Here is a 112,217-nt window from a genome sequence, read left to right on the forward strand (position 1 = left end):
TGAGCACCCGCACCGGGGTCTGCCCGGGCGGAGTCAACGGCAACAAATTCACGCAGTCACCCTACGTCGGCGTGGTCGTCACCCGGTCCGGTGCCGCTGATCCGTCCGAACCCGCCTCGGGACGTCGGGCGCTCGTTCGAAAGCCGAAACGATGTGGCGCTATCGATTGCCGCAGGTCCTGCATCGCCCGGCCGGGCGTAGCGGTCGGTGTGACCGGCGTTGCGGGTTCGTCTCAGGCGATGGTCTGGTCGATGAGGCGGCGGGCGGCTCGGTCGGTGCGTTCGGTATCGCCGGTGATGAGCCGGTCCTGGAGGATTCCGCGGAGTCCGGAGATCAGCAGGGTGGCGACGACCTCGGGGTCGTCCACCGACTCCAGGCCGCGCAGGCCGGCGGTGAGCGCGGTGAGGAATGCGGCGATCGCGTCGTCGGCATAGCGGGCATAGGGGCCGTGGGGCGCGCAGGCCGCGCCGAGTACCTGCAGCATCACTGTGACGCTGACCGCGCCGGGGCCGGTGGTGTTCGCCTGCCAGAAATCCCAGAGGCGGTTGCGCAGCGCGGCTGCGTCGTCGATATCGGCGAATACGGCGGTGAGGTCGGGGCGGTGGGTGGCCAGTGCCTGAACCAGTAGTTCCTCTTTGGTGCCGAAGTAGTAGATCAGCATGCGGGAGCTGGTGCCCAGCGCCGCGGCGAGCGGGCGCAGCGAAAGGTCGGCGAGGCCGTGCTCGGCGATATAGCCGACCACGGCGTCGAGCAGTTCGGCGCGTTTGGCGTGGTCGAGGGGGCGGGCCATGGGTTGACTGTATCGAACGCTACAGGTATTGATGAACTCGTGAATGTACCGATCGCTTCAGAAACTCGGCCGGCGGCGAACCCGGTGGTCGTCACCGCCTATGCGGCGGTCACCTCGCTGGCCGACGATATGGACGACACCTGGGCCGCGTTGCTGCGCGGCGAAACCGGTATCACCACGCTCGACGACGATTTCGTCGCCGAGTACGACCTGCCCGTCCGCATCGGCGGCAAGCTGAAAGCGCATCCCGGCGCGGAACTCACCCGCGTGGAACAGCGGCGGCATTCCTATGTCGAGCAGCTCGCCCTCGTACTGGGCCGGCGGGTGTGGGCGGCGGCCGGGCGGCCCGAGGTGGAGGGTGAGCGGTTGGCGGTGTGTATCGGCACCGGGCTGGGCGGCGGGGACGCGCTCATCGAGGCCGTGGACGCCATGCGCGCGGGCGGGTATCGCAAAGTGTCGCCGATGTCGGTGCCGATGGTCATGCCGAACGGTCCCGCGGCGGCGGTGAGTCTCGAAATCGGCGCCAAGGCAGGAGTTTTCGCTCCTGTTTCGGCATGCTCGTCCGGCACCGAAGCAATCGCGCACGCCTGGCGGCTGATCGCCACCGGGGAGGCCGACGTGGTGGTCGCGGGTGGTGTGGAAGGCCATATCCACGCGGTGCCGATCGCGAGCTTCGCCATGATGCGCGCCATGAGCACCCGCAACGACGAGCCGGAGCTGGCCTCTCGCCCGTTCGACCGCGACCGCGACGGTTTCGTCTTCGGGGAGGCCGGCGCCCTGCTGGTCCTCGAATCGGAGCGGCACGCCCGCGCCCGCGGCGCCCGCCTCCACGCCCGGGTACTCGGCGCCGGAATCACCTCCGACGCCTACCACATCGTCGCCTCCGACCCGGCCGGCGCGGGTGCGGCCCGGGCCATGCGCAAGGCGATCGCCGCAGCGGGGTTGCGGCCCACCGATATCCGGCATGTGAACGCCCACGCCACCTCCACCTCGATCGGTGACGCATCCGAGGCCGCGGCGATCGCCGCGGTCACACCCGAAGCGTCGGTCTACGCACCGAAATCGGCACTGGGGCATTCCATCGGGGCGGTCGGTGCGCTGGAAACGATCCTCACCGCGCTCACGCTGCGCGACGGGTTGGTCCCGCCCACGCTCAACCTCGACAATCCCGATGTGGACCTCGATATCGTCCACGGTCGCGCGCGAGAGCAGGCCGGCGAGTTCGCTTTGACGAATTCCTTCGGCTTCGGCGGGCACAACGTCACGCTCGCCCTCGGCCGCGCCTGATCCGCACCGGTTGCCGTATACGACACGGATATCCGGGCGGCATCGCGCCGGACGCGAGGAGTGCTTGCTTCGGTCACGTGCGCGTGCTGGTGTGGTGGTCGCGGTTCCATCGCCAGGCGAACTCTCCGGCGCCGGGTGGCGGGCCGGGGAGTTCGCCGTCGGCGCGCAGACCGGCGAGCAGGAGGGCGAGGATCCGCCGGCGTAGCTGGCCGGTGCGCTCGGCATCGGGGGTCGAGACCGCGGCGCAGGCCTCCAGTACGAGACCGATGTCCTGCGGGGTCACTTCGCGGCGCAGCTGCCCGGATTCGTGAGCCCGCCGGACCAGTTCGTCGTTCACTTTCTCGGCGTGCCGGACATCGGGCAGCAACGATTCGTCGGGGGTGAAGGTGCCCGCGAGATGGACGGTCAGTGAGTGCACATCGGCGTCGACCACGCGCTCCAGGAAAGTCGCCAGGCCTCGCCAGCCGTCCGGTTCGGCCAGTGCGGCATCGGCTTCGGCGTTGTAGCGACGCAGGCCGTCGTGGCAGAGAGTCCGCAGCAGGAACTCCTTGCTCGGGTAGCGGCGGTAGAGGGCGCTGATACCTACGCCGGCTCGTTCGGCGACGGCCGAGATCGGTGCGTTCGCGTCGGCGAGGAATACCGCTCGTGCGGCGTCGAGGATGAGTCCGTCGTTGCGTGCGGCCTGCGCTTTGCGGCCGGGGAGGGGTCTAACTGCGGCGTTATCGGCTGATCCGGGCATGTTCCGAGACTAACACTTGAAACGGAATGATCCGTTCTGATACTGTTCGAACAGAACAAAGCATTCCGTTCCGAAGGAGTCCGATATGACCGCCGTTCAGCCCTTCCGCATCGAAATCCCCGCCGCCGATATCGACGATCTGCACGCCCGCCTGGACCGCACCCGCTGGGCGCAGCAGATACCCGGTTCCGGGGACGAGTACGGCGTGAGCGTCGACCGGGTGCGGCACCTGGCCGAGGTCTGGCGCTCGCTCGACTGGCGCGAACTGGAGCGCAAACTGAACGCCTACCCGCAGTTCCGCACCGAAATCGACGGTCAGCTCATCCACTTCGTGCATGTGCGGTCCACCGGCGCACAGGGGTTTCCGCTGATCCTGACGCACGGCTGGCCCGGGACCTTCGTCGAATTCCTCGATCTCGTCGAACCGCTCACCGCGGCCGGTTTCGATCTGGTCATCCCCTCGGTGCCCGGTTACGGCTTCTCCGGGCCCACAACGGAATCGGGCTGGAACGATGCCCGGATCGCCCGCGCCTGGGCGGAGTTGATGAGCCGTCTCGGCTACCGCCGGTACGGTGCGGTGGGTAACGACGGCGGTTCGGCCATCTCCGCGGAGTTGGGCCGATACGCTCCCGAGCAGGTGGTGGGAGTGCATGTCGCGCAGGTCTATTCGTTCCCGTCCGGGGATCCGGCCGAACTGGCCGATCTGGACGCCGGCGAGCAGCAGGCCATGGCGACGCTGGACTGGTTCGTCAAGAACAAGATGGGCTTCAACGTCCTGCAATCACAGCAGCCGCAGACTCTCGCGCATGCGCTGACCGACTCCCCGGCCGGCCTGCTCGGCTGGAACAGTCAACTGCTCGGGCCCGATCTGGACGACGAATTCGTCGTCACCAATATCGCCATCCACTGGTTCACCGGAACCGCCGGTTCGGCGATCCGCCACTACTACGAGAAGGACAAGGCCGAACAGCCCACCGCACCGAGCACGGTTCCGCTCGCGCTGTCCGGCTCGACCGGGGATTTCCACGGCATCCGGCGTTTCGCCGAACGGGACCACAATGTGGTGTCCTGGCGGACCCACGATGTGCACAGCCACTATCTGCACCATGCGGCGCCGGCGCTGATGACCGACGAGATCACCGGATTCTTCGACAAGTTCCGCGCCGGCGAGTAGGAAACGGGGCCGGATCGATGTCGACAGCGCGAGCCCGGCTCCGGCGTTCCCGGTGAGGATGGACCGTACGGGTCCATCAGCCCGGAACCTTGTCCAGGAACCCCAGCACAGTGTCGATACGGCCCCGCTCGTCGGTGACCAGGACATCGAATCCGATGATCACCGGCTCCGCGCCGGCCGGCCCCAGGCCCCACTGGAAGCGGACCTGGCGGTGATGGTGGTCCGGCTCGCCGACCTGGGTGAACACGAAACCCGGGAACTGTTCGTGCACAGCGCCGATGGTGGTACCGATGGCTTCGCGGCCCGCCGCTGCGGCCAGCGGATCGGTGTAGGTGGCCGCCGGCGTCCAGTGCTCGGCGAGCAGCGCGTCGCGGGCCTGCGGGTCGGTGCTGTTCCAGGTCCGCAGGTAGGTGGTGACGATGTCGTTCATCGGGTTGTCCCTCCGGGTTGTTCGAATGTGTGCTCACAGCATCGCCACGATCCGGCGGGTTGACGATTACCTCGGAGGTAATGGGATCGGCTACCGCAGCGGCTAGCATCTGACCTGTGGCGACAGTGGACACCGAACCTTCGGTAGGCGGACTGCTCCGCGCGTGGCGGGAGCGGCGGCGGCTGAGCCAGTTGCAGCTCGCCGCGCAGGCGGAAGTATCGACGCGGCATCTGAGTTTCGTGGAGACCGGCCGGTCACGCCCCACCCGCGAGATGATCGAGCGGCTAGCCACCCATCTCGACGTACCGCTGCGGGAACGCAACGAACTGCTGCTCTCGGCCGGTTACGCACCCCGCTACGGCCAGCGCGACCCGGATGCACCCGAGCTACGCGCGGTGATGGACGCCTTCCGGACCCTGCTCGACGCGCATCTACCGCATCCGGCGCTGGTCTTGGACCGCTGCTGGGATGTGGTCGACCGCAATACAGCCACGGATGTGCTGCTCGAGGGATGTGCCCCGGAACTGCTCGAACCGCCGGTCAACGCGATCCGGATCTCGCTGCATCCGGACGGGCTGGCGCCGCGGATACGCAACCTCGGGCAGTGGCGGGGACATCTGCTGAGTCAGATCCGGTCTCGGCTGGCGGCCACCGGTGATCCGCGTCTGCGGTCACTGCTGGAAGAGGTGTCGGCCTACCCGTACCGGGATACCGGGGTCGTAGTGCGTGCCGATGTGGTGGTTCCGCTGCGGCTGAGCGTGGGCGATACGGAGTTCTCCTTCTTCAGCGTCACCACCTCGGCGATGTCGGCCACCGATGTGACGATCGACGAACTGCATATCGAGGCGTTCTATCCGGCGGACGAGGCGACGGCGCAGGTCTTTCGCGCGCTGTGATCACCCGTAGACGCTCGCTTATGTAGAAGAGCGTTCGAGCCATGTTCCGTCTCGCTTCTGACGGCTGTACTGGATGCAGTAACCAGCCAACACTTTCGACACTCAGGAGCGGATATGCGAATCGCGGTTTTCGGAGCCACCGGTACGGTCGGCCGGCACGTCGTCGACCAGGCGCTCGAGCGCGGGTACGAGGTCACCGCCCTCACCCGAAACGCCGCCCGGATCACCCGGGCACACGAACGACTGCACATCGTGGAAGGTGATGTGCTCGACCCCGGTGCGGTCGAACGAGCCGTCATCGGCCAGGACGCGGTCGTGGTGGTACTCGGCAACGGCCGTAAAGGTGTGGTGCGGGCCGAGGGCACCCGCACGGTGATCGAGGCGATGAACCGGGCCGGGGTGAAACGGCTGATCTGCCAGTCGACACTGGGCGCCGGCGACAGCCGGGGCAACCTGAACTTCCTCTGGAAATACATCATGTTCGGCCTGCTGCTGCGCCCCGCCTACGCCGACCACCAGCAGCAGGAGTCCTACGTTCGAGCCAGCGACCTGGACTGGACCATCGTGCGCCCCAGCGCATTCACCGACGGACCACGCACCGGCACCTACCGCCACGGATTCGGCCCCGGCGAAACCGGTCTCGACCTGAAGATCTCCCGGACCGATATCGCGGACTTCCTGCTGGACCAGGTCACCGACCGCACCTACGTGCACCGGGCTCCCGGTCTGTCCCACTGAGAATCGTTGTGCCGCAACCGTTCGCACGAGGGGCACCGGGGATCGGTCGAATCGGCCGCGGGCACCGCCCGTCGGCAGGAATGCGGCCGGTGCCGGGCTCGCGGCGGGCGATCTCAGGAGTGCTCGTGGACGGTGTCCCAGGCAGGGAAGGGGTCCGGGTAGGTGGTCCAGACGCCCGGACCCGCCGCGTACTCCGCATCGGTGAGCAGTGCCTCGTCCAGCATCGCCCGCAGGCCCGCGCGATCGAGGCGAACGCCGATGAAAACGATTTCCTGGCCCGCCGGAATTTCCAGCGACGACCACCACGCGGCGGGTTCGAAAGTGAGATTCGGGCCCGCCTGCGACCAGATCGCGGCGAGGTCGGGGCGACTGGCGATCCAGCAGAAACCCTTGCTGCGCAACAACCGCCGCACCTGTGCCAGCGCACCGGCCAGGCGCTCCGGATGGAACGGCCGGTCGGCGCGGTAGGTCATGCTACTGATGCCGTATTCCTCGGTTTCCGGTGTATGCTCGCCCGCCAGTTCCTCGGACCAGCCCTCGCTACCCGCCGCGACCACCGGGTCGTAGCGCCCGGTGTCGAGCACCTCGCCCAGGTCGACCACGCCGTTGCTGGTGCGGATCATTTCGGCCCGCGGATTCATCCGCCGCACGGTCGCTTCCACGGCGCCCACGATCTGCGGGCTCACCAGGTCGGTCTTGTTGATCAGCAGGACATCGGCGAATTCGACTTGGTCGGCGAGTAGATCGGCGATCCCGCGTTCATCGCCCGCGCCGGCTTCCAGATTTCGGGCGGCCAGGGTTTCGCCGCGGGTGATCTCGGTGAGAAAAGTGGAGGCGTCCACGACCGTCACCATCGTGTCGAGGCGGGCGAGTTCGCCGAGGGAGAACCCGTCCTCGAATTCCCATTCGAAGGTCGCCGCCACCGGCATCGGTTCGGATATGCCGGTGGATTCGATCACCAGCTGGTCGAATCGCCCCTCGCGGGCGAGCTTTCCCACCGCCTCGATCAGGTCTTCGCGCAGTGTGCAGCAGATGCAGCCGTTGGTGAGTTCGACCAGCTTCTCCTGCGTCCGGTCCAGGTGGCCTTGGCCGGCGACGAGGGCCGCGTCGATATTCACCTCGCTCATATCGTTCACGATCACCGCCACGCGACGTCCTTCGCGGTTGGCGAGTATGTGGTTGAGCAGGGTGGTTTTGCCGGCGCCGAGGAATCCGGACAGCACGGTCACCGGCAACGGGTGGGAGAGCGCGGGACTGGTCACTCGTTAATGATAACCATTTTCATTTTGGTGCGTTGCTCCGGTCCGGACGGACAGTATCCGTCCGGACCGCGCGCTGCCGGACCACGATGATCAGAAAGAGACAGATACCCAGGGCGGTTGCGTAGACGGGAAAGGCCCATACCGCCGGGTCCCACACGGTGATCGTGAGCAGCGTGATGATTCCGTTCACGGCCACGAGCCCGAAAACCAGCGGGTTCTCGGTGCCGGGCGCCGACCAGGCTTTGCGAAACGTCGGGATCGCCGCGGCCAGATCACCGAGTACCGCGAACACAACGGCCGTCTGCGGATCGTCCAGCGCGAGCCAAATAACCAGCGCGAGTACCGAAGCGGTGCCGCAGAGCAGATCGGCGAACGTCAGCCGCCAATAGCTCGACCTGTTGGCGAACGACGCGAGGAAAACCACCGCCGGGCCCGCACCCATCGAGAAGGTGAGGACCGCGGGCCAGCCGACACCGTCGTCGAGCTGCGCACCGAACCCGGTCAACGACGCGGCCGCCCACAGAAACCACGAAAGGCGGTTCGGCTTCACTTCGCCACGCACGGTGAGCAGGGCATAACTGAGCGTTCCCACCATGCTGAGCGCGGCACCGAGGAAGACGAACCGTGGATCGATCATCACTCCACGAGACCACCGGAATCCCCGGCCCGGCAAATAGATTGCCGTAGGAGTCGTTTTCAGGGTTTCCCGGCTCGGAACAAGGTGCGGGTGGAGTGCGCGATGAACGGGCCGTGCTGTTGGATCCGGTCGTGCAGTCGGCGGAGCCGATCGAGATGGGCTTCGACGGTGAAGCCCGGAACCATCCAGACGACCTTGCGCAGGAAGTACACCACCGCGCCGATGTCGTTGAACTCCATGCGAAGCCGCTCGCTACGCAGGTCGACGATCCGTAAGCCGGCGGCCTCTGCCGCGGCGGCTTCGTCGTCGGGGTGGCGTTTGCGCCGGACCGCGGGCTGTGGACCCAGGAAGTATTCGACCAGTTCGAACACGCTGGCAGGGCCGACGTGCTGCGCAAGGTAGCTTCCGCCGGGTCGCAGTACGCGCGCGATCTCGTCCCACCAAATCGTGGCCGGATGTCTACTGGTGACCAGATCGAACGCCGCGTCGGCAAACGGCAGCGGCGGCTCCTCCGGATCGGCGACGACGACCGCGCCCCGCGGATGAAGCAGCGCGGTAGCTTTGGCGATATTGGGCGGCCACGATTCGGTGGCGACCATGGTCGGCGGAAACTTCTCGGCCTCGGCCAGCACCTCACCACCACCGGTCTGGATATCGAGGGCGGCGTTCACGGTCGCGAGCCGGGCACTCATCAACCGCTGATAACCCCACGACGGTCGCTGCTCAGTGGCCCGGCCGTCGAGCCACGAGAAGTCCCAGCCCTCCACCGGTGCGGCCGCCGCTTCTTCCAGCAACTCCTCGAATGATCGTCCCACGTGGGGGGCAGTCTGCCAGCGAACGCGCGGGAGGATCGGCCGCGGTACTCCCGGCCGTCGATCACGCGGTGCCGCGACCGGTGGTTGCATTGCCCGAACCGAACATCGCCCGCGCTGCCGCCTCGATCTCGGCTTCGGTTAGCGGTTCGTGAGCCGATTCGTACTCGGCGACGATCTCGGCCAATCCGTCCATCTCGAGCTGGTGGCGCACCGCTTCGGTGATATACGCCGATACGTTGCGTTGACCGGCCCGGTCGCGGACTGCGGTCAGTAGATCGGTCGGTATGGAAACCGACACGTGTGGTAGACACCGGTCCATTGTGCGACGAAAGTTACTACAGTCGTCGGTCAATTCGGGCTGTCCCGGGACCGACCCAGGGTGGAGCGCGCCCAATGGTCCCGGACCGGGACAGAGTGATTACTCCAGTTCGGGGCCCTTTCAGCGGCCCGGTTGAACGATCGGGAGGAGCGTTTCCTTCTCTCTCGGTATAGGGCTCGTACGCGCCTTCGGCCCTCGCCACGTCTACGGCCGCGTGGAGCCGACCGCGCTCGACCTGCACTTATTGTGATGGCGTCCGTACGCATCCTGCGGCCCGGTTCCGCTACCGTCGGTGAGGTGAGCGATACCCAGTGGACGATCCTCGGTGAGCAGCTGGTCGACGAGAATCGGCACATCCGGCTGTCGACGGCAGACATTCGTCTCCCGGACGGGGTGGAGTTCACCCAGTACGTTGCCCGGATGCCGCGGTGTGCGATGACGCTGGTGCTCAACGACAACCGCGAGGTGCTGCTGATGTACCGGCACCGGTGGATCATCGACCAGTGGGTGTGGGAGCTGCCGGGAGGGTACGTCGACCACGCCGAGGATGTCGCCGCCGCGGCGGCACGTGAGGTCGAAGAGGAGACCGGCTGGCGTCCGCTCACGATGGAACATCTTGTGACCTATCAGCCTGCGGTCGGAACTTTGGACCATCCGCAGGAGATCTATTTGGCACGCGGTGCCGAACTCACCGAGACCTTGCCGGACATCAACGAGGCCGAGACGATTCGATGGGTACCACTCGATGAGGCGGTCGAGATGATCTCCCGCGGTGAGATTGTCGGTGCAGCGACCGTGGTCGGTGTGTATCGGGCGCTCACACTGACCTAGCGTTCGCCACCCGATCACGGAACTCCTCCACCGCGGGAATATCGCGGTAGGCAGCGAGTCGTGCCCGCACGTCCCGGAGGTAGGCGCCGGTTCGGCGGGACTCCACCGTTCCGGACAGCTCGAGCGCCCGGGTACCGACCCGAACTGCTTCGTGCGGATCCTCGGGGATGAGGCTCGACGCGAGCAGGCACAGGTTGAACACCTTTCCTCGCTGGTATCCGTCGCTCATATCGAGCGATTGCCGTGCCAGCCCGGCGGCACGTTCGTTGTCACCCAGTTCCCGGAAGCATTGGCCGGCTTTGGCCGATATGTACGCCGAGTCGAGATATGCCAGCCATATTGGACGGTCGGCATTTGCGCGGTCGAATGCACCCTCGGCCGCGTTCAACGAGCCTCCGCAGGATCGGGCATCGGAACGGGCGGCGTGGCCGTGGGCTTCTACCATGTGGCATCCGGCTTCGAGTGCGGGCAGGCCGGCCGAGCGTGCCGCGATCTGCGCCGCGCGTGCGAGGTCCACTGCGTCGCCGGGCCGACCGACGTACGTCGCCTGGTGACTCATCGCCGCCAGGATCTCCGCGCCCAGCGCGGCATCACCGGCTGCTCGCGCCATCCGAAGTGCCTGGATCAGATACCGCTGTGCCAGGCCGTGTTCCTCGAGATCGTAAGCGGCCCAGCCCGCAAGCTTCGTGAGTTCGGCCGTCACAGCGAACAGACGGCGGCCGATCTCCTCGGTGTAGCTGCCGCGCAGCAGCGGGGCGACCGACGTATGCAAGTAATGCACGACTGTGGAGCGCACCTTTCCTCCCCCGACCTGATTGTCGAGATCACGGAACGCGGTGGTCATCGTCCGCACGGCGTCGATATCAGCGACTCCGACACGGCGGAACCCGTCCGAGGAGACGGGGTGTTCGCGACCTGGCAGGGTCAGCCAGCGCATGCTGGCGATCGGGTAGACCGCGACGGCGTAGGCCGCGCCTTCCAGGAACCGGCGGCGCTCCACATCACTCCTCCACAACTCGGTCACCGAGGCGGTGGCCTCCGAGAGGCTCAACGAAAATTCCAATCCCAGGTCTGCCGATTCGCTGGCGGACATCCCGCAGTCGAAGGGCGTAATTCGACGACCACATAGTTCGGTGAGGACCTCTGCGATCAAATGCGGCCCGGGCGGCGTCGGTCGTTCGCCGGCCAGCCAGCGACCGACCGATGTGTGGTCGTAGCGCAGCTCGATACCAACCGCACGGCCACGTTCGACAACTCGGCGTGCCAAACCTTTTCGGCTCGAACGAGTTTCATCGAGCAACCCGGCCAACTGGTGGTTCGGCTGTTTGGGGTGACGTCCCATAACCGGAGTGTGTCACGGCGATTACGCCCATGACGACGGTTGACGCCTTCTGCACACCCCCCACGCACACACCTGTCCGGCCCGCACATCTTATTTGCCGACGCAATACGCGATGAGCTGGGAACAATAAACCGACCTCAGACGCCAGGTGACCAGAATGTCCGAACTGATCGCGTTTGGCTGGATCGACTATGACACCAGCCCTGCACCCGAATGGGATCGCGCCCAGATACAACGACTCGCCCGCCACCTCGGGTACCGCCTCGTGTGGCCAGACGAACGGTCGGTGCTGCGAGTGGCCGACCAAGCGCGCAACGCTGGGGCCGATCTGGTGATCCTCCCGGCACCCGACCACCTGAGCCCGCTCGAACTCAACGCGGTCATGGATGTGGCCGACGTGGAAACCGTGGTACCGCGCCTCAGCTTCGCCCGCTGGGCCTTCACGAAGGTGGGCCCATGAGCGCCGCGGTCGCTATCGGTTTCGCCATCGCGATCGGACTACCTCTGCTGGTGATTGCCGCGACGATCTGGTGGCCGTGATCATCTCGTCGCTGTACCGATCAACCCCATGCGGCATCGGCCCGCGCCAGTTCGGCCCGGGAAGCGCCCGGTCGGGAGCGTAGCCGTGCGCGGGAACCCTGAGGCCAGAATTGCCGGCGCGGCAGCGGTGGAGGGAGTTCGACGATACGCAGTACTCGAGGCCCGCCCTGATTTGCCGGATTCAGGCGGGCCTCGAGAACCTGGATCAGGTGGTGATCGGGAGGTACACGCGGTTACCGGAGTCGGCGAACTCGGCTGACTTCTCGGCCATCCCCGCCTCGATGGCCTCCACATCGGTGAGGTTGTGTTGCTCCGCGTACTCGCGGACGTCCGCCGAGATTCGCATCGAGCAGAATTTCGGACCGCACATCGAGCAGAAGTGGGCGGTTTTGGCGGGTTCCGCGGGCATCGTCTCGTCGTGGTATTCGCGGGCGGTGTCGGGGTCCAGGGAGAGGGCGAACTGGTCGCGCCAGCGGAATTCGAAGCGGGCCTTGGACAGTTCGTCGTCGCGGCGCTGGGCGTGCGGGTGGCCCTTGGCGAGATCGGCGGAATGCGCGGCGATTTTGTAGGTGATGACGCCGGTCTTCACGTCGTCGCGGTTGGGGAGGCCGAGGTGCTCTTTGGGGGTGACGTAGCACAGCATCGCGGTCCCGGCCTGCGCGATCATGGCCGCGCCGATCGCTGAGGTGATGTGGTCGTAGGCGGGGGCGATATCGGTGGCCAGCGGGCCGAGTGTGTAGAAGGGTGCCTCCTCGCACAACTCTTCCTCCAGCCGCACGTTCTCGACGATCTTGTGCATCGGTACGTGGCCGGGGCCTTCGATCATCACCTGTACGCCGTGCGATTTCGCGACCTTGGTCAGTTCGCCGAGGGTGCGGAGTTCGGCGAACTGCGCCTCGTCGTTGGCGTCGGCGATCGACCCGGGGCGCAGGCCGTCGCCGAGCGAGAACGTCACGTCGTAGCGTGCCAGGATCTCGCACAACTCCTCGAAATGCGTGTACAGGAACGATTCCCGATGGTGGGCCAGGCACCACGCGGCCATGATCGAACCACCGCGCGAGACGATCCCGGTGACCCGTTTCGCGGTGAGCGGCACATACCGCAGCAGGACACCGGCGTGGACGGTCATATAGTCGACACCCTGTTCGCACTGCTCGATCACGGTGTCGCGGTAGAGCTCCCAGGTGAGCGCGGCCGGATCGCCGTTCACCTTCTCCAATGCCTGATAGATCGGCACGGTGCCGACCGGTACGGGGGAGTTGCGCAGGATCCACTCGCGGGTTTCGTGGATGTTCTTGCCGGTGGACAGGTCCATGATGGTGTCGGCGCCCCAGCGGGTGGCCCACACCATCTTCTCGACTTCCTCGGCGATCGAGGACGACACCGCGGAATTGCCGATATTGGCGTTGATCTTCACCAGGAACTTCTTGCCGATGACGGTCGGTTCGAGTTCCGGATGCCGGTGGTTGGCCGGGATCACGGCCCGGCCCGCGGCGACCTCCTCGCGCACCAGATCGGCGGGAACCCCTTCACGGGCGGCGATGAATCGCATCTCCGGGGTGACGACTCCGGCGCGGGCCCAGGCCAGCTGGGTTCGCGGTCCCGGTAGTTCCGGTTTCGTCCAGGTGTCGCGTAATTTCGGTAGCCCGGCTTCCAGGTCGACGGTCGCCGAGTCATCGGTATACGGCCCCGAGGTGTCGTACACGTCGAAATGCTCGCCGTTGGTCAGCTGGATCCGGCGCACCGGCACCCGCAGGCCGTCCACCTCGTGATAGTGCTTGACGCTGCCCTCGATCGGACCGGTGGTCACGGAATCGACAGATGTGCCCGTCATTTTCTCTCCCTACGCCGGCATTACCCGGTCAGGTTCATACGGTCGACAGCCCTGAACGCCCCGATGGGGCTAGCCGTCCTCTCAGCCCGCTGGTGCGAGCCCCCGTTGGATGAATTTCCCCCACAGACCCTACTAGCCCGCGGTCCACGCTGCCGGACGATGGGCATTCCCGGGCCCGCCCGCCGCGAAATGTGACATCAATCGACCCAAGTTGTTCGAATACGGCTTCCCGGGGCCGTGAGCGATAGGGTCGAACGGTGACGCTCTCGCATGGATCGCTGATGACCGTGGGCGAGTTCGAGGAACTCGACGCCGCGGCGCAGCGCATATCCGAGGGACTGCGGCTGGAATACCTGAACGGCCTGCTGGCCGCGAAGGCGCGGCCGGATGCGAACCACAGCCGGGTCGTGCAGTGGCTGGCCCGGTTTCTGGTGCCGCGCCGCTCCGAGCTGTGGTTGTTCGCCGACCGTGGGCTGCGGGCCGGGCGTAGCGGTGGCAGCCGGGTACGTCCGGACGCGATTCTCGCGCCCGCGTCGGCGTTCGCCGGTGAAGGCGAATGGTCGGACCCGAACCCGGTTTTGATGACCATCGAGGTCACCTCCCGGGCCCAGCACACCGAATTGCGGGACCGGCTGGACAAACCGTTCCTCTACGCCGCCACCGGTATCCCGCTGTACCTGCTGATCGACCGCGGCGCCGCGGAAGTCAATATCTTCAGCGAACCCGACGACGGCCGCTACGCCGAACGCGAGATCTTCCCGTTCGGCACCGATATCGAGATCCCCGAACCATTGGGCGTCATCCTCGCCACCGATCCCCTGCTGGAGTGGACTTAGCGAATCACTCGCCGAACTCGGCGATGACCGGCGCGTGGTCGCTGGCGCCTTTGCCCTTGCGTTCTTCGCGGTCGACCCCGGCATCGACCACGGTGGCGGACAGCGCGGGGGAGGCGAGGATGAAATCGATGCGCATACCTTCCTTACGGGGGAAGCGCAGCTGGGTGTAATCCCAGTAGGTGTAGACCCCGGGGCCGGGTGCGAAGGGTCGCATCACATCGGTGAAACCGGTGTCGGTGATGGCGGTGAAGGCGTCTCGTTCCGGCTGGGAGACATGGGTTTTCCCGGCGAAGAACTCGGTGGACCACACATCGTCGTCGGTGGGCGCGATATTCCAGTCACCGACGAGGGCGGTCTTCACATCCGGGTCCGCGGCCAGCCAGCGGGCCGCGTTCTCGCGCAGGGCCGCCAGCCAGGCGAGTTTGTATTCGTAGTGCGGATCGTTCAGGGTGCGGCCGTTGGGTACGTACAGGCTCCACACCCGGACCCCGCCGCACGTCGCGCCAAGGGCCCGCGCTTCGACCGTGGGCGTGCTGATGAGTGCGTCCGCGGCGTCCCGGTCGAACCCGGGCTGATCCGGGAAGCCGATCTCCACATCCTCGAGCCCGACCCGCGACGCGATCGCCACGCCGTTCCACTGGTTGAGCCCCACATGCGCGACCTCGTACCCGGCCTCGGTGAACCGCTCGAACGGGAACTGATCGTCCCGGCATTTGGTTTCCTGCAGGGCGAGCACGTCGATGTCCTGCCGGTCCAGCCAGGCCAGCACCCGGTCCTGCCGGGAGCGGATCGAATTCACATTCCAGGTTGCCAGTCGCAACGAAAAATCCCTGTTCTCACGTATCGGTGGGGCGTGGCTACAGCGTGGCCGGAGCGCCCCCGGGGACGGCGTAGCGGTAGCTGTGGTGGTCCAGGAAACCCAGCTCGCCGAAGAGTTCCAATGCCTCCACATTACCGGCCTCGACCTGCACGTACGCATGGGTGGCGCCACGGTCGTGACCCCAGCGCAGCAGTTCCCCGCAGACCAGTGCGGCCAGGCCGTGGCGGCGGTGCGCGGCCAGGACCGCGACGCACGTCAGGCCCACCCAGCGGCGGCCGTCGGCGGCGGTGGTGAGGGCGCCGCGGGCGATGGCGATCGGGCTCGGCAGCCCCAGCGAGGCGAAACCGAGTTGCCCGTCGTGCACCGCGCAGAGCACCTCGGGCAGCGGCACGGTGGCGGTATGACCGCTGGGTTCGTCGCCGCGGTGGCGGTGGATCTCCAGCCAGGCGATATCGGGTTCGGTGGCGATCCGGACCATGGACGGCCCCTGCGGGAGTACGAAATTTTCCAGGTCGATGCCCAGGACCTGGGTTTCGCCCCAGCTGTTCCAGCCCGGTGGCACGGTCGCCAGCCGGTCCGGCAGGGCCAGCTGCAACGGCAGACCCTTCGCGGCGTACCAGGCGCCGATCCGCTGCAGGGTGTCCGCCTCGACCCGCGCCGGACCGCTCGAATCACCGATGGGTACAGCGGAATTGGCGCGGCGCGTATAGCCGTGCCCGGCGCGCAGCATCCAGCCGTCGATCCAGGCGTATTCGGTGCCCGGCCAGCCGTAGGCGGCCGCGGATTCCAGGGCGCGGATCTCGGAGGTGCGAATGGGCCGCGGTGACAGCGTTTTCAACGCGACGATCCGGCCGGCGGGAATCAGCACCGGATGACCGTCGGCGCCCATGACGGTGAGCGGATTCGTCGACATCACCTCGCCGATCACATCGGTCAGCGGTGGTTCACTGCCGTCGGGCAGGCGGTAGCGGACGACGACCCGCTCACCGATCGGGAGATCGGCCGCGGCGGGATGGTTCTCGGGGCCGGGCGGTTCAGTCGTCATGTCCGAAGGGGTCCGGGTCGCTCCCGGGTAGCCAGCTCAGACCGGGGACGCCCCAGCCGTTGCGCTTCACCGATTTCTTGGCCGCGCGCGCATGCCGGCCGATGAGCACGTCGATGTACAGGAAACCGTCGAGGTGGCCTACCTCGTGCTGCAACATGCGGGCGAAGAAGCCCGTGCCCTCCACCGTGACCGGCTCACCGTGCTCGTCGGTGCCGGTGACCTTCGCCCAGTCGGCGCGCCCGGTGGGGAACTGCTCACCGGGTACCGAGAGGCAGCCCTCCTCGTCGTCATCGGGGTCCGGCATGGTTTCCGGGATCTCCGAGGTCTCCAGCACCGGGTTGATCACCGCCCCGCGGCGCCGCGCCACCGTGCCGTCGGCCGCCCGGTCGGGGCAGTCGTAGACGAAGAGCCGTTTGGCCACGCCGACCTGATTGGCGGCCAGGCCCACGCCGTTGGCGGCGTCCAGCGTTTCGTACATATCGGTGATCAGCCCGGCCAGTTCGGCCGGTGATTCGGTCACCGGCTCGGTCGGACGGTGCAGGACCGGATCACCGACGATCACGATGGGCAGGATTGACATGGTTACGAGCTTATTGGGGTGGGTGCCGTGCCGTGAAAAGGGCCTGTCCGGTATGACCGCGACGGTGGTCGTGGCGGGTCCGGCCGGTCAGCGCCCGGATTTCCGGTACGTCCGTACCGGACACGCCCGGATGGACTCGGCAGCGAGCGACCGGGTGTCGTGGTTGAATATCGCAAGGCAGTAACACGGTGAGGCGTTCGGTCACGATTCGATCGCGTCCGGTGGTAACTCGGCGAGGAGCAAGATGGACGGCGCAGCAGCGCGGGATCTTTCCGCAACCCAGGGCAGTCCTTCGGCCAACACAGCGAATGCGTTTCCCGAACCGGCTCATGATCCCGAAAGCGGCCTGAGCCGCCGGGAACACGAGATCCTGGCCTTCGAGCGGCAGTGGTGGAAGTACGCGGGCGCCAAGGAAGAGGCGATCCGCGAGCTGTTCGCGCTCTCGCCCACCCGTTACTACCAGGTCCTCAACACCCTCATCGACCGCCCGGAAGCACTCGCTGTCGATCCGATGCTGGTGAAACGCCTACGCCGGCTGCGCGCCGGCCGCCAGAAATCCCGCGCGGCCCGCAAGCTCGGCTTCCAGGTGTAAACCCCACTACGTCGGCCCTACGGGTCCGGTGCAGGAAATCCCGGCCACCGGCGCCCGCCTCGGTGCATCGCATATCAACCGGTAACGAACCACAACCTCACCACGGCAAGCCCGTATTTCCTCTCCTTCATGGTTCGGGGCCCGTTTCGGATCTGGACTGACGGAGCGGGGGAGCGAAGCGGAGGAGCGGAGGAGGGAAGATTCGAAACCAAGGGGGCCCCGAACCCGCGCGCGCCAGCGCGCAAAAAATACCGCAACCGCTAGGCTCGGGCGGGTGAGCAATTCGAACGCTGGCTCCGGTGGACCGCCGCTGCGTGCGACGGCAATGGTTCTGATCGCCCTGTCGATCGTTTTCGCCGGCTTGGGTGCGATGTCGCTGTCGAGCGCGGATTCCGATACCGCCGAGGACACCGGTTCCACCTCGGCCGCCGCCGCGCCGACCGCCCCGCGTCTCACCACGAGCCTCGCGGCGCCCACCACGGCAGCGGCGGGCTCCACCTCGGCGGGTGCGACCACCACCGCGGGCGCCACGACCACCACCGCCACCACTTCGGCTTCCGCCGGTGCGGTCGACCGGGCCACGCCGATCCGGGTGCTCAACAACAGTCTGGTCGCCGGTCTGGCCGCCACCACCGCGAACGAACTCACCGCCAAGGGCTGGACCAGCACCTCCACCGGCAACTACGCGGCGACCACGCTCGCGGCCACCACCGTCTACTACGGCGATGCCCCCGCCGACAAAGCCGCCGCCGAAGCGGTCGCCGCGGATCTCGGCGCCGTCACCGCGCCCATGGTCCCCGGGCTGGGCGACGGCTCCGGGGTGGTCGTAGTGGTGACCGGTAGGTGAACCCGGCGGCCGGAGGTCGGGGGCGTCCCGGGCGGATACGGCGGGCGTGGCATCATCGTCTGCGTCGAAAGATCGTTGTCGAAACGCTCTACCCGTAAACTCGGTACTCGTAAAGGAGTTCCCTGATGGCACCGTCCTCATCTCGTCGCCCGTCCTGGCGGAGCGTGACCCCGGTGCTGGCTGTCGCGGCTTTCGGCCTCGTTGCCTGCACGAACAGCCAGGAATCCAGCGATGTGCCGGGAACGACTCCGCCGGTGTTCACCTCGAAGGCGGCTCCGTCCGGCGAGGGCGAGCACGGGCAGCACGGTGAGCACAGCGAAGAGCAGGACACCCCGGCCGGTTCCGGCACCGAGGTCGAGCTGAAGTCGCCGAACGGGCAGTCGCTCGGCACCGCCAATTTCACCGACGAGGGCAATCACCTGCGGGTCACGGTCGACGCCACCGGCCTCACCCCCGGTTTCCACGGCCTGCACATCCACCAGGAAGGCAAATGCGAAGCCAATTCCGCGCCGCCCGCCGGTGGCGCGCCCGGTGACTTCCTGTCCGCCGGTGGGCATCTGCAGCTCGGCGGCGCCACCGGGCATCCCGCCAGCGGCGACCTGACCTCGCTGCAGGTGCGCGAGGACGGGCACGGCTACCTGGTGACCACGACCGACAAGGTCACCATGGCCGATATCCAGGGCAAGGCGATCATCATCCACGCCGGCTCGGACAACTTCGCCAATATCCCGGACCGCTACACCCGTCCGGGTGGCACCGGCCCGGATGAGCAAACGATGAGCACCGGTGACGCGGGCGGCCGCGTCGGCTGCGGCGTCATCGGGTAGCTGTCGACCCGCGACGGAGGCGTGTATGGGTGGGGCACGGATCGACCCGGTACCTTTTCGTGGTTCACCCCGGCCGACCATCGGCATCGAATGGGAGATCGCGCTCGTCGACAAGACGAGCCGCGATCTGTCCAACACCGCTGCCGCCGTTTTCGACGCGGTCGGTGAACTCCGGGCCCACGACGGCACCCCGCAGGTCACCAAGGAGCTGCTGCGCAACACGGTGGAACTGGTCACCGGTGTACACGAAACCGTCGGGTCCGCGGTGCAGGATCTGTCCGGCACCATGGATACCGTGCGCCGGGCCGCCGACGAACTAGGGGTGGACCTGTTCTGCGCCGGTACGCATCCGTTCGCGCAGTGGTCGACGCAACAGCTCACGCGTTCGGAACATTACGACGAGCTCATCGAACGCACCCAGTGGTGGGGCCGGCAGATGCTCATCTGGGGTGTGCACGTGCACGTTGGAGTTTCGCACCGGGACAAGGTCTTTCCGATCCTGAACTCGCTGCTGCTGTCCTATCCGCATCTGCTGGCGCTGTCGGCGTCCTCACCGATGTGGTCGGGTTCGGATACCGGTTACGCGAGCAACCGCGCCCTCATGTTCCAGCAGTTGCCGACGGCGGGCCTGCCGTTCCAGTTCGAGAACTGGACCCAGTTCGAGCATTACGTGCACGACGAGATGAAAACCGGTGTGTTCGAACAACTCGGCGGGATGCACTGGGATATCCGGCCGGCTCCGAAATGGGGCACCATCGAGGTGCGGATCTGTGACGGTATCTCGAGCCGCGGCGAACTCGCGGCGCTGGCCGCGCTCATCCACAGCCTGATCGTGCATCTGGACGAGCAGGTGGAGCGTGGCGAGGACCTGCCGACCCTGCCGCCGTGGCATGTGCAGGAGAACAAATGGCGCGCCGCTCGCTACGGCTTGGACGCCATCGTGATCGTCGACTCCGACAACACCGAACGCCTGGTCACCGAGGATCTCGAGGATCTCCTGAACCGCCTCGAACCGACCGCCCGCCGCCTCGGCTGCGCCGACGAACTCGCCGCTGTGGCGGATATCCCACGGCGCGGCGCCAACTATCAACGCCAGCGCCAAACCGCCGCCGCGGCCCAGGGCGACCTGATAGCCGTCGTCGACGCCCTGGTCCGCGAATTACGCGATTAGCCACCAGCCCAATCCGGACGCCCGCCTACCCGGGTCCACCTCCTATTCAACAGGCCATAGGGATGCCGTTCACGTGCCGTTTACGATGAGCGGGTGCTAGTCGAAAACCCGAATATGGGAGCTGGAGCCGCGGCGCGCAAATCTGCGCCGCACCGGGGGATTCGGGTGCTCGCTGTTCTCGCGGTCCCCGTACTGCTGGTGGTGTTGCAGGGGGTGGCGCTGTGGCGGGGCTACGAAGGCCCGCTGGAGAGCCTGTTCCGCGATTACGCCGGTACGCCCAAGTCGATGACGGTGCCCTGGGCGGGGCTGGTGCTCGCGCTGGTGGGGATCGGTAACCGGCACCGGGTGATCGCGCTCGCGGCGGCGGTGGCGATCGACCTGGTGTACGCGGGTGTCCGGGTGGCGCTGGGCGGTGCGTTCACCGTCGGCAACGGGCCCGTGCTGGTCCTCACCGGTCTCGCGCTGCTGGCTTGGTGGCGCTGGACCGGGCGGCAGCGGCGGAACGCGTTGCACGCGGCGGCGCTGGGCGCGCTACTGATCCTGGCGACCAAGGTCGGCGATGTGTGGTTGCACATCACCGTCGACCTGCGCCCGCAAGTGCTGGACCAGTACGTGATGCTGGCCGACCACGCGCTCGGCGACCCGTCCTGGGTGATGGGGCGGGCTTTGGAGGTGCTGGGCCCGATTCCCGACGCCGTCCTGCACTGGGTGTACATCGAACTGCCCGCGGCGGCGATCGTGGTGGCGGTCTGGCAGTTGCGGGCCGTGGTGGGCGGCGGCCGCTGGCCGAACCACTACCTGGTGCGCACGTTCCTGGTGCTGGGCCTGGTGGGTCCGCTGGTGTACATCCTGTTTCCGGTGGTGGGGCCCATGTTCGTCTACGGCGTGGACGGCGGCGGATTCCAGGTGGGCAACTACTGGCCCGGGGTGGTGCCGCCGCTGGACCGCACCCCCGAAGCTCTGCTGTTCTCCGATCTCGCCCCGCGCAATTGCATGCCTTCGATGCATACCGCGTGGGCGCTGGCACTGTTCCTGCACACCCGCCGCAATGCCGACGGCACCCTGGCCCCCACCTGGTTGCGTTGGGGCGGAACCTTCTGGCTGCTGTGCACCCTGGCCGCGACCCTCGGTTTCGGCTATCACTACGGCGTCGACCTGGTCGCCGGCGCGGTGCTCTGCCTGACGGTCGAATCGGCCCTGCGCGAACCGGAACGCGGCTGGGGCTGGTTCCGCATCCGCCTGGTGGGCGGTGGTGCGCTGGTCCTGGTCACGCTGCTGCTCGGCTACCGCTATCTCGCGGTGCAGATGGCCGACTACCCGGTCGTGGCCGGCTCGGTCGTACTGGCGCTGCTGGCCGCCGTGGCCGCCGGTTTCCACGCGACCTGGTTCGCCCGCCGCCGCACCGGCGTCCCGCTGGCCGCCGACTCGGCAACAGCCGGCACGGACAGGTTCCTCACCGCCCAGCTGCCGCGGCCGGAGAGCTCGCCGACACCCACCAGCGAGCCTGTCGAGTCCCGCTGACCCGCGCCAGCGCGCCGAAAGCACAGCACCTTCGCGGACCGGTCTACCTTCCCACCTTCGCGATCCGGTGCCCGGCGCACTCGCTGCTAGTCGTCCAGTTTGTCGCCCAGTTCGTTCACGACCAGCAGATCCTCGCGGTGGCGTTGCTCCCGGTAGGCCGTGCGGCCGATCAGGTGGGCGATCACGGGGGCGGTGAGCAGTGTGAACAGGCCCACCAGGATCAGCATCCAGACATTCGGGTCGTCGTAGACCCGCAGGCAGGTGCCCGCCAGGACCAGGTTGAGCCCGATCACCTGAGGTTTGGTCGCGGCGTGCATTCGCAGCAGGGTGTCCGGGAAGCGGACGATCCCGACGGCCGCGGTGAGCGCCATCAGCGAGCCGATGATGATCAGCGTGCCCGAGGCGATGTTCAGGAACGTGCTCATCGGTCGTCCCGGACGCGGTAGCGGGTGACGGCCGCCGACCCCAGGAACCCGACCAGGGAGAGCGCGACGATCGCCGGCACCACGCTGGTGTCCCGGCTGTAGGCGGCCCATACCGCCAGGCCGCAGATCGCCATCGCGATGATCGAGTCGATCCCGACCACCCGGTCGAGGGTGTCCGGGCCGGCGAGGATCCGGTACGCGGTGATCAACGCGGCCGTACCGAGCAGGACCGCGGCCACCAGGGCTACGACGATCACGGCTGCACCTCCTGGGTGGGCAGTGGGGTGGCGCGGCGCTGGAACGCCTCGATCAACAGCGTCTCCACCCGGCGGATGGTGCGGTAGAAGCTGGCTACCGCCTTTTCGCTGCTCACGTCGATCACGTGCACATAGACCACGCACTGTTCCCGGTCGATTTCCAGGACCATGGTGCCGGGGATCAGGTTGAGCAGGTTGGTGCACAGCACCAGCACCAGGTCGGAGCGGAACGCGAACTGTACCCGCAGCACCCCGGATTCGGGCGCCGGGCCGGGACGCAGCGCGAACCAGGCGAGTTGCAGGCTCGATTCGATCGCGTAGTACGCGAAATAGGCCAGCAGTTTCAGCAGCGGCAGGATGCGCAGCTGTCCCTGTACGGGTATCCGGGGCAGGGGCAGGGTCACCATGATCACTGCGCCGACCGCCAGGCCCGCCAGGACGTTGGCGACGCTGATCTGCCCCCACAGCGCGACCCACACCAGCGCCAGCCAGAGCAGCACGCCGGTACGCAGGGCGTTGTCGCGGGTGATCGCGGTGCGGAGTTTCATTTCGTCCCTCCGCCGAGTACGGCTCCGATATAGATGCTGCGGTCCTGTAGTTCGGCCGCGGACCGGTCGGCGATGCCCAGGATCGGGCCCGCCCACACCGTGAGCGCCAGACCCACCGCGACCAGCGCCGCTGTCGGCAGCACCATCATCGTGGGCAGCCGGCCGGGATCGATGCGTTCGTCGTAGAGCATGTCGGTGTTGTCCTCGACCAGGGAGGGCAGCGTCGCGGCCACGAGGTGACCGTCCGGCGCCTGTTCGCGCGGCCGCCAGAACGCCTTGCTCCAGACCCGCGCCATCACATAGAGCGTCAGCAGGCTGGTGACCACCGAGCCGCCGACCAGGATCCAGGCCAGTGTGCTGCCGTCTTCGGCGCCGGCCTGCAACAGGGTGACCTTGCCGATGAACCCGGAGAACGGCGGGATACCCCCGAGGTTGAGAGCCGGGATCAGGAACAACCCGGCCAGCAGCGGGCTCGCCGCCGCCATCCCGCCGACCCGGCGCAGTGAGGTGGAACCGGCCTGCCGTTCTATCAGCCCGGCCACCAGGAACAACGCGGTTTGCACCAGGATGTGGTGCGCGATGTAGTAGACGGCGCCCGCCAGGCCCAGCATGCTCGCGATCCCGACACCGAACATCATGTAGCCGATATGGCTGACCAGCGTGAACGAGAGCAAACGGCGGATATCGTTCTGCGCGATCGCACCGAATATGCCGATCAGCATGGTGAGCAGCCCCGCGATCAGCAGCAGGTTGTCGAATCCGCCGTCGGGGAACAGCAGGGTCTGGGTGCGCAGGATGGCGTACACGCCGACCTTGGTGAGCAGGCCGGCGAAGACCGCGGTCACCGGTGCCGGTGCGGTGGGATAGGAGTCGGGCAGCCAGTTCGACAGCGGGAACACCGCCGCCTTGATACCGAACGCGACGAGCAGGACGCCGTAGACGGCCTGGCGGATCCCGTCGGGGACGGCGTCCATGCGCACGGCGAGCTGGGCGAAGTTGAGGGTCCCGGTGGCTCCGTAGACGACGGCGACGCCCATCAGGAAGATCATCGACGACACCATCGACACCATCACATACGAGACACCCGCCCGGATTCTTTCCGCGGTGGCGCCCAGGGTGAGCAGTACGAACGAGGCCACCAGCAGGATTTCGAAACCCACGAACAGGTTGAACAGATCACCGGCCAGGAACGCCATCGACACCCCGGCGTTGAGCACCAGGTAGGTGGGCCAGAAGATCGAGGTCGGCTGGCGGACCCGGCTGTCCCCGATGTTCTGCCCGGCGCCGTAGACGGCGACAGCGAGCAGCACGATCTGGGAGACCAGCAGCATGGCCGCCGAGAGCCGGTCCACCACGATGGTGATCCCGATCGGCGTCTCCCAGCCGCCGACCTGCACCGCGACCGTGCCGTCGCGGTCGGCCAGGTACAGCATCGCCGCGCACACCACGACCGCGGCGGTGAGCGCCACCATCACGACCACCCGCTGGAAGCGGGGCCGGCGTCCGGCGATGAGGGTCGCGGCGGCGGCCAGCAGCGGGATGAGTACCGGCAGCGGCGCGAGTGCGGGCAGGAGATTCTGCGGCAGGCTCATTCTTCGGGGTCCTCCCGCTCGCGCGCGGCGATCCCGACGTCCTCCGGGTCGTTCTCGACTTTTTCGCTGGTGGTCAGGATGTAGGAGCGGTAGGCCAGGGCGAGGACGAACGCCGAAACGCCCATGGTGATGACGATGGCGGTCAGCACCAGTGCCTGGGCGAGCGGGTCGGCCATGGTGTCGCGGACGGTATCGGCGGCGCCCTGGATCGGTGGCGCGCCGTCCGGCCCGCCCATGGTGAGGATCAGCAGGTTCACGGCATTACCGATCAGCAGAATGCCGAGCAGCATCTTCGTGACCGTGCGTTCGAGCAGCAGATAGACGCCGCAGGCCAGCAGGACGCCGACGAGGACCAGCAGGGTCAGGTTCGCGCTCATGATTGCACCAGCTCGTCGTCCAGGCGCGCCCCGAGGCTGCGCAGTACGTCCAGGACCAGGCCCACGACGATCAGGTACACGCCGAGATCGAAGAACAGCGAGGTCACCAATTTGATGTGGCCGAGCAGCGGAACCGTCGCCTCGACGATCACCGAGTACAGCGGTGGTGCACCCAGGAGCAGCGGTACGGTCGCCGTCCCCGCCGCCAGCACCAGCCCGGCGCCCAGTAGATGGCCGGCGTCGACGGGGAGGGCCTCACCGAGTTCGTACTGTCCGCCCGCCAGGTAGCGCAGGACCAATGCCAGGCCGGCGATGAGCCCGCCGGCGAAACCACCGCCGGGTGCGTTGTGGCCGGAGAAGAAGAAATACACCGACAGCACCATCATGGTGGGGAACACCAGGCGGGTGGTGATCTGCAGGACCATCGACCGTTCGCGGCGGTCCACCAGCCGGCCGGCGGGTAGCCAGCTCACCTTCCCGGGCCGGTAGTTCGGTGCGTCGGCGGCGCGGGGCGGTAGGCCGAACCGGCGGCTCCGGAAGACCAGCGAGGCCACGCCGGTGGCGGCCACCACCAGCACCGAGATCTCGCCGAGGGTGTCCCACGCGCGCATATCGACCAGCAGGACGTTGACCGCGTTCTTCCCGCCGCCGAATTCGTAGGCGGCCGCGGGGATCCGTTCCCAGATCGGCTCGGTACTGCGCGCCGCGGCGGCGAACGCGGCCAGTACCGGGACCGTGATCCCGACCGCGATGGCGATCGCGGCCCGGCCGAGCTGGAACCCGGTCTGCTGTTCCGGGCCGATTTCGGCGGGGAAGGCGCGCAGCACCAGCACGAAGATCACCAGGGTCAGGGTTTCCACCAGGAACTGGGTGAGCGCCAGGTCGGGGGCGCCGTGCAGGGCGAAGATCACGCCGCAGCCGTAGCCGGTGAGCCCGACCACCAGCACACTCGCCAGCCGGTTGCGCAGGACGGTGGCGCCCAGCGCCATCGCGATCATGATCGCGCCGATCACCATTTGCAGCGGGCGGTCCCACAGCCGCAGTTCGACCCCGGCGCGGGTGCCGAGGGCCAGCACCGTGGCGGGCAGGATCACCAGGGTGCCGAGGATGGCGGCCTGGTTCAGGGGCAGAGAACCGCGTTGCACCGAACCGGTCATTTTCAGCGATATCCGGTCCATGGCGCGCAGCGCGGCATCGTAGCCGCGGTCGGCGTTACCCAGCAGGGTCGTCGATTCGCCGAACATATCGCGCCGGACGAAGAACAGGGCACCGCCGGCGATGATGGTCACGGTGAACAGCAGCGGCAGGGTCAAGCCGTGCCAGAGCTGCAGGTGTGCGGTCAATTCACCGGGCAGTGTCTCCGCGTAGGGCGCCAGCAGCGGGTCGACCCAGGGGGCCGCGAGGCCCGCGGCCAGCGAACCCAGGGCCAGCACTGCGGGCGCGGCGACGAAGGCCGGTCCGGGCGTGTGCCAGTCCGGAACCCGGATACCGGGTTTGTCGGCGAAGGCACCCCAGATGAACCGCGCGCTGTAGGCGACGGTGAGCATGGAACCCAGCACGACACCGGCCAGCAGCAGCCATTTGCCGGTACCGCTCAGCGGTGGATCCGCCGCGAGTTCCGCGGCCAAGGCCGATTCTTTCGCCACGAAACCCCACAGCGGTGGGATACCGGCCATACTCAGCGCCGCCAGCGTGGAGATGCCCAGGAGAACGGGTGCGCGGCGCCCGAGACCGGACAGTTCGCCGATATCGCGAGTGCCCGCATTGTGGTCGACGATGCCGACCACCAGGAACAGGCAGGCCTTGAACAATGCGTGGGCGACGAGCAGTCCGATGCCGGCCAAGGCGGCGTCGGGGGTGCCGAGCCCGACCATGAGTACGAGAAAGCCCAGCTGGCTGACGGTGCCGAAAGCCAGGAGCAGTTTCAGGTCGGTGACCTGCATGGCGCGCAGACCGGCCAGCAACATGGACGCCAGGCCGAGCGTCAGGATCAGCGGCCGCCAGACCGGCTCGTCGGCGAAGGCCGGCGCCAGCCGGGCGATCAGGTAGACACCGGCCTTCACCATGGCCGCGGCGTGCAGGTACGCGCTGACCGGCGTGGGCGCGGCCATCGCGCCCGGGAGCCAGAAATGCAGCGGGACGATGGCCGATTTGCTCAGCGCGCCGACCAAGATCAGGACCAGCCCCACCTGCACCGCGATACCGCCCGGCGGTTCCGGGGCGGCAAGCAGGTCGGAGAGCAGGTAGGTGTCGTAGGCCTGCCCGAGCACCACGATGCCCACGAGCATGGCCAGCCCGCCCGCGCCGGTGACCAGCAGCGCCTGCAGCGCCGCCCGGCGCCCGGCCGCGCTGTCGGAGTTGTGCCCCACCAGCAGGAAGGACAGGACCGTGGTGATTTCCCAGAAGACGAACAGCAACAGCATGTTGTCACTGGTGACCAACCCGAACATGGCCCCGGCGAACGCGACCAGCCAGGCGGCGAAGGAGCCGAGTTTCGGTTCGTCGTCGTCGAAATAGCGGGCGCAGTAGGCGAGTACCAGCGCGCCGATGCCGAGGATCAGCGCGCTCATCACGGTGGCGAGCGGGTCGGAGCGCAGCTGCAGGGTGAGGTCGATGGTCGGGGCCCAGGCATAGCGCACCTGCTGGATATCGTTCCAGCCCGCGATCACCCAGCCGAGGGAGAGCAGCGGCACCAGTGCCAGCGGATAGAACGCGTTGCGGCCCAGTACTCGCACGGCTGCGGGCGCGGCAAGCGCGGCCAGGGCGTGTGCGAGCAGGATGGCGAGCAAGCGTTACCTCCGTCGGAATCCGGTGCGGCGGGGTATTGCGCGCTCATCATATGCGAGCACGATCTGGGACCATCGTACAGGTATACGGACCCCGGTCCGCATCCGGCTACCCTTTGGCAACAATCTGTGCAGGTCAGACATAACGGACAAGCCTCGCTCAGCCGTCCCCAGCAGTGGCAACGTCACCCGGCCGGCACCGCGTTCGCCCACCGATAACCAGCCACTCCGAACCGCCGGCTGCGGTGCCGACTCAGGGACACCGAATGGTCCCGGCTCACAGCCGTCCCCGAGGAGCCCACCTGCGGCGCCGAGTTCGGCGAGGCATTTCGAAGGACCCGTGGCCCGCAACCATGTGCCGCCGGAGGCGGCACCAAAAACTCACCGCTCGGAGTAGCGGCGGAGGGCTTCTACCTGGGCGGGGTCGAGGGAGGGGCGGACAGCGCGGCGGGCGGCGGCGATATCGTCGGCGGTGACATCGGCGGCCTGTACATCGCGGCGCATGGCCGAGAGCGCGGCCTCGCGGAGCAGGGCGGCGCAATCGGCGGCGGAAAAACCGTCCAGGTCGGCGGCCAGCCGGGTCAAATCGACCGATTCGGCCAGCGGCACCGAGCGCCCGGCCGTCCGCAGGATGGCTTCCCGGGCCTGTTCGTCCGGCGGCGGAACGAACACCAGCCGTTCCAGCCGGCCGGGCCGCAGCAGCGCGGGGTCGATGAGTTCCGGACGGTTCGTGGCACCGAGGACCACCACGTCCCGCAACGGCCGCACCCCGTCCAGCTCCGTCAGCAGCGCGGCGACCACCCGGTCGCCGACCCCGGAGTCGGAGCTCTGCCCACGTCGCGGCGCCAGCGCGTCCACCTCGTCCAGGAAGATCAGCGACGGCGCCGAATCGCGTGCCCGCTGGAACAGCTCCCGCACCGCACGCTCGGAGGAACCGACCCATTTGTCCATCAGTTCCGCGCCCTTGACCGCGTGCACACTCAGTTGCCCACTACCCGCCAGGGCGCGCACCAGGAACGTTTTCCCGCATCCCGGCGGGCCGTACAGCAGCACCCCGCGCGGCGGTTCGATACCCAGCCGGGCGAACGAATCGGGATGCCGCAGCGGCCACAGCACCGCCTCGGTGAGCGCCTGCTTGGTTTCGGCCATATCGCCCACCTCGTCGAGCCCGAGACTGCCGATGGCCAGTTCGTCGGTGCCCGACCGGGACAGCGGCCGGATCACCTCCAGTGCACCCAGCAGATCCTCGTGCTCCAGCCGGGGCTCGGCGCTTTCCCGGCTGGCCCGGGCCGCCGCCCGCAGGGCCGCCTCCCGGCACAACGCCGCGAGATCCGCGACCACGAAACCGGGCGCCCGCGCGGCGACCTCGTCGAGCCGCAGCTCGCCGGTGGGCACCTTGGCCAGCAGCTGTTCGAGCAGGGATTTGCGGATCGCCGCGGTGGGCAGGGCCAGCGCGAGTTCGCGATCGCACAGGTCCGGGGCCCGCAACCGGGAATCCACCGCCGCGGGATGCGCGGTGGTGGCCAGCAGCGCCACACACGGTTCGGCCACCGCGGCCCGCAACTGGTCCAGGATCAGTGTCGCCACCGGTTCGGCCGGTTCCGGCAACAAGGCATCGATATCGGTGATGAGCAGAACGCCGCCCTTACCCGACCCTGCCGCCGCGACCGCGGCCGCGACCTCCCGCAACCGGGCCCCGCTCTCGGCCGCCCCGACCGACGGGCCGTCCAACTCCACCACCCGCCGCGGCGCGGCCACCGCCCGCGCCAAGGTGGCCTTACCCACCCCGGCCGGGCCGGTGATCAGCACGCCGAGGTGCGGCGCGGCGCCCAGCACCTTCAGCAGCTCCGGCTCGTCCAGGGCCAGGCTCAACCACTCTTCGAGCTTGGCGGCCTGCTGCCGGGCACCGGCGAGTTCCTCCACCCGGACCTCGGTGGCGGGGGCACTGGTCACCGGCACCGGGCCGGGCAGATCGGTTTCGCAGACGGTATCGAGATGGCTCGGCACCATGGACTGCCCGGGCCCGCCCTGCCCGTTGACCCGCACCGCCGCCGCCTGGTTCCCGGTCACCGCCCCGGCCGTCCATTCGACCGCCGAATTCGGCTGCACACTCACCGGGACACCGGGCGGCTCGGTGGCGACCACGGTGAGCAGCTCGGAGGTCCAAGCGATCCCGAACGTCCGCGACAACGCCTGACTGGCCGCCGAGGACGGAATATCCGGACCCAGATCGCGGGGCAGCAGCGAAACGGTATCGCCGACGGTCACCACTTTGCCGAGCAACGCCTGCCGCAGGGTCGCGGCGGGAATGGTCTGGGTGGCGTGCCGCGACCCGCTCACCGAAATATGCCGCGCGCCCTGCACCCGGGCCGGCGCGACCACCACCGTGGCGTTCTCCCGCAGCCCGGCATTGGACAGCGTCACATCGTCGAGCAGAGCCGTACCCGCCGGGGTGCCGGCCGGAGCCCGCCCGGCGACGGCCGCGGTCCGCCGCGCACCGACCAGCATGATCCCGTCCCACTCGCGTAGCCCCAGCGCGGTCAGCACTTCCGGATGCAGCCGGATCACCCCGCGCCGGGCATCGGCGGCGGACGAATTGAGACGGACGGTCAATGCCAGTTCAGCCACAGTGTTTATTCTGCGCGCCTTCGGCGCGCGGGTTTTGGCCCCCCTGGGTCCCTGCGTGCCGGTTACCCGTTGACGACGATGCCGGACACTACGGCGACCTTCTGGTCGGCGAGTTTGCTGGAGTTGCAGACCAGTTTCGCGGTGCCGAGGGCGGCGTTGGGGTTGCCGACGAAGGCGCTCTCGGGATTCTCGGCCAGGATGTCGTGGACCAGTTTCTGCTGGTCGGGTTCGTCGAGCTGGGCGAACTGGGCGCAGGTGGTGTCGGAGGCCCGGCCGGAAACGGGGGTTTCCTCGGCGGCGGTGGTTTGCGCGGGGGCCTCGGCGGTTTCGGTGTTCTCGCTCGGCGCGGGGGTCTCGGTGGGGGCGCTCGCGGACTCGGTCGCCGGCGTGGACTGGCCGGTCGCGGTGTTCTTGCGGAGTCCGGAGGCTTCGGCCGGCTCGTCCTCTGCCGAACAACCCGACAGCACCAGCGCCGCGAAGGCGGTAGCGGCCACGACAACAGTTGAGATTCGCTTCATCACGCATTCCCCGGGTCAACCACGCCGGAGCCTCCGGCGCGCTGTATATATTGCGCCGCCTCCGGCGGCGCGGGGTTCGGGGCCCCCTTGGTCTCGTTCTTCACTCGCCGCTCTGTGTTCGACTGCGCCGCCTCCGGCGTCGCCGGTTCGGGGCCCCCGAAGTCTCGTTCTTCACTCCGACGCTCCTCCGCTTCGCTCCCCCGCTCTGGCGCTCCAGAACGAGACGGGCCCCGAACCACGGAGGTGGACGATGTGCGGGTAGGTGGATTCGCGGTGTCGGTGTGCCGTCGCGCGGCGCAGGCGGGTGTGGAACCGAGGGGACCAGAACCGTTCAGGTCAGCGGCCAACAGGATGTGGCTGCTGTGGCGGAACGGGTCGGGGAATCAGACGCGGTGTTTGCGCACCATATCGAGTTCGGTGGGGGTGAGCAGACGTTCCAGTCGTTCGTCGACGCGATCGTCGCCGGTGGTGTCATCCGGGTCGAGGGCGGGTAGCTGGGGTAGCCCCTCGGAGTTCTGGCGGCGCAATAGCGAGCGAAGGTTCACGGCCCATCACCTTACCGTAGCTGAGTGTTTGCTGGCGTCGTGTCTTGCTTGCGGTGGCGTATACGGAACCGGCTTGTCTACCCTTTCGATTCTGCTTCCGGATCGGCGATATCGATACGCGGGCCGGGAAAACGTGACCGAGCCGAAGCCAATCGCTACCCTTCCCGATACTTGGAGTTTCATCTACCTGGAGGCCATGGTGCCGAAGAACTTGGAAGCCAGCATCGATATCGACGCCGCGCCGGAGCGCGTATGGGAGGTGCTCGCCGACCCGCGCCGGATGCCGGAATTCAGCCCGCAATGTGTGCGGATGATCCCGATCGGCAAGCCGAAGGCGGGCGTGCTCACCGTCAACCTGAACCGGGACGGCTGGAAGTTCTGGCCCACCACCTCCCGCATCCTGCGCTACGAGAAGAACAGCGCATTGGCGTTCCGGGTGAGCCAGAACCGCACCGTGTGGACCTACACCCTCGAACCGGCCGGGAACGGTACCCGGCTGATCGAGCGCCGGGACGTCCCCAACGGCACCACCTGGATCTCGAGCACGCTGGTGAACGCGCTGCTCGGCGGTGAGGAGGCTTTCGAGGAAAACCTGGTGCGCGGGATGAACGAATCCCTCGCCGAGATCAAGAAAGCGGTTGAGGCGGGCTGAACTCCGGCAGCTTCACCACCTGGGCGGCGTAGGACAGGCCGGCGCCGAAGGCGATGAGCAACGCGGTATCGCCCGGTTTCGACTGCCCGGTGCGCAACAGGGTCTCCATCGCCAGCGGAATCGAGGCTGCCGAAGTGTTGCCGGCTTCCTCGATATCGTTGGCCAGCGCGCAATTCTCGGGCAGTTTGAGCACCCGCGCCATGATCTCGATGATCCGGCCGTTCGCCTGGTGCGGGATCATGGCGTCCAGGTCGTCCATCGCCAGTCCGGCCCGGTCGACCGCGTCGCGGCAGACCTTCTCCAGCGAATGCGCCGCCCAGCGGAACACCGCCGTGCCCTCCATCGCCAGATAGGGGCGTACGGCGTCGAGCCCCTTCTCCTCGATTTCGGTGAAGAATTCGATCCAGTCCTTGTCCTGCCGGATCGCCTGGTGCTGGGTGCCGTCGGAACCCCAGACGGTCGGGCCGATACCGGGTTCGTCGGCCGGGCCCACCACCACGGCGCCCGCGCCGTCGGCGAACAGGAACGCGGTCCCGCGGTCGGCCGGGTTGATCGTGTCGGTGAGTTTTTCCACCCCGATCACCAGCACCCGCGACGAGGTGCCCGCGCGTACCAGATCCGAGGCCATCGCCAGGCCGTGACAGAAACCTGCGCAGCCGGCGGAGATATCGAACGCCGCCGCGCCGCCCGCACCCAGTTCGGTGGCGATCCGCGGCGCGGCCGCGGGGGTCAGCAGCAGGTGGGTGGAGGTGGCCACGATCACGCAGTCGATCTGGTCGGCGGCGACCTTGGCCGATTTCAGCGCGCCCCGCGCGGCCGCCACACTCATGGAGTGGATGGTCTCGGAATCATCGGCGAACCGGCGCGTGCGGATACCCGACCGGGTCCGGATCCACTCGTCGCTGGAATCGATCGGCCCGGCCACCTCGTCGTTGGTGACGACGCGCGCCGGACGATAGACACCCAGTCCCAGGATTGCGGTGAACTGCGCCCCGGTCGTCTGGGCGAGCTGAGTAGCCATGCTGCTTCTCCTATGTACCTGCGACTGCGTTGCCGCGGGGTGGACCCGATTCGGTGTGGATTCCTCGCCCGGCGTCGGTGGCTGACGTCTGCCGGGCAATCCGAAGACATGAGGCACCCTCATATTAGCTCGATGTTCGCGTGACGGCAGCTCGTATTCGATTTTCGCCGGAGTGGTTATCCGGACGAAGCCCGGGTATCGCCCGGATGGGCGTAGCGCCGCCGTCCGCTCAGGTCATCCGCGGGCGACCGGGGCTTCGCCGCGGACGTTCGCCACCGCGAGCGTGCAACCGGAAGAAAAGCGAGGGACAACCATGCTCGGTCTCGGCATCATCGGCTGGATCATCATCGGCGGAATCGCCGGCTGGATTGCCAGCAAGATCATGAAAACCGATGCGCAACAGGGGATCCTGCTCAATATCGTGGTCGGTATCGTCGGCGGTCTGCTCGGCGGCTTCCTGCTCTCCGTCTTCGGCGTCGATGTCGAATCGGGCGGTTGGTGGTTCAGCTTCTTCACCTGCCTGCTGGGCGCCGTCATCCTGTTGTTCCTGGTGAGGTTGGTCGTCAGGAGGTGATCCCGCGAGCGACACCCGGCACGAATACACCGGCTCGGCGTAAGGTGTGAACGCTTGCGCCGACGGGTTCACCGGGTCGGCGCGGGCGTCCGACCGTACCGTCGGTCCGAACGGACCGAGTCGAGTGTGAAAGAGGAATAAGTGGCACGCCGTCCCATCCCGCCCGGTACCCCGCAACGGACCGGGCCGGGCCACCTGGCCGATCTGGTGCGCAATACGGTCCCGCCGATGCATCCGGCAGGATTGCCCTTCGTGGCCGCACCGCTGGCCGTGGCTCTGCTGGGCCGGCGGCGCCGCTGGCTGCGCCGGGCCGGGCTGGCGGCAGCCGCGGCGAGCGCCACCTTCTTCCGGCACCCGCACCGGGTGCCGCCGAACCGGCCCGGCGTGGTGGTGGCCGCGGCGGACGGTGAGGTCGCGCTCGTCGATACCGCCGCACCGCCCGCCGAGCTCGGGCTCGGTGATCAGCCGCTGCCCCGGGTGAGCATCTTCCTGTCCGTCCTGGACGTACATGTCCAGCGCACGCCGGTCTCCGGTGTGGTGCGCGATGTGCGCTACCGGCGGGGCAGCTTCAAATCCGCCGATCTGCCCGAGGCGAGCGCGGTCAACGAGCGCAACAGCATGGTCATCGATACCGAATCCGGGGAGCAGGTGGTGGTCGTCCAGATCGCCGGGCTGCTGGCGCGGCGGATCGTCTGCGACGCCGCCGCCGGGGACCGGGTCACCATCGGCGACACCTACGGCCTGATCCGGTTCGGTTCCCGGGTCGATACGTATTTCCCGGCCGGCACCGAACTGCTGGTGAACATCGGGCAGCGGACGATCGGAGGGGAGACGGTGCTGGCGGTTCTGCCGTCGGCAGGATCGTGATGGAGCAGGTCATCGAAGGCAGGCGGCGCCGATCCATCCGGCTGCTGCCCAGTATCGTCACGATCCTCGCGCTGTGCTCGGGGTTGTCCGCGGTGAAGTTCGGCCTGGAAGGTGAACTGGAGATCGCGCTGGCCATGATCGGCGCGGCCGCGGTGCTCGATACGCTGGACGGCCGGCTGGCCCGGCTGCTCTCGGCCACCACCAAGATCGGCGCGGAACTGGATTCGCTCTCCGACGCCATCTCGTTCGGGGTGGCGCCGGCGCTGGTGCTCTACGTGGTGCTGTTCGACGGGGAGAGCCGCAGCGCCGGCTGGATCATCGCGCTGCTGTTCGCGGTGAGCGTCGTGCTCCGGCTGGCGCGTTTCAACACCCTGATGGACGACGACACCCGGCCCGATTGGGCGCGGGAGTACTTCGTGGGCGTACCGGCGCCGGCGGGCGCGCTCATCGCGATGGCCCCCATTGCGCTCTTCGTGCAGTTCGGTGACGGCTGGTGGACCAGTTTCCCGCTCGTGGCGGCCTGGACCGTTTTCGCCGCCGCCCTGTGTGTGAGCACCATCCCCACCCTGGCGATGAAATCGGTCTCGGTGGCGCCGCAGGCGGCCGCGGGGCTTCTCGTGCTGGTCGCCTTGGCCGGCGCCGCGCTGATCACCTATCCGATCGTGCTGCTGCTGGTGCTGATCGTGCTGTATCTGGGGCATATCCCGTTCGCCTGGTATTCGCAGCGCTGGGTGGCGGCCCGCCCCGAGACCTGGCAGTACAAACCCGCGGAACGCCGCGCGCAGCGCCGGGCGGACCGGCGGCTGCCGGTGCTGCGCCGCCCGGATATCCGCCGGCCGGCCTTGCGTGGGGATTCGCGGCTGCGGCTGCGGCGTCCGGGTGGGCGGAACTGACGAGGCATTGCGTCAACTTTCGGTTGACGATTCTCATGCGTCAACTTATAGTTGACGCATGACTTCTCCTGTACGTTTGGACGACCTCATCGAGGTCATCAAAAAAGCCCGCCCCGACAACGCCTTGGAACAACTCTCCGACGCGGTGGTCGCCGCCGGTCATCTCGGCGACGTGGCCGACCACCTGATCGGCCATTTCGTCGACCAAGCCCGCCGCTCCGGCGCCTCCTGGACCGAGATCGGCGCCAGTATGGGCGTCAGCAAGCAGGCGGCCCAGAAGCGATTCGTGCCCAAGGGGCCCGGCGACCCGGCCGCCGAAATGGACCCCAACGCCGGATTCGCCAAATTCACCGACCGCGCCCGCGCCATGGTGGTGGCGGCGCAGGAAGCGGCCCATGCCGGCGGCAGTGCGCAGATCGCCCTGCCGCATCTGGTGCTGGGCCTGCTCAGCGAATCCGACAGTCTCGCGGTGCGGCTGATCGCCGACCTGGGGTTCTCGCCGGACGCTATCGCCACCGCCGCGATCGCCGCCGCCGGTGCCGAACCCGGTGCGGCGATCGCGCCCGCGGATCTCAAGGCCGCCACCGCGGCGGGCAAGATGAGCGGACTCGTCCCCTTCGACGCCGATTCCAAGAAGGCGCTGGAGTTGACCTTCCGGGAAGCGCTGCGCCTGGGTCACAACTACATCGGCACCGAACACGTGCTGCTGGCGATCCTGGAACAGGAGAACGGGTCGGGGATCCTGTCCGATGCCGGCCTGCGCAAGGACGCGTTCGAAACGCGACTGGTCGAGGTGCTCCAGCAGATCGTGGCCGGAAAACAGTAGCGCCGCCCGCCCCGCGCCGGTCTTCGGTGCTCCCGGCGCGGGCGGTTGTCCCGGTAATCTATAGCAATGGCGGATGAAACGGACCCCGATCTCGTCGCCGGGGAGCACCGGGACGATCTGCTGCGTGCGCTGACCTACGTCTCCACGGAATCTCTGTCCGATGGCAGTTACGTGGTCAACGGTGATCTGCCGCCGGAGGTCGCGCCGCCGTTCATCCGCGCGATCATGCGGGTCGAAGCGGAGTTGCTCCTGCACGATGCCGAATTCGTCACCGTCGACGAAGGCGAACCGCGCACGCCGGAGGAGCGCCGCGCCGATGCCTTCCTGGCCCTCGCTCTCCGGGTCACCGACAGTCTCTGAGTGGGCCGACCTTGCACTCGCCATCGGCGAGTGCTAAAAATGGCTTTGGCACTCCCGATCGGAGAGTGCTAGGTCGGGACGGTGAGATCGGGTACACGACACCCCTGGTCGTCCGTCGCGGGCACCGAGCCTGGCCAAGCGTAGCTAAGGGTGACCCGACAAGGCGGTCATCCTGTGTGTCAGCCTCATTACTTGGAGGATCTCACCGCAATGGCCAAGACAATTGCGTACGACGAAGAGGCCCGTCGCGGCCTCGAGCGGGGCCTGAACAGCCTCGCCGACGCGGTCAAGGTGACGCTGGGGCCGAAGGGCCGCAACGTCGTCCTGGAGAAGAAGTGGGGCGCCCCCACGATCACCAACGATGGTGTGTCCATCGCCAAGGAGATCGAGCTGGAGGACCCGTACGAGAAGATCGGCGCCGAGCTGGTCAAGGAAGTCGCCAAGAAGACCGACGATGTCGCGGGCGACGGCACCACCACCGCCACCGTGCTCGCCCAGGCGCTGGTGCGCGAGGGTCTGCGCAACGTCGCGGCCGGTGCGAACCCGCTGGGCCTGAAGCGCGGTATCGAGAAGGCCGTCGAGGCCGTCACCGCCAAGCTGCTCGACACCGCCAAGGAAGTCGAGACCAAGGAGCAGATCGCCGCCACCGCCGGTATCTCCGCGGGCGACCCGTCCATCGGTGAACTGATCGCCGAGGCCATGGACAAGGTCGGCAAAGAAGGCGTCATCACCGTCGAAGAGGCGCAGACCTTCGGTCTGTCGCTGGAGCTCACCGAGGGTATGCGCTTCGACAAGGGCTACATCTCGGGCTACTTCGTCACCGATCCCGAGCGTCAGGAAGCGGTCCTCGAGGATCCGTACATCCTGCTGGTCGGCTCGAAGGTCTCCACCGTCAAGGACCTGCTGCCGCTGCTGGAGAAGGTCATCCAGGCCGGTAAGCCGCTGCTGATCATCGCCGAGGACGTCGAGGGCGAGGCTCTGTCGACCCTGGTCGTGAACAAGATCCGTGGCACCTTCAAGTCCGTCGCCGTCAAGGCTCCGGGCTTCGGTGACCGCCGCAAGGCCCAGCTCGCCGATATCGCCATCCTCACCGGTGGCGAGGTCATCAGCGAAGAGGTCGGCCTCTCCCTGGAGACCGCCGGCGTCGAGCTGCTCGGCCAGGCCCGCAAGGTCGTCGTCACCAAGGACGAGACCACCATCGTGGAAGGCTCCGGCGACGCCGAGGCCATCCAGGGCCGGGTCGCGCAGATCCGCACCGAGATCGAGAACTCGGATTCCGACTACGACCGCGAGAAGCTGCAGGAGCGCCTGGCCAAGCTGGCCGGCGGTGTTGCGGTGATCAAGGCCGGCGCCGCGACCGAGGTCGAGCTCAAGGAGCGCAAGCACCGCATCGAAGATGCCGTGCGCAACGCCAAGGCCGCCGTCGAAGAGGGCATCGTCGCCGGTGGTGGCGTGGCCCTGCTGCAGTCGGCCCCGGCTCTGGACGATCTGAAGCTCGAGGGTGACGAGGCGACCGGCGCGAACATCGTCCGCGTGGCGCTGTCGGCTCCGCTGAAGCAGATCGCCTTCAACGCCGGCCTCGAGCCCGGCGTGGTGGCGGAGAAGGTTTCCAACCTGCCCGCCGGCCAGGGCCTCAACGCCCAGACCAACGAGTACGAGGACCTGCTCGCCGCCGGTGTCGCCGACCCGGTCAAGGTCACCCGCTCGGCCCTGCAGAACGCGGCCTCCATCGCGGCTCTGTTCCTCACCACCGAGGCCGTTGTCGCCGACAAGCCGGAGAAGGCGGCCGCCGCGCCGGCCGACCCGACCGGCGGCATGGGCGGCATGGACTTCTGAGTCCCGCCACCCGGCAACCCGTTCGAACCGTGGGCCGGTCCACCGTCAGGTGGACCGGCCTTCGGCCTTTTTGCGGCTGTGCCGTGGAGGCGGCAGAGGTATCCTGGACGTCTATTGCTGATACAGGAGATATCCCGAGAGGTGAGTGACCATGGGATCTTCGAAGACGCCGATCGAGATCGATGACGAAGCGCTGGCTATCGCTGCGGAGGTGCTGGGTACCAAGACCAAGAAGGACACCGTCAATGCCGCCTTGCGCGAGGTCGGCCAACGGTTGGTCCGCATGCGCGCCCTTGCGCGCCTGGGTGAGATGGCCGACCGGGGTGACTTCGACGAATTTCTCGACAACAAGGCGGCCTACCGCCGGTGACTCCCGCCATCTACCTCATCGATACATCCGGGCTGTTCCGGATTCTCCAAGAGCCCTACCGGAAGGCGTGGGCCGATCAACTGGCCGCCGGAGTGATCGCCACCTGCCCGATCGTGGAACTCGAGTTCCTGTACTCGGCCCGTTCACTCGCCGACCGGCTCGAGAAGCAGCGATTACTGCACGATCTGTTCGGTTGGACCCCGATGCCGGACCGGGCCTACGAGCGTGCCGAAGAGGTCCAGCAGCTGATGACCGAGCAGGGAACTCATCGCTCCGCCGGCCCGGTCGACCTGCTCATTGCAGCGACCGCCGAACACAGCCGGCTCACGATCTTGTGTGACGACAACGATTTCGCGACCGTCGCCCGGATCACCGGGCAGCAGGTGGCCTTCGTAACCGGAACTTCCGGCTGAGCACCGCGGCGGTAGCCGAGGGTCTCGGCGCCGGCTCTCCTGCGGCCCGCCGGTGGCGGAGGCGTTCGGAATGCGGCCATCTGAGCCCTCCCTTGTCGTACGACCTCGGATACGGTGCCGGGCAACTCGAATCAGGCCTTGCGGTAGCTCTTCATCTTTTCCACGGGGTACCCGGCCATCGTCACCACCACCAGGCCGTACCCGGCCAGTCCGATGAGAAGAGGTGTGTGCAGCTGCCGCTCCGGATCGGCCGGTATGTAGGCCAGGATTCCTATCGGTGGAAGGCAGAGCACGGCCGCGGTGCTCGACCAGCGGAACGACCGCGCCGGTGTCGGGAAGCGTCCGGTGCGGAGCTCTTTCACGCGAGGGGGATATCTGGTGGTAGCTGTAGGGCGACCGTGATGAGGGAGTGGATGCGCGCGCTGATCAGGGTGAGGAGGCCGTGGACTTCGGTGGGGGCGGTTTCGGCGGCGGCGTGCAGGAGTTTCAGGTCGTCGTCGAGGCGGGCCAGGGCGTCGTCGATATCGCCGGAGCCGGCGGTGAGGGCGGTGGTGATCTCCTCGAGAGAGAGGCCTTGCGCCTCCAGTTGCCGGATCAGGTGGACGCGGGCGATATCCGTGGCGTCGTAGAGGCGGTAGCCGCCCGCGGTGCGTTCGGCGGGTGCCAGCAGGCCCAGACCGGTGTAGTAGTCGACTGTTCGCGGGCTGACCTGGGCCTGCGCCGCGAACTCGCCGATCCGGAGTAGGGACGTCATCGGTCACCTCCCTTCCTGCCAACCATACAGTGCTGCGTGCTAGTGTCGGAAACATGCCCGCATCCGGCACGAGCTCATGAAACGCGCATCGCGCAAATATCGACAACCCGGGCCGCCCCGTGCGGAGCGGCCTCCCCGGAGCCGTCGGGCGGTGACGTCGTGACGAGTGTGCTCGGCATCCTGCTCGGTGTCGCCGTTGTCCTGCTGATCACCGCGTTGACCGGCTACTTCGTGGCCCAGGAATTCGCGTATATGGCCGTGGATCGTTCCCGGCTGAAAGCCCGCGCCGGCGACGGTGACAAGGCCGCCGGCCGCGCACTGCGGGTTACTCGCCGGACGTCGTTCATGCTGTCCGGTGCTCAACTGGGAATCACCGTCACGGGGCTGCTGGTCGGCTATGTCGCCGAACCGCTGATCGGGCGCGGTCTCGGCGAACTGCTCGGCGGGATCGGTATTCCCACCGCAGTCGGGGTCGGTGTCGGCGCGGTGCTGGCGATCGCGTTCTCCACGCTGGTGCAGATGCTGTTCGGGGAGTTGGTGCCCAAGAACCTCGCCATCGCCCGGCCCGAACCGGTGGCCCGCGGGCTGGCGGCCTCGACCACGGTTTACCTGAAAGTTTTCGGGTGGCTGATCCGTCTGTTCGACCAGTCGTCGAATCTGCTGCTGCGCGCCCTGCGTATCGAGCCGGTGCACGATGTCGAACACTCCGCCACCCCGCGCGACCTCGAACATATCGTCGCCGCCTCGCGTGAGGCCGGTGAGTTGCCGCCCGAATTGTCCACTCTGCTCGATCGCATCCTGGACTTCCCGACCAGCACCGCCGAGCACGCCATGATCCCGCGCGGCCGGGTCGACACCGTCCATATCGACGATCCCCTCGTCGATATACGCGCCCGGATGCGCACCGGTCATACGCGTTACCCGGTCGTCGGCACGTCCAGCGACGACCTGCGCGGGGTGATCCATCTGCACGATCTCCTCGGCGCGGAGGCCACCGGCACCGCGGCAGGCCGGCTTCGTCCTGCCGTTCTCGTACCCGAAACGCTGCCGCTTCCGGAGGTCGTGACCCGCCTCGGCGCGCAGGGCGAGGAAATGGCCCTCGTCGTCGACGAATACGGTGGATTCGCCGGGATCGTCACCGTCGAAGATATCGCCGAAGAACTCGTCGGCGAGATCGCCGACGAACACGACCCCGGCGCCGCCGCCGATATCGTCGCCGAAGGCGACGGCTGGCTGCTCGCCGGCGATGTGCATTTGGACGAGGTCGAACGCCTGCTGGACCGGCAATTGCCCGCCGGTGACTACGAAACCATCGCGGGGCTGGTCATTTCCGCCTACAACGGGTTGCCCGAGGTCGGTGAGCGGGTCGATATCCCGCTGCCGCAGATCGGCATCGATCGGCCGGAGCCGCGAACCAGTTTGATCGCGCACGTCCGGGCCGTCGAAAAACATGTTCCCGCCTCGGTATTCATTACCGTGTGCGCCGAACCGGAGGATAGCGGCGATGAGTAACCCTTGGGTCGTCGTGGCGGTCACCGTCGCCTTGATCGCCGCCAGTGCGTTCTTCGTCGCGGTCGAGTTCGCGCTCATCGCCGCCCGCCGCCACCGTCTGGAAGATGCCGCCCCCGACAGCCGGGCCGCCCGGGCGGCGCTGCGCAGTGCCTCGGAACTTTCGGTGTTGCTGGCCGGCTCGCAGCTCGGCATCACCGTCTGCACTCTCGCTTTGGGCGCGACCACCAAACCCGCTGTGCATCACTGGCTCACGCCGCTCTTCGAGGACTTCGGCGCTCCTGCGTGGGCCGCCGACGTCGCCGGATTCGTGCTCGCCCTCATCATCGTGACGTTCCTGCACCTGGTCGTCGGTGAGATGGCGCCCAAATCCTGGGCGATCGCCCACCCGGAGAAATCGGCCACGATCCTGGCCATCCCGATGCGCGCCTTCATGTGGTTGACCAGGCCGCTGCTGACCACGCTGAACCAGGCCGCCAACTGGTGCCTGGTCAAGGTGGGTGTCACCCCGGTCGACGAAGTGGAGGCCGGTCAGGATCCCGCCGCGCTCCGCCATCTCGTCGAACATTCCGCCACCGCCGGCACCCTGGACGAGCGCTATCACGGCAACCTCACCAGTGCGCTGGAACTGGAGCAGCTCACTGTCGGCGATATCGTGCGACCGGACACCACGCCCAGCTCCGTAGCCCCGGACGCCGGGCCCGGCATCGTCCAAGACACCTCTCGCCGGAGCGGTCACCTGCGGTTACTGGTCCGTGACGGCGCCCGGATCGAGGGATTTCTGCACGTCCGCGACAGTCTTCAAGCGCGACCGGGAGCCACCGCCCGCCAGCTCATGCGCCCGGTGCTGACGTTGTCCGCCGCACTTCCCGTCTACGAGGCGCTGCGCACCATGCGGGAAACCCGCAGCCACCTTGCCACCGTCACCAGCCCGGGCACCGGCGAGCTGATCGGTCTCATCACCATCACCGATGTCCTGCAGCGGCTACTGCCCGTGACGCCGGATAGATGAGGCGCCTGTCCGGTCGCGGGCGGGGAGAGTAACGGGCACCGCCGCCGATACTGCGACGTTCTGGCTTCGGTACTCGGAGGGGCCGGGCGGGGTGGAGACCCGGGTAACAGCGGCTGCGGGTGGGGTGTAGTTAGGCTCGGAACCGATCTGTAGCGGGGACGAGGGAAGGCGAGCGCGGTGGCCAAGGTGTTTTCGCATATCGATGAGTCGTTGCGGGAGTTCATCGGGAAGCAGGCGATGTTCTTCGTCGCGACCGCACCGTCCGACGGGGGACGGGTGAACTTGTCGCCCAAGGGTTACCGCGACACCTTCGCCGTGCTCGACGAGCACACCGTGGCGTACCTCGATCTGTTCGGCAGCGGGGTGGAGACCATCGCGCATTTGCGGGACAACGGGCGGATCACCATCATGTTCTGCTCGTTCACCCGGAACTCGCGAATTCTGCGCTTGTTCGGCACCGGCCGAATCGTCCGGCCCGACGAGGCCGAGTTCGAGAATCTCCGGCAGCATTTCGGGAGCGATCATCCGGGCGTCCGGATGGCCATCGTGGTCACGGTGGACCGGATCGCGGACTCGTGTGGGTACTCGGTGCCCTACTACGACCTGGTCGGTGAACGCCCGGTGCTCGACGCCCATCACGCCCGGCAGCCGCCCGAGAAGTACGCCGGGCGGATCTCCGGCGACAACGGGCACAGCATCGACGGCCTGCCCGCGCTGGAGCCCGGGCATCCGCTGCCGCCGGTGGCCGGGCAGTAGCCGCTGCTCAGTGTTGTATTCAGGCCGCCGGCCCGGCCGGGATCGACGTGGCCGACGGCCCGGCTGAAACCACGGCCGCGCTTCAGAATCCGGAAACCGCCGATACCCGGAACGGCGTGGTGGGTTCGCCCTGCCCGAGCGGGCCACCTTTGTCGAATTGTGAGGCGACGACCAGGGTTGTCTCCGGTCCATGGACCAGGGTGGTCGGGGTGGCGAGGGTGTCGTCGTGGTGGCGGCCGGTGCGGGTCGCGGTGGTGCCGTCTGGCGACAACGTCCAGCGGGTGAGGGTGTTCTCGGTGTTATGGGCGACGCGGAGAGTGCCGGCGTGGAGGTCCAGGCCGTCGCCGAGAGTGAGGTCGCCGCCGTCGAGGGTTACCTTGCTGGCAGTGGTGGTGGCGAGGTCGATCCGGTAGAGGTCGCCGCCGGTGGAGTCGACTGTAAGCAGGTAGGAGCCGGTGGGGTCGGCGACGATGCCGTTGAGGGTGTAGGCGCCCGGGTCGTGGGGCTCCAGGGACGGGTTCAGGTCCGAGAATTCGGTGAGTTCGCCGGGGGCGCCGGTGCTGATGGCGCGGGTCAGGGCGTCGGGGGTGACTCGATAGACGACCGCGCGGCGGCTGTCGGTGAGATAGGCCGTGCCGTCGGGGGTGAGGGCGATGTCGTTGAGGAATCGGTCTGCCGGGCCCGCTGCGTCGAAGCGGGCCAGCAGGGTGCGTGAGGTGAGGTCGTAGACGGTGACGCCGGTGGTGGAGTCGATCACCCAGAGCCGGCCGTCGGGGTCTACGCGTAACCCGTTGGCCGTCCGGCGGCCGTCGGTGCCCGCGGGCAGGAAGACCTCGGCGCGCGGGGTGCCGGGGGTAGCTCGGTAGATGGTGCCGTCGGCGAAGGAACCGACATAGATATCGCCGGTCCGCTCGTCCAGGGCGATGCCTTCCGGGTAGACCCGGTTCCCCGGAAGTTCGAATGCCGTCTGGACTCGGGGCGGTGAGGCAGCCGGAGCTGTATCACCGCACCCGGTGAGGGTGAGGCCCGCTGAAGCTGCCAGTAATGCGATCGACCAGCGGAAACTCGGTGAATTGAACATGGGTCTTCAGGCCTTCCCGGGGCGCTCGGTAGCGGATGAATCGTAGTGTGTGCACGAAGATAGATTAGAGTTCTAATATCAGTCAAGGGTCTAATCTTGAAAAGGCTGGATACCATGCCTGCATGACCTCCATGCCCGCCGGCGAACGCATCGGTTCGTACGTGAAACGCGCGGAACAAGCCCGCACCGCGGCCAAACTCGCCGTGCTGAAACCGGCGGGGGTCACCGAGGCGCAGTACGCGGCGCTGCTGTTCCTCACCGAGAACCCGGGGATATCGGCCGCGGCGCTGGCGCGGCTGTGCGGGGTGACCCCGCCCACCATGAACACCGTGCTCACCAACCTCGTCGACCGGGGTCTGATCGAACGCACCCCGCACCCGTGGCATCGGAACGTGCTGGAAACCCGGCTCACCGAGAAAGGTGAATCGGTGATGCACGAGGCCGATGAGCGCGCGATCGCGGTGGAGCGGTCCGTCGGCGACGGGTTCACCGATTCCGAACGAGAAACACTGTTCCGGCTGCTCACTCGCTGCGCCGAGCTGTTCGACACCGCGCGGGCGGAAATCCCGGCCCGCTTCCACACCGCAGCAGACGCCCCGGACGAGCCGCGGCGGAAGTAGCGACCGTCGCCACCACACCTCGTCCTGCTGGGTCAGAATGGTCGGATGAGTGATGCACCGGACAGCGGAACCGATCCCTTTCTCTGGCTGGAAGAGGTCACCGGCGAACGGGCCCTGGATTTCGCCCGGGCGCACAACGAGGTGGTCATGGAGCGGTTCGCCGCGGCCGACCGGTTCGAGGTGCTGCGGGCCCGAATTCTGGACATGCTCGATACCGACGCCAAGATCGCGTTTCCGGGCCGGCGCGGGAAATGGCTGTACAACTTCTGGCGCGACGCGCAACATCCGCGAGGGTTGTGGCGGCGGACCACCTTCGACGAGTACGTGAAACCGGAACCGGAATGGGATGTGCTGATCGATCTCGACGCGGTGGCCGCGGCCGAGGACGAGAACTGGGTGTGGGGCGGCGCGGGGGTGTTGCGGCCGGAACAGACCCGGGCCCTGATCAGCCTGTCCCGGGGCGGCGCGGACGCCAAGGTCGTTCGTGAATTCGATCTGGAGAAAAGGGAATTCATCTTGCCGGAGAGCGGCGGGTTCTTCCTGCCGGAGGCGAAATCCCGGATCAGCTGGATCGATATCGACACCGTCTACGTCGGCACGGATTTCGGCCCGGGATCACTGACCGATTCCGGCTATCCACGGATCGCGAAACGCTGGCGCCGCGGCACAGCGCTCGACACCGCGGAAACGGTATTCGAGGGTGCCGCGACGGATGTCGCCATCTCCGCCGGTTACGACCGCACGCCGGGATACGAACGTCACTACGTCGCCCGGGCCACCGACTTCTTCAACGAAGATGTGTATCTGCTCGACGCCGGCGGCTCGCTGATTCGCCTCGAGACGCCGTCGGATGCCGATGAGTCGTGGTACAAGGAATGGCTGCTGGTGCGGTTGAAGTCGCCGTGGGAAGTCGGTGGGCGAACCTACGGCGCGGGTTCGCTGATCGCCACGAATTTCGACCGATTCCTTTCCGGCGAACGTGAATTCGAGGTCCTGTTCGAACCCGGCGCGCACACCTCGCTGCACGGCTACGGCTGGACCGAGAACCATCTGCTCCTGGTGACCCTGGAGGATGTGCAGACCAAACTGTATGTCCTCACACCGGGCGCCGAAGGGTGGCGCACCGAGCCGCTCGCCGACACCCCGCCCATGGCCACTACCAGCATCATGAACCTCGACCCGCTCGAAAGCGGCGACGAATTCATGCTGATGACCAGCGGTTTCACCACGCCGACCACCTTGCTGGCGAGCGCGGTCGGCGCACCGGCGACCGAGTTGAAGCAGGAACCCGCGTTCTTCGACGCGGCCGGTATCGATACCGAGCAGTTCTTCGCCCGCTCCGCCGACGGCACGATGATCCCGTATTTCGTCATCCGCCATCGCGATAATCGCGACCGCCCGGGGCCGACGGTCATGTCCGGTTACGGCGGGTTCGAGGTTTCCCGCACCCCCGGATACAGCGGTGCTTCCGGTATGGGCTGGCTCGAACAGGGCGGCACCTGGGTGATGACCAATATCCGCGGCGGTGGGGAATACGGGCCCGAATGGCATACCTCGGTGCAGAAAGCGAACCGGTACAAGGTGTACGAGGATTTCTCCTCGATCGCCCGCGACCTGGTGGCCCGGGGTATCACCACCGCGCCGCAACTGGGCGCGGTGGGCGGTAGCAACGGCGGTCTGCTGATGGGTGTGATGCTCACCCGGTATCCGGAATTGTTCGGCGCGATCGTCTGCCAGGTGCCACTGCTCGATATGCGTCGCTATCACCTGCTGCTGGCCGGGGCGTCGTGGGTGGCGGAATACGGCGACCCCGACAAGCCCGAGGAATGGGCGTACATCAGCCGCTACTCGCCCTATCAGAAAGCGATGGAAACCGGCGCGGCCGCGAAATATCCGCCGATTCTGCTCACCACCTCGACCCGCGACGACCGCGTGCACCCCGGGCATGCCCGGAAAATGGCGGCGCTGCTGGAACAGCAGGGGCATCGGATCTGGTACCACGAGAACATCGAGGGCGGGCACGGCGGGGCCGCGGACAACAAGCAGTCGGCGTTCCAGGCGGCCCTGATCTACGAATTCTTCACCCAGATGCTGATCGAGGGCCGTACCGCGAAATAACGTTCAGCGGTCGTGCAGCCATTTCTCGATCCGGTCCACCACCGGGCCGGGATCGGAGATCCAGCCGTTGTGACCCAGCCGCCGCGGTTCGTGCCACCGGGTTCTGTCCGCGGCGGGCAATTTGTCCAGCAGGTGGCCCGCCGAGGCCGGCGGCGTCAGCTCGTCGCCGGCCAGGGTGATCGACAGGACCGGTAGCTTCAGCCGGGCTATCCGTTCCTCGTAGTCGATATCGGCACCGGCCGGGGTGAATTTCCCGGTCCGGGCGAGCCGTGCCCAGTCCGAGATCAGCACCTTGGACTGGCGGCCGAAACCGTTGAGGCCGAGTTTGTCGCCGGGCCAGACGCCGGCGAGGTTGGCGGTGAGCGATATCGCGGCGGTACCGAGCAGCAGGCCCGGGCCGAGAATGCCGCCGAATCCGCGGTAGTAGGGGGTACCGGAGGCGACGAGGATCAGCCCGCCGAGCCGGCCCCGTACCCGGGCGGCGTAGAGCACCGACAGATGCCCGCCCATGCTGTGGCCCAGCAGGTACGGGGTGCTGTCCGGGAAGCGCGTGCGCACCGCCTCGAGGATCGCCGGGAAATCCACCGCGGCCAGTTCGTGATAGCCGTACGTGCTGGCCGCGCTCGGTTTCGGGAGGCTGTCGCCGTTACCGCGCAATTCGCCGATCGCCACATCGAAGCCGCGGCGGGTGAGTTCCCGGGCGAAGTACAGGTAGAACTCGCCGGGCACTCCCAGTCCGGGCAGCAGCACGAGCACCGGCCGCGGCCGGTCGAGGGTGATCGGATGCCGATGCGGGCCGGTGGCCGCGAGTAGCCGCACCGGCACGGTGGTTCCGTCCGGCATCTGGATGGCAACGGTTTCCACGCTCCGAAGCCTATGCGTATGCCCGGCGGTGGTGCGGCCCCGTGCGCGGCGCGTGGCGGCCCGGTCAGGCGCGGATGGCGCCGATGATGATCCGGCTCAGCACCCGGATCACCTCGTCCAGCGGCCGCTGGGGTTCGATCCCGCTCCATTCTTCGACGACGTAGTTGACCGCGCCGACGATGGCCAGCATCCGCAGGTCGTAGTCGCCGGTCGGGATCTCGCCGTGCAGGGCGGCATCCTCGGCGGCCCGGGCCAGCACGGCACTCCAGGCGCGCCGGGATTCGGTGCGCAGCTTCTCCACTTTGGTACCGGCGCCGACCACTTCGACGAGCACGACCCGAGCCCGCCGCGGATCGGAACCGATGGATTGCACATAGGCGCGCACCGCCGCATCGATACGTTGTAGCGCGCTCTGGTCGGCGCTGTGGTCCAGCGATGCCAGGACCGCGTCGCGCGATTCCCGGTCGATGAGAGCGAAGAGTTCGACAAGTAAGGATTCGCGGCCGGTGAACTCCTCGTAGAACTGACGCGAGGAGAGCCCCGCATCTTTGCAAATGGCGCCGACCGAGCTATTGGCGTACCCATCGCGGGCGAAAACCGTCAGGCCGGATTCGAGAAAACGAGCGCGCCGCTCGCGTTGCCGATCTTCTACGGGCTGGCCGGCGTACCTTCGTCCCGAATTCGCTTCCTGTGACATCGCGCAGAACAATACCGAAAAGCCCGATCCCCTCGTCATCGATCGGGCCTTTCGTAGCGCACCGGTAGCACCCTGCGGGTTTGCCGAAAGTTGGCTACCCGCAAGCGTGATCACCGGTGAAACTGCCAAATCGGACAGTACCCGGTTGCGGCACGGTATGCGCGATTTTAGAGGGAAATTCTAGAATAATTTCTATCGGCCGTGTGGAGTCCAGGCAATTACGCGGCAACACATAGTGTTCACCTTATGGGAACCGCACTGCTGTATGGGCTCGGTACGGCCATTCCATTGGTGATCGGTGCCGCGATCGGATTGCGTTACACATTGCCTCGGCCATTGCTCGCCTCACTCATGGCCTTCGGCGCGGGCACCATGATCGCCGCGGTTTCCAATGAGTTGTTCGAACCCGCTTTCGTCCAGGCCGGGGCTTTCACCGCCGGCGCCGCGCTGTTTCTCGGCGCCACCGTCTACGTGGTGGCCAACCGATTCCTCGAACGGCGCGGCGGTGGCGCCGCCGTCGGCTGGGCCCTCATGCTGGGCACCGTCCTCGACGGCGTCCCGGAGAACACGGCATTGGGAGTCACCCTCGGTTCCGGTGGCGGCCTGGTGCTGCTGGTGGCCATCGCCGCGGGCAACGTCCCGGAGGCGATCGGCGGCTCCGCTCTGCTGCACCGGGAAAAAGATGTTGCTACCGGACGAGCTTTCGGTCTGTGGGTATTGACGGGGCTGGTGCTCGTCGCGGTCACCGTGGGTGGTCAGGTGCTCTCCGAACATATCGACGCGACCGCGATCAGCGGCGTCCAGGCCTTCGCCGGCGGCGCCACCGTCGCCGTCCTCGCCGATTCGCTCATGCCGGAGGCCTACCGCGAGGGCGGCTGGTGGGTGGGCATCGCGACCGCCGCGGGCTTCCTGGTCGCCTTCCTGCTCCGCTGATCCAGCCGGACCAGCATCTTGCCCGAGTTGGCGCCGGTGAGAACACCGAGGAAGGCGGCCGGTGCCTGTTCGAGCCCGTCGTAGACCGTCTCCCGCGTTCGCAGTGTTCCCTCGGCGAGCCAGCCGGCCGCCTTCGCGATGTACTCGCCGAAGAGCGGGAAGTAGCTGTTGACCAGCATGCCGCGCAGGGTGATCTCCCTGGTGGCGGCCAGGAACAGATCCGGGCCGGGCCGGTCCGTCTCGCCGTTGTAGCCGCTGATGGCACCGACCAGCGCGACGCGCCCGTGCGGGCGCATGGCCGCGACCGCGGCCCGCAACTGTTCGCCGCCGACACTGTCGAGGTAGACGTCGATACCGTCCGGTGCGGCCGACCTGAGCTGTCCGGGCAGATCGCCGGCCCGATAGTCGATCGCGGCATCGAAGCCGAATTCCTCGGTCAGGAGCCGGGTTTTCGCCGGACCGCCCGCCGACCCGATCACCCGGCCCGCACCCAGCCTGCGTGCGAGCTGGCCGGCGACACTGCCGACCGCCCCCGCCGCCGCCGAGATGAACACCGTGTCACCCGGCCGGACCGGCGCGACGTCGGTGAGGGCGGCGTACGCGGTGAGCCCGGTGGTGCCGAGAGCGCCGAGGTAATGATGCGTGGCGGCCAGGGCGGTATCGATCGGCGTGGCATGCGCGGCTTCGAGCACCGCGTGCTCGCGCCAGCCGGCGAAATGGGTGACGGTCGTACCGACCGGGATATCGGCGGACCGGGAGGCGATCACCTCGCCGGCGGCCGAGCCTTCCAGCGCCTGGCCCAGCTGAAACGGCGGAATGTAGGAAGGTTTGTCGTCCATCCGCCCGCGCATGTACGGGTCGACCGACATCCACGTGTTGCGGACCAGGATCTCGCCGTCGGCGAGATCGGGAATCGATGTCTCGACCAGTGCGAAGTTCGCCGCGGTCGGCGCGCCCGACGGGCGTGCGGCCAAACGGATCTCGCGGGTGACGGTGGGTAGTCCCGTATGCGCCTGCTCGCCGGCTGCCGCGGCGACTTCCCTGGTGGACCGGCTCTGCGTATTCGTATGCACGGTTGCTCTTCTCTCGTTTCGCGGATCGTTCATCCGGACCCGAACGACGCTATGGCGGTGCCGGCCCGCAACCCAGGTCCGCGCATGCCACGCCCCGGTCCGTACGCGACAACTCGAAGTCCTGTGTGTTCCGGTCGGTCAGCGGTTCCGCAGGGCTCCCGGGGACGATCCGCTCCAGCGGCGAACGGCCTTGCGCAGGGCGCGATCGTCGGTGAAACCGAGGCGGGCGGCCACCGTGGCCGTCGTCAGACCGGAGGACAGCAGGTCTTCGGCGCGCCGGTAGCGGAGCAGGTCCAGTTCGTGGCGCCAGGTGGTGTTGTGTTCGGCGAGGCGCCGTTGCAGGCTGCGTGGGCTCATGGCCAAGCGGGCGGCGACTGCGCCCAGGCCGGGTTCACCGGTGTCGATCGCGGCGGCCAGTGCGGTGCGGAATTCGTCCAGCGGTCCGGGGACCGGACGGGCCGAGGCGAGTATCAGGTCGGCGTGACTGCGGAGTAGCTCCGCGAGTGCGGGATCGGCCCGCTGCAGCGGTGCCTGCGCGTCGGCTGCGGCGAAAGTGATGGTGTCGGCGGGTGCGCCGAATTCGATCCGGCGGGTGCCGAACCCATCGGTCAGGGCCCGGTGTTCGCGCGGGGCGGGGTGACTGAAGGTGATCCGGGCCGGAACGACCGGGCGGCCGAGCCCCTCCCGCGCGCGCCGCAAGTAGTAGGCCAGGACGTACTCGTTGATCACCGACGAGACGGCCGGCTCGCCCGCGGTGGTGCGGTAGCCGATGGTCAGCTCGCCGTGGTCGTGCAGATCGAATCCTTCGGCGGCGGCGGTGACCAGCCGGTGGTACGGCTGCGCGGCGGCGAGCGCGGCAGCCAGTGTGGTTCCGGTCGTCACCAGATAGTCCCAGGTGCGGAGCCGGCCGAGGGGAGCATCGGCGACCACCGCGAGCCCGGCACCCGGCCCGAGATGCGCGAGCATTTCCCACAGCGCGACCAGGGAACGCATCGGAACCCGGTCGAGCTCACCGCGCGATCCGTGCTCGTTCACGCCGTGGATCGCGCCGATCCGGTCGAGGCCGGCGCCCGCACGCACCGCGGCATCGCGGACCAGGCGGATCAACTGGGTGGAGGCGGTCCCGGCGAGTGGATCGATGGTTTCCGGTACCGGCCCGGTACGCGCGGCCGGTGGTGGCGAGTCCGGGAGGTGCGCATCGGTCGCGCCGGGTCCGGGAGGTCGAGCGGTCACCACGGATACCAACGTAGTCGTCCACGATGGGGGAACGATGCCGGTGATCCGGCTCACCAGTGGGGGCGGGTGGGGTGGGCCGCGGCAGGCGGCGAGAGTTAGGCTCGACACCGTGACTTCCCACTACGATGTCGTCGTTCTCGGTGCTGGTCCCGGCGGTTACGTCGCCGCGATCCGCGCCGCTCAACTCGGCCTGCGAACAGCGATCGTCGAGCAGAAATACTGGGGTGGCGTATGCCTGAACGTGGGCTGCATCCCGTCCAAGGCGCTGCTGCGCAATGCGGAGCTGGCCCATATCTTCACCAAGGAAGCCAAAACCTTCGGGATCACCGGGGAGGCGTCGTTCGATTTCGGGGCGGCGTTCGACCGGAGCCGTAAGGTCGCGGACGGCCGGGTCAAGGGCGTCCACTTCCTGATGAAGAAGAACAAGATCACCGAATACGACGGCAAGGGGTCGTTCACCGACGCCAATACCCTCTCGGTGGAGCTCAGCAAGGGTGGTACGGAGTCGATCACCTTCGACAACGTCATCATCGCCACCGGCACCAACACCAAACTGCTGCCGGGCACCTCGCTGAGCCAGAACGTGGTCACCTACGAGGAGCAGATCCTCACCCGCGAGCTGCCCGGTTCCATCCTGATCGTCGGCGCGGGCGCCATCGGTATGGAGTTCGGTTACGTCCTGCGCAACTACGGCGTGGACGTGCGGATCGTGGAATTCCTGGATCGCGCGCTGCCCAACGAGGACGCCGATGTGTCCAAGGAGATCACCAAGGCGTACAAGAAGCTGGGGATCACCATCACCACCGGTGCCGCCGTGCAGTCGATCGACGACGACGGATCCAAGGTCACCGTGGCGATCAAGGACAACAAGTCCGGTTCGGTGGAGACCGTTACCGTCGACAAGGTGCTGCAGGCCGTCGGGTTCGCGCCCCGCGTCGAGGGCTACGGACTGGAGAACACCGGGGTCGCGCTCACCGAGCGGGGTGCCATCGCCATCGACGACAATATGCGCACCAACGTGCCGCATATCTACGCCATCGGTGACGTCACCGCGAAACTGCAGCTCGCCCATGTCGCGGAGGCGCAGGGCGTCGTGGCGGCCGAGACCATCGGCGGTGCGGAAACCCTGACCCTGGGCGATTACCGGATGATGCCGCGAGCCACCTTCTGTCAGCCGCAGGTCGCCAGCTTCGGGCTCACCGAGCAGCAGGCGCGCGACGAGGGTTACGACGTGAAGGTCGCGACCTTCCCGTTCACCGCCAACGGCAAGGCGCACGGCCTCGGCGATGCCACCGGGTTCGTGAAGCTGATCTCGGACAACAAGTACGGGGAACTCATCGGCGGGCATCTGATCGGCCCGGACGTCTCCGAACTGCTGCCGGAACTCACCCTGGCGCAGAAATGGGATCTGACGGTGAACGAACTGGCCCGCAATGTGCATACGCACCCGACGCTGAGCGAGGCGTTGCAGGAAGCGATCCACGGCCTGGCCGGTCATATGATCAACTTCTGATCGCTCTACGGCCGATTCGGCCCGGCGAGACCCGGCGCGGTACTTTCCGCGCCGGGTTTTTGCGTTCCGGGCCCCGGCTAGCGGGCCTCGCGATTCCCGGATGTCCGCGCGCCGTCGAGGAAGACCGCGAGCACGGCTGCGCTGGCCTGCTCGGCTCCGGAATCGCCGCGCAACACCATGAGCAGGCCTTTCTCCAGTAATCCGGTGAACATTTCGAACAGCGTGTCCACGCTCAGGTCGGTGCGCAGCTCGCCGGAGCCGGCGCCGCGGGCCAGGACATCGCGGACCGGTTCGCTCAGGCGTTGCTTCAGGTCGGCGTCTTTTTCGGGGAGCTGCGTTTCCGGTTGCAGCAGGGCGCCGTACTTGCTGCCGGCGGTCAGGAAACCGCGGGTCAGGCGGGCGAGCGCGGTGGGCACCGGCACCGAATCCAGCTCCGCGTCGGTGATCCGGGAGATCAGGTCCCTCGCCGCCGCCTCGGTGAGCCCGCTCAGCAGGGCTTCCCGGTTGGGGAAGTAGCGGTAGAGGGTCGCGCGGCCGATCCCGGCGGCGGCGGCGATCTCGGCCATGCTCGCGGTACCCCGAACGGCCAGTACATCGGCGGCCGCGGTGAGGATCGCGGCTTCGATGTGATCGCGGAGAGCGGGTCGTTCGGCCATGGCCCGAGCATATAGTCCAGCCTCATTCGTTGACAGCCGAATCTCTTCGTGAGACATTGGTGTCTCACATCGAGATAGGAGAAGCCCATGATTGCGACTCGGATGCTGGGGTCCTCGGATATCGAGGTCACGCCGATCGGGCTGGGTTGTATGCAATTCGCCGGGCCGGGGCTCGGGGCACAGTTCTACCCGGAACTGGACGGCGCAACGATCGGCACCGTGGTGAAATCCGCACTGGACAGCGGTATCAACTGGTTCGATACGGCCGAAATGTACGGCGGCGGGCATTCCGAACGCGCGCTGACCACGGCGCTGCGTGCGGCCGGTACCGGTCCCGGGGAGATATCGATTGCCACCAAATGGACTCCGCTGGGCCGCACGGCGGGCAATATCGGCCGTACCATCGACGCGAGAATCGCTGCTCTGCAAGGATTTCCGATTACGCTGCACCAGATCCACCAGCCGTTCGGGAGTTTCTCCTCGCAAACCCGGCAGGTCCAGGAGATGGCACAGCTCCGGGAAGCGGGCAAGATCGCACATATCGGCGTGAGCAATTTCTCCGCGCGCCAGATGGAACGCGCCGATCGGATTCTGCGGGAACGCGGGTTACGGCTGGTTGCGAACCAAGTGCAGATCAGCCTGCTGCACCGGAGAATCGAAGACAACGGAGTACTGGAAACCGCCCGCCGGCTCGAGATCACGCTGATCGCCTATTCGCCCTTGAAATCCGGACTGCTCACCGGGAAATTCCACGAATCACCCGATCTGCTGGACAATATCCGTCCCATCCGCAGGGCCTTGGGCCGATTCAACCAGCGCACCTTGGCCCGCACCGCACCCCTGATCGACGAACTGCGGAAACTGGCCGCCGCGTACGGTGCTACACCGGCACAGATCGCGTTGGCCTGGCTGATCACCTATTACGGTGACACCGTGGTCGCCATCCCGGGCGCCTCCAAACCACACCAGGCCACCGAACTCGGGGCGGCGATGGAACTGCGCCTCACCGACCCGGAACTGTCCCGGTTGGCGGAACTCTCGGCGCCGCTGAAGTGATCCGATCTGGGCGCAAGGGGCCCCGGATCAGAATTCGTCGCGGCGGATACGCAGGGTGTGGATGGTGGCGGCCAGGCCTTCGTATTGGTTGACCAGCAGGACGATTTCGATCAGGCGTTTGTCGTCGTAGTAGGTGGCCAGACGGTCCCAGGTGGCGTCGTCGATATCGCGGGTCTGCACCAGTTGGTCCACGGCGGTCAGCAGGGCGCGATGCTTATCGGTCCAGCCGTCGGCGCCCGCGCCCTGGCGGATTCGGTCCAGAATTTCCGGGGTCACGCCGGCGCGGCGGCCCAGGCGGATGTGGTGGTCGGTTTCGTAGGCGCAATCGCGCAGGTGGGCGACGCGCAGGATCACCAGTTCGCTGTCGTGGCGGCGTAAACGGCCGGCGGGCATGAGCATGCCGGAGAAATGCAGCCAGCCGCGGAACAGGCGGCCGGTGCGGCCGAGCGTGCTGAACAGTTGGGCGTCCGCGGTGCCGGACGCGCGGGAGAGGACCTGCCACGCCGCCCAGTTGACCGGTCCCAGCTCGCGCAGGCGGCCGGGGGCGATCCGGGGTTGCGACGCCGAAACCATCAATCTGCCCCTCTCGGGTGGAAACCTGGTGCTGCCGCGGCCTCCGTAGCGCACGGTCGTCTGCGAACCTACCTGCCGCGCGCTCTGCTCGCCGCGATCACGACCGCGCGGTCTCGTCGCGGCCGATCAGATCGGACACCGTGACGAAGCGGTAGCCCTCGGCGCGCAACTTCTCGACGATAGGCCCGATCGCGGCGCGGGACGCCGCCCCGCTGCCGAACATGGTGTGCAACAGGATGATCGACCCCGGCCGGACCTGCTCTACCGTGGCGGCGACGATCGCGTCGGCCGAGGTGTTCCCGGCTTCCGGTTCCACATCCCAGGTGACCGTCGTCCGGTCGTGTTCGGACAGATAGTCCGGCAGGGTCCACAGTTTCTTGCTGTACGGCGGGCGGAAGGTGATCTCGCCCCGGTAGCCGGTGCGGCGGATCTCGGCATCGGTGCGTTCCACCTCGTCGGCCACCGTCGAAGGCGAGACCAACACCATGCGGCGATGGTTGTAGGTGTGATTGCCGATCTCGTGGCCGGCTTCGGCGATCGCACGGCCCAGTTCGGGCCGCGCGGCGAGGTCACGGCCGTTGAGGTAGAAGGTCGCGGGGATATCCGCGGCGGCGAGCAGGTCGAGGACTTCGCCGGCGCGCTCGCTCGGGCCGTCGTCGAGCGTCAGTGCCACCACCTTCTCGCCGGTTTCCACCCGATCCACCAGCCGGCCCGCCAGCTGGTAGGAGCGGGAATTCATCAGGAAATAGCCGCCGGTCACCACCAAGAGCATCACTACCAGCCCGAATGCCGAGCCGATCATCCACCGCCGCATCTCCGCTGTATACCAGGACCGGTGGAATCGGGGCACTACGTGTCGCCGCCCAGATGGGGCGACCGGCCACCACCGATGTCGTTCTGCGCCGCCGCATCGCGATCAGCGATTCGAACAGCACGTGGCCGATGCCGAGAGCTGTCGGGACCGGCCCCGGGCGTCTCGTCGGCACGCCGAACCGGAACGTCTCGTGCGGTGGACCCCGAGGCCGGTAAGCGGCGGAGCCCGGGCAATCGCCGAGGCGGGATCAGGCATGTCCCGAGCACAGTGGATCCGGCGCAGCAGGCGTGGTAACGCGGTGCGGTCCCGCGTCCCCGTAGCGCGATCGCGGTGCACCGGCATGCGGAGCCCGACTGTGCCAGCCGACCTGTCGGGGAGAGTTCAGGCGGGCCGGGTGTCGCGGGATGTTGCCGGCGCGGCCGGGTGTTGCCGGCGCCGCTCGCGTTTACCGCGCGCGACCTCGGTGGACAGGGCGTCGAGCGGCTGGGCGAATTGTGCCATCGGATCCAGCAGCGCGGTCAGCCACTCCCGGGCGGTGCCGATACCCTCCGGGTCGAGGGTGTAGATCCGCTGGACCCCCACCGACCGCACCCGCACCAGCCCGGCCTCGCGTAGCACCTTGAGATGCTGGGAGACCGCGGGCTGGGAAATCGGCGTGTGCGCCCGAACCCCGGCCACCAGGGCACCGGCCGGCTGTTCGCCGGCGGCGACCAGGCGCAGGATCGTGCGGCGGACGGGGTCGGCGAGCGCCTCGAACACTTTCGCCGGAGCGGTGGGCGACATCAGGACTGCGTGCCCTCCTCGGGGATGACGGTGTAGAACGCGAGGGTCGCCTCGGCTGCCGGGCGGGCGAGGGCGGGGTCGTCGCCGTCGGCGATCGCCGCGTCCGCCCAGCCGGTGGCCGCCGTGCGCACGAACATCATGCCTTCCGGGGAGGTCGGGAATTCGAGGGCGGTTGCCGGGTCGACCGCCGCGCCACTGTCCAGGTGCAGGCCGAGGCCCATGAGTCCGAGATCCCAGCCGACACCCACCGCGCCGGGGCCGAATTGCTTCCACATATCCGGGTCCACCGGTGCTTCGTGTACCAATTCCAGGGTGGTGCCCTCGGCCGCGGGATCGAGCCGGACCTCGAGCCAGGAGATCATCGGACCCATCTCCCAGGTGACGGCGAATCGTTTCGGCGGTTCGCATTCTTCGACGACACCGCCGGCATTTCCTTCGAGCTGATACCGGCCGCCGACGGACAGGTCTCCGCTGATCGGCAGGAACCAGCGCGGTATCCGGCCGGCGTCGGTGAGCGCGTTCCACAGATCGTCCGGATCGGTGGCGTAGGTGCGCTCGGCAATGGCGATCTTGGTGGGCATGCCCTGCCGTTCGCCGGTGCGGATCTGCCGGGACACCAGTCCCGCGAGGGCGGTCGGATCGATGGGTAAAGTCACGTCTGCCTCCTTTGATAAGTGTGAACTTATATTAACTCCGCCGGAGCGGGTGCGCTACCGGCCCGCGCCCGGGGGAGGCCCGCGGGCGCCGATACCGCGCGGGCGGCTCAGGAGAGTTCGTGGCGAGTGCCCTCGGTGACGGCATGGAGCTTGTCCGGATTGGCCACGTTGTGGATGGTCGAGATACGGCCTTCCGGGTCGAAGTCGAAGGTCAGCGTGGCGATCACGCGGTCCGGGCCGCGGAAGATCACGCCCGGGCCGTCGTTGATCCAGGTGAGCTCTGCCCGCATCTGGCCGGGCTCGATGCCCTGGTAGGTCGCGGTGCCGAGCGCGGCGAACCAGCGGGCCACAACCTCGAGGCCGACGACCGGCTTCAGTGCCTGGCGGACCTTGCCGCCCCCATCGGTCCACAACGTCACGTCCGGCGAGAGCAGTTCCATCAGCGTGTTGATGTCGCCGCCCGTCGCCGCCGCGAAGAAACGTTCGGAGACCTCGCGTCGGCGGGCTCGGTCCGCGGTGAAACGAGGCCGGCGGGCCTGGACGTGTTCCCGCGCGCGATGGGCGGCCTGCCGGACCGCCGGCTCCGAACGTTCCACCGCGTCCGCGATCTCCGCGTAGCTGAACGCGAAGGCCTCCTTCAAAACGAAGACCGCCCGCTCCAGCGGACTCAACGTCTCCAGGACGACCAGCAGGGCCGTCGACACCGAATCCGCCGTGGCGACGCCGTCCGCGGTGTCGGGATCGGTGAGGATCGGCTCGGGCAGCCACGGCCCGACGTAGGTTTCGCGCTGGTGGCGGGTCGAACGAAGCCGCTCCATCGCCAGGTTGGAGACGATCCGGGTCAGGTAGGCCTTGGGGTCGGCGACCTGGGAACGGTCGGCCGCCGACCACTTGAGCCAGCTGTCCTGGACCACGTCTTCGGCATCGGCGGCGGAGCCGAGGAGGCGGTAGGCGACCGAGAAGAGCAGGGTGCGGTACTGCTGAAAGGCGAGCTGGTCGGGGTCGGACTGCTGCGGCTGGGTCACTTGGCGCTCCGTATCCGGGTGTAGCGGCCGCCGCGCGGCCAGAAGGCGCCCGACGCGGGCATCTTCTTCATGCGGGCGAAGGTCGACCACGGCGCGGCGGTAACCGTCTCCTTGTACTTCGCGGCCCGCTTGCCGGTCAACACGATCCGGCGTGGGCTGTCGTCGGGGTGGGTGAACTGCACGACGGCGTCGTTGCGGCCCAGGCTGACGGGCGTGTGGTAGTAGCCGAAACGGAAGGGCTTCGGCTCCTTGCCGGCCAGCACCCGCAGAATCGAGACAGCCGCGTGTACGCCGGTGGGCATGCCGCCCTGGCAGGTCCCGTGCATCACGCCGTAGCCCTGCCGGATCGCCGCCGCGTCACCCACGGCATAGACATCCGGGTGCGATACCGACCGCAGCGCGCTGTCGGTGATCACCCGGCCGCGCTCGTCGACGGTCAGGCCCGCAGCGGCGGCCAGCGGCGAGACGCGAGTGCCGCTGGTCCACAGCACCGCGGCTGCGGGGATGCTCGAGCCGTCCGCGAGCTCGACGCTGTCCGGCAGCACCTTGATCACCTCGGCACCGCTGCGCACCCGCACGCCGAGCCGGGTGAGCGCCGCATCGAGGTATGCCTTGGCCTTCGGGTGCATGCTCGCGCCCGGTTCGCCCCGGCCCAGCAGCACCACCTCGAGCTCCGGGTACCGCTCGGCGATCTCCGCGGCGGCCTCGACACCGGTGAGGCCACTGCCGCCGACCACGACGGTCCCACCGTCGAGCCGGGCCAGCCGGTCGGCAAGAGCTGCGGCGTCCTCCGGGCTGTCGAGGGTGTAGGCGTGATCGTCCACACCGGGGACAGCGGCAGTGTCCGCGATGCTGCCCAGGCCGTAGACCAGGGTGTCGTAGCGCAGGACCCGGTCGTCGTCGATCCGCACGGTTTTCGCCTCGGTATCGACGGCAGTGACCCAGCCGCGGACGAAGCCGGCTCCGGTGCCGTCGAGCAGGGTCGGGATGCTCATCTCGGCCGTTTCCTGGCCGGTGGCGGTCATATGCAGCCGGAGCCGCTCGGTGAAGGTGTCGTACGGGTTGACCAGCGTCACTCGCAGGTCACCACGCTTCCCAGTGCGAGCCGCGAGCTGGATCGTGGCGGCGAGCCCGGCGTAACCGGCGCCCAGGACCAGGACCTCGTGCTGCTGCTCTGTCGTTGTATTCATCGCTGCGTCGTCTCTTTCGTATCGGTCGTTCCCGCCATGCGTACGACCACCAGACGTAAGCTGCCCTTCGCTTCGTGACACGGACTTTATGTGCGCTACATCACACCCCGGTCGGGGTCGAGTGCGCGTCGTTCGGTTCGTCTCCGCTCGGCGGGCGGGAGGGCGGCTGTCACCCGGTGTGGGTCCTCAGCGCTCGGCCGAGCCAGCCGAACACTGGATCCAGGTCTGCTACGGGTGGCCAGTCGTTCACGGCTGCAACGAGTTGCCAGTACCGCGCGACGCGGGAGTCGTTTGCCACCTCCAGTCGTTCGAGCATCCAATGCCGGAGTGCGCTGTCGTCGGGTTTGCCGAAAGTCGCCGCGTAGCGGGCGGTGAGTGTGTCCACGATCGGCGCGGCCGCGGCCGATTCCGGGCCGATTTCCGCGGCGAGCGCGCGGCCGACCTCGGCGCGCACCGTTTCGGTGAGGGCATGGTGCAATCCGGTGGTGTCGCCTTCCCTGCGTTGCGCGGCCTGGTATTCGGCCATCCGGCGTACCGCGGCACGGAAGCCGGTGTCCTGCACCAATGCCACCAGTTCCATCCAGGCCTCGACCTGCTCGGTGGTGGGGTCTTCCGGTAGGTCGGGCATGCTGGTGCGCAGTAGTTCGACCATCGCCGGATTGGCGTCGACGCCACCGAAGGTTTCGTCGATGAAGTCGTGGATGAAGCGGTGCCGCTCGGCTTGTGACAGGTTCACCAGTTTGTGCATCAGATCTATCTCCTGGGGTTCGGACCGGCGTTTCGCTACCGCCCGCAGTACCGCCCGGCGTAGCCGCAGAACTCGGATCTGCGCATCGAGGGCCGACGCGTGGGCGGCGGCGATCTCGGCCGGCGAGGTCTCGCGGGCCAGGATGCGCCGCACGGTGGCCAGGTCGATATCGAGTGCACGCAGTGTCCGGACCAGTTCCAGCCGGGACAGTGCGTCGATGTCGTAGAGGCGGTAGCCCGCGGGGGTGTACGAGGACGGCGGAACGAGTCCCTGGTCGGAGTAGAACCGGATCGTTTTGACCGAAAGCCCCGTGCGTTCGGCCACGACCCCGATCGGTAACAGTGTTTCGTCGTCCATGACCAAAGCATGAGGTCTCCTCCTGCTGGAGACTCAAGTCGTGCGTCGGGTCGAAGTCGTCCGGCTGATGGCCACGGTGTTCGACGCCTTTCATATTGCGCCGCCCGGCCGCTTTTTCGATCCGCGACCGGATACCGCCGACCGGTGCGAGAGCGGGGTTGTGGTTCTACTATCGGCCAAGGGCCGGAGATGATCCGGTCGCGGCGAAAGGCGCATCCCACAAATGACAGATCACGAATCCGGGATCGGGCGGAAAATCGCGTATTACCGTGCCCGCAAAGGATTGTCCCAACGTGATTTCGCGCCGTTGATCAAACGTTCCGAGGCGTGGGTATCGCAGGTCGAGCGCGGGGTCCGCCCGGTGAAGGCGCTCGATGTGCTGGAGCGGATCGCGGAGGTACTCGATATTCCGGTCGCCGAGCTGGCGCCCACCGCGCCCGCGGCGCAAGCCGAACCGATCCCCGCCGACGCACTTGCGCTGCGCCTGCTGCTCGCCACCGATCACGCGCTGGCCGCCGCGGTGGCCGATCCGCGCCCCGAACCCGACCTGGACCGGCTCGCCGAACAGGCCGAATCCGCGTGGACCTGCACCCGGCAGGCCCGCTACGCCGATCTGCACGCGCTGCTGAGCGCGGTGCTGCCCGAGTTGGCCCGGGCCGCCGTGGTTTCCGTGCGCGCCGCCGCACTGCTGGCCGATGTCTATCAGGTGTGGTCGGTCGCCCTGGCGGAGCTGGACCAGTTCGATGCCGCCTGGGCGGCGGGTGAGCGCGCCGTGGGCGCGGCGCAACATTGTGGCGACCCGGTGCTCCTGGCGGCGTGCGTGTTCCGGCGCACGATCGTGTTCCAGCGGGCACAGCAACTCGATCTCGCCCGGCGGACCGCCGAGAGTGCCCGGGCGGCCCTGGGAGCGCTGCTGGACAAACCCGAGCCGCGAGCCTTGATCGTCTACGGTGCGCTGACGCTGCAGTCGGCGGTTATCGCCGCACGCGCCGAAGACGCCGAACAAGCACTGGAGATGCTGGGCCGGGCCCGTAAGGCGGCGAGCGCGCTCGGCGCGGACCGCGAGGAATACCGCGTCGAGTTCGGGCCGCGCGCCGTCGTACTGCACGAGGTCGCCGTCGCGGTCGAACTCGGGGACGCCGGGACCGCGATCCGGCTGGCGGCCAAGGTCGACCCGGGGAGCCTGACGGATTTCCATCGCGCCCGGCTGCTCGTGGACACCGCCCGCGCCTGGGCGCAGCGGCGCAACCCGCCCCGGGCGCTGGCCCTCCTGCTCGAGGCCGAAACCCTCGCGCCGGAATACCTGTACCGGCAACGGGTGGTGCGCTCGACGACCGCGGACCTGCTCAGTATCGACCAGGGCACGCTGGGTCTCGGTGAATTCGCGCAGCGGATCGGGGTGGAGATGCCCTACGTGCCGCCGTCCGCCGGCCGCCCGGGGGCGCCGCGCGGCGGCCTGCGTGCCGCGCGCGGTCCGCGGACCCGCTGAGACCCGGTGAGCCAACCGGTTACCCCGCCGGCCAGAACTCCTTCAGTTCGCCGGCGGCCGCACCCGCCTGGCGCAGGCCCGACTCGTAGGAGGGGCCGAGCGCGGCGCCGGCGAAGAGATCGGGTCCGAAGGCGGCGACGGCGACTTCGTCCGGTGTGATCGAAACCTGCCGCGCGGCATCCAATTCGCGGTCGGCCCGGGTACGGGGATATACGTGGGCGAGCGGTTCCAGGATCACCACCGCGTCGTAACCGGCGGCGAGATCGGCATTGATGGTCGATCGCACACCGCCGTCGATGTAGTGCCGGCCGCCGATTTCGATCGGTGGGAACACGCCCGGCACCGAGGTGCTGGCGGCCAGCGCCTGGACGAGGGTGGCCGGATCGTCACGGGTCCAGGCTGTCAGCGCACCGGAGCCGATATCGATGGAGGTGACCACCAGATCGTGGTCGGGCCAGTCGGCGAAATCCACCAGGGCGCCGATCCGTTCGAGGTGTGCGGCCGGGTCGCCGGTTTCCGCGCCGAGCGCGAGTTCGCCCACCCGTTGCAGCACCAGTTCGCGGTCCTGGTCGACGGCGCGCAGCAGGGCGGCGATCTCCAGGAGCGGACCGAAATCGCGGGCCGGCGCCACGGCCGGGGTGGGACGCGGGGTGAGCAGGGTGGACAGATCGGACCCGGCCGCGATCGCGGTTCCCACCACGGCGCCGGCGGAGGTGCCGATGATGCGGTCGGCGAGGGTCAGGTCGATCCCGGCGGACCGTAATCCTTGGGCCAGGCCCGCCAGCCAGGCTATTCCGACGGGACCACCACCTCCCAGAACGAGGGCGATCCTGGTGTCTCGGTGCGGCACGGCGTCGGGCATGGCAGCAGGTTAGCCAATGGGCGGCCGGGGCGCTCGGTGTGCCGCCTCGTCCGGGGTCGTGGAACGAGCGCCGCGCCCGAGAGCGGGAATTGTGAAGCAGATCACGGTGCGCGCTGTGGATTTAACTACGTACGATGTACGGAGTTATCGCGCCGAACCTGGAGGACTATTTGCGTACTACCGGATCCGCCATCTCGCTGAATGTCGCCGACCCGGCCGCCTCGGCCGGTTTCGTCTCCGCCCATTTCGGCTTCACCGAGCAGATGTCGGCCGAGGGTTTCGTATCCCTGACGCACCCCGACGCCGGGATGAACCTCATCTACCTGCGCACCGGTCTGCCCACCTTCAAACCCGCGCGGATCGCCGACGCGGCCGGTACGGGTTTGCTGGTGGTGTTCGTGGTGGCCGATATCGATACCGAATACGCCCGTCTGCAAGCGGCCGGTGCGCCGATCGTCACGCCGATCGAGACCGAGGAATGGGGTGAACGCTACTTCCAGACAACCGATCCCAACGGCATCGTCTATCAGCTCGTGCAGTGGGTCGAGCAGCCGCCGGGGTGATCACCGGCGCCGTCCGCCCCGCCGAAATCCGATTCACCTGAGCCGCAGGCCATATGGATGGTACGAAAGGAGCCGGTGGTTGATGATCGACTCCGGGGGTGAACAGTGGCAGCGGGCGAAACGACACACGGCAGAGGTAGAGCACGATGCTGGTGAAGGTCGACGATCGGGCGGAACTGTCCGCCGCCGAGCGGGAATTCGTGGAATGCCTGCGGCAGCTACCCTCCACCGGGCTGGCGATCGTGGACCTGCGAATAGCCACCCAGCGAGGCACCAGGCAGATCGGCGCGGTGATCTGGACGCCGCAGGGCGTACTCGTCACCGAGGTCATCGGCTTCCGCAGTACGCAGAGCGGAATCCTGACGGTTTCCATGGAGCGGCCGTGGCGGGTGGGCGACGCCGTGGCCGATCTGGAACTGGACCTCGGCGCCGATCCGGTGCGCCGGCTGGAGAGCGCCGTGCAGGAGGTGCAGCGCACCTTCGAACGCGCCTCCTACGACCCCGGCCAGTTGTGCGGTGCGGTCGCGCTGATCCCGCGGCGGGGTGCGGTGCTGCGCCCGGCGCGCGAAACCTTGCGGCCCGGTCTGGATGTGGTGGTGGGCAATACCGCAGAGCTCACCGAACTGCGTATTCTCCTGGAGAATTTCGCGCCCGGCCCGCCGCGCTGGACGCTCGGGCGGGTCTGTGCGGCCACCCGGGCGCTCACCGGCTGGGCCCCCGAACGCGGCGAGCTGATCGCCGCCGGGTTCGAGGACAAACTGCCGGAGCCGCCGAAGAAGCCGCGGGTATGGCAGACCATGCGCCGGCCGGATACCCGGCGCACCCACGATGTCATCGGCTGGACGGTGTTGACGGTCGCGGTGCTCGGCATGCTGATGGTGCTGGCCGCGATCGCCGGTTCCCTGCTGGCCGAGGGCCCCGCCGCCGAGCCGGCCGCACCGAGTAGCAGTGTCGAGCCGACCGTGGCCCCGACCTCTGCCGGTGCCGCGGAGTGCTGGCCGCTGCAACCGGGCTGCTGACCTCGCCGGACCGGTTCTCGCGGGGCCTGCGGCGGGTGCGCGCAGGCTACGGTTGCGTAGCCGCCGTGCGGTCCGGCACGCTGCTGTTCGTACGATGTCCAAAAGCCTGTTACCAGCGGTCGAGCGGCCGCTGGGGAATCGACCAGGAGGACGGCCGTGGGCCACTATCAGGCGAATCTGCGTGATATCGAATTCAACCTGTTCGAGGTATTCGAGCTCGGCAAGATTCTCGACACCGGCGCCTATGGCGACCTCGATACCGATACCGCGCGCGAGATACTCGCCGAGGTGAAACGGCTGGCCGAGGGGCCGGTCGCGGAATCCTTCGCCGCGGCCGATCGGGACCCGGTGGAGTTCCGGCCGGAAACCCATTCGATCAGCGTGGGCGAACCGCTCACCGAAACGATCATGGCCATTCGCGAGGCGGGCTGGAACCGGCTCGGTAAGCCCGCGGAAATGGGCGGTATGCCCGCGCCCGCCGCGCTGATCTGGGCGGTCAGCGAGATGATCATCTGCGCCAACCCGGCGGCGGTGTTCTTCGATATGGGCGCGGCGATGGCGCAGGTGCTGTACGGCATCGGCAACGAGCAGCAGAAGCATTGGGCCGCGGCGGGTTTCGAACGGCATTGGCAGGGCACCATGGTGCTCACCGAGCCGGACGCGGGCTCCGATGTCGGCGCGGGCCGGGCCAAGGCGATCGAACAGCCCGACGGGACCTGGCATATCGAGGGTGTGAAGCGGTTCATCTCCGGCGCCGATGTGGGCGATACCGCGGAGAACGTTTTCCATCTGGTCCTCGCCCGGCCCGAGGGGGCGGGTCCCGGCACCAAGGGCCTGTCGCTGTTCTACGTGCCGAAGTACCTGTTCGATCCGCAAACCCTGGAACTCGGTGAGCGCAACGGTGTGTACGTCACCAATGTCGAGCACAAGATGGGCCTCAAATCCTCGCCGACCTGTGAACTGACCTTCGGCGGCGACAAGCCCGCGATCGGCTGGCTGGTCGGCGATACGCACAACGGGATCGCCCAGATGTTCAAGGTGATCGAGAACGCGCGGATGACGGTGGGCGTCAAGTCGAGCGGCACCCTGTCCACCGGCTACCTGAACGCACTCGACTACGCGAAACAGCGCGTCCAGGGTGCCGATCTGACCCAGATGTCGGATAAGGCCGCACCGCGGGTCACCATCACCCATCATCCCGATGTGCGCCGCAGCCTGGCCACCCAGAAGGCGTACGCCGAAGGGTTGCGCGCGGTGTATCTGTACACCGCGGTGCATCAGGACGCCGACGTCGCGGAACTGGTGACGGGGGTGGATGCCGAGACCGCCCACCGGATGGACGATTTCCTGCTGCCGATCGTCAAGGGCGTGGGTTCCGAGCGGGCCTACCAGTACCTGACCGAATCGCTGCAGACCCTCGGCGGCTCCGGATATCTGCAGGACTATCCGATCGAGCAGTACATCCGCGATGCCAAGATCGATTCGCTGTACGAGGGCACCACCGCGATCCAGGCGCAGGACTTCTTCTTCCGCAAGATCCTCCGGGACAGGGGAGTCGCGGCGGGGCGGCTCTTCACCGAGATCAGCGGATTCCTGGATGCCCCCAGCGGCCGGCTGGAAGCCGAGCGGGCATTGTTGCGGACCGCCCTCGAGGATGTGCAGGCCATGGCGGGCGCGCTCACCGGGTACGCGATGGCGGCCCAGTCCGAGCCGCAGGAGTTGTACAAGGTGGGCCTGGGGTCGGTGCGCTTCCTACTCGCTGTCGGCGATCTGCTGATCGGCTGGCTGCTGCTGTGGCAGGCGGAAGTGGCCGCCGCCGCGCTGGCCGGTGACGCGGCGGAACGCGATCGGCCGTTCTATACGGGCAAGGTCGGGGTGGCGAGTTTCTTCGCGAAGAACGTGCTGCCCACCCTCACCTCGACGCGGGTTGTCATCGAATCGCTCGACGCCGACATCATGTCGCTGCCGGAGGAGGCTTTCTGATCCCGGGCCCGGCCGGCGCCCTCCGCCAGGTAACTTATGTTTCCATAAGTAAGTATCTGGAGGAGGTGCGCCGATATGCCGATCCCGACCCGGCCCGGGGTGTCCGGACTGCTGCTGGTGGTGCTGGCGCTGCTGTCGGCCGCGGCGCCGTTCGCCATCGACATGTATCTGCCGGCCTTCACCGATCTGGCCGGCGACCTGGGTACCAACCCGGCGAGTGTGCAGCTCACGCTCACTACGTTCCTGATCGGGCTGGCCGTGGGGCAGCTGTTCATCGGCCCGCTGTCCGACCGGTACGGTCGCCGTAAACCGCTCGTACTGGCCACCGCGATCACCGTCGTCGTAACCGTGATCTGCGCGCTCGCGCCGAGTATCTGGTTGCTGATCGCGATGCGGTTCGTCCAGGGACTCTCGGCGTCCGCCGGCCTGGTGATCGGGCGCGCGGTGGGTGCCGACCGGACCGAGGGCCCGGCCACCGCGAAACTGTTCACCCTCTTCTCCGCGATCGGCGGTATCGCCCCGGTGATCGCGCCGCTGCTCGGCGGCGCTCTGATGTCCTACGGCTGGCAGGCGGAGTTCTGGGCGCTCAGCGTGATCTTCGCGGTGATGTTCCTGGGTGCGCTGCTGGTGGTCCCGGAATCACTGCCGCCGGAGCGCCGGCAGACGGCCGGGTTCGCCGGCACGCTGCGCTCGATCGGACGGCTGGCGGCCGACCGCGGGTACCTCGGGTACATCTTCGCGTTCGCCCTCGGATTCGCGGCACTGATGTCGTATATCTCGGCCTCGCCGTTCGTCGTCGAGAACGTGCTGGGCATGTCGAACCGGGCGTACACGCTGATCTTCGCGATCAACGCCGCCGGGATGGTGGCGGCCGGGACGGTCAGCTCCCGGCTCGTCGGCAGGTTCGGACCGGAGCCGATTCTGCGCACCGGGCAGACCGTCACCCTGGTGGGCGGACTGGCACTCCTGGCGCTGCTGGCGGCCGGCGCGCCCGCGGCGGCGGTGCTACCGGTGCTCTTCCTCACCGTGATCTGCGCCCCGATGGTCATGGGAACCGCGAGCGCGCTCGCGATCGGCCGCGCCCGGCATGCCGCCGGCAGTGCCTCGGCGCTGATGGGTGCGCTGCAATTCGGGCTGGGTGCCCTCGTTTCGCCGATCGTCGGTCTCGGCGGGCCGGATACCGGTATTCCGATGGCCGTATCGATCGTGGTCGCCGTCGTACTCGGCATGCTCGCCCGGCTCCTGGCGCGGACGGCCGGTCCGGTGCCCGAACGCCACCTCGCCGCCGCCTGAGCGCGGCTCCCAGCTGTGGGAGGTCATCACGATCCGGCCACTCGCGAGCCCTGTACCAGCGGATCCCGGCACACTTCGGCAACGCTGCCGTAGCGGTCGCCGATGCGGAACGGGGCGGCGTGCACAATGCCAGGTGTGACAGTTGAGCTGCTGATTCTGCTTGTCGTCATTGTCACCGCGCTGGCTTTCGACTTCACCAACGGTTTCCACGACACCGCCAATGCCATGGCCACGTCCATAGCCACCGGGGCGTTGCGGCCCAAGGTCGCCGTCGGTCTGTCCGCCTTCCTCAACCTGGTGGGTGCCTTCCTCTCGGTGGCGGTGGCCGCCACGGTGGCGGAGGGAATCATCCGGCTCGACGCGGTATCCGGACACGACCTGCTCGTCATCGTGTATGCGGGACTGGTGGGCGGTATCCTCTGGAACCTGCTCACCTGGCTGTTCGGGTTGCCCTCCAGTTCCTCGCATGCACTGTTCGGTGGACTGATCGGTGCCACCCTGGCCTCGCTCGGCTGGAGCGGGGTGATCTGGGGCGGCGCGGACGGCGGCGTGCTGTACAAGATCGTATTGCCGGCGCTGCTCGCCCCGGTCATCGCCGGTTTGGTGTCCGGGATCGGCACCTGGTCGGTCTATCGCATCGCCCGCAGTTCCGACCACGACAAGGTGACCACCGGTTTCCGCTGGGGTCAGGTCGGTTCCGCGTCTCTCGTCTCGCTGTCGCACGGCACCAACGACGCACAGAAAACCATGGGCGTCATCTTCCTGGCGCTGGTCGCCTACGGCGACCTCACCCCGGCCGACACCATGCCGTTCTGGGTGATGGCGGCGTGCGCGGTGGCCATCGCGGCCGGCACCTACCTGGGTGGCTGGCGGATCATCCGGACCCTGGGAAAAGGGCTGGTCGAGATCGAATCACCGCAGGGCTTCGCCGCCGAATCCGCCTCGGCGGCGATCATCCTGACCTCCGCGAATTTCGGGCTGCCGCTCTCGACGACGCAAACGGTCACCGGCGCGATCCTCGGTACCGGAGTGGGCCGGGGCGCGGAAGTGCGCTGGAGCGTGATGGGCCGGATGGCAGTGGCCTGGCTGCTGACACTGCCGGCCGCGGGGATCGCGGGCGCCTTCTGCTGGGCCGTGGCGCAGGTCATCGGCGGGTTGGCCGGGATCCTGGTGGTCTTCGCACTGCTGGTCGCGCTGGCCGGGCTGATGTACCGGCGCTCGCTGCGCGACAAGGTCTCCAGTCACAATGTCAACGATCCGCAGCCGCCCCCGGCCGGGGAAACGTCGTCGCCGCCGCACCCGGCCGACTCTCCGCCGGCACGGGCCAATGGCTCGCCGGCACCTCCCTCGGCCGGATCGTCGCCGCCCGCGTCGGGGGGCGTGCCGCGGCACACACCCGGCGGCCCGCCGCACGCCCGCTCCACCGCCGAAGAGGAGGCCTGATGTCCACACTGCTGACCCACCTGCGGGCGCTGTGGGACGTGCTGCTCGCAGCGCTGATCTTCGGTGCCGGGGTGCCCATGCTGTTCGCGCTCGGAGTGCGCTGGTGGTCGGCCGCCGAAGTAACCGGCCCGGACGGCACCGTCCGGCGGAATCCGGCCGCGCTGGCCGGTGCCTGTACCTGTCTGCTGATCGTGCTCGTCGTGGTCGTCGCCGGAGTGTTGTTCGTCGCCAAGGGTTTCCTCGCCGACCGGCTCGGTATCCACCTCTTCGGGGAGTCCTGAGATGGCCGCCGATCGGGTGCCACCACAGCGGCAGGGATTGTTGTCGCGGGTGGTCGCGTGGCTACGGGCCGGCTATCCGCAAGGAGTGCCCCGGACCGACTACGTGGCGCTGTTCGCCGTCCTGCACCGCGACCTCACCGAATACGAGGTCGTCCTGGTTGCCGAGGAGGTGTTGCGTGACCGGGCCGACCGGGACGACATCACGCACGAGGAGATCGAAGCGGCGGTGCAACGGGTGGCCAAGGAACAGGCCGGCCGCGAGGATATCGCTCGGGTCGCCTCGCATCTGGCCGCCGGTGGCTGGCCGCTGGCGGCGCTTCCCGAGGAGCAGCCGTGATGCCCCGCATGCTGTACGCGGTGATCGACTGGTTGCGCCGGGGATACCCCGACGGCGTCCCGGAATCGGATTACATTCCGCTGGTCGCGCTGCTCCGGCGACGGCTCACCGATGAAGAGGTCGAGCAGATCGCGGCCGAGGTACTCGATTCGCCCGCGCATCCGCTCGACCGCACCGATATCCAGGTGATGATCACCGAGGTCACCGACGAGTTGCCGTCCGAGACCGATGTACAGCGGGTGCTCTCCCGGCTGGATCCGCCCGGTTGGCCGGAATGACACCCGCCCGGTACGCTCGCATTTTTTGCTAACCGAGTTATGGCAGCTTGCGAATAAGTCCTAAACTGGACATATGGCCAAGACCTACGTCGGCGCCCGGCTCCGGCAATTGCGGACCGAGCGCGGGCTGAGCCAGGTGGCGCTGGCCCAGCAGCTGGAGATATCGGCGAGCTATCTCAACCAGATCGAGCACGATGTCCGGCCGCTCACCGTACCGGTGCTGCTGCGGATCAGCGAGGTGTTCGGCGTCGAGGCGACCTTCTTCTCGCCGCAGGACGACACCCGGCTCATCGCCGAACTACAAGAAGTGGTGATGGATCAGGAGCTCGGTATCGAGGCCGATGCCCGCGAGATCGCGGAAATGGTGTCCGCCCATCCGAGTATGGCCCGCGCCCTGGTCAATATGCACAACCGCTACCGCAACACCAGCGCCCAGCTGGCCGCGGCCACCGAGGACCGGTTCGCCGACGGCTCGGGCAGCGCCACCATCAGCAAACCGCACGAAGAAGTGCGGGATTACTTCTATCAGCGGCAGAACTATATCCACCCGCTCGATACCGCCGCCGAGGAACTGGCCAACCGCATCCGTTTCCACGGTGGCGACGCGCACAGCGAAATACCCAAGGTTTTGCGCAGCCACGGGGTGCGGATCATGGAGCGGATCGACCTGGGCGAAGGCGTCCTGCACCGCTACGACCCGGAGAACCGGATACTCGAAATCGCCCCGCACCTTTCCGGCGGGCAGCGCCTGTTCAAACTGGCCGCGGAACTCGCCTATTTCGAATGTGGGCCGCTACTGGAAAAGCTCGTCGACGAAGGGAATTTCTCCGGCCCGGACGCACGCCGGCTGGCGCTGCTCGGCCTGGCGAACTACTTCGCGGCCGCGACGGTCCTGCCGTACACCTATTTCCACGAGGTCGCCGAGGATTTCCGCTACGACATCGAACGGCTCTCGGCGTTCTTCGCGCAGAGCTACGAGACGATCTGCCATCGCCTGTCCACCCTGCAACGCCCCGAACTGCGCGGGGTGCCGTTCTCCTTCGTGCGGGTGGATCGCGCCGGCAATATGTCGAAACGGCAGTCCGCCACCGGTTTCCATTTCTCCTCCAGCGGCGGCACCTGCCCGCTGTGGAATGTGTACGAAACCTTCGCCTATCCCGGCAAGATCATGACGCAGATCGCGCAGATGCCGGACGGCCGCAAATACCTCTGGGTGGCGCGCACCGTCGAACGCCGCGCGACCCGTTACGGACAGCCGAGCAAAACATTCGCCATCGGATTGGGTTGCGAAATCCGGCATGCCCCGCGGGTGGTGTACGCGGACGGGATCGATCTGCGCGAAGTCAACGCCACCCCGATCGGTGCGGGGTGCCGGGTCTGCGATCGTGCCAACTGCCCGCAGCGCGCCTTCCCGCCGCTGGGCAAAACCCTCGATATCAGCGAACACCGCAGTTCGGTATCGCCGTACGTCCTGAAATAACCGGTTCAGGCCGATTCGGAATTCGCTCCGGGCGTATCCAATTCCTCGACCACCACGGTCGGCGCGAGATGCCCGCGCAGCCGCCGGTCGATTTCGCCCGCGATCGGGATGACGACCGAGGCGGCCGAGGTCGCGACCGCGTCCGTCAGGATCTCCGGCCAATCCGGGGAATCCGTACGCGACAGTGCGTTGATCACGGCTGCGGAAACGGGATCGCCTGCGCCCGTGGGGTTTCCGGTGAGCGGTTCGGGAAGGTACGCGTTCCAGGCGCCGTCGGGGGTCACCGCCACCATGCCCAGCGACCCCCGGGTGACGATCACCGCCCCGACCCCGCGATCCACCAGCGGCCGGGCCGTGGCCAGCAGCGCGGCCGGCGTATCGGCACCGGATTTGGTGAGCGATTCGAATTCGGTGAGCCCCGGCAGCAGCACCACCCCCGGCACCCGCGAGGCCATCCGGAGTGCCGGTCCGTCCAGATCGCAGACCGTGGGCACACCCGCCTCGAGCGCCGCCTGGGCGATCCGGGCGGGCAATCCAGGATCGATACCGTCGGGCAGCGAGCCGGCGATCACCAGCCCCGAGATATGCGCCAGCATGCCCGAAACCCGCACCTCGAGCTGTTCGGAAGCATGCGGATTGGCCACTCGCGCGCCCGGTTCCCGCAATGCGGTCGCGGTGCCGGTATCCGCTTCACTGATCACCACGGTGCGCCGGACCCACGGCAGCGCGTGCACGAAATCCACCGGCAACTCGGCTTCCGCGGCGGCGGCGAAGGCGTGATCGGCGAATCCCGTCGCCCGGGCGTAGCGGCCGAGCTGGTTGAGCACGCGGGCCACGTTGATGCCCTTACCGCCCAGGCGCTGTTCCACCGAGCGCACTCGATGCGTCCGGCCGCGGGCGAAATTCTCGACCCGGTAGGTCACATCGTAGGCGGGATTCATTGTTACGGTAAGGATCACGAGAACCACTGTCCACGAGAGTCGGCACACCGCAACTTCGGGTCGCCGGTGTGCGGGGATGTTTTCGGTCGCGAGCCGGGCAGGCCCGCCGCAGGGTGGGACGGATTCAGATCGCCGCCTCCGCGGGGAAGGTGACGGTGATCCGGCCGAGCCGGCCGTTGCGGGCCGCCACCATTTCCGCCGCCACCGCGAGCGCGGTTTCGGTGGCGGTGGCGGCGCCGATATCCATACCGGCAGGTGCGTGCAGCCGGGCCAGCGAGGCCTCGTCGAACCCGCTGGCGCGCAGATCGTCGAGGCGGCGGGCGCAGCCGATAGCCGAGCCCACCGCCCCGATATAGCCCACCTCGGGTAGTCGCAGCGCCACCGTGAGCAGCGGGATCTCGAACTGCGGGTCGTGGGTGGCCAGTACGATTCCGGTGGTCGAATCCACTTCCCCCTCGCCCACCAGCACGTTCAGGTACCGGTGCGGCCAATCGCAGACGACCTCCGCACCGGGGAACGATTCGGGGACGGCGAAAGCGGGCCGGGGATCACAGATGGCCACCCGGTAGCCGAGCAGCTGGGCCTGCGCCGACAATGCGGCGGTGGTCGTATTCGCGCCGAAGACCACCAGCAGCGGCGGCGGTGCGAACGACGCCACGAAGATATCGGACTGCGGGAGCGAGACCAGTTCGGTGGCATGCCGTTTATCGGTGATCAGATGCTGCCCGATCATTCCGGGCTCCGGATTCCACACGACGGTGAAAACCGTGACCCGCCGATGCTCGGCGATTTCGGTGGCGATGGTCGGGAATTCCGGGAAATGGCCGCGGGAGAACGGTTCGGTGAAAACATCGATGATCCCGCCGTCGCCGGCCGATTCGGCGCCGGGCACGGTGAGGCGGTGTAATGCGCGTTGACCGGTCCGCGCCGACTGTACGGTCGCCTCGTACACGGTGTCCTCGATACCGGTGGAGGCCATGGATCCGTAGATCATCCCGTCCGGGTCCACGAGTATCGCCGTACCCACCGGAATATCGACCTGCCCACCGGTGCGCACGATGGTGGCCAGCCCGCCGATCCGGCCGGAACGCCACACCTGCAGCAGGTCGTCGACGATGTCGCGCATCAACAGCTCCGATCCCACCGTGCGACGGAGGGCAGGCGCTCACCATCGGCACCCGTCACCGATGACCGCGCACGTGACGGACACCCTAGCGCTGTTCTGTGAGAATTTGGCACGGCTGCGAAAATCTTGTCGGGCGGGGACATGAATGGTTGTGTTTTCGGGCGCGCTTCTTACGCGCAGGGGGCGGGCGGCGGCGGCGAGCCGAATTCCGGATGAACCGCCGTGGAACTGAGGGCGCGGGACCGCAGTTATGAAGGTCCTCACAGCGATGGCCGGCGGGTGGGGAGTGGGGGTGGGGTCGGTGCTTTCGCTAACAGTACGGGCGTTACGCTAAAACCCCATGTCAGGGCTACCCGTGAGTAGATTTTCCCGGGGCAATGTGCTGGCTACTTTTGCAGACTTAACAATCTTGTTGCTGATCCTAGCTCGGATTCACAGAAGCAACAGGTAGACGACGTTTTGATCGTGTGCCATCGTGTGGAAGTACCCCCGCTGGGCATTGCAAGCCTGCGAATCGCCGATCCAGCAGTGCGGTGCGGAAACGCACCGTCGACGCGGACCGGCGGACCGACCGAACAAGGAAGTGGAGTCGCAAGATGTCGACCACCGGCACCCCGAAGACCCCCGAGGAAATCCAGCAGGATTGGGACACCAACCCCCGCTGGAAGGGCGTCACCCGCAACTACACCGCCGAGCAGGTGTCGAAGCTGCAGGGCACCGTCGTCGAAGAGCACACCCTCGCGCGGCGTGGCTCGGAGATCCTCTGGGACCTGGTGAACAACGAGGATTACATCAACTCCCTCGGCGCCCTCACCGGTAACCAGGCGGTGCAGCAGGTGCGCGCCGGCCTCAAGGCCATCTACCTGTCGGGCTGGCAGGTCGCCGGTGACGCGAACCTCTCCGGGCACACCTACCCCGACCAGAGCCTCTACCCGGCCAACTCGGTGCCCAACGTGGTCCGTCGGATCAACAACGCGCTGCTGCGCGCCGACGAGATCGCCAAGGTCGAAGGTGACACCTCCGTCGAGAACTGGCTGGCTCCGATCGTCGCCGACGCCGAAGCCGGCTTCGGTGGCGCGCTGAACGCCTACGAACTGCAGAAGGCCATGATCGCCGCCGGTGCCGCCGGTGTGCACTGGGAAGACCAGCTGGCCTCGGAGAAGAAGTGCGGCCACCTCGGTGGCAAGGTGCTGATCCCCACCCAGCAGCACATCCGCACCCTGACCTCCGCGCGCCTGGCCGCCGACGTCGCCCAGGTGCCCTCGGTGATCATCGCCCGCACCGACGCCGAAGCCGCCACCCTCATCACCTCCGATGTGGACGAGCGCGACCGCGAATTCCTCGACGGCACCCGCACCTCCGAGGGCTTCTTCGGCGTGAAGAACGGCATCGAGCCCTGCATCGCCCGCGCCAAGGCCTACGCCCCCTACGCCGACCTCATCTGGATGGAAACCGGCGTGCCGGACCTCGAGGTCGCCCGTAAGTTCGCCGAGGCCGTCCGCGGTGAGTTCCCGGACCAGCTGCTGGCCTACAACTGCTCGCCGTCCTTCAACTGGAAGGCGCACCTGGACGACGCGACCATCGCGAAGTTCCAGCGTGAGCTGGGTGCCATGGGCTTCAAGTTCCAGTTCATCACCCTGGCCGGCTTCCACTCGCTCAACTACGGCATGTTCGACCTGGCCTACGGCTACGCCCGCGAGGGTATGACCGCCTTCGTCGACCTGCAGGAGCGCGAGTTCAAGGCCGCCGCCGAGCGTGGCTTCACCGCGATCAAGCACCAGCGCGAGGTCGGTGCCGGCTACTTCGACACCATCGCCACCACCGTCGACCCCAACACCTCGACGGCCGCTCTCAAGGGCTCCACCGAAGAGGGGCAGTTTCATTAAGCCGCGCTGACGCGCGGCGCGGGCTCGGCCCCCTAGGTCCCGGCTGTCAGCCCTCGAGACTCGCGGCTGCGCCGCCTCGCTTCGAGGTCTGACAGCCGGGACGGGCCGAGCCCTCCAAGGGCCTCGCTGAACTCGGCACTGCCGCTGGGCACGTCGAGTCCGGCCCGGCCAGGTTCCGGGTTCATCGGAGCCCGGCGTGGTATCCGTGACGGATACCGGCAACCACTACCTCGGTAGGGGTGTACCCGCCGCCCCCTCGCAACAGCCCGGCGAGGGGGCTTCGGTGCCCTCTACGGTGGATCAGGAAACACAACATAGGACTCACCCCCAACAAAACCCGGCACACCCTCTTGTCACCGACGCACTCCGCGCAGCATCCATTCCATACGACCAACCTCCATGGTTCGGGGCCCGTCTCGTTTTGGAGCGACGGAGCGGGGGAGCGAAGCGGAGGAGCGGAGGAGTGAAGAACGAGACCAAGGGGGCCCCGAACCCCGCGTCGCCGGAGGCGGCGCCAAAAATACAGGAGCGGGATTGTGAGCGAAAAGATTCAGCGCGTCGGTGTCATCGGCGCCGGACAGATGGGCGCCGGCATCGCGGAGGTGTGCGCCCGCGCGCATGTCGATGTGCTGGTGTACGAGCAGACCCGGGAGCTCGCCGCGGCCGGCCGGTCGCGCATCCTGCGGTCGCTGGACCGCGGCGTGAGCAGCGGCAAGATCACCGAACGCGAGCGTGAGCAGGCGGCCTGGCGGCTGCGGTTCACCTCCGACCTGGGCGATTTCGCCGACCGCCAGCTCGTGGTGGAGGCCGTCCTGGAGGACGAGAAGGTCAAGACCTCGATCTTCGCCGAACTGGACAAGGTGGTCACCGACCCGAGCGCGGTGCTCGCCTCCAACACCTCCTCCATCCCGATCATGAAGATCGCCGTCGCGACCAACAACCCTGAGCGGGTCGTGGGTATGCACTTCTTCAACCCGGTGCCGGTGCTGCCGCTGGTAGAACTGGTGACCACACTGAAAACCAGCGGGTCCGTCTCCGAGCGCGCCGAGAAATTCGCTGCCGAGATCCTGGGCAAAGAGGTCGTGCGTTCCTCGGACCGCTCCGGTTTCGTGGTCAACGCCCTGCTGGTGCCCTACCTGCTGTCCGCCATCCGGATGGTGGAGTCCGGGTTCGCCACCAAGGAAGACGTCGACAAGGCCATGGTGCTGGGCTGCGCCCACCCGATGGGCCCGCTGGCGCTCACCGACCTGGTCGGTCTCGACACCGTCAAATCCATCGCCGACTCCATGTACGGCGAATTCAAGGAACCGCTCTACTCGGCCCCGCCGCTGCTGATGCGCATGGTGGAAGCCGGGCTACTGGGCAAGAAAACCGGCGCAGGGTTCTACCAGTATTAATTGCGCCGACTCCGTCGGCGCGGGTTTTGGCCCCCCTTGGTCCCTGCTGTCAGCACTCGACACTCGCGGCTGCGCCGCCTCGCATCGAGCGCTGACAGCAGGGACGGGCCAAAACCTCTCAGGGCCTCGTAAGACTCGGCACCGCCGTGGTTGCGTCCGGTTCGGGGCGGTAGTGGGCAAGACTTGTGCAGGGGTGGATCCGGGGTCGGCGGTGGCGACCCGGATTCGTGGGTAGAACAGGGGCAAGGATCGGCACCGTCGGTGGTGGTGGCGCCTGATGACACGGAGGTCGGCAATGGTCAACGTCAGCGAGGGGTTCGGGTCCAGTGTGCTCGGCTATCCGCGGATCGGACCGCACCGGGAGCTCAAACGCGCGCTCGAGGCGTACTGGCGGAAGTCGATAACCCAGCAGGAATTGCGTGCGGTCGCGCGCGATATCCAGGAACAGCAGTTCCACGAGCTCGCGGCCACCGGGCTCACCCAGGTGCCGGGTAACACCTTCTCCTTCTACGACCATGTGCTCGACAACGCGCTGCTGTTCGGTGCCGTGCCGTCCCGGTTCGCCGAATACCGGGACGAGCTGGACGAGCTGGATTTCTATTTCCTGATGGCGCGCGGCCGCCCCGATCTGCCGCCGCTGGAACTGGTGCGTTTCTTCGGCACCAATTACCACTACCGCCAGCCCGAACTCGACGCCGATACCGAATTCTCGTTGCACCCCGAGGCCCTGCTCGACGAATGGGATCGGGCGATGGCCGCGGGTATCGAATTGCGGCCGGTGGTGCTGGGTCCGGTGTCGCTGCTGCTGCTGTCCAAGGCCGGCAGTGTGCCCGGTGAATCGGCCGGTTTCGACACCGTCGAATTGCTGGACAAGCTGTTGCCGGTGTACGAGGAGCTGTTCGAGATCCTGGCCCGCCGCGGGTCAACCTGCGTCCAGCTCGACGAACCCTGCTTCACCGCCGAACGATCGCCGGCCGAGCTCGCGGCGTTCGAACGCGCCTACGATCGCTTGTCCAAGGCGCCGCTGCGGCCGCGTCTGCTGGTCACCGGACAATACGGTGATTTCGGCGAGGCGCTGACCATCCTCGCCGCCTCGGGGGTGGAGGCGATCGGCCTGGATCTGGCGTCCTACCGGATGCGCCCGGAGGATCTCGCCCGGATCCCCGGTATCCGGCGCAAACGGCTGTACGCGGGCGTGATCAGCGGGACGAATGTGTGGCGGGCGGATCGCTACGTCACGCTCGAATACCTGAACGAACTCGCTAAAGTGTGCCCGGACCTGGTGGTTTCCACCGGAACCACCCTGTTGCACGTGCCCTACGACGTGCTCGCCGAATACGATATCGACGGGAATGTGGCCGATCGGCTGGCTTTCGCCAAGCAGAAAGTCGGCGAGGTGGTGTCGCTGGCCAAAGCGCTCACCGAGGGGCCCTCCGATAAATGGCGTAAACGCCCGGGTGAGGTGCATTTCAAACAGAAGCACGCCGTGCGCCAGCGGGTCTACGCGATCACCCCGGAAATGCGGGAACGTGAACCCTATGCGGTGCGCCGCGCAGCGCAGCAGGAAAAACTGCGGCTTCCCTTGGTGCCCGCGACCACCCTGGGCTCCTATCCTCAGACCGCCGAGGCGCGGCAGGCCCGTCAGCAACTGGGTGAGGGCCGGATCTCCTACGACGAATACCGCAAGAAAATCGAAGCCGAGATCGCCGCGACCATCGCCCTGCAGGAAGACATCGGGCTCGATGTGTTCGTGCACGGTGAGCACGAACGCAACGATATGATCCAGTACTTCGCCGAACTGCTGGACGGTTTCGCCACCACGCATTTCGGCTGGGTGCAGGTCTACGGTTCGCGCTGTGTGCGGCCGCCGATCATCTACGGCGACGTCTCCCGTCCGGCCCCCATGTCGGTGGAGTGGATCACCTACGCGCAATCGCTGACCGATAAACCGGTCAAAGGTATGGTCACCGGCCCGGTCACCATGGTGGCGCGTTCGTTCGTCCGGCAGGATCAGCCGCTCTACGAAACCGCCGATCAGGTGGCGCTGGCCATCCGCGACGAGGTGGTCGATCTGGAACGCGCCGGTATCGGCATCATCCAGGTCGACGAACCGGCCCTGCGCGAGCTGTGGCCGGCCCGCCCGGAGGGCCGCGCGGAGTATCTGCGCTGGGCGATCGGCGCGTTCCGGCTGGCGACCTCCGGGGTGCGGCCGGATACGCAGATCCACACCCATATCCCGTACTCGGGACGCACCGAGATCGTGGAGGCCATCGAACAACTCGATGCCGACGTGACCGCGATCGTCGCGACCCGGTCCATCGAATGGGTGCTCAAGGCGCTCGAGGAGGACTACGCCTCCGGCCACGGCCTCAGCCACGGCGTCGGCCCGGGCGTCTACGAAAGCCGCTCGGCCCGGATCCCCGATATCGACGAACTGGACGAACTGCTCACCGCCGCCGCGGCGGCGGTCGGCCCCGAACGCCTGTGGGCCAATCCGGACGGCGGCCTGAAAACCCGCCACCACTGGCAACTGGACCCCGCCCTACGCAATATGGTCGCCGCCGCCCGCCGCGTCCGCCGCAGGTTGCAGGAAGCCGAGCAGTAGCGGAGCCGCCCCGCGGCGCCAGGGTTCGGGCCTGCGATCGGCAGTGACTGCGGCTCACATCCCTGCGCGGATGAGCACCTTCTTACGGTCACATCTACGGAGAGCTCACGATCCCGGTGCCGAGTCTTACGAGGCCCTGAGAGGTTTTGGCCCGTCCCTGCTTTCCGTGCTCGATGCGATGCGGCGCAGCCGCGAGTGTCGAGTGCGGAAAGCAGGGACTAAGGGGGGCCAAAACCCGCGCCGCCGAAGGCGGCGCCAGAATTACAGCCATGAGTGATGTTGCCGCGTATGCCATGGCCGGGCCCGATGCCGCGTTCGAGAAGGTCACCATCGAGCGGCGGGCGCTCGGGCCGCGGGATGTGCTGATCGATATCGCCTATGCCGGGATCTGCCATTCCGATATCCATACCGCGCGCAACGAATGGGGTGGGGCCGCCTACCCGTGCGTTCCGGGGCACGAGATCGCGGGCACCGTGGCCGCGGTGGGGTCCGAGGTCCGTACGTATCGCGTGGGCGACCGGGTGGGTGTCGGCTGCATGGTCGATTCCTGCGGGGTGTGCGAACCGTGCCTGGAGGGCGAGGAGCAGTACTGCACCCGCGGGGCGGTGATGACCTACAACAGCCGGGTTCCCGACGAGGTGCAGCCCGGTGGGCACACCCTGGGTGGCTATGCCACCCAGATCGTGGTGACCGAGAACTTCGTGGTCGGAATTCCGGAAGGTATCGACCTGTCGGTGGCCGCGCCGCTGCTGTGCGCGGGGATCACGGTGTATTCGCCGCTGCGGCAGTGGGGCGCCGGGCCGGGTAAGCGGGTCGCGATTATCGGAATGGGCGGGCTCGGTCATATGGCCGTGAAAATCGCGGCGGCGCTGGGTGCCGAAGTATCGGTACTCAGCCATTCGCTGAGCAAACAGGAGGACGGGAAACGCTTCGGTGCCCAGCACTACTACGCCACCAGTGATAAGCAGATCTTCCGGGAACTGCGCAGCCACTTCGATCTGATCATCAATACGGTCTCTGCCGATCTGCCGATCAACGACTATATGAAGCTGCTGCGCCTGAACGGGTCCTTGGTGGTGCTCGGCCTGCCGGAGCAGCCGTTGACGGTGCAGCCGAAGGTGCTGGCCGGGCGGCGCCGGTCGCTGTCGGGTTCGATGATCGGCGGTATCGCGCAAACGCAGGAAATGCTGAATTTTTGCGCCGAGCACGGAATCGGCGCGGAAATCGAGGTCATTTCCGCGGACGAGATCGACGGCGCCTACGAGCGTGTTGTGGCCAGCGATGTGCGGTACCGATTCGTCATCGATACGGCGACCATATGACGTACTGCCCTGGCTGAATTCGTCCGCTCGGTTCCCAGGATCGACCGGTATCGAAGAATGCCTCGTACTCTCCGGTGGGCCTTTTCCACACTGTGGAGAAGCCTGTGGAAAACCCACCCAGGTCTTGTGGATGGACGTATCCATGTGTGGATGGATTTCCGGGGATTCGGCCGCCGGGTCCCGGAATTCTATTGATTGGGTGTCCGCAGGATAACGACCGGATACGAATTCCGGTCCACCGGATCTTCGTTTCGTCCTGCGGATATCGACCCGTCAGCGGCGGTTTCCGCGCGGTTCCCCGTTCGGCGGACACCCCGGCCTGTGACGCGGCCGTAACCGAATCGCCGGCGGCAGCCGGTGAATCCACAGGTCCGGCGCCTGAGGTCCCCAGACAACACCCAGCCTGTGGATAACTGTGGAAGCCTGTGGATAACTTCCGGCCGCGGGATCCGCGAAGCCACCCGACCGCCACGGCGATCCGAAATATCCCCACGCCCCGCCCGGTTGGGAGAAACTTGACCTGCGGCGCCGCAGGCGCCGCAAAAATAAACACAGGAGGCTTGTTGGGGAACCAGTGGGAGGGCGCCGGTCCGGGTGGGCCGAGCGGTGGTGGGCGGGTGCTCGTCACCGTGTTCGCCGTCGTGCTCGCCCTCGGTGCGCTCTTCGGCTACCGCGGCGAGATCCCTGGGTTGGGGCGCGCGGGGCCGGATGTGGCCGTGGCTCCGGTGCGTCCGGTGCCGCGCCCTCCGCTGGACCCCCGCGGGCTCACCCGCGATATTTCGCCCGTGCTGGTGAACGTCACCGCCGCCGCCCGGCCGTTCGGCGCCGCGGCGGCCGGTTCCGGGATCGTCCTCACCCGCGACGGCCAGGTGCTGACCAGCCATCATGTGGTTAAGGGTGCGAAAACCGTCCAGGTCAGCCGGGTTACCGACGGGGCTGTGTACACCGCGGAGGTGCTCGGCTACGACGCCCGCGCGGATATCGCCCTGCTCGATCTCTCCGGCGCCGCCGGCCTCGCCACCGCGCGGATCGGCCGTTCCGCGGATCTGCGAGTCCGCGACGAGGTGCTGGCGATCGGCAACGCGGGTGGTAGCGGCGCCGCGACCGCGGTCACCGGGCGGATCAGCGATCTGGACAGCACGATCATGGCGTTCAACGAGCAGGATCTTTCCCGGCAGCCGCTCACCGGGATGCTGGAGATCGAGGCCCCGGTCAGTTCCGGGCAGTCCGGCGGCGCGCTCACCGATCACACCGGCGCGGTGGTCGGGGTGATCGCGGCGGCGTCCGGCGAACGGGATCCGCCGCCGGGCGATACCGTCGACCCGCCGAACGGGTACGCGGTGCCGATCGATTCCGCGATGCGGATCGTACGGCAGATCCGCTCCGGGACCCCCACCGAAACCGTTCATATCGGCCCCACCGCGACCCTCGGCGTGCTGATCTCCGACGCCGGTCCGCGCGGCGCGCGGATCGATATGGCCATCCCGGGGCTCCCGGCCGAGGAGGCGGGGCTGGTGAGCGGGGAGATCATCACCTCGGTGGACGACCGCCCCGTTACCGGTGCCCGCGCGCTGCGGATGGCGATCGACACCCGCCGCCCCGCCGAGGTGGTGCGGTTGGGTGTGCTGGGCGTCGACGGGGGCGAACGGGTTGTTTCGGTGCGGTTGGTCGCGGGCACACCCGGCTAGCGACGGCGGTCACCGCGCGGTGTCGTCGCGGGTCAGAACAGTGACAGCCAGTAATCCTGGAAGCGCAGGAACACCAGTACCAGCACCACCGCGTAGAAGACGGCGACGAAGGTCCAGCGCCATTCCGCGACCACCCGCAGCGCGCCCCGATCGTTACCCCACAACTGTTCGGTGAGCACCGCCAGCAGTGGCGTGATGATCGCCCACACGACCATGCAATACGGGCACAGGGCGTTGATCCGGTACAGGCTCTGGAAGATCAGCCAGCAGATGAACAGGGTCCCGGCGACCGTGCCCAGCCACAGACCCGCCCAGATCCAGCGGGGCAGGCCGATACCCGCGACGGAGAGCACGGCCAGCGTGACCACCACCGAGAACCCCACCAGCCCGATGATCGGGTTCGGGAAGCCCAGTACCTGCGCTTGATCGGTGACCATCACCGACCCGCAGGACAGCACCGGATTGAGACTGCACGAGGGCACATACCCGGGTTCGCTGAGCAGTTTGAAATCTTCGACCAGCAGGACCAGCGCGGCCACCCAACCGGCCAGGCCGGTCAGGAGCATGATCCAAGCTGCCCGAGGGGAGGTCGTGATCACTGTCCCGCAGCCGCCTGGATCGCGTCGGTCAGCGGAGCGGTATTGAAGGACCCGTCCGGATTCCCGGTGAGCTGCACCTGCTCGCCGTTGACGAACACCGTCGGTGTTCCGTCGATACCGTCGTCGTTCAGCGATTTATCCGACATCGCCGCGACATAACCTTTGTAGGTGCCGTCGGTGATGCATTTGTCGACGGCGGGATCGGTGTACCCGGCTTCGTGCGCGATGGCGATCAGCCGCTCGTCCGGCAGGCCGGCACCGCCTTCGGGCGGCTGCTGCCGGAACATCAGCTCGAGCCATTTCGGGTAGTTTTCGGTGCCGCGGTCTGCGACGCAGTAGGAGGCGTTGGCTGCCCGGGTGGAGTATTCGGTGGTGGATGCCCGGTCCAGGTAGCCGACGATGTTGTACTCGATCACGGCGTCACCGTCGGCCACGGCCTGGTTCAGCAGTTCGCTGTGATCGGCTTCGAACTGTTTGCAGACCGGGCACTGCATATCGGCGACGATGCGGACTTTCGCGGGCGCGTCGGGCTGCCCGATCCGGATCGCGCCGTTCTCGGTGGCCGCTGCCGGTACCGGCCCGTCGTAGTCGGAACCCGAGTTCCGCACGGCCAGTCCGATCCCGATCGCGGCGACCAGTGCCACCAGGACCGCGGTGATGCCCACCTGTATCGCGATCTTGCGATTGCGCTCCGCGCGCTGGGCCGCCGCCAGCGGATTCGGCCGCCCGGGTTTCTGGGGGTTCGGCCGCCCGGGTTTCTTGCTCACCGTGCGTTCACCACGCCTTTCGCTCACCTGGGTGCCCCGCCCGGTGGTAGCGCGGCGGGGGGCCGGAGTTTCCGGCGCTCCGCCCCATCATTGCCCCACTAGCTGAGAGTTTCCACAACCCGCCGCGTGCGGGCCGCTCAGGAGTTGTCCAGGCGGCGGAGTTCGGCCGCCGGGTCGAAGGTGGGGGCGGGCCAGCTCAGGTCCAGGTTCCGCAGCGCCTCGATCAGCAGTTCGGTGACGGCCAGCCGGGCGTACCATTTCGCGTCCGCGGGCACGACGTACCAGGGTGCGTGGCCGGTACCGGTGCGGTCCAGCATCGCCTGGTAGGCATCCTGGTAGGCGGGCCAGTAACCGCGTTCGTCGATATCGGCGGGGCTGAATTTCCAGTATTTCTCCGGTCGCTCCAAACGCTGTCGCAGTCGCTTCTTCTGTTCGTCGAGGGAGACGAACAGTGCGACCTTCACCAGCGTCGTACCGGACTCGGTCAGTTCCCGCTCGAACCGGTTGATCTCTTCGTAGCGGCCCTGCCAGACCTGTTCCGGTACCAGCCCGTGCACCCGCGCGACCAGCACGTCCTCGTAATGCGACCGGTCGAATACGCCCAGCTGCCCGCCGCGCGGTAGCGCGCGGCGGATCCGCCACAGGAAATGATGTTGTTTCTCTTCTTCGGTCGGTACGCCGAAGGCCGTGTGATCGACCCCCTGCGGATCCACCGAGCCGATCACATGGCGCACGATCCCGCCTTTGCCGGCGGTGTCCATCCCCTGCAGCACCAGCAGGACGCTGCGCCGGTCACCGGCGCGACCGTTGGCGTAGAGCAATTCCTGTTCCGCGGCCAGCACCTCGCCCCGTTCGGCGAGCAGACGCTTCCCGTCGGATTTGCCGCCCTGGAACCCGGGGCGGGCGGAGGTGTCGAGGCGGGCGATCCGCAGGCCGTCGGCGCGTAGTGCCCGGCTCGCGGGTTCCATCCAGTGCTCGGTCATCGGAGCAGTATCACAGCCCGGGCGTATTCCCGCCGATCCCGGCCAGGCCGAGCAGCCGGTGCGCGAACTCGGTATCACTGACCGGGTCCAGGACCAGCACATCGGCGGTGGTCAGCAGGTAGCGGCCGTCTTCGCGGATATCCAGCCAGCTGCGATGCCGGGTGGGCGGGGACATCGGGTCGTCCGGGGCGACGGTGACGGTGATGAAACCGCGGCAGTCCACCGGTTTGCGCAGGGTCGTGCGGAACCGGGCGGCATCGCCGGACGCCTGGCAACCCGGTATGGGGGCATCGGTGAGTACCGCGTCCTGCGGTTCGCGCAGCGGTCCATGGGTGCCGCGACGGGCGGAGCCGATCAGCGCGACCACCCGGCTCCCGAGGTCCTGCGCATGGCACATATGCACGGTGACCTTGGTGGCGGTGGCGTGCAGGACGGCGGCGTGGTGATCGATGACGGCGGCGAAGCCGAGGATCTGCTCGGTATCGGGCTGTTCGCCGTTGCGGGGGAGCACCGAGCGTTCTCCGGAGATGGTGACAGCGGTGGCGTCCGGGCGGGCGCAGAGCATGAGCGCGGCTGCCAGATCGGGGTCGGCCTGTCTGGCGAACCGCTGCGGTAATCGTAGGGCGGCCAGTTCGGATTCGGTACGGACCGTACTGGCGGGCGCCAGGTTCACCGGGTAGGGGCGCCGGTCCGAACCCGTCTCGTTGGCCCAGACGTAACTGAATTCGTCCGGGGTGAATATCCATTTCACCGGCGTGCGCCCCCACGGTCGGCGCCGGTGGAGGTATCGGGGAAGCTCGGCACCCGATCCCCGGAGGCCGGGATGGTGGGGAGGTAGAGGGCGGTCATCGCGGCTTGCGCGTCGGCGGTGGCGGCGGCCGAGGCGATATCGTGTTCCATCCGCCGCCGGCCGCCGTGCACCGCTTCGGCGGCGGGGTCGTCGAGGGGGCGATACGGCTGCGGTGCGATCAGTGCGGCCCGGAGTGTCTGCGCCGCATCGGAATTGCCTTCCATCAGGCGCTGGACCGCGCGGCAGACCTCGTGGGTGGCCTCACCGGTGCGGACGAAATCCTGGGTGGCCTGCCAGGCGGCGGTCGCGGATTGCCCGGACCAGCCCGTGAATTCGCGGCGCACGGTATCGGCGAAGGTCGCGAATGCCGAGGCCACGGCGTCGGCATTCGCTTTCCAGGCCGCGGCCGCCGCGCCGAGCGCACCCGGATCGAGTACTTCGTGCACCCGGTCCCAGATCTCCTGATGGGTGAAACTGCCGAAGCATTCGCGCTCGGGGGCGTACGGCGGGTCGGAACCGGCGGACTCAGTCATGCCCATCACCTCCGGCGGCACCGGCGGCCACGGCGAGGGCGGCGCGATTGGCGAGATCGGCTTCGGTGAGCCGCCCGGCGGCGGCCAGGTAGGCGGCCTTGAACCAGAGCGCGGTTTCCTGCAACGCGGTGAGCGTGTCGAGGTAGTCGGCGGCCTTCCCGGCGAACCCGGCGGCGAGGGCATGCCCGGTGGGCAGATCGGGGAATCCTCCGGTACCGGGGACGGTGGCGAGTTGCCGGCCGCCGGAGCGGGCGGCCTCCAGTTCGGCGACCAGGGTGTCGCAGGCGGCGGCCAGGCGTAACGCCACATCCTCGGCGAGGACGAAGGGTTCCGTGCCACCGGCGGTGGCCGCGGCATACAACCGCCGGGCCGCGCTCTGACCGAGGTCCGGTACCGGCATCTGGAATCCCCCTTCCGGACCGTTGGTACGACCGGTGACTCTACCGACCGGTAGCAACCTGTGCCCGCGATTGCCTGCCGCGGGCGGGGATCCGCCTGTGAAATGGCGCACGCGGCAGGGTGTTCCGCGCAGGTACCGGGCGCCGGCGTGGCCGGAGAAGCGGTCTGTCAGATCCCGCGCCCCGAGGCGGCCGGATGGTCGAGCGGACGCGGGACCCCAGCCGCCGGTTTGACCGCGGTGAGGTACTGCAGGAAACGGTGTACCTCCTGGTCGATCTCCACCAGCCCCGCCGCGGCGAACAACTCCGGGAAGGTCTGCCCGCCGAACATGCGCAGGCCACTCAAACCCGCCGCGCGCCGGGTCAATTCGCCGAACGGATTATCGGGCCGGTAGCTCGTGGTGACGGCGAGCCGGCCGCCCGGCGCGAGCACCCGCACCATTTCGCGGGCCGCGACCAGCGGGTCGGGGATCAGGTACAGGGCACCGAAACAGCAGACCGCGTCGAAGGTTCCGTCCGGGAACGGCAGGAACCGGGCGTCGCCGCGCACATAACCGGCCCGCGGGCCGGAATTGTCGGCCAGCGCGCGGGCCAGCATCGGCGGCGAAAAGTCGATACCGGTGACATAGCCGTCCGCGGGCACCTGCTCACTCAGATAGCGGGTGAAATTCCCCGGCCCGCAAGCGATATCCAGCACCCGTCGCGCGCTGTGCAGGTGCAGCGCTTCCACCGCGAAACGGCGATCGGCGGCGTTGCTGCGGCCGGAGGCGAGGTAGAAGACCGTCGGCCGCCACACTCGCTCGTAGACGGCGGCCAGCGCGGGGGCGTTCATCGTGCGCCGGGCGAGATTCATCCCAGCGCCTCCACCTCGATGGTCATCCCGGCGGCCCGCAGGCGTTCGGTGAGTGCGTCGCCCATCGCGGCGGCGGGGGTGAGTATGCCGGCGAGCTCCGGTTTCTCGTCGAAGGCCAGCGCCAGCCCGCTTTCCCCGAGCATGACGGCCGTCGCCTTGTAGCCGGGGTCGCCCTGGCCGGCGAAGGTCGCGACGTAGCGTGCGCCCGAGGTGGTGTGCGCGTACGTGCGCATCCGGAACCAGCCGTTCTCCCGCGTTTGCTCGCTCGGGCCGGTGCCCGGCGCGGGCAGGATCCGGTCGAGCAGGGCACGTCCGGCACGGAACCGGGACAGCAGGCTACCGACCGCCAGCGCGCCCACCACGCCGCCGGTGACACCGGCCGCGACGAGCGGCGCCAGTGGGGTACTGCCCACGCCCATCGTTTCGCGGTAACGGAAGTTCTTGCCGTACACCCAGCCGAGCAGGCCGTTGCTGCGCCGCACGACTTTGGTGTTGTGGCTCGCCATCACGAACGTACCCACCCAGCCGTCGAGGCTCGGGTCGATCTCGCGGGCCCGGGATACGACGAGGTCCGACTGCCGGCCGACATCGGGTTCCATGGATTTGTCGGGGCTCAGCGAATACGGGTGGCTCAGCACCGCGCCCTTGGATTTGTCCTCGGCGACGATCTCCATCATCGCGCGGCCCGAGTCGATGGTCCCGCCGCTCACCCCGCCGCGCATTGTCGCGATGAGTGTGGTGTCGCCCAGTTCGCCGGTGTTGTCCGCCACCGTGCGCCGATACAGCTGGTAGACACTCAGATCCGACGGCACCGAATCGTAACCGCAGGAATTCACGATCTTGGCGCCGGTGCGCGCCGCCTCGTCGTGATACGTATCGATCGCCTCGCGGATGAACAGCGGTTCGCCGGTCAGATCCGCGTAGTGGGTGCCGGATTTCGCGCAGGCGGCGACCATCGGCATCCCGTACCGCAGATACGGTCCCACCGTGGTGATCACCGCGGTGGTGCGGGCGGCGAGGGCGTCCAGCGAATCCTGGTCGGTGCTGTCGGCCACCACCAGACTCCAGTCGTGCGCACCGATCTCGTCGCGCACCGCGGCGAGCTTGCGCTCCGACCGGCCGGCCAGCGCGATCCGCGCCTCCGCCGGGGCGGCGCCCAGCAGGTACTGGGCGGTGAGTTTGCCGACATAACCGGTGGCGCCGAAAACGACCAGATCGAATTCGCGTGTGTCCGTCATGGAATGAAACCCCTAGTGGATGTGAGGTCGCCCCGGTCAGCCGGAGCGGCGTTTACCGCGCTTGTGCGGCCGGCGCTCGGCCAGCCATTCCTGATGGATCCGGCCGAGTTCGGTGACCGGTTCCTCGCCGTACAGCCACTCTCGCGCGATCCGATGCCAGTTCGCGGTGGCCTCCAGCTGGCCCAGCATGCCGAAGGTCAGGAAATCGGCGCGCCGCGAGAACAGATGTTCCGGCGGCAGATTCTGTTGCTTCATCCCGGAGAATTCGCTGGACCGTGGGTCCACGGCCAGCAGGAAAGCACCGCTCGCCAATTCCGGGGTGATGGTGAGTTCCTCGTCGACCAGACACCATTCGGACGCCGAGAGCACATACTCCAGGCACTCCTCGGCACCGATCTCGTCGGCCGAATCGATCACGCCGCGCTGGATCATCAGATCCCGCAGATCCGCGCCGCGCTCCTCGGCCGCCGCGCACAGGCAGATCGCCTCGAACCGGACATGCTCGGGATCCATCCGGTTGAACAGCCCGAAATCCAGGAACCCGACCCGGCCGTCGTCGGCGAGCAGCACATTGCCGGGGTGCGGGTCGCCGCAGAATTCGTTGAACGTGAACAGCGAACCCACATAGAAGCGATAGATGATCTCGCCGACCCGGTCGCGTTCGGATCGGGGCATCGCCCGAATGTCCTCGAACGCGGTTCCGGACAGGTACTCGGTGACCAGCACCCGCTGCGTACTGTGCTCGAGCACCGGTTGCGGGACCACGATGAACGGATGGCCCGCATAGAGCGCCGCGATATCGCGCTGGGTCTCGGCCTCGACGTGATAGTCGAGTTCGGATTCCATGTTCAATCGCAGTTCGTCGAGAACCGCCGGGGTCACCCAGGGCATCGCCGATTGCAGGACTCGCCGGAACATGGTCAGGTTCTTCAGATCGGCCCGGACAGCGGCATCGATCCCCGGGTACTGCACCTTCACCGCGACCTGCCGGCCGTCGTGCAACCGGGCCAGGTACACCTGCCCGATGGAGGCAGCGGCGATCGCCTCGGGTTCGAATTCGGCGAACACCGCGTCCAGCGGCTGCCCGAAATCCTCCTCGATCACCGCCCGCATGGCATCGAACGAAACCGACGGCGCGGCATTGCGCAGCACCGCCAGCCGCTTCTGGAACCGTTCACGATGCTGTGGGGGAACCAGGTCGAGGTCCAGGACCGACATCATCTGGCCCAGTTTCATGGCCACGCCCTTCATGGTGCCCAGCACCATGACCAGCTGTTCGGTACTGCGCAGAATCGATTCCTCGGCCATCTGCGCCCGCACCGCCTCCGAACGACCCCGCATCGAGAGCCGGGCGCGCTGTTTGCGCACCACCGAACCCGCCGCCACCGCACCGAGTTTGGTGCCGCGGGCCAGCCGGGATGTCGGCACTTGTTTCGCCATCGAGGTACCTCCGTTGGTGCCGGCGCGCGCCTGCGGTGGCCGGAGAACTCGCCGGTTCCACGCCGCCGCACGGCAACAGACTAGCCAAACCGGCGGAGTTGTCGAGCCCGGCGAGCCGGGTGACTCAGACGGCCTGGTCGCCGGACGGGATGGGCGGCAGCACATGCTCCTGGCCGGCGAACCGGGTGCGCGAACCACCCGCCTTGGCCATACCCTCGATGGCGCTCCACACCATCATGGTGAGGTAGTCGATCACCTCGTCGCGGTCCATCGACTTGTTGGTGGTCCACCAGTGGGTGGCGAGCTGGATACCGCCGACGATCACATACGACCACAGCATCACACCCTCGGTCTCGATTCCGAGAGCGGTACCGCGTTCGGTGATGGCGGCCGCGACCACCTCGGCGAACAACCGCTCGAAATCGGCCAGCGAGGACGGGTCGCCGGAGCCGGTCCCCATGATGAACCGGTAGACCTCCGGGTCTTCGTCGACCGCGCCCACGTACTCGGCCAGCGCCGAACGCACCAGCTGGTATTCGTCGGCGTCCAGGCTGATCGCGCCGTACACCCGGGGCATCAGGGTGATCTCGATGAACCGCTGCATCGCGGCGTTGACGAGGTCGTTCTTATCGGTGAAGTAGCGGTACAGGACGGTCTTGGAGACCCCGATCTCGGCGGCGATCTCATCCATCCCGGCATTTCCGCCGCGGGTACGCACCGCCGCCAGCGTGCCGTCGACGAGCTCCTCCCGCCGGTTGATCTTGTGCTGGCGCCAGCGCCGTTTACGCCCATCGGTCCGCGCGGTACGCACCGGCGCCGATCGATCGGCGGATTTCCCGATATCGAGCAGATCTTCGGTGGACAGCGTGGGCTCCTCGGTCCGTACGGTTCGCGTCCATTCCACTCTAGGCTCCCTGCCGGAAGCGTTGGTTCGTTTGGTGCCCCGGGAACACGTCTGCGGCCCACGCGGCCGGAGACGGCGCCGAAGAAACAGCACAATAGGGGTATGCAGAAAGCGACCGGTAGCAGTGCGGTGCTCGATTCCGCTTCCGCGACGTCCGCCTCGGGCGGTCCGGCCGAACCGCCGGGTGTTTTCGCCACGCTCACCGACGATGCGGCCAAACGGCGTGATCTGCGGCGGATGAAGGCCGTGGCCACCGGGTTCCTGGCCGTGGCCACCGTGGTCTATCTGGTGTGCCGGTGGCTGGAGTCGCGTGGCGGCGCCGGGGACTGGGTGGGTTATGTGCGTGCCGCGTCGGAGGCCGGGATGGTGGGTGCGCTGGCCGACTGGTTCGCGGTGACGGCGCTGTTCCGGCATCCGCTGGGGCTGCCGATCCCGCATACCGCGATCATCCGCCGCAAGAAGGACCAGCTGGGCGCGAGCCTGGGTAATTTCGTCGGCACCAACTTCCTCTCGCCGGAGGTGGTGACCGCGAAGGTGAACTCCGCGCAGATCCCGTGGCGGGTCGGGCGCTGGATGGCGAATCCGGGTAACGCCGCGCGGGTGGCCGAGGAGAGTTCGACGATTCTGCGGGCCGTGGTCGGGGTGTTGCGCGATGAGGACGTCGAGCAGGTGATCGACAACACGATCGTCAAGCGGATCGCCGAACCGCAGTGGGGACCGCCGATCGGCCGGGTGCTCGCCGAACTGCTGGCCGACAACCGCCAGTTGCCGCTGCTGGACCTGCTGGCCGAACGTGCCCACCAGTGGGCGCTAGGCAGTCAGGAGACGATCGACCGGATCGTCATGGGCGAGGCGCCGCAGTGGGCGCCCAAGTTCGTGAACGTGCTGCTCTCGGAGAAGGTGTACCGCGAGCTGGTCGAGTTCACCTGGAAGGTGCGTTCGACCCCGGATCACGAGGTCCGGCTGGCCGCGAACCGGTTCCTGGAGGAGTTCGCCCACGATCTGCAGTTCGACGAAACGATGATCGCCAAGGCCGAGCGGATCAAAACCCAGATCATGGGCCGTGAGGAGATCACCGGCCTGGCCGAGGCCACCTGGCGGGCGGCCAAACGCCTGATCCTGGAATCCGCCGACGATCCGGGCAGCACCCTGCGCCGCAAGGTCGCGGAGAACGTGCAGCAGCTCGGCGAGCGGTTGCGCGACGATACCGAGACCCGCGCGAAGGTCGACGGGTGGATCGAACGCGGCGCCCGCTATCTGGCCGCCAACTACGCCGACGAGATCGCCACCATCGTCAGCGATACGGTCGCCCGCTGGGACGCCGAGGAAGCCAGTAAGAAGATCGAGGTCCAGGTGGGCCGTGACCTGCAGTTCATCCGGATCAACGGCACGGTCGTCGGCAGTCTCGCCGGCCTCGCGATCTACACGGTCTCCCATCTGATGTTCGGTGGATGAGCCCGGATTTCCGTCCGTAGTCAACCCTGCTAGCAGAAGTGCTTGCTATTGCTAGCGCCCTGATTTATCGTTGCGTATGTACAACGCCAGAAGGTGAGCGAGAGTATGGCCGAACAACCCCAGGTTTCCGCTCAACGCACCGAAGGTCCGGCGGCGTCCGACGGCGCCGGAGACAAGGCAGCACGCGTGGTGAACGCGGCGCAGGACATCGGGGGGTTCATCCGGGCGCAACGTGAAGCCGCACAGGTCTCGCTGCGTCAACTCGCCCAGCTGGCGGGGGTCAGCAACCCGTACCTCAGCCAGATCGAGCGCGGATTGCGTAATCCCTCGGCCGAAGTGCTCACGCAGATCGCCAAGGCGCTGCGGGTTTCTTCGGAGGTGTTGTACGTGCGCGCCGGCTATCTCGAGCAGCGGGCGCACAGTCCCGTCCGGGACGCGCTGCTGGCCGATTCCTCGATCAGCGAGCGGCAGAAGCAGGTGCTCCTGGACATCTACGAATCGTTTCGCCGGGAGAACGGGCCGGACGAAACGACCGTTCGGGACAGCGTTGTTCCACAACCGATCACCGACGCTCCGCCACGCCAGGAGAACGATAAATGACCCAGAAGAACACCACCGTGAAACCGCTGTTCGCCACTGTCGGGGCCACCGATGCCGTCTACACCGCGGTACTGGACGCGGTGACCCAGGTGCGGGAACGTGCCACCGACGTCAACGGCCGCGTCGACGAGGCCCGGGAGCGGTTCGCCGGCCTGCCCGCCGACGTGCAGACCCAGTTCGAGCAGATCCGGACGCGGCTGGCCGAGCTGCCCTCGGAACTGCCGGAGGATCTGGCCGAGCTGCGGGAGAAGTTCACCGCCGAAGAACTGCGCAAACTGGCCGAGCAGTACTACCGCCAGGTAGTCGACATCTACTCCGATCTGGCCGTCCGCGGTGAGGAAACCGTGGAGCGCCTGCGGGCGAATCACCTGGTCGAGGAGCAGGTCGGCCGGGTGGAAAGCCTGTACAAGGACGCGAGCAGCCGGGCCGAGGAAGTGCTGGACCGGGTGAACGGCCTGATCGGCCGCCCGGGCAAGCCCGCCGATACCGAGCCCGAACCCGCCACCGAGGCCCCGGCCGATGTGGTCGACGCCGAGGTGGTGGAGTCTGCGCCCGAGCCCGCTCCGGTGCCCGCCCCCACGCCGGAACCGGTGAAGAAGGCGACCGCCGCCAAGAAGGCGCCGGCCAAGAAGGCGCCGGCGAAGAAGACCGCGCCGAAATCGGTCTGACCCGCCGATATGGGCTCGCGCCCCCGTGCACCTGTGGTGCGCGGGGGCGCTGCTTCTATCATGGTGGCGTGCAGCAGGTGTATGGCTTGACCGGATGGATCATGGCCGCGCTCTGGCTTCTGGCGGCCGGTGCGACCGTTTTCGCGCTGGTGCACGCCGTGCGCCAGCGCTCCGATGCGTTCACCGCGGTCGACAAACTGACGAAGCCGATCTGGCTGGGCATTCTCGGCGCGGCGGCGCTGCTGATGCTGCTGAGTTTCCCCGGATTGGGTCTCCTGGCGTTCATCGCGATCATCGCCACCGGCATCTACCTGGCCGATGTGCGCCCCAAGGTGGACGAGGTGCAGCGCGGTCCGCGCTGGTAGACGAGGTCATGGCGGGCCGCCGCGGACCCGCCCGCCGGTAGGTGGCTGGCACGCGCACGCTCCACGTATTACTGTGTCAATCAGTAACACAAAGGAGTGTGCCGATGCGTGCGACGATGCCGAAGATCCTGGCTGCCCTGGCCCATCAACTCGATGGGCTGTTCGAGGTGCATCGGGCCGGCCTGCGCACCCGCGGCGGATACCGGAATCCGGCACTCAACCCGCCGAGCGCGGAGCACCAGGTCATCGATGCGCGCGCAGCGGACGGCGCCCGGCTCCGGGTCCACGCCTACGGGCCGGCGGATGCGCCGCCCGTAGTGCTGATCCACGGCTGGACCTGCTGCCTCGAATACTGGACCCCGCAGATCAACGCCTTCGCCGGGGAGTACCGCGTGATCGCCTTCGACCTGCGCGGGCACGGTGAAAGCGAATTCGGCCATCCCGATCAGCTCGATTGCCATCTGCTGGCCGACGATCTGTGCGCGGTCCTGGACGCGGCGCTGCGGCCCGGACAGCGGGCGGTCCTCGTCGGCCACAGCCTCGGCGCGATGACACTGCAGGCCTGGGCCGGAAAATACCCGCAGCGAGTGCTGGACCAGGCCGACGCGGTGCTGCTGGCCAACACCGGCCCCCATTCGCTCGTCGCCGAGACCACGGTGGTGCCGTTTTTCAACCGGCCGCTGCCGCTGCTGAACCGGGGGGTACCGCTGCCGATGTGGCTCGGCCGCGGCGGATTGAGCGCCAAGATCGTCTTCCCGCCGGTGGCGCCGGTGCGGCGGATCTTCGCGCGGCAGATCATGAGCCCGGCCGCCGATCCGGAAACTGTCGAGTTCGCGTTGAATATCGTGCGGTCCTGCCGCTCCTGGGTGCGTTCGGAGTTCGGGCGGTTGCTCGCCGAGATGGATCTCGGCGATGCCGCGCGGCAACTGATGGTCCCGACCACCGTCGTCGCGGGCACCGCCGACGATATGACCCCCGCCGTGCACGCCGAGCAGATCGCGGAATGGCTGGGGGAATCGGGCAATCTGGCCGGGTTCTTCCTACTGCCCACCGGGCATCTCGGCAGTGTCGAGGAGATCGACCGCTTCAACGAGATCCTCGGCGGAGTGCTCGTGTCGGTCCGCGCACCGGCCGAAGCCGTGAGCTGATCGCCGGTTCGTCGCGGACCTCGCGACTGCGATTCAGGAGAACACGACGGTGCGCTGCCCGTGCACCAGCACCCGGCTCTCCAGATGCCAGCGCAACCCCCGGGCCAGTACGACCCGTTCGATATCGCGGCCCTGGCGGACCATATCGCTCACCTCGTCGGCGTGATCGACCCGGATCACGTCCTGTTCGATGATCGGGCCTGCGTCCAGTTCCGCCGTCACATAGTGGCAGGTGGCGCCGATGAGTTTGACGCCCCGCGCGAATGCCTGATGGTACGGGCGCGCGCCGACGAACGAAGGCAGGAAGCTGTGGTGGATATTGATCGCCCGCCCCGCCCAATGCGCGCACAGTTGCTGTGGTAGCACCTGCATGAAACGGGCAAGTACCACCGCGTCCGGTTCGTGCTTGTCCACCAGTTCGCGCACCCGTTCGAAAGCGGTTCCGCGTTCGGCCGGGTCCTTGGGGAACGGCACATGGTGGAACGGGATCCCGTGCGCCTCGGTCATCGGGGCCAGATCCAGATGGTTCCCGATCACCGCCTCGATGGTGGCCGGCAACTCGCCCGAGGTGGCCCGCCCGAGCAGATCGTGCAGGCAGTGGCCTTCCTTGCTGACCAGGACCACCGCCCGCCGGCGGATCCCGGAATCGTGCACTTGCCATTCGGTATCGGGGCCGAGTTCGGCCGCGATCCGCTGGAACCGGGTCCGCAGTTCCTCGACCCCGAACGGCACGGTCGAGGCCTTGATCGACTGCCGGGTGAAGAACCAGCCGGTTTCCAGATCGGAGTGGTAGCCCGCCTCCAGGATGGAACCCCCGAACCCGGCGATGAACGAGGTGATCGCCGCGATGATGCCCGGCCGGTCACGGCAACCGAGGGTGAGCACATACCGGCGATCATCAGCGGACAGGGCATAAACCATGAGGTCAATCTAGTCTGTGAGTTATTGCGCCGACTCCGTCGGCGCGGGTTCGGCCCCCCTCGGTCCCTGCTGTCAGTACTCGAGCGGGTCGAGGCCGCCCTCGACCGCCCGACGCTTCGGCTAACGGGCAGCCGAACGCATGAGTGCCTCGAGGTGGGTCTCGCCCTCGGGGGTCTGAGCTCCGTGTCGCATGGCTCCGTCCATGAGACGTACGGCATCCGGGCCGGCGATGAGGGCAGACCACGCGTTCTCTTCCTCGGCGTAGCCGGTGCTCAGGTCCGCGGGTGGAAGTACGGATTTGACCGCCTCGACAACTCCTGCCGGAAGGTCGGCGATATTTCGCGCAATACGGTCGACGAAGGCGTCCAGCTCAGCGGCGGGCACGGCGCGGTTGATCCAACCGTAGGCCGCCGCGGTGTCCGCATCGAACAGGTCTCCGGTCAGGACAGCCTCCAGGGCGCGGTTGCGTCCGACACGCTCGCGGAGGTACTGGGTGCCACCGCCGCTGGGAATGATGCCCATAAGAGACTCGATCTGGCCGATACCGGCGCTTTCGCGAGCCGCGAAGCTCATATCCGCGGCCGCGACGAACTCGGCACCACCGCCGCGTGCCTTCCCGGCGAGCTTGACGATGGTGACCTGCGGGTGGTTCCGCAGCAGCTCGCCGACGGCCTGGAACGCATTGATCCCCCTCGGTGCGGCGGCCGCGATGAGCTCGTCGAGGACCTGTTTCTGATCGAGGATGTGCATATCGACGTGCGCGAGGAAGAAATCGGGGTTCGCCGAGGAGAACACCACGACCCGCACCGACGAGTCCGCGGCGAGCTCCCCGAGCGCGTCGGTGAGCTCGCGCATCATGACGGCACTGATGACGTTCACGGGTGGGTTGTCCAGGACGATCTCGGCCACGCCGCCGCTCGTGGTGACGTGCAGGGTCGAGAAAGAGCCGGTGCTCATCACTTCTCCGTTCGTATGCCCTAGGCATGTAGGTTTGCGTTGAATACCTACTGTCCGGCCCGCGAGGGAATTGATCAAGAACGCACTTCGGAGGTACCAGGGCACATGGAGGACACTGCGTCGTACACCGGCCACGCAGCAGAGAAGATCGTTTTCGCGGCCGATTGCCCGAGCCGCCCGATTCTGGATCAGATCGCGGACAAGTGGTCGATGATGGTCATGTCGGTGCTCGAGAATCCGACCCGGTTCAACGAACTGAAGCGCCGCCTCGAGGGCGTGACACAGCGGGTACTCACCCAGACACTGCGCAGACTCGAACGCAACGGCATGATCGAGCGCCGCGTCCTGCCGACCTCTCCGGTCGGCGTCGAGTACTCACTGACACCGCTCGGCAAGTCGCTCCGGGAGCCGTTCGGACAGCTGTACGACTGGACAGTCGCGCATGCCCGCGACATCGAAGCGGCCCAGACACGCTACGACTGCCGCAGCACCGCCCCCGACGCCGAAGGCCGGCCGTAAGGCCGGGGCTACACCCATGATTCTCGAGATCAGAGGGTGTAGAACGGCGTCGGATAGCGGAATTCGCCGAGGATCTGGGAGTCGTAGGCGGTGAGGGGACGGACCTGGAAATGGGTGGTCCAGTCGGGCTGATCCGGTGCGATACCGAGGCGTTCGGCGGGCTGGAAGCCGAACCGGGGGTAGTAGTCGAGACTGCCGAGCAGGCCGATGAGGGGTTCGTCGAGGGCGTCGGCGGCGCCGATCACGGCATGCATCAGCGCCGATCCGATACCGCGGTGCTGCCGGTCGGCCAGTACCCCGATCGGACCGAGCGCGAGCACCGGGAACGGGCCCACGGTGGCGCGGGTGACGCAGACGTGCCCGACCACGGTCTCGTCGGCGACGGCGACCATGGACAGGGTCGGGATGAAGCCGGAATCGCTGCGCAGCGCCTCCATCAGCGCGACTTCCGGCGGCTCCGGCGCGGTACCGCCCCCGGCCGCCGCGTAGTGGGCGGCGAACGCGCTGCGGTGCACGGCGGCCACGGCGCCGGTATCGACGGACCGTTCGCGGCGGATCAGCAACGTCGTCCTCTCTTCGGTGCCGATGGCGAGCTCGGCTGCGAGTGTTCCCGACGAACCGGAGGCCCGCAACGGAATTCGGGCCGGGTATGCCAGACTTTCGTGCCATGGCCGATTCCGTAGCGCTGACCAGGTCCGAGGTGGCCGATATGATCGACCACACCCTCCTCGCGCCGGAAGCGACCAGCGCGGATGTTACCGCCCTGGTGGCCGAGGCCCGGGAGCTCGGCGTCTACGCGATCTGTGTTTCGCCGGCGATGCTGCCGGTGCGCGCGCCGGGGGTGGTGGTCGCCACCGTCGCGGGTTTCCCGTCCGGCAAACACCATTCGCTGGTGAAGGGTGCCGAGGCCCGGCTCGCGGTGGATCAGGGGGCGGCCGAGGTCGATATGGTCATCGATATCGGGGCCGCGGTCGCGGGCGATTACGCCGCGGTGCTCGCCGATATCATCGTGGTCCGTGAGGCGATCGATCAGCGCGCGGTGCTCAAGGTGATCATCGAATCCGCCGCGCTCTCCGACGAAGCGATCGTGGCGGTATGCCGGGCGGCCGAACAGGCAGGCGCCGATTTCGTGAAAACCTCCACCGGATTCCACCCCGCCGGCGGCGCCGACCCGCACGCCGTGCGCCTGATGGCCGAAACCGTCGGCGGACGCCTGGGAGTCAAGGCCAGCGGCGGAATCCGCACCGCCGAGGCCGCCACCGAACTGATCGCCGCGGGCGCCACCCGCTTGGGACTCTCCCGCAGCCGAGCAGTACTCGCCGGCTTCCCCCAGTAGAGTTCCGGCGACATCCGCCGTCACATGGTCAACATCCCGCGCCGCCGAAGGCGGCGCAAATAGAATCAGCAGGACGAGCTGCCTTCCGGGGGCGGGGGTAGCTCCGCCCGGCCGCCTTGAAGATCTATCTCCACGCCGTGGTCGGTGACTCGGAGTTCGGTTGGCTGCAGGCCGAGCGGATAGACCTGCATGCTCTCCGTCATCAGGTTCACCACACCCTCGGCGAGATCGTCGGGGACCCCGATACCGAGGAATTGCGCCTGCCCGACCTGCATCTGGACCTTCCCGTCCACGATTTCCGGAGTGAGCCGGAGCTCGCCCAGACCGCCCAGCACCTGCATGGTGAGCTGACCGGTGGCCGGGTCCGACCGCACTTCGCTGACGAGGCCCTGCAGCGTCTGGGCCATTCCCTCGTTGCTCCAGCTCACATCGGCGCTGGAACTGCCGATCGTGCTGCCGCTGCTACTGCCCTCGGGCATCTCGATATCGTGGAATCGGGCGTGCACCTGCATATCGACCGCGGGGCCGAATTCGGCACCTTCGCTGTCGACGTCCATCCGCGAAACCTTTCCGTCCACCATGGTGACGAGCAGTGGTTTGGCGCCGAAGCCGACATTGATCTTCGAGCCCATCTCCTTTTCGAACTGGCTGCTGATACAGCTCGCGATGCGGTGCCGCGCATAGGCTTCACCGCCGATCAGCGCGGCGGCCACCAGCACGACGGCGGTGATCACCGCGATCACGGCGGTCCGGCGACTGACCTTCGGTACCGACAGGGTTTTGGTGGGCATGTGAGCGATTGTTCCGCATGATTCTGTGCCGGCTATGAGGCCCTGGTATGGGCAGTCGATGAACGTGGCGATGTCAGCGGGGGTCACCGGGTTGTCCGTGTGAGATGGGACACACGGTATTTACGCAGGTCAGGAAGGGGTGACGGCGGTCCAGGGGACGGTCAGGACGTTATCGCGCAACCGGCGGCGCGGATCGTGCACCGGCCAGCCCTGTTCGCGCATGTCCTGTGCCGCGGCGCGCCAGCGCACCCGCGGCCCGAACACCGCCAGCGGTGCGGCATGCGCCCATGCCCGGTCGGCCGCCGACAAGAGAGTGTGGATTCGTTCGCCGGGGATATTGTGGTGGATGAGCGCTTTGGGCAGGCGTTCGGCCAGGTCGGAGGGGCGTTCCACGGTGAGTGGATCCCAGGCCAGGGTCAGGGTCCGCGGCCCGGTCCGGTCCAGCACCACCCAGGCGCAGCGCCGGCCCAGTTCGTCGCAGGTGCCCTCGATCAGCAGGCCGCCCGGTGCCAGCCCGTCCAGGATCGTCGCCCACGCGTGCGCGACTTCCGATTCCGGATACTGGCGCAGCACGTTGAACGCGCGCACCAGGTTCGGCCGCAGACCGGCCAATTCGAAGCCGCCGCGGGCGAAGCGCACACCGTCACGTGCGGGGACGACACGAGCGGGGTCGATTTCCAGCCCCACGACCCGGATATCGGGGCGAACGGTCCGCAGCCGCGCCGCCAATTCCAGTGTCGTCCACGGCTGCGCGCCGTACCCGAGATCGACCACGAGCGGGTCGGCGGCGCGACGCAGGATCGCGGCGACCCGCGGATCGTGGACGAGCCGGCGGTCACTGCGGCGCAGCCGGTTGGTTCCCGTGGTACCCCGGGTGACGGTGCCGAGGGGGACGGTCAGCTGCTGGGTTTTTGGTCGTCCAGCCACTGCTGGGTCACTTCGGCCTCGGCGCGGAACAGGTCGACCAGATTCACCAGCATGAGCTGTTCGAGTCGCGGCCCGACCATCGGGATGAACACCTTGGCCTCCGAGGACATCCGCATGGTGCAGCCGGTATCGGTGGGGAACAGCCGGGTGGTGCCCGTCAGGCTGCCCGGGCCCGCCGGGATCGAGGCGGAGTATTTGCCCTCGATCTCCGGGCCGAACGGCCCGAAACTCTCCTTGCGGGTGATGACCATATCCTTGCGCATCACCGACTGCGCGATCTCGGGCAGCATCTCGCGGGGGAGGATATGGTGCAGGACCACGTCGATCCCGTCCTCGCTCACCTCGAGCGAGATGACCTCGTTGGGCGAGTACTTCCGCATTTCGACCATCCGGGCTTCCCAGTAGTCCCGGTTCGTCAGCGCCGCGTACACCTCTTTGGTGGTGTGCAGCGGGTAGCGGGCGGAATAGTCGAGTCGGCGAGCCATGCGCGGTAGGTTACCGTCCGGTTGCGTACCGGCGGCCCGGAGGCCGCGCCCCGGTGTGCCGGACCACTTCTACTGTCCGGCGATCCAGTCGTTGGTGAACTCGGTCTCCTCGGCGAGCAGTTCGGTGAGCCGTTCGCCGATCGCCTCCTCGATCTTGCGGCCGAACAACGGCACCTTCACCTCGATCGACCCGGAGATCTCGGCGACCGCGCCGGTGGGTTCGTCGGTGGCGAGGATGGTGCCGCGCACCTCCGCGGGGGCGCCCTCGACCCGGGCTTCGAAACTGCCGGTGGTGCCGGACCAGAGTTCGGTACGCGGGATGATCAGGTCGCCGGGACGGACAGCGGTGATGGCGGGCGGCAGCAGATCGGCCGGGATGGACTGTACGACCTCGACGCGGACCTGTTCGCCGTCCACGGTCAGCGAGACGAAACGGGCATCGGGCCCGCCCACGGCGGCGATACGGTCCTGCCAGTACTTCTCGGTGCGGAACGCCTCGCGCACCGCGGCGACGGGATGCGTGTAGCGAGCCGTGTACGCCAGCGCTGTAGCCATGAGCGAACACGCTACCGTCTGGTCGTGCGAACTTCTCGGGTTGTCCCCGCGGACGAACTGCGGCAGCTACTGGCCGGTACGGGTGCGCAGGTGCGGTCGGCGGTACCGCTGGCCGGGCTGACCACGCTACGGGTCGGCGGCCGGGCCACGGTGGCCGAATGCGCCACCACGGAGGCCTTGGTCGCGGCCGTGCGCGCACTGGATGCCGCCGCCGTACCGGTGCTACTGCTCGCCGGGGGGTCCAACCTGCTGATTTCCGACGACGATATGCCCGGGGTGGTGGTCCGGATCGCCACCGAGGGGGTCGAGTTGGGGCCCGATTCGGTGCTCGCGGAAGCCGGGGCGAACTGGGACGCGGTGGTCGCGAAAACCGTGCGGGCCGGTTTCGGCGGGCTGGAATGCCTCTCCGGTATCCCCGGTTCGGCGGGTGCGACACCGGTACAGAACGTGGGTGCCTACGGCGTGGAGGTCGCCGATCTGCTGCGCCGGGTGCGGCTCCTGGACCGGGCGACCGGGGAGACGCACTGGGTCGCCCCCGATGATCTCGGCTTCGGTTACCGGACGAGCCGGCTCAAACACCGGTCCGATGCCGTGGTGCTGGCGGTGGAATTCGCGCTCGAGCCCACCGGTGCGAGTGCCCCGCTGCGGTATCGCGAACTCGCCCAGCGGCTGGGCGCCGCCGAAGGCGAATCCCGCCCGGCGCCCGCCGTCCGCGAGACCGTCCTCGCCCTGCGTGCGGGAAAGGGCATGGTGCTCGATCCGGCCGACCACGACACGTGGAGCGCCGGGTCGTTCTTCACCAACCCTGTCGTCGCCCACGACCGGGTGGACCGGGTGCGCGCCGCGATCCGCGCGCAGCTCGGAGAAGTGGCCGTGCCGGAATTCCCCGCCGACGACGGGGTGAAGTTCTCCGCCGGCTGGTTGATCGAACGCGCCGGTTTCGCCAAAGGCTTCCCGGGTCCGGACGCGCCCGCGCGGCTGTCCACCAAGCACACTCTGGCTCTCACCAACCGGGGCGCCGCGACGGCTGCCGATATCGCCGAGCTGGCGCGCAGAGTGCGCGACGGCGTGGCCGACCGCTTCGGGATCATGCTGACACCGGAGCCGGTAACCGTCGGCGTACAGATCTGACGCCCTGACCGGCCGAGGACCGCGTGTAGGAGAAGGGACGAACTTGCCCGCAGCCGCGTAATCGGGTGGCGTGGCCGCCGCCTGTCGCCGATCCGAGCAGCGTCCCGGATCGCCTGGCGGCGCCGGGAGCGGGGCCGGTCATGCGGCGTCGATATGCGGGGACCAGGTGCGTCGCGGCCGGCCGGGACCCGCAGGTATATCCGCCGCCGTGATCGGCGGGAGTGGCCGAGACCGGCGCCGTAGTGAACTGCGTGGCTACGTGCGACGGGCGAAGCGGCCCGGGTCGGCCTGGTCGCGGGGTTTGACGATGATCTGGTCGAGGTTCACATGCGGTGGGCGACTCGCGGCGAAGGCGACGATTTCGGCGATGTCCTGGGCGACCAAGGGGTCGATACCCTCGTAGACCTTGGCGGCGCGATCGGCGTCGCCGTCGAAGCGGACCAGCGAGAACTCCGTTTCGACCGCGCCCGGGGCGATCTCGGTGAGCCGGACCGGTTGCCCGAGCAGTTCCCCGCGCAGGGTGCGGTGCAGGACGGCCTGCGCATGCTTGGCGGAGGTGTAACCGGATCCGTTGTCGTAGGCGTGGAACGCGGCGACCGAGGTGATGGTGACGATCAGGCCGTCGCCGGAGGCGATGAGTTTCGGGAGCAGCGCCTTGGTCATCCGCAGGGTGCCCAGCACGTTGGTTTCCCACATCCAGCGCCAGTCGTCGAGGTCGGCGTCGGCGACCGTGGCCAGGCCCTTGGCGCCACCTGCGTTGTTGACCAGCACGTTGGCGCTCTCGACGGCCTCTGCGAACGCCCGCACCGATTCGTCGGACGTGACATCCAGCGGTAGGGCGGTACCGCCGATCTCGTCCGCCAGCTGCCGCAACCGCTCCACCCGCCGGGCACCCACGTACACGTGGTAGCCCTGTTTCGCGAGTTCCCGGGCGGTGGCTTCCCCGATCCCCGAGCTGGCGCCGGTCACAACAGCGGTACGAGTACTCATGGACCCGATCCTAAGCGTGGCCGCGGGCCGGCCCCGACCCCGTGGCGCCGGAGCGGCCGCGCGGGATAGAGCGCACTATGTACCCATGATCAAGGAAGTTCGCAGTATCGACGGAACCAGCATCGTCTACCGGACGGCGGGCGCCGCGGCCGCGCCGCCGCTGGTACTCGTGCACGGCTGGTCGGCCGATCTGCGCTGCTGGGGCCGGGTGTTCGACGAGTTCGCCGCGGACTTCCGGGTGATCGCCGTGGATCTGCGCGGGCACGGATATTCGGGGGCGCCGGCCGCGGGTTACGACGAGCCGAAGAACTGGGCCGGCGATATCGCCGCCGTACTGGCCGCCGAATCGATCGAATCGGGCGCGTTCCTGCTGGGGTGGTCCTACGGCGGGATCGTGATCAGCGACTATCTCGCCGAACACGGCACCGGCGCGCTCGCCGGGGTCGTTTTCACCGGCGCCATGGCCAATATCGGCCGGGATGTCCCGGGCGCCGAGGTGGGCGAAGCGATGCAACAGGCGATCCCCAGCGTGTTCGAGGAAAGCCCCGGCCGGGCCGTGCGCGGGTTCTCCGCCTTCGGCAACGCCAACACCGGACCCGGCCGGGACAAGGGTGCCGACGCCCAGCGGCTGTTCGGCGCGAGCCTGGCGACCCCACCTTTCGTGCGCAAAGCCCTGTTCTACCGCTCGGTGGACAACACCGAAACCCTGCGCGGACTCGACGTACCGGTGCTGGTCCTGCACGGATCGGCAGACCCGGTGGTCCCCGCCGCCGACGGCCGCTACATCGCCGACACCGCCCCACTGGGCCGCGCCTCCATCTGGGAAGACGCCCAGCACGGCCTCTTCATCGAAGACCCCGACCGCTTCGTCACCGAAGTCCGCGAGTTCACCCGAACCTGCACCCCACGCCCCTGATCTGCGACAGCCCGCATTGCATCAGTCGTTGCGACTCATGCAGCGAGGCGAAACCCAGTATCGGCCGGCGAGCCCGATATGACCGACGCCGACCACAGGGCAGCTCTCCCATATCAAGCACCCGCATATAGCCCACCTCCGTGGTTCGGGGCCCGTCTCGTTCTGGAGCGACGGAGCGGGGGAGCGAAGCGGAGGAGCGGAGGAGTGAAGAACGAGACAAAGGGGGCCCCGAACCCCGCGCCGCCGGAGGCGGCGCCGAAGACACTGTGATCACTTTCACCTCGAGGGAAGGAGTGTCCGGACCGGGGCGTTGCACCGTGCAATATGGACATCGTGAGTGAACGCCCGGACCGACGGCCGAACCGTATCGCCGTACTGACGGTGCACACCTCACCACTGGCCCAGCCGGGTACCGGGGATGCGGGCGGGATGAACGTCTACGTCCTGCAGACCGCCGAACAGCTGGCCCGGCGGGGGACCGAGGTGGAGATCTTCACTCGGGCCACTTCCTCGAATCTGCCGCCAGTGCAGGAAGCCGCGCCCGGTGTACTGGTGCGCAATGTGGTGGCCGGTCCGTTCGAGGGCCTGGACAAACACGATCTGCCGACCCAGCTGTGCCCGTTCACCGCCGAGGTGCTGCGGCAGGAGGCCCGGCAGGTGCCCGGCCACTACGACCTGGTGCACTCGCATTATTGGCTGTCCGGTCAGGTCGGCTGGCTGGCACGGGATCGCTGGCGGGTACCCCTGGTGCATACCGCGCACACGTTGGCGGCGGTGAAGAACGCCGCATTGGCCGAGGGCGATTCACCCGAGCCGCTGACCCGCGAGATCGGGGAGAAACAGGTGATCGCCGAGGCCGATCGGCTCACCGCGAACACCGCGCGGGAGGCCCGTCAGCTCGTCGACCTGTACGGGGCGCTGCCCGAACGGATCGATATCGTGCCGCCGGGCGCGGATCTGACCTGTTACCGCCCTGGTGACAAGGCGGCCGCGCGGGCCGAACTCGGATTGGCGGCGGGCGAGGAGATCGTGGCGTTCGTCGGCCGGATCCAGCCGTTGAAGGCGCCGGATGTGCTGGTGCGCGCGGTGGCCGAAGCGCTGCGTCGCCGGCCCGGCCGCCGGTTGCGGGCCGTGATCGTCGGCGGGCCGTCGGGTACCGGTCTGGAACGTCCGGATGCGCTCATCGAACTGGCCGCCCAGCTCGGTATCTCCGAGCACGTCACTTTCTTGCCGCCGCAGCCGCCCGGCCGGCTGGCTCAGGTCTATCGGGCCGCGGACCTGGTGGCCGTGCCGAGCTACAACGAATCGTTCGGGTTGGTCGCGCTGGAGGCGCAGGCCAGTGGTACCCCGGTCCTCGCGGCAGCGGTCGGCGGGCTGGGCACCGCGGTCCGGCACGAACACAGTGGGCTGCTGGTTTCCGGGCACCGCACGCCGGATTGGGCCGGTGCCCTGGAATACCTGCTGGACGATCCGGCCCGGCTGGCGGCGATGGGTGCGCACGCGGTGGCGCATGCGGCGGGCTTCTCCTGGGCGCATACGGCGGAGAAACTGCTCGACAGCTATACCGCCGCGTTGGCCGGTCACGGTCGCGGTCCCGCTATCCTCGGCGAGAACCAGGCCAGATCGCGGGCGCTGTGGCGGCGCCGGACGGGAGTGCTGCGATGAGCGAGGCGCCGGATACCGCGCGGATCGTCGAGGAAACGCTGCGCGACCGCGAGATCGAATACACCCATCCGAGCGCCGACGTGTTCGTCGCGGTCCTGCCCGGTGAGCGGAAACTGAAAACCAATGTGATGCTCACCGTGGGCGGGCACGGGGTGCGCTTCGAATCGTTCGTCTGCCGCAAACCCGACGAGAACTTCGAGGGTGTCTACAAGTACCTGCTGCGCCGTAACCGCCGGCTCTACGGCGTGGCCTACACACTCGACAAACTGGGTGATATCTATCTGGTCGGCCGGGCCGCCACCCATTCGGTGACGGCCGACGAACTCGACCGGATCTTCGGCCAGATCCTGGAAGCGGTCGACGGCGATTTCAACACCCTGCTCGAACTCGGCTTCGCCGAATCCATTCGCCGGGAATGGAAGTGGCGGGTCTCGCGGGGCGAATCACTGAAGAACCTGCGCGCCTTCGAGCATTTGGTGGACAACTCCGAAACCAACTGAGGTTCGCCGCAGATCATCGTGCCGGGCTCGGTGGCGCCACTCGCTCGATGAGGTCGAGGAGTTCCGTTCGCCGGTGGCGCAGGTCGTCGAGTTTGCCGTCGAGCGCGGTGAGTTCGGTACGCAAGGTGGGTTCCATGCAGGGTTCCACGTCCTGCTCGCCACCGCACGCACAGGCGAGCACCTCGCTGATCACCCGCACCGGCAGGCCCGCCGCGAGCAGCCGCCGGATCCGCGCGACATCGCGTACGGCCGTTTCGGGGTAGTCGCGATAACCGTTCGCGGACCTGTCCGGGGTGAGCAGTCCCCGCTCCTCGTAGTACCGCAGCAGTCGCTGACCGGTGCCCGTCGCCGCCGCGAGCTCGCCGATACGCATGGCACTCCTCCTCGTCCGAACCAGGTGAACCCGCGGCACCGATATTTCATTCCGGCCCTTGACCTTCACATGGTGTGAATGTGGACGGTGGAGTCCATGCGAACCGATTTCTCTTTCGACGACGACCTTCGAGTGCGCCGTATCGGCTTGGGCACCATGCGGATGGCGGATCGGCCCGACCAGCGGTCGGGGCCCACCGCACCGATCTGGTATCCGCCCACCGATCGCGCGGAACTGATCGGTTTCCTGCGTGACGCCGTGGCGGCCGGTGTCGACCTGTTCGATACCGCCGACGCGTACGCCCTCGGCGCCGGCGAGGAACTGCTGGCCGAGGCGTTGGCCCCGGTGCGTTCCGAAGTGATGATCGCGACCAAGATCGGGAACACCCGGCCGGCGCCGGGCGAGTGGGTTCCGGTGGGGCGCCCCGAATTCCTGCGCCAGCAGCTCGAACTGAGTCTGCGGCGATTGCGCACCGATCGGATCGATCTGCTCTATCTGCATCGCATCGATCCGTCGGTGCCGCTGGCGGATCAGCTGGGGGCGCTCGACGAGGCCCGGCGGCAGGGCTCGGTGGGCGCGATCGGAATCTCCGGTGTCGACGCCGCCGAGCTTGCCGCGGCGCGCGAACTCGTGCCGATCAGCGCGGTGCAGAACAACTACAGCATCGGCGATCGCACCCACGACGACATCGTCGAAATCACCCGTGCCGCCGGTATCGCCTTCGTGGCTTACTTCCCGCTCACCCTGGGTGCCGCTGCCACCGATCCGCGGGCGGCCGAGATCGCTGCCGCGCACGGCGCCTCGCTCACGCAGCTGGCGCTGTCGTGGTTGCTGCACCGGGGCGATCACCTGCTCGCGATACCCGGAACCACCGATCCGGGACATCTGAAGGACAATCTGGCCGCGGCCGGGCTGCGGCTCTCGGCCGAGGAGATGGCGGCGCTCGACGCGATCGCCGGAAAGGAGTCGTGATGACCGTCGTACAGCGCAACGGCCGGGATGCCACCGCCGCGGACCTGGCGCCGCTGGCCTTCGCCGGTTACGCCCATTTCACCGCCGCGCAGGTCCGTGGCGGCGGGATCCGTGGCCTGGATCTGCATCTGACCCGGTTGCGCGAGGCTTCCGTGCGGATGTTCGGCCACGCTCTGCCCGATGACCGGATCCGTGCCTATGTGCGGACGGCCTTGGCGGCCGGGCCGGCCGATGTCTCCCTGACGGTCACCGTCTACAGCCGGCCGGGTGAGTTCGTCGTCGCGCCGGGCGATACCGAACTCGATGTGCTGGTCCGTACCGGCCCGCCCAACGCGGGACCGGCAGGGCCGCTGGCGCTGACGGTGGTCGACTACGAGCGGCCGCTGCCCGGGATCAAGCATGTGGGCGAGGTCGCCAAGACCTTTTATATGCGTCAGGCGGTGGCGGCGGGTTTCGACGATGCCGCCTTCGTGGACAGGCGTGGCCGTTTCAGTGAGGCGACCATCTGGAATCTGGCGTTCCGCGAGGGCAATACGGTGGTGTGGCCGGAGGCGGATATGTTGATCGGCACCAGCATGGGCATCCTGCGTAGTCGGCTGGCCGAACTCGGCGTTCCCCAGCGTACCGGCCCCGTGACTCCCGGCGATCTGCCCCGGCTGTCCGGTGCGGTGGTGCTGAATTCATGGACGCCTGCGGTGCCGATCCGGCGCATCGGGACGGTGGACATTCCGGATTCGGAGGAGTTCGCGCAACTGCTGCATCGTGCGTACCGGGAAGAGCCGTTCGTCGCGCCGTGAGCCGCGGGTCCATCGTCGGTTCGGATCGACCGGGTCGGTGGTATCGGCCCCGGTGTCTCTCGACGGAGCGAACCCCGGCTCACCGGAGAAGCCACTGTCCTTCACGATCGCCCGGCGTAGGTGGGTGACAATCGGCTGATCGGAATTCGGGAGGTGCGGGTGGCGGTTCTGGCATTGGATATCGGGGCGACCAAATTCGCCGCGGGATCGGTCGACGATGCGGGTCGAGTGACCGCGGTCCGGCGGTCGCCGGTGCCGGCCGCGGGTGTCTGGGAGGTGTGCCGGGACCTGTTGCTCGCCGTCGCGGGCGGTGAAACGGTGACGGCGGTGGGGATCGGATCGGCGGGACCGGTGGATGTTCCGGCCGGGATCACGGGCCCGCTCAATATCCCGGAGTGGCGCTCCGGCTTCGGAATCGTCGCCGCGGTGAGTGCCCTTTTCCCCGGTGCGACCGTGCGCTTCGCGATCGACGGCGGGTGTCTCGCGCTCGCGGAACAGGATTCGGGTGCCCTGCGCGGCGTACGCAACGCGCTGGCGATGACGGTGTCCTCGGGTATCGGTGGCGGCCTTCTCGTGGACGGGCGAGTATCGCTGGGCCGCACCGGTAACGCCGGACATATCGGCCATATCGTCGTTCCGGGCTGGGATGTGCCGTGCGCCTGTGGTGGTGTGGGCTGTGTCGAAGCGGTGGCGAGCGGAATGTCCTCGGCGCGCTGGGCCCGGGAACAGGGCTGGACCGGGGAGACCGGCGCCGAGCTGGCGCAGGCGGCCCGCGGCGGCGACCCGATCGCCGCCGCGGCCCTGGCGCGCGCCGGCACCGCGCTCGGCCAGGCGATCAGTTCCGCCGCGGCGCTGCTCGATATCGACACCGTGGTGGTCGGCGGTGGGTTCGCCCACTCCGGTGAACCGCTCTGGCGGCCGCTGCTGGCGGCGGTCGACCGGCATGCGCGACTGAACTTCGTCCGCGGGCTGCGGGTCGAGCTGTCCCGGCTCGACGAGGGGGCCACCTTGGTCGGCGCGGGAGTCCTGGCGCGTGCTCGCAAAGATCCGTTCGGCTCCACGGGAACCGAGTCCGTCGGCTTCTGAACCGCCGTGACCTGGGACGTTACTGCTGCTACTGGCCCCGGCCGGTGCCGCTCACCGCGACCCCGCCCGTTCCCACCAGATCGTTTTGCCCTCGTCCGGTCCGGGCCACAACCCGCGACGCCGGAGGCGTCGCAATTTGTTCACCATGGCAGGATTACCGGTATGACCTACACCCTCGTTTTGCTGCGCCACGGCGAGAGCGAATGGAACGCCCTGAACCTGTTCACCGGCTGGGTGGACGTGCATCTCACCGACAAGGGCGTCGCCGAGGGTAAACGTGCCGGTGAACTGCTGGCCGAACACGGCATCCTGCCCGATATCGCCTACACCTCGCTGCTGCGGCGGGCGATCTCGACGGCGAATATCGCGCTCGACGCCGCCGACCGGCACTGGATCCCGGTGGTCCGGGACTGGCGGCTCAACGAGCGGCACTACGGCGCGCTACAGGGCAAGAACAAGGCACAGATCCGCGACGAATACGGCGAAGAACAATTCATGCTGTGGCGGCGCAGCTACGACACCCCGCCGCCGGAGATCGACCTCGGCGACGAGTACAGCCAATCCGGCGACGCGCGGTACGCCGATATCGAGGTACCGCGCACGGAATGCCTCCTCGACGTGGTGAACCGGATGGTGCCGTACTGGGAATCGACGATTTCGCGGGAACTGCGGACCGGGAAAACGGTGCTGGTGGCCGCGCACGGTAATTCGCTGCGCGCGCTGGTCAAACACCTTGATCAGATCTCCGACGACGATATCGCCGGGCTGAACATTCCCACCGGGATTCCGCTGCGCTACGAACTGGACGAGGATCTGCGGCCGGTGCGTCCGCGGGAGTACCTGGATCCGGAGGCCGCCGCTGCCGGGGCTGCGGCAGTTGCGAGCCAGGGCGGACGGTAAAGAACCAGTCGAGAGCGCCGCAGTCCGGGAAGGGCTGCGGCGCTGTATTTTTGGAGCCGCTCCGCGGCTTGGGGGCGGCTCCTCTTTGTGCGGGAATACGTAGTGGGGGCCGGGCAATGCGCAACGGGCGAAATCTGCTCGTGGAATTGTCGTTACCGGCCGGTAACGCTGTGTAAGCTCTCGATCATCCGACCAGTTCGAGAGGTGGATCACGGCCAATGAAGATCGTGTTACGTGCCACTGTGGCGATGGCGGCCGCATTACTGCTGGCTCCGCT

At 67.7% G+C, this 112,217-nt stretch carries 120 protein-coding genes (2 of these 120 cut by a window edge); 60 read left to right on the plus strand and 60 right to left on the minus strand.

Translation table 11 applies throughout. The features are described 5' to 3' along the window. Positions 1-52 carry the 5' end (the start) of a bifunctional hydroxymethylpyrimidine kinase/phosphomethylpyrimidine kinase gene (thiD, locus tag ACQEVO_RS32815; RefSeq protein WP_432920543.1) on the minus strand. It extends 788 nt beyond the left edge of the window, so 52 of the gene's 840 nt are visible here — the first part of the coding sequence; the start codon lies at positions 50-52; its stop codon lies beyond the left edge, outside the window. 180 nt (positions 53-232) lie between these two features. Then, a complete protein-coding gene (locus tag ACQEVO_RS32820; RefSeq protein WP_432920546.1) occupies positions 233-790 on the minus strand; it encodes a TetR/AcrR family transcriptional regulator in 558 nt (185 codons plus the stop codon). Between the two features lie 39 nt (positions 791-829). On the opposite strand from ACQEVO_RS32820, the gene ACQEVO_RS32825 reads away from it, so the two are divergent. Beyond that, on the plus strand, positions 830-2,077 hold the full coding sequence (locus tag ACQEVO_RS32825) for a KasA/KasB family beta-ketoacyl-ACP synthase (protein ID WP_432920549.1): 1,248 nt from the start codon (positions 830-832) through the stop codon (positions 2,075-2,077). Between the two features lie 73 nt (positions 2,078-2,150). Here ACQEVO_RS32825 and ACQEVO_RS32830 read toward each other — a convergent pair whose 3' ends face one another. After that, positions 2,151-2,816, minus strand: coding sequence for a TetR/AcrR family transcriptional regulator (locus ACQEVO_RS32830; protein ID WP_432920552.1), 666 nt, complete (start codon positions 2,814-2,816; stop codon positions 2,151-2,153). 85 nt (positions 2,817-2,901) lie between these two features. On the opposite strand from ACQEVO_RS32830, the gene ACQEVO_RS32835 reads away from it, so the two are divergent. Then, positions 2,902-3,990: an epoxide hydrolase family protein gene (locus ACQEVO_RS32835; RefSeq protein WP_432920555.1), complete on the plus strand. Its 1,089-nt coding sequence runs from the start codon at positions 2,902-2,904 to the stop codon at positions 3,988-3,990. A 76-nt stretch (positions 3,991-4,066) separates the two neighbouring features. On the opposite strand, the gene ACQEVO_RS32840 is transcribed toward ACQEVO_RS32835, so the two are convergent. Continuing rightward, positions 4,067-4,420, minus strand: a complete 354-nt coding sequence (locus ACQEVO_RS32840; RefSeq protein WP_432920558.1) for a nuclear transport factor 2 family protein — start codon at positions 4,418-4,420, stop codon at positions 4,067-4,069. Positions 4,421-4,536: 116 nt separating this feature from the next. On the opposite strand from ACQEVO_RS32840, the gene ACQEVO_RS32845 reads away from it, so the two are divergent. Both ACQEVO_RS32845 and ACQEVO_RS32850 read left to right on the plus strand, forming a co-directional pair. Beyond that, positions 4,537-5,316: a helix-turn-helix domain-containing protein gene (locus ACQEVO_RS32845; RefSeq protein ID WP_432920562.1), complete on the plus strand. Its 780-nt coding sequence runs from the start codon at positions 4,537-4,539 to the stop codon at positions 5,314-5,316. Positions 5,317-5,430: 114 nt separating this feature from the next. After that, the gene (locus ACQEVO_RS32850; RefSeq protein WP_432920565.1) at positions 5,431-6,054 is read left to right on the plus strand and encodes an NAD(P)-dependent oxidoreductase; all 624 of its coding nucleotides are present in this window, start codon (positions 5,431-5,433) and stop codon (positions 6,052-6,054) included. 113 nt (positions 6,055-6,167) lie between these two features. Here the strand turns inward: ACQEVO_RS32850 and ACQEVO_RS32855 are convergent, their stop codons facing one another. The 4 genes from ACQEVO_RS32855 to ACQEVO_RS32870 all read right to left on the minus strand — a co-directional run bounded on the left by ACQEVO_RS32855 (position 6,168) and on the right by ACQEVO_RS32870 (position 9,066). Beyond that, positions 6,168-7,316 (minus strand): GTP-binding protein, encoded by a 1,149-nt coding sequence (locus tag ACQEVO_RS32855; protein ID WP_432920568.1) that lies wholly within the window; start codon positions 7,314-7,316, stop codon positions 6,168-6,170. Positions 7,317-7,335: 19 nt separating this feature from the next. After that, positions 7,336-7,953 carry a hypothetical protein gene (locus ACQEVO_RS32860; protein ID WP_432920571.1) on the minus strand — a complete coding sequence of 206 codons (618 nt, stop codon included), beginning with the start codon at positions 7,951-7,953 and terminating at the stop codon, positions 7,336-7,338. A gap of 59 nt (positions 7,954-8,012) precedes the next feature. Beyond that, positions 8,013-8,768 carry a class I SAM-dependent methyltransferase gene (locus ACQEVO_RS32865; protein WP_432920574.1) on the minus strand — a complete coding sequence of 252 codons (756 nt, stop codon included), beginning with the start codon at positions 8,766-8,768 and terminating at the stop codon, positions 8,013-8,015. Positions 8,769-8,829: 61 nt separating this feature from the next. Further along, the gene (locus tag ACQEVO_RS32870; RefSeq protein WP_432920577.1) at positions 8,830-9,066 is read right to left on the minus strand and encodes a hypothetical protein; all 237 of its coding nucleotides are present in this window, start codon (positions 9,064-9,066) and stop codon (positions 8,830-8,832) included. A gap of 318 nt (positions 9,067-9,384) precedes the next feature. Between ACQEVO_RS32870 and ACQEVO_RS32875 the strand changes: the two genes are divergently transcribed. Beyond that, positions 9,385-9,918, plus strand: a complete 534-nt coding sequence (locus ACQEVO_RS32875; RefSeq protein WP_432920580.1) for an NUDIX domain-containing protein — start codon at positions 9,385-9,387, stop codon at positions 9,916-9,918. On the opposite strand, the gene ACQEVO_RS32880 is transcribed toward ACQEVO_RS32875, so the two are convergent. Further along, positions 9,905-10,969 (minus strand): hypothetical protein, encoded by a 1,065-nt coding sequence (locus ACQEVO_RS32880; protein WP_432920583.1) that lies wholly within the window; start codon positions 10,967-10,969, stop codon positions 9,905-9,907. The genes ACQEVO_RS32875 and ACQEVO_RS32880 overlap by 14 nt on opposite strands. A 448-nt stretch (positions 10,970-11,417) precedes the next feature. Here ACQEVO_RS32880 and ACQEVO_RS32885 point away from each other — a divergent pair, with 448 nt between their 5' ends. Beyond that, positions 11,418-11,720: a hypothetical protein gene (locus ACQEVO_RS32885; RefSeq protein ID WP_432920586.1), complete on the plus strand. Its 303-nt coding sequence runs from the start codon at positions 11,418-11,420 to the stop codon at positions 11,718-11,720. Between the two features lie 285 nt (positions 11,721-12,005). Here the strand turns inward: ACQEVO_RS32885 and thiC are convergent, their stop codons facing one another. Then, complete coding sequence (gene thiC, locus ACQEVO_RS32890) at positions 12,006-13,634, minus strand: phosphomethylpyrimidine synthase ThiC (RefSeq protein WP_432920589.1); 1,629 nt, start codon at positions 13,632-13,634, stop codon at positions 12,006-12,008. Positions 13,635-13,891: 257 nt separating this feature from the next. Between thiC and ACQEVO_RS32895 the strand changes: the two genes are divergently transcribed. After that, entirely contained in the window at positions 13,892-14,470 is a 579-nt protein-coding gene (locus ACQEVO_RS32895; protein ID WP_432920592.1) for a Uma2 family endonuclease, read from the plus strand. Positions 14,471-14,474: 4 nt separating this feature from the next. On the opposite strand, the gene ACQEVO_RS32900 is transcribed toward ACQEVO_RS32895, so the two are convergent. Genes ACQEVO_RS32900 through ACQEVO_RS32910 form a run of 3 tightly spaced genes read right to left on the minus strand, consistent with a single transcriptional unit; the run spans position 14,475 to position 16,915 of the window. Then, positions 14,475-15,290, minus strand: coding sequence for an exodeoxyribonuclease III (locus ACQEVO_RS32900; RefSeq protein ID WP_432920595.1), 816 nt, complete (start codon positions 15,288-15,290; stop codon positions 14,475-14,477). A 37-nt stretch (positions 15,291-15,327) separates the two neighbouring features. Continuing rightward, positions 15,328-16,335 (minus strand): N-acetylglutamate synthase, CG3035 family, encoded by a 1,008-nt coding sequence (locus ACQEVO_RS32905; protein WP_432920598.1) that lies wholly within the window; start codon positions 16,333-16,335, stop codon positions 15,328-15,330. Further along, positions 16,325-16,915, minus strand: a complete 591-nt coding sequence (locus tag ACQEVO_RS32910) for a peptide deformylase (protein ID WP_432920601.1) — start codon at positions 16,913-16,915, stop codon at positions 16,325-16,327. Before ACQEVO_RS32910 ends, ACQEVO_RS32905 begins: the two co-directional genes overlap by 11 nt. A gap of 244 nt (positions 16,916-17,159) precedes the next feature. Between ACQEVO_RS32910 and ACQEVO_RS32915 the strand changes: the two genes are divergently transcribed. From ACQEVO_RS32915 to ACQEVO_RS32935, 5 genes are all read left to right on the plus strand, one after another. Then, entirely contained in the window at positions 17,160-17,507 is a 348-nt protein-coding gene (locus ACQEVO_RS32915; protein WP_432920604.1) for a DUF3263 domain-containing protein, read from the plus strand. A gap of 274 nt (positions 17,508-17,781) precedes the next feature. Then, positions 17,782-18,354 carry a LytR C-terminal domain-containing protein gene (locus tag ACQEVO_RS32920; protein ID WP_432920607.1) on the plus strand — a complete coding sequence of 191 codons (573 nt, stop codon included), beginning with the start codon at positions 17,782-17,784 and terminating at the stop codon, positions 18,352-18,354. A 125-nt stretch (positions 18,355-18,479) separates the two neighbouring features. Then, a complete protein-coding gene (gene sodC, locus ACQEVO_RS32925) occupies positions 18,480-19,181 on the plus strand; it encodes a superoxide dismutase[Cu-Zn] (RefSeq protein ID WP_432920610.1) in 702 nt (233 codons plus the stop codon). 25 nt (positions 19,182-19,206) lie between these two features. Beyond that, a complete protein-coding gene (locus ACQEVO_RS32930) occupies positions 19,207-20,352 on the plus strand; it encodes a glutamate--cysteine ligase (protein ID WP_432920613.1) in 1,146 nt (381 codons plus the stop codon). A 114-nt stretch (positions 20,353-20,466) separates the two neighbouring features. Further along, a complete protein-coding gene (locus ACQEVO_RS32935; RefSeq protein ID WP_432923257.1) occupies positions 20,467-21,873 on the plus strand; it encodes a DUF5933 domain-containing protein in 1,407 nt (468 codons plus the stop codon). Positions 21,874-21,959: 86 nt separating this feature from the next. Here the strand turns inward: ACQEVO_RS32935 and mnhG are convergent, their stop codons facing one another. The 9 genes from mnhG to ACQEVO_RS32980 all read right to left on the minus strand — a co-directional run bounded on the left by mnhG (position 21,960) and on the right by ACQEVO_RS32980 (position 31,549). Continuing rightward, a complete protein-coding gene (mnhG, locus tag ACQEVO_RS32940; protein WP_432920615.1) occupies positions 21,960-22,298 on the minus strand; it encodes a monovalent cation/H(+) antiporter subunit G in 339 nt (112 codons plus the stop codon). Continuing rightward, entirely contained in the window at positions 22,295-22,555 is a 261-nt protein-coding gene (locus ACQEVO_RS32945; RefSeq protein ID WP_280400745.1) for a monovalent cation/H+ antiporter complex subunit F, read from the minus strand. Before ACQEVO_RS32945 ends, mnhG begins: the two co-directional genes overlap by 4 nt. Continuing rightward, positions 22,552-23,103 carry a Na+/H+ antiporter subunit E gene (locus ACQEVO_RS32950; RefSeq protein ID WP_432920619.1) on the minus strand — a complete coding sequence of 184 codons (552 nt, stop codon included), beginning with the start codon at positions 23,101-23,103 and terminating at the stop codon, positions 22,552-22,554. Before ACQEVO_RS32950 ends, ACQEVO_RS32945 begins: the two co-directional genes overlap by 4 nt. Beyond that, positions 23,100-24,695 (minus strand): Na+/H+ antiporter subunit D, encoded by a 1,596-nt coding sequence (locus ACQEVO_RS32955; RefSeq protein ID WP_432920622.1) that lies wholly within the window; start codon positions 24,693-24,695, stop codon positions 23,100-23,102. The genes ACQEVO_RS32950 and ACQEVO_RS32955 overlap by 4 nt, the downstream gene beginning before the upstream one ends. Next, positions 24,692-25,072 carry a Na(+)/H(+) antiporter subunit C gene (locus ACQEVO_RS32960; RefSeq protein ID WP_432920625.1) on the minus strand — a complete coding sequence of 127 codons (381 nt, stop codon included), beginning with the start codon at positions 25,070-25,072 and terminating at the stop codon, positions 24,692-24,694. The genes ACQEVO_RS32955 and ACQEVO_RS32960 overlap by 4 nt, the downstream gene beginning before the upstream one ends. Next, positions 25,069-27,861 (minus strand): Na+/H+ antiporter subunit A, encoded by a 2,793-nt coding sequence (locus tag ACQEVO_RS32965; RefSeq protein WP_432920628.1) that lies wholly within the window; start codon positions 27,859-27,861, stop codon positions 25,069-25,071. Before ACQEVO_RS32965 ends, ACQEVO_RS32960 begins: the two co-directional genes overlap by 4 nt. Before the next feature lie 378 nt (positions 27,862-28,239). Further along, entirely contained in the window at positions 28,240-30,486 is a 2,247-nt protein-coding gene (locus ACQEVO_RS32970; RefSeq protein ID WP_432920631.1) for an AAA family ATPase, read from the minus strand. A gap of 62 nt (positions 30,487-30,548) precedes the next feature. Further along, on the minus strand, positions 30,549-31,004 hold the full coding sequence (locus ACQEVO_RS32975; protein WP_432920634.1) for a hypothetical protein: 456 nt from the start codon (positions 31,002-31,004) through the stop codon (positions 30,549-30,551). Between the two features lie 383 nt (positions 31,005-31,387). Continuing rightward, positions 31,388-31,549, minus strand: coding sequence for a hypothetical protein (locus ACQEVO_RS32980; RefSeq protein ID WP_432920637.1), 162 nt, complete (start codon positions 31,547-31,549; stop codon positions 31,388-31,390). A 199-nt stretch (positions 31,550-31,748) separates the two neighbouring features. Between ACQEVO_RS32980 and ACQEVO_RS32985 the strand changes: the two genes are divergently transcribed. After that, the gene (locus ACQEVO_RS32985) at positions 31,749-32,201 is read left to right on the plus strand and encodes an SRPBCC family protein (RefSeq protein ID WP_432923260.1); all 453 of its coding nucleotides are present in this window, start codon (positions 31,749-31,751) and stop codon (positions 32,199-32,201) included. Here the strand turns inward: ACQEVO_RS32985 and ACQEVO_RS32990 are convergent. Further along, positions 32,176-33,222 carry a beta-ketoacyl-ACP synthase III gene (locus ACQEVO_RS32990; protein ID WP_432920640.1) on the minus strand — a complete coding sequence of 349 codons (1,047 nt, stop codon included), beginning with the start codon at positions 33,220-33,222 and terminating at the stop codon, positions 32,176-32,178. The genes ACQEVO_RS32985 and ACQEVO_RS32990 overlap by 26 nt on opposite strands. Positions 33,223-33,535: 313 nt before the next feature. On the opposite strand from ACQEVO_RS32990, the gene ACQEVO_RS32995 reads away from it, so the two are divergent. From ACQEVO_RS32995 to ACQEVO_RS33030, 8 genes are all read left to right on the plus strand, one after another. After that, positions 33,536-33,796 (plus strand): GlsB/YeaQ/YmgE family stress response membrane protein, encoded by a 261-nt coding sequence (locus ACQEVO_RS32995; RefSeq protein WP_432920643.1) that lies wholly within the window; start codon positions 33,536-33,538, stop codon positions 33,794-33,796. 141 nt (positions 33,797-33,937) lie between these two features. Beyond that, complete coding sequence (locus ACQEVO_RS33000) at positions 33,938-34,663, plus strand: phosphatidylserine decarboxylase (protein WP_432920646.1); 726 nt, start codon at positions 33,938-33,940, stop codon at positions 34,661-34,663. Beyond that, the gene (locus ACQEVO_RS33005; protein WP_432920649.1) at positions 34,663-35,556 is read left to right on the plus strand and encodes a CDP-alcohol phosphatidyltransferase family protein; all 894 of its coding nucleotides are present in this window, start codon (positions 34,663-34,665) and stop codon (positions 35,554-35,556) included. The genes ACQEVO_RS33000 and ACQEVO_RS33005 overlap by 1 nt, the downstream gene beginning before the upstream one ends. A 58-nt stretch (positions 35,557-35,614) precedes the next feature. Next, positions 35,615-36,382: a Clp protease N-terminal domain-containing protein gene (locus tag ACQEVO_RS33010; protein WP_432920652.1), complete on the plus strand. Its 768-nt coding sequence runs from the start codon at positions 35,615-35,617 to the stop codon at positions 36,380-36,382. A 66-nt stretch (positions 36,383-36,448) separates the two neighbouring features. Beyond that, positions 36,449-36,742: a hypothetical protein gene (locus ACQEVO_RS33015; RefSeq protein ID WP_432920655.1), complete on the plus strand. Its 294-nt coding sequence runs from the start codon at positions 36,449-36,451 to the stop codon at positions 36,740-36,742. Positions 36,743-36,952: 210 nt separating this feature from the next. Continuing rightward, entirely contained in the window at positions 36,953-38,578 is a 1,626-nt protein-coding gene (gene groL, locus ACQEVO_RS33020; RefSeq protein WP_432923263.1) for a chaperonin GroEL, read from the plus strand. Between the two features lie 151 nt (positions 38,579-38,729). Beyond that, the gene (locus ACQEVO_RS33025; RefSeq protein WP_432920658.1) at positions 38,730-38,948 is read left to right on the plus strand and encodes a type II toxin-antitoxin system VapB family antitoxin; all 219 of its coding nucleotides are present in this window, start codon (positions 38,730-38,732) and stop codon (positions 38,946-38,948) included. Beyond that, positions 38,945-39,361 carry a PIN domain nuclease gene (locus ACQEVO_RS33030; protein WP_432920661.1) on the plus strand — a complete coding sequence of 139 codons (417 nt, stop codon included), beginning with the start codon at positions 38,945-38,947 and terminating at the stop codon, positions 39,359-39,361. Before ACQEVO_RS33025 ends, ACQEVO_RS33030 begins: the two co-directional genes overlap by 4 nt. A gap of 131 nt (positions 39,362-39,492) precedes the next feature. On the opposite strand, the gene ACQEVO_RS33035 is transcribed toward ACQEVO_RS33030, so the two are convergent. Both ACQEVO_RS33035 and ACQEVO_RS33040 read right to left on the minus strand, forming a co-directional pair. Next, complete coding sequence (locus ACQEVO_RS33035; protein ID WP_432920664.1) at positions 39,493-39,723, minus strand: hypothetical protein; 231 nt, start codon at positions 39,721-39,723, stop codon at positions 39,493-39,495. After that, on the minus strand, positions 39,720-40,115 hold the full coding sequence (locus ACQEVO_RS33040) for a MerR family transcriptional regulator (protein ID WP_432920667.1): 396 nt from the start codon (positions 40,113-40,115) through the stop codon (positions 39,720-39,722). Before ACQEVO_RS33040 ends, ACQEVO_RS33035 begins: the two co-directional genes overlap by 4 nt. A gap of 159 nt (positions 40,116-40,274) precedes the next feature. On the opposite strand from ACQEVO_RS33040, the gene ACQEVO_RS33045 reads away from it, so the two are divergent. The 3 genes from ACQEVO_RS33045 (at position 40,275) to ACQEVO_RS33055 (ending at position 43,392) form a co-directional block, all read left to right on the plus strand. Beyond that, positions 40,275-41,627, plus strand: coding sequence for a hemolysin family protein (locus ACQEVO_RS33045; RefSeq protein WP_432920670.1), 1,353 nt, complete (start codon positions 40,275-40,277; stop codon positions 41,625-41,627). Then, positions 41,620-42,636, plus strand: coding sequence for a CNNM domain-containing protein (locus ACQEVO_RS33050; RefSeq protein WP_432920673.1), 1,017 nt, complete (start codon positions 41,620-41,622; stop codon positions 42,634-42,636). The genes ACQEVO_RS33045 and ACQEVO_RS33050 overlap by 8 nt, the downstream gene beginning before the upstream one ends. A 177-nt stretch (positions 42,637-42,813) precedes the next feature. After that, positions 42,814-43,392: a pyridoxamine 5'-phosphate oxidase family protein gene (locus ACQEVO_RS33055; RefSeq protein WP_432920676.1), complete on the plus strand. Its 579-nt coding sequence runs from the start codon at positions 42,814-42,816 to the stop codon at positions 43,390-43,392. A gap of 82 nt (positions 43,393-43,474) precedes the next feature. Here the strand turns inward: ACQEVO_RS33055 and ACQEVO_RS33060 are convergent, their stop codons facing one another. After that, positions 43,475-44,473, minus strand: a complete 999-nt coding sequence (locus ACQEVO_RS33060; protein ID WP_432920679.1) for an SMP-30/gluconolactonase/LRE family protein — start codon at positions 44,471-44,473, stop codon at positions 43,475-43,477. A 122-nt stretch (positions 44,474-44,595) separates the two neighbouring features. On the opposite strand from ACQEVO_RS33060, the gene ACQEVO_RS33065 reads away from it, so the two are divergent. Continuing rightward, positions 44,596-45,093, plus strand: a complete 498-nt coding sequence (locus ACQEVO_RS33065; RefSeq protein WP_432920682.1) for a MarR family winged helix-turn-helix transcriptional regulator — start codon at positions 44,596-44,598, stop codon at positions 45,091-45,093. Positions 45,094-45,138: 45 nt separating this feature from the next. Continuing rightward, positions 45,139-47,211, plus strand: coding sequence for a prolyl oligopeptidase family serine peptidase (locus ACQEVO_RS33070; protein WP_432920685.1), 2,073 nt, complete (start codon positions 45,139-45,141; stop codon positions 47,209-47,211). 3 nt (positions 47,212-47,214) lie between these two features. Here ACQEVO_RS33070 and ACQEVO_RS33075 read toward each other — a convergent pair whose 3' ends face one another. Both ACQEVO_RS33075 and ACQEVO_RS33080 read right to left on the minus strand, forming a co-directional pair. After that, the gene (locus ACQEVO_RS33075) at positions 47,215-48,075 is read right to left on the minus strand and encodes an alpha/beta hydrolase family protein (RefSeq protein WP_432920688.1); all 861 of its coding nucleotides are present in this window, start codon (positions 48,073-48,075) and stop codon (positions 47,215-47,217) included. A gap of 64 nt (positions 48,076-48,139) precedes the next feature. Then, positions 48,140-48,772: a TetR/AcrR family transcriptional regulator gene (locus tag ACQEVO_RS33080; protein ID WP_432920691.1), complete on the minus strand. Its 633-nt coding sequence runs from the start codon at positions 48,770-48,772 to the stop codon at positions 48,140-48,142. A 246-nt stretch (positions 48,773-49,018) separates the two neighbouring features. On the opposite strand from ACQEVO_RS33080, the gene ACQEVO_RS33085 reads away from it, so the two are divergent. Beyond that, entirely contained in the window at positions 49,019-49,705 is a 687-nt protein-coding gene (locus ACQEVO_RS33085; RefSeq protein ID WP_432920694.1) for a ZIP family metal transporter, read from the plus strand. Here the strand turns inward: ACQEVO_RS33085 and ACQEVO_RS33090 are convergent. Both ACQEVO_RS33090 and ACQEVO_RS33095 read right to left on the minus strand, forming a co-directional pair. After that, entirely contained in the window at positions 49,633-50,685 is a 1,053-nt protein-coding gene (locus tag ACQEVO_RS33090; RefSeq protein WP_432923266.1) for an NADP-dependent oxidoreductase, read from the minus strand. The genes ACQEVO_RS33085 and ACQEVO_RS33090 overlap by 73 nt on opposite strands. A gap of 231 nt (positions 50,686-50,916) precedes the next feature. Then, the gene (locus ACQEVO_RS33095; protein WP_432920697.1) at positions 50,917-52,011 is read right to left on the minus strand and encodes an AraC family transcriptional regulator ligand-binding domain-containing protein; all 1,095 of its coding nucleotides are present in this window, start codon (positions 52,009-52,011) and stop codon (positions 50,917-50,919) included. 112 nt (positions 52,012-52,123) lie between these two features. Between ACQEVO_RS33095 and lpdA the strand changes: the two genes are divergently transcribed. After that, positions 52,124-53,527, plus strand: a complete 1,404-nt coding sequence (gene lpdA / locus ACQEVO_RS33100) for a dihydrolipoyl dehydrogenase (protein WP_432920700.1) — start codon at positions 52,124-52,126, stop codon at positions 53,525-53,527. A 77-nt stretch (positions 53,528-53,604) separates the two neighbouring features. Here lpdA and ACQEVO_RS33105 read toward each other — a convergent pair whose 3' ends face one another. Then, positions 53,605-54,183: a TetR/AcrR family transcriptional regulator gene (locus tag ACQEVO_RS33105; RefSeq protein WP_432920703.1), complete on the minus strand. Its 579-nt coding sequence runs from the start codon at positions 54,181-54,183 to the stop codon at positions 53,605-53,607. Positions 54,184-54,270: 87 nt separating this feature from the next. Here ACQEVO_RS33105 and ACQEVO_RS33110 point away from each other — a divergent pair, with 87 nt between their 5' ends. Then, a complete protein-coding gene (locus ACQEVO_RS33110; protein ID WP_432920706.1) occupies positions 54,271-55,239 on the plus strand; it encodes an aldo/keto reductase in 969 nt (322 codons plus the stop codon). Between the two features lie 27 nt (positions 55,240-55,266). Here ACQEVO_RS33110 and ACQEVO_RS33115 read toward each other — a convergent pair whose 3' ends face one another. The 7 genes from ACQEVO_RS33115 to ACQEVO_RS33145 all read right to left on the minus strand — a co-directional run bounded on the left by ACQEVO_RS33115 (position 55,267) and on the right by ACQEVO_RS33145 (position 61,385). Beyond that, a complete protein-coding gene (locus tag ACQEVO_RS33115) occupies positions 55,267-55,812 on the minus strand; it encodes a carboxymuconolactone decarboxylase family protein (protein WP_432920710.1) in 546 nt (181 codons plus the stop codon). Between the two features lie 97 nt (positions 55,813-55,909). Next, positions 55,910-56,626 carry a polysaccharide deacetylase family protein gene (locus tag ACQEVO_RS33120; RefSeq protein WP_432920713.1) on the minus strand — a complete coding sequence of 239 codons (717 nt, stop codon included), beginning with the start codon at positions 56,624-56,626 and terminating at the stop codon, positions 55,910-55,912. Positions 56,627-57,007: 381 nt separating this feature from the next. Continuing rightward, positions 57,008-57,409 carry an ArsR/SmtB family transcription factor gene (locus tag ACQEVO_RS33125; RefSeq protein WP_432920716.1) on the minus strand — a complete coding sequence of 134 codons (402 nt, stop codon included), beginning with the start codon at positions 57,407-57,409 and terminating at the stop codon, positions 57,008-57,010. Next, positions 57,409-58,065 carry an SRPBCC family protein gene (locus tag ACQEVO_RS33130; RefSeq protein WP_432920719.1) on the minus strand — a complete coding sequence of 219 codons (657 nt, stop codon included), beginning with the start codon at positions 58,063-58,065 and terminating at the stop codon, positions 57,409-57,411. The genes ACQEVO_RS33125 and ACQEVO_RS33130 overlap by 1 nt, the downstream gene beginning before the upstream one ends. A gap of 107 nt (positions 58,066-58,172) precedes the next feature. Beyond that, positions 58,173-59,090 (minus strand): RNA polymerase sigma-70 factor, encoded by a 918-nt coding sequence (locus tag ACQEVO_RS33135; protein WP_432920722.1) that lies wholly within the window; start codon positions 59,088-59,090, stop codon positions 58,173-58,175. Continuing rightward, positions 59,087-60,280, minus strand: coding sequence for an NAD(P)/FAD-dependent oxidoreductase (locus ACQEVO_RS33140; RefSeq protein ID WP_432920725.1), 1,194 nt, complete (start codon positions 60,278-60,280; stop codon positions 59,087-59,089). Before ACQEVO_RS33140 ends, ACQEVO_RS33135 begins: the two co-directional genes overlap by 4 nt. Before the next feature lie 169 nt (positions 60,281-60,449). Beyond that, positions 60,450-61,385 carry a MerR family transcriptional regulator gene (locus tag ACQEVO_RS33145; protein WP_432920728.1) on the minus strand — a complete coding sequence of 312 codons (936 nt, stop codon included), beginning with the start codon at positions 61,383-61,385 and terminating at the stop codon, positions 60,450-60,452. A 223-nt stretch (positions 61,386-61,608) separates the two neighbouring features. Here ACQEVO_RS33145 and ACQEVO_RS33150 point away from each other — a divergent pair, with 223 nt between their 5' ends. Next, entirely contained in the window at positions 61,609-62,874 is a 1,266-nt protein-coding gene (locus ACQEVO_RS33150) for a helix-turn-helix domain-containing protein (RefSeq protein ID WP_432920731.1), read from the plus strand. 19 nt (positions 62,875-62,893) lie between these two features. Here the strand turns inward: ACQEVO_RS33150 and ACQEVO_RS33155 are convergent, their stop codons facing one another. Then, positions 62,894-63,736, minus strand: a complete 843-nt coding sequence (locus ACQEVO_RS33155; protein ID WP_432920734.1) for a patatin-like phospholipase family protein — start codon at positions 63,734-63,736, stop codon at positions 62,894-62,896. Between the two features lie 170 nt (positions 63,737-63,906). On the opposite strand from ACQEVO_RS33155, the gene ACQEVO_RS33160 reads away from it, so the two are divergent. From ACQEVO_RS33160 to ramB, 9 genes are all read left to right on the plus strand, one after another. After that, on the plus strand, positions 63,907-64,299 hold the full coding sequence (locus tag ACQEVO_RS33160; protein WP_432923269.1) for a VOC family protein: 393 nt from the start codon (positions 63,907-63,909) through the stop codon (positions 64,297-64,299). A 146-nt stretch (positions 64,300-64,445) separates the two neighbouring features. Next, positions 64,446-65,318, plus strand: coding sequence for a nuclease-related domain-containing protein (locus tag ACQEVO_RS33165; protein ID WP_432920737.1), 873 nt, complete (start codon positions 64,446-64,448; stop codon positions 65,316-65,318). A gap of 156 nt (positions 65,319-65,474) precedes the next feature. Then, positions 65,475-67,301: an acyl-CoA dehydrogenase gene (locus ACQEVO_RS33170; RefSeq protein ID WP_432920740.1), complete on the plus strand. Its 1,827-nt coding sequence runs from the start codon at positions 65,475-65,477 to the stop codon at positions 67,299-67,301. Positions 67,302-67,376: 75 nt separating this feature from the next. Next, positions 67,377-68,594, plus strand: coding sequence for a multidrug effflux MFS transporter (locus ACQEVO_RS33175; protein ID WP_432920743.1), 1,218 nt, complete (start codon positions 67,377-67,379; stop codon positions 68,592-68,594). A gap of 135 nt (positions 68,595-68,729) precedes the next feature. Then, complete coding sequence (locus ACQEVO_RS33180; RefSeq protein ID WP_432920746.1) at positions 68,730-70,037, plus strand: inorganic phosphate transporter; 1,308 nt, start codon at positions 68,730-68,732, stop codon at positions 70,035-70,037. Continuing rightward, complete coding sequence (locus tag ACQEVO_RS33185; protein WP_432920749.1) at positions 70,037-70,318, plus strand: hypothetical protein; 282 nt, start codon at positions 70,037-70,039, stop codon at positions 70,316-70,318. The genes ACQEVO_RS33180 and ACQEVO_RS33185 overlap by 1 nt, the downstream gene beginning before the upstream one ends. 1 nt (position 70,319) lies before the next feature. Beyond that, complete coding sequence (locus tag ACQEVO_RS33190) at positions 70,320-70,655, plus strand: DUF3349 domain-containing protein (RefSeq protein ID WP_432920752.1); 336 nt, start codon at positions 70,320-70,322, stop codon at positions 70,653-70,655. Then, positions 70,655-70,933: a DUF3349 domain-containing protein gene (locus ACQEVO_RS33195; protein ID WP_432920755.1), complete on the plus strand. Its 279-nt coding sequence runs from the start codon at positions 70,655-70,657 to the stop codon at positions 70,931-70,933. Before ACQEVO_RS33190 ends, ACQEVO_RS33195 begins: the two co-directional genes overlap by 1 nt. A gap of 73 nt (positions 70,934-71,006) precedes the next feature. Further along, positions 71,007-72,413, plus strand: coding sequence for an acetate metabolism transcriptional regulator RamB (ramB, locus tag ACQEVO_RS33200; RefSeq protein WP_432920758.1), 1,407 nt, complete (start codon positions 71,007-71,009; stop codon positions 72,411-72,413). A gap of 5 nt (positions 72,414-72,418) precedes the next feature. On the opposite strand, the gene ACQEVO_RS33205 is transcribed toward ramB, so the two are convergent. Further along, positions 72,419-73,372 carry a hexose kinase gene (locus ACQEVO_RS33205; protein WP_432920761.1) on the minus strand — a complete coding sequence of 318 codons (954 nt, stop codon included), beginning with the start codon at positions 73,370-73,372 and terminating at the stop codon, positions 72,419-72,421. 106 nt (positions 73,373-73,478) lie between these two features. Beyond that, positions 73,479-74,480: an XdhC family protein gene (locus ACQEVO_RS33210; RefSeq protein WP_432920764.1), complete on the minus strand. Its 1,002-nt coding sequence runs from the start codon at positions 74,478-74,480 to the stop codon at positions 73,479-73,481. A gap of 596 nt (positions 74,481-75,076) precedes the next feature. On the opposite strand from ACQEVO_RS33210, the gene aceA reads away from it, so the two are divergent. The 5 genes from aceA (at position 75,077) to ACQEVO_RS33235 (ending at position 83,378) form a co-directional block, all read left to right on the plus strand. Further along, positions 75,077-76,366, plus strand: coding sequence for an isocitrate lyase (aceA, locus tag ACQEVO_RS33215; protein WP_432920767.1), 1,290 nt, complete (start codon positions 75,077-75,079; stop codon positions 76,364-76,366). 533 nt (positions 76,367-76,899) lie between these two features. After that, a complete protein-coding gene (locus tag ACQEVO_RS33220; protein WP_432923272.1) occupies positions 76,900-77,763 on the plus strand; it encodes a 3-hydroxybutyryl-CoA dehydrogenase in 864 nt (287 codons plus the stop codon). A gap of 295 nt (positions 77,764-78,058) precedes the next feature. Next, positions 78,059-80,368: a 5-methyltetrahydropteroyltriglutamate--homocysteine S-methyltransferase gene (metE, locus tag ACQEVO_RS33225; protein WP_432920770.1), complete on the plus strand. Its 2,310-nt coding sequence runs from the start codon at positions 78,059-78,061 to the stop codon at positions 80,366-80,368. A gap of 269 nt (positions 80,369-80,637) precedes the next feature. Beyond that, on the plus strand, positions 80,638-81,690 hold the full coding sequence (locus ACQEVO_RS33230; RefSeq protein WP_432920773.1) for an NAD(P)-dependent alcohol dehydrogenase: 1,053 nt from the start codon (positions 80,638-80,640) through the stop codon (positions 81,688-81,690). Between the two features lie 563 nt (positions 81,691-82,253). Next, entirely contained in the window at positions 82,254-83,378 is a 1,125-nt protein-coding gene (locus ACQEVO_RS33235) for a S1C family serine protease (RefSeq protein ID WP_432920776.1), read from the plus strand. Between the two features lie 32 nt (positions 83,379-83,410). Here ACQEVO_RS33235 and ACQEVO_RS33240 read toward each other — a convergent pair whose 3' ends face one another. The 10 genes from ACQEVO_RS33240 to ACQEVO_RS33285 form a co-directional block, all read right to left on the minus strand. Further along, complete coding sequence (locus ACQEVO_RS33240) at positions 83,411-83,977, minus strand: vitamin K epoxide reductase family protein (RefSeq protein WP_432920779.1); 567 nt, start codon at positions 83,975-83,977, stop codon at positions 83,411-83,413. Next, entirely contained in the window at positions 83,974-84,744 is a 771-nt protein-coding gene (locus ACQEVO_RS33245) for a DsbA family protein (protein ID WP_432920782.1), read from the minus strand. The genes ACQEVO_RS33240 and ACQEVO_RS33245 overlap by 4 nt, the downstream gene beginning before the upstream one ends. A 137-nt stretch (positions 84,745-84,881) precedes the next feature. Then, positions 84,882-85,727: a polyphosphate kinase 2 family protein gene (locus ACQEVO_RS33250; RefSeq protein WP_432920785.1), complete on the minus strand. Its 846-nt coding sequence runs from the start codon at positions 85,725-85,727 to the stop codon at positions 84,882-84,884. Between the two features lie 10 nt (positions 85,728-85,737). Continuing rightward, positions 85,738-86,478: an ESX secretion-associated protein EspG gene (locus ACQEVO_RS33255; protein ID WP_432920788.1), complete on the minus strand. Its 741-nt coding sequence runs from the start codon at positions 86,476-86,478 to the stop codon at positions 85,738-85,740. Continuing rightward, complete coding sequence (locus ACQEVO_RS33260) at positions 86,475-87,050, minus strand: hypothetical protein (protein WP_432920791.1); 576 nt, start codon at positions 87,048-87,050, stop codon at positions 86,475-86,477. Before ACQEVO_RS33260 ends, ACQEVO_RS33255 begins: the two co-directional genes overlap by 4 nt. Further along, entirely contained in the window at positions 87,043-87,450 is a 408-nt protein-coding gene (locus ACQEVO_RS33265) for a hypothetical protein (protein WP_432920794.1), read from the minus strand. Before ACQEVO_RS33265 ends, ACQEVO_RS33260 begins: the two co-directional genes overlap by 8 nt. Before the next feature lie 167 nt (positions 87,451-87,617). Next, positions 87,618-88,301: a class I SAM-dependent methyltransferase gene (locus ACQEVO_RS33270; protein WP_432920797.1), complete on the minus strand. Its 684-nt coding sequence runs from the start codon at positions 88,299-88,301 to the stop codon at positions 87,618-87,620. Continuing rightward, entirely contained in the window at positions 88,298-89,539 is a 1,242-nt protein-coding gene (locus ACQEVO_RS33275) for a saccharopine dehydrogenase family protein (RefSeq protein ID WP_432920800.1), read from the minus strand. The genes ACQEVO_RS33270 and ACQEVO_RS33275 overlap by 4 nt, the downstream gene beginning before the upstream one ends. A 36-nt stretch (positions 89,540-89,575) precedes the next feature. Then, positions 89,576-90,979: an ABC1 kinase family protein gene (locus ACQEVO_RS33280; RefSeq protein ID WP_432920804.1), complete on the minus strand. Its 1,404-nt coding sequence runs from the start codon at positions 90,977-90,979 to the stop codon at positions 89,576-89,578. Positions 90,980-91,103: 124 nt separating this feature from the next. Continuing rightward, positions 91,104-91,790, minus strand: a complete 687-nt coding sequence (locus ACQEVO_RS33285) for a TetR/AcrR family transcriptional regulator (RefSeq protein WP_432923274.1) — start codon at positions 91,788-91,790, stop codon at positions 91,104-91,106. Between the two features lie 195 nt (positions 91,791-91,985). On the opposite strand from ACQEVO_RS33285, the gene ACQEVO_RS33290 reads away from it, so the two are divergent. From ACQEVO_RS33290 to ACQEVO_RS33310, 5 genes are all read left to right on the plus strand, one after another. Continuing rightward, complete coding sequence (locus tag ACQEVO_RS33290; protein WP_432920807.1) at positions 91,986-93,338, plus strand: DUF445 domain-containing protein; 1,353 nt, start codon at positions 91,986-91,988, stop codon at positions 93,336-93,338. Between the two features lie 105 nt (positions 93,339-93,443). Continuing rightward, the gene (locus ACQEVO_RS33295) at positions 93,444-93,938 is read left to right on the plus strand and encodes a helix-turn-helix domain-containing protein (RefSeq protein WP_432923277.1); all 495 of its coding nucleotides are present in this window, start codon (positions 93,444-93,446) and stop codon (positions 93,936-93,938) included. Further along, complete coding sequence (locus ACQEVO_RS33300; protein ID WP_432920810.1) at positions 93,935-94,606, plus strand: heparin-binding hemagglutinin; 672 nt, start codon at positions 93,935-93,937, stop codon at positions 94,604-94,606. The genes ACQEVO_RS33295 and ACQEVO_RS33300 overlap by 4 nt, the downstream gene beginning before the upstream one ends. A 68-nt stretch (positions 94,607-94,674) precedes the next feature. Beyond that, positions 94,675-94,971, plus strand: a complete 297-nt coding sequence (locus ACQEVO_RS33305; protein WP_280401374.1) for a DUF2516 family protein — start codon at positions 94,675-94,677, stop codon at positions 94,969-94,971. Positions 94,972-95,075: 104 nt separating this feature from the next. Then, positions 95,076-96,119, plus strand: coding sequence for an alpha/beta fold hydrolase (locus ACQEVO_RS33310; protein WP_432920814.1), 1,044 nt, complete (start codon positions 95,076-95,078; stop codon positions 96,117-96,119). A 33-nt stretch (positions 96,120-96,152) separates the two neighbouring features. On the opposite strand, the gene purU is transcribed toward ACQEVO_RS33310, so the two are convergent. Both purU and ACQEVO_RS33320 read right to left on the minus strand, forming a co-directional pair. After that, the gene (purU, locus tag ACQEVO_RS33315; RefSeq protein ID WP_432920817.1) at positions 96,153-97,040 is read right to left on the minus strand and encodes a formyltetrahydrofolate deformylase; all 888 of its coding nucleotides are present in this window, start codon (positions 97,038-97,040) and stop codon (positions 96,153-96,155) included. 120 nt (positions 97,041-97,160) lie between these two features. Then, entirely contained in the window at positions 97,161-97,997 is an 837-nt protein-coding gene (locus ACQEVO_RS33320) for an enoyl-CoA hydratase/isomerase family protein (RefSeq protein ID WP_432920820.1), read from the minus strand. A 105-nt stretch (positions 97,998-98,102) separates the two neighbouring features. Between ACQEVO_RS33320 and ACQEVO_RS33325 the strand changes: the two genes are divergently transcribed. After that, the gene (locus tag ACQEVO_RS33325; protein WP_432920823.1) at positions 98,103-98,516 is read left to right on the plus strand and encodes a winged helix-turn-helix transcriptional regulator; all 414 of its coding nucleotides are present in this window, start codon (positions 98,103-98,105) and stop codon (positions 98,514-98,516) included. Positions 98,517-98,545: 29 nt separating this feature from the next. Here the strand turns inward: ACQEVO_RS33325 and ACQEVO_RS33330 are convergent, their stop codons facing one another. Continuing rightward, entirely contained in the window at positions 98,546-99,079 is a 534-nt protein-coding gene (locus ACQEVO_RS33330; protein WP_432920826.1) for a GNAT family N-acetyltransferase, read from the minus strand. Between the two features lie 104 nt (positions 99,080-99,183). Between ACQEVO_RS33330 and deoC the strand changes: the two genes are divergently transcribed. Then, positions 99,184-99,852, plus strand: coding sequence for a deoxyribose-phosphate aldolase (gene deoC, locus ACQEVO_RS33335; protein WP_432920829.1), 669 nt, complete (start codon positions 99,184-99,186; stop codon positions 99,850-99,852). 65 nt (positions 99,853-99,917) lie between these two features. Here deoC and ACQEVO_RS33340 read toward each other — a convergent pair whose 3' ends face one another. The 4 genes from ACQEVO_RS33340 to ACQEVO_RS33355 form a co-directional block, all read right to left on the minus strand. Further along, positions 99,918-100,643, minus strand: a complete 726-nt coding sequence (locus ACQEVO_RS33340; protein WP_432920832.1) for an LmeA family phospholipid-binding protein — start codon at positions 100,641-100,643, stop codon at positions 99,918-99,920. 129 nt (positions 100,644-100,772) lie between these two features. Then, positions 100,773-101,570 (minus strand): class I SAM-dependent methyltransferase, encoded by a 798-nt coding sequence (locus ACQEVO_RS33345; RefSeq protein ID WP_432920835.1) that lies wholly within the window; start codon positions 101,568-101,570, stop codon positions 100,773-100,775. Further along, positions 101,540-102,055: a DUF2505 domain-containing protein gene (locus ACQEVO_RS33350; RefSeq protein WP_432920838.1), complete on the minus strand. Its 516-nt coding sequence runs from the start codon at positions 102,053-102,055 to the stop codon at positions 101,540-101,542. Before ACQEVO_RS33350 ends, ACQEVO_RS33345 begins: the two co-directional genes overlap by 31 nt. Positions 102,056-102,124: 69 nt before the next feature. After that, complete coding sequence (locus ACQEVO_RS33355) at positions 102,125-102,610, minus strand: DUF2505 domain-containing protein (RefSeq protein ID WP_432920841.1); 486 nt, start codon at positions 102,608-102,610, stop codon at positions 102,125-102,127. Between the two features lie 57 nt (positions 102,611-102,667). Here ACQEVO_RS33355 and ACQEVO_RS33360 point away from each other — a divergent pair, with 57 nt between their 5' ends. After that, complete coding sequence (locus ACQEVO_RS33360; protein WP_432923280.1) at positions 102,668-103,741, plus strand: UDP-N-acetylmuramate dehydrogenase; 1,074 nt, start codon at positions 102,668-102,670, stop codon at positions 103,739-103,741. A 255-nt stretch (positions 103,742-103,996) separates the two neighbouring features. Here the strand turns inward: ACQEVO_RS33360 and ACQEVO_RS33365 are convergent, their stop codons facing one another. After that, complete coding sequence (locus ACQEVO_RS33365; RefSeq protein ID WP_432920844.1) at positions 103,997-104,731, minus strand: SDR family NAD(P)-dependent oxidoreductase; 735 nt, start codon at positions 104,729-104,731, stop codon at positions 103,997-103,999. Between the two features lie 85 nt (positions 104,732-104,816). On the opposite strand from ACQEVO_RS33365, the gene ACQEVO_RS33370 reads away from it, so the two are divergent. The 3 genes from ACQEVO_RS33370 (at position 104,817) to ACQEVO_RS33380 (ending at position 107,812) form a co-directional block, all read left to right on the plus strand. Continuing rightward, a complete protein-coding gene (locus ACQEVO_RS33370; RefSeq protein ID WP_432920847.1) occupies positions 104,817-105,647 on the plus strand; it encodes an alpha/beta fold hydrolase in 831 nt (276 codons plus the stop codon). A 324-nt stretch (positions 105,648-105,971) separates the two neighbouring features. Beyond that, positions 105,972-107,312, plus strand: a complete 1,341-nt coding sequence (gene mshA, locus ACQEVO_RS33375; protein WP_432920850.1) for a D-inositol-3-phosphate glycosyltransferase — start codon at positions 105,972-105,974, stop codon at positions 107,310-107,312. Then, on the plus strand, positions 107,309-107,812 hold the full coding sequence (locus ACQEVO_RS33380) for a YbjN domain-containing protein (protein ID WP_432920853.1): 504 nt from the start codon (positions 107,309-107,311) through the stop codon (positions 107,810-107,812). Before mshA ends, ACQEVO_RS33380 begins: the two co-directional genes overlap by 4 nt. Positions 107,813-107,825: 13 nt before the next feature. Here the strand turns inward: ACQEVO_RS33380 and ACQEVO_RS33385 are convergent, their stop codons facing one another. Further along, positions 107,826-108,185, minus strand: a complete 360-nt coding sequence (locus ACQEVO_RS33385) for a MerR family transcriptional regulator (protein ID WP_432920856.1) — start codon at positions 108,183-108,185, stop codon at positions 107,826-107,828. A 96-nt stretch (positions 108,186-108,281) separates the two neighbouring features. On the opposite strand from ACQEVO_RS33385, the gene ACQEVO_RS33390 reads away from it, so the two are divergent. The 5 genes from ACQEVO_RS33390 to ACQEVO_RS33410 form a co-directional block, all read left to right on the plus strand. Beyond that, positions 108,282-109,157 (plus strand): aldo/keto reductase, encoded by an 876-nt coding sequence (locus tag ACQEVO_RS33390; protein WP_432920860.1) that lies wholly within the window; start codon positions 108,282-108,284, stop codon positions 109,155-109,157. Then, the gene (locus ACQEVO_RS33395; RefSeq protein ID WP_432920863.1) at positions 109,157-109,954 is read left to right on the plus strand and encodes an aminotransferase class IV family protein; all 798 of its coding nucleotides are present in this window, start codon (positions 109,157-109,159) and stop codon (positions 109,952-109,954) included. The genes ACQEVO_RS33390 and ACQEVO_RS33395 overlap by 1 nt, the downstream gene beginning before the upstream one ends. A 159-nt stretch (positions 109,955-110,113) precedes the next feature. After that, complete coding sequence (locus ACQEVO_RS33400) at positions 110,114-111,040, plus strand: ROK family protein (RefSeq protein WP_432923285.1); 927 nt, start codon at positions 110,114-110,116, stop codon at positions 111,038-111,040. A 153-nt stretch (positions 111,041-111,193) separates the two neighbouring features. After that, complete coding sequence (locus tag ACQEVO_RS33405) at positions 111,194-111,940, plus strand: phosphoglyceromutase (RefSeq protein WP_432923288.1); 747 nt, start codon at positions 111,194-111,196, stop codon at positions 111,938-111,940. A gap of 218 nt (positions 111,941-112,158) precedes the next feature. After that, on the plus strand, positions 112,159-112,217 hold the start of the coding sequence (locus tag ACQEVO_RS33410) for a CocE/NonD family hydrolase (RefSeq protein ID WP_432920866.1). The gene runs 1,993 nt beyond the window's last position; the window shows 59 of its 2,052 coding nt (coding positions 1-59); the start codon lies at positions 112,159-112,161; its stop codon lies off the right edge, out of view.

The organism is Nocardia sp. CA-290969 (genome assembly GCF_050936135.1).
Lineage (GTDB): Bacteria > Actinomycetota > Actinomycetes > Mycobacteriales > Mycobacteriaceae > Nocardia.

Coding starts and splice junctions, on each gene's coding strand:
- ACQEVO_RS32820 (WP_432920546.1), bottom strand. CDS start 790: ATGGCCCGCCCCCTCGACCACGCCAAACGCGCCGAACTGCTCGACGCC.
- ACQEVO_RS32830 (WP_432920552.1), bottom strand. CDS start 2,816: ATGCCCGGATCAGCCGATAACGCCGCAGTTAGACCCCTCCCCGGCCGC.
- ACQEVO_RS32835 (WP_432920555.1), top strand. CDS start 2,902: ATGACCGCCGTTCAGCCCTTCCGCATCGAAATCCCCGCCGCCGATATC.
- ACQEVO_RS32840 (WP_432920558.1), bottom strand. CDS start 4,420: ATGAACGACATCGTCACCACCTACCTGCGGACCTGGAACAGCACCGAC.
- ACQEVO_RS32850 (WP_432920565.1), top strand. CDS start 5,431: ATGCGAATCGCGGTTTTCGGAGCCACCGGTACGGTCGGCCGGCACGTC.
- ACQEVO_RS32860 (WP_432920571.1), bottom strand. CDS start 7,953: ATGATCGATCCACGGTTCGTCTTCCTCGGTGCCGCGCTCAGCATGGTG.
- ACQEVO_RS32885 (WP_432920586.1), top strand. CDS start 11,418: ATGTCCGAACTGATCGCGTTTGGCTGGATCGACTATGACACCAGCCCT.
- thiC (WP_432920589.1), bottom strand. CDS start 13,634: ATGACGGGCACATCTGTCGATTCCGTGACCACCGGTCCGATCGAGGGC.
- ACQEVO_RS32905 (WP_432920598.1), bottom strand. CDS start 16,335: ATGACGACTGAACCGCCCGGCCCCGAGAACCATCCCGCCGCGGCCGAT.
- ACQEVO_RS32910 (WP_432920601.1), bottom strand. CDS start 16,915: ATGTCAATCCTGCCCATCGTGATCGTCGGTGATCCGGTCCTGCACCGT.
- ACQEVO_RS32915 (WP_432920604.1), top strand. CDS start 17,160: ATGGACGGCGCAGCAGCGCGGGATCTTTCCGCAACCCAGGGCAGTCCT.
- sodC (WP_432920610.1), top strand. CDS start 18,480: ATGGCACCGTCCTCATCTCGTCGCCCGTCCTGGCGGAGCGTGACCCCG.
- ACQEVO_RS32930 (WP_432920613.1), top strand. CDS start 19,207: ATGGGTGGGGCACGGATCGACCCGGTACCTTTTCGTGGTTCACCCCGG.
- ACQEVO_RS32935 (WP_432923257.1), top strand. CDS start 20,467: ATGGGAGCTGGAGCCGCGGCGCGCAAATCTGCGCCGCACCGGGGGATT.
- mnhG (WP_432920615.1), bottom strand. CDS start 22,298: ATGAGCACGTTCCTGAACATCGCCTCGGGCACGCTGATCATCATCGGC.
- ACQEVO_RS32950 (WP_432920619.1), bottom strand. CDS start 23,103: ATGAAACTCCGCACCGCGATCACCCGCGACAACGCCCTGCGTACCGGC.
- ACQEVO_RS32955 (WP_432920622.1), bottom strand. CDS start 24,695: ATGAGCCTGCCGCAGAATCTCCTGCCCGCACTCGCGCCGCTGCCGGTA.
- ACQEVO_RS32960 (WP_432920625.1), bottom strand. CDS start 25,072: ATGAGCGCGAACCTGACCCTGCTGGTCCTCGTCGGCGTCCTGCTGGCC.
- ACQEVO_RS32975 (WP_432920634.1), bottom strand. CDS start 31,004: ATGAAGCGAATCTCAACTGTTGTCGTGGCCGCTACCGCCTTCGCGGCG.
- ACQEVO_RS32990 (WP_432920640.1), bottom strand. CDS start 33,222: ATGGCTACTCAGCTCGCCCAGACGACCGGGGCGCAGTTCACCGCAATC.
- ACQEVO_RS32995 (WP_432920643.1), top strand. CDS start 33,536: ATGCTCGGTCTCGGCATCATCGGCTGGATCATCATCGGCGGAATCGCC.
- ACQEVO_RS33005 (WP_432920649.1), top strand. CDS start 34,663: ATGGAGCAGGTCATCGAAGGCAGGCGGCGCCGATCCATCCGGCTGCTG.
- ACQEVO_RS33010 (WP_432920652.1), top strand. CDS start 35,615: ATGACTTCTCCTGTACGTTTGGACGACCTCATCGAGGTCATCAAAAAA.
- ACQEVO_RS33015 (WP_432920655.1), top strand. CDS start 36,449: ATGGCGGATGAAACGGACCCCGATCTCGTCGCCGGGGAGCACCGGGAC.
- groL (WP_432923263.1), top strand. CDS start 36,953: ATGGCCAAGACAATTGCGTACGACGAAGAGGCCCGTCGCGGCCTCGAG.
- ACQEVO_RS33025 (WP_432920658.1), top strand. CDS start 38,730: ATGGGATCTTCGAAGACGCCGATCGAGATCGATGACGAAGCGCTGGCT.
- ACQEVO_RS33040 (WP_432920667.1), bottom strand. CDS start 40,115: ATGACGTCCCTACTCCGGATCGGCGAGTTCGCGGCGCAGGCCCAGGTC.
- ACQEVO_RS33050 (WP_432920673.1), top strand. CDS start 41,620: ATGAGTAACCCTTGGGTCGTCGTGGCGGTCACCGTCGCCTTGATCGCC.
- ACQEVO_RS33060 (WP_432920679.1), bottom strand. CDS start 44,473: ATGTTCAATTCACCGAGTTTCCGCTGGTCGATCGCATTACTGGCAGCT.
- ACQEVO_RS33065 (WP_432920682.1), top strand. CDS start 44,596: ATGACCTCCATGCCCGCCGGCGAACGCATCGGTTCGTACGTGAAACGC.
- ACQEVO_RS33070 (WP_432920685.1), top strand. CDS start 45,139: ATGAGTGATGCACCGGACAGCGGAACCGATCCCTTTCTCTGGCTGGAA.
- ACQEVO_RS33080 (WP_432920691.1), bottom strand. CDS start 48,772: ATGTCACAGGAAGCGAATTCGGGACGAAGGTACGCCGGCCAGCCCGTA.
- ACQEVO_RS33085 (WP_432920694.1), top strand. CDS start 49,019: ATGGGAACCGCACTGCTGTATGGGCTCGGTACGGCCATTCCATTGGTG.
- ACQEVO_RS33105 (WP_432920703.1), bottom strand. CDS start 54,183: ATGGCCGAACGACCCGCTCTCCGCGATCACATCGAAGCCGCGATCCTC.
- ACQEVO_RS33110 (WP_432920706.1), top strand. CDS start 54,271: ATGATTGCGACTCGGATGCTGGGGTCCTCGGATATCGAGGTCACGCCG.
- ACQEVO_RS33115 (WP_432920710.1), bottom strand. CDS start 55,812: ATGGTTTCGGCGTCGCAACCCCGGATCGCCCCCGGCCGCCTGCGCGAG.
- ACQEVO_RS33120 (WP_432920713.1), bottom strand. CDS start 56,626: ATGCGGCGGTGGATGATCGGCTCGGCATTCGGGCTGGTAGTGATGCTC.
- ACQEVO_RS33125 (WP_432920716.1), bottom strand. CDS start 57,409: ATGTCGCCCACCGCTCCGGCGAAAGTGTTCGAGGCGCTCGCCGACCCC.
- ACQEVO_RS33140 (WP_432920725.1), bottom strand. CDS start 60,280: ATGAATACAACGACAGAGCAGCAGCACGAGGTCCTGGTCCTGGGCGCC.
- ACQEVO_RS33145 (WP_432920728.1), bottom strand. CDS start 61,385: ATGGACGACGAAACACTGTTACCGATCGGGGTCGTGGCCGAACGCACG.
- ACQEVO_RS33150 (WP_432920731.1), top strand. CDS start 61,609: ATGACAGATCACGAATCCGGGATCGGGCGGAAAATCGCGTATTACCGT.
- ACQEVO_RS33155 (WP_432920734.1), bottom strand. CDS start 63,736: ATGCCCGACGCCGTGCCGCACCGAGACACCAGGATCGCCCTCGTTCTG.
- ACQEVO_RS33165 (WP_432920737.1), top strand. CDS start 64,446: ATGCTGGTGAAGGTCGACGATCGGGCGGAACTGTCCGCCGCCGAGCGG.
- ACQEVO_RS33175 (WP_432920743.1), top strand. CDS start 67,377: ATGCCGATCCCGACCCGGCCCGGGGTGTCCGGACTGCTGCTGGTGGTG.
- ACQEVO_RS33185 (WP_432920749.1), top strand. CDS start 70,037: ATGTCCACACTGCTGACCCACCTGCGGGCGCTGTGGGACGTGCTGCTC.
- ACQEVO_RS33190 (WP_432920752.1), top strand. CDS start 70,320: ATGGCCGCCGATCGGGTGCCACCACAGCGGCAGGGATTGTTGTCGCGG.
- ACQEVO_RS33195 (WP_432920755.1), top strand. CDS start 70,655: ATGCCCCGCATGCTGTACGCGGTGATCGACTGGTTGCGCCGGGGATAC.
- ramB (WP_432920758.1), top strand. CDS start 71,007: ATGGCCAAGACCTACGTCGGCGCCCGGCTCCGGCAATTGCGGACCGAG.
- ACQEVO_RS33210 (WP_432920764.1), bottom strand. CDS start 74,480: ATGCGCGACATCGTCGACGACCTGCTGCAGGTGTGGCGTTCCGGCCGG.
- aceA (WP_432920767.1), top strand. CDS start 75,077: ATGTCGACCACCGGCACCCCGAAGACCCCCGAGGAAATCCAGCAGGAT.
- metE (WP_432920770.1), top strand. CDS start 78,059: ATGGTCAACGTCAGCGAGGGGTTCGGGTCCAGTGTGCTCGGCTATCCG.
- ACQEVO_RS33230 (WP_432920773.1), top strand. CDS start 80,638: ATGAGTGATGTTGCCGCGTATGCCATGGCCGGGCCCGATGCCGCGTTC.
- ACQEVO_RS33250 (WP_432920785.1), bottom strand. CDS start 85,727: ATGACCGAGCACTGGATGGAACCCGCGAGCCGGGCACTACGCGCCGAC.
- ACQEVO_RS33260 (WP_432920791.1), bottom strand. CDS start 87,050: ATGACTGAGTCCGCCGGTTCCGACCCGCCGTACGCCCCCGAGCGCGAA.
- ACQEVO_RS33265 (WP_432920794.1), bottom strand. CDS start 87,450: ATGCCGGTACCGGACCTCGGTCAGAGCGCGGCCCGGCGGTTGTATGCC.
- ACQEVO_RS33270 (WP_432920797.1), bottom strand. CDS start 88,301: ATGAATCTCGCCCGGCGCACGATGAACGCCCCCGCGCTGGCCGCCGTC.
- ACQEVO_RS33275 (WP_432920800.1), bottom strand. CDS start 89,539: ATGACGGACACACGCGAATTCGATCTGGTCGTTTTCGGCGCCACCGGT.
- ACQEVO_RS33280 (WP_432920804.1), bottom strand. CDS start 90,979: ATGGCGAAACAAGTGCCGACATCCCGGCTGGCCCGCGGCACCAAACTC.
- ACQEVO_RS33290 (WP_432920807.1), top strand. CDS start 91,986: ATGCAGAAAGCGACCGGTAGCAGTGCGGTGCTCGATTCCGCTTCCGCG.
- ACQEVO_RS33295 (WP_432923277.1), top strand. CDS start 93,444: ATGGCCGAACAACCCCAGGTTTCCGCTCAACGCACCGAAGGTCCGGCG.
- ACQEVO_RS33300 (WP_432920810.1), top strand. CDS start 93,935: ATGACCCAGAAGAACACCACCGTGAAACCGCTGTTCGCCACTGTCGGG.
- ACQEVO_RS33310 (WP_432920814.1), top strand. CDS start 95,076: ATGCGTGCGACGATGCCGAAGATCCTGGCTGCCCTGGCCCATCAACTC.
- purU (WP_432920817.1), bottom strand. CDS start 97,040: ATGGTTTATGCCCTGTCCGCTGATGATCGCCGGTATGTGCTCACCCTC.
- ACQEVO_RS33320 (WP_432920820.1), bottom strand. CDS start 97,997: ATGAGCACCGGCTCTTTCTCGACCCTGCACGTCACCACGAGCGGCGGC.
- ACQEVO_RS33325 (WP_432920823.1), top strand. CDS start 98,103: ATGGAGGACACTGCGTCGTACACCGGCCACGCAGCAGAGAAGATCGTT.
- deoC (WP_432920829.1), top strand. CDS start 99,184: ATGGCCGATTCCGTAGCGCTGACCAGGTCCGAGGTGGCCGATATGATC.
- ACQEVO_RS33340 (WP_432920832.1), bottom strand. CDS start 100,643: ATGCCCACCAAAACCCTGTCGGTACCGAAGGTCAGTCGCCGGACCGCC.
- ACQEVO_RS33350 (WP_432920838.1), bottom strand. CDS start 102,055: ATGGCTCGCCGACTCGACTATTCCGCCCGCTACCCGCTGCACACCACC.
- ACQEVO_RS33355 (WP_432920841.1), bottom strand. CDS start 102,610: ATGGCTACAGCGCTGGCGTACACGGCTCGCTACACGCATCCCGTCGCC.
- ACQEVO_RS33365 (WP_432920844.1), bottom strand. CDS start 104,731: ATGAGTACTCGTACCGCTGTTGTGACCGGCGCCAGCTCGGGGATCGGG.
- ACQEVO_RS33370 (WP_432920847.1), top strand. CDS start 104,817: ATGATCAAGGAAGTTCGCAGTATCGACGGAACCAGCATCGTCTACCGG.
- mshA (WP_432920850.1), top strand. CDS start 105,972: ATGGACATCGTGAGTGAACGCCCGGACCGACGGCCGAACCGTATCGCC.
- ACQEVO_RS33380 (WP_432920853.1), top strand. CDS start 107,309: ATGAGCGAGGCGCCGGATACCGCGCGGATCGTCGAGGAAACGCTGCGC.
- ACQEVO_RS33385 (WP_432920856.1), bottom strand. CDS start 108,185: ATGCGTATCGGCGAGCTCGCGGCGGCGACGGGCACCGGTCAGCGACTG.
- ACQEVO_RS33390 (WP_432920860.1), top strand. CDS start 108,282: ATGCGAACCGATTTCTCTTTCGACGACGACCTTCGAGTGCGCCGTATC.
- ACQEVO_RS33395 (WP_432920863.1), top strand. CDS start 109,157: ATGACCGTCGTACAGCGCAACGGCCGGGATGCCACCGCCGCGGACCTG.